Genomic DNA, 115343 nt, shown 5'->3' on the forward strand with positions numbered 1-115343 from the left:
GATAGGCGGGCAGGCCCTTTTTTTTCATGGCACTGACAAACCGGTTTCTATATTTCTTTTTAGAAAAGGTATTGGCGATGATATGGTAGCCAGAAGCAACACCGTCAATTTTTTCGAACGTTCTTGTTCTGATGTCATTTCTTTCAGCTGTAGTAGAGGGCAACATTTCATCATCATCTTCAAAAGCTGATGTCACAGCTACGTTATTTGAAGATGTCAGTTGTTGCGCACGTACCGTTATCGGCATGAGCGTTAGAAGCAAAATGACAGGGAGAAACAGTTTTTTCATTATCCTCTTGGTCGATATCATTTGGGCGCATCCGTCCATTTCCCGAAAATGAACGATGGCCGTAGATACTTTAATAACGCCAAAATTAGATTTTTAGCAAGGTCAGGATTATTTTTTGTTGTGAAAAGGGCATTTTCCGACATGAATCGGGAAAACAACGGATTTTCGCCCTGAAACCCTGTTCAAAACTACAGCTAGAATTACCTGATTGTAAGAATTTTATGTAGGCAGTGCTACGAGTCGGCCTCTTTCTTGCCTTCTATTTTTTCGTCTTCTTTTGAGGCATCCTTAAATTCTTTGATGCCACTGCCGAGGCCACGCATCAATTCTGGGATTTTCTTTCCTCCAAAAAGCAATAAGACAATAACGACAACCAAAACGATTTGCCATGGGCCTATTATGCCAAGAAATATACTAAGAGCAGTCATAATCTGAAAATTAGAATAAAAGTACTAAAAAGAACCGATAGGTCTTACCTTGCTAACGAAAAATTGCCCCGTCAAGTACATTTTTTGAACAGTTTGCTAAATAATTCATAAGATGATAAACGACACCAAGAAATAAAATGCTTGGGTTATCTTTGTGTTTATGGCCAAAAAGGGTAAAAAAAGAAAAGAAATCAAAAGAAAGCTGCTGCATAAGTATCGTTTGGTGATACTTAATGAAAGCTCTTTTGAAGAAAAAATTTCTTTTAAGCTGAACCGGCTCAACGTTTTTGTGACCGGCACTATTTTTATCATTGTACTTATTGGCCTGACCACGCTGCTCATCGCATTTACGCCCTTGAGAGAATATATACCCGGTTATTCCTCCACTAAACTGAAAAGACAGGCCACGGAGTTGACCTATAAAACGGACTCTCTGGTGACCGTATTAAATTATACCAATAGGTATTTAGATAATGTCCGTATGGTGCTACGAGGTGAAGTGGAAAACAACCAGACCAACCGTGATTCCCTTTTTGAAAAATTCAAACTGGACCCCTCAACTATTGACCTTACACCAATTCGAGAAGATCTTGAGCTAAGAGAGCAGGTCGACCTTGAGGACAAATACAATCTTTTTGAATCCAATCGTGATGGTGAGCGAACCATATTGTTTCCGCCCTTAAGCGGCTCACTTTCACAAGGCTATGACTCTGACAAGAAACATTATGCCATAGACATCGTTGCACCCGTCGAATCACCTATCAAGGCCGTGGCAGACGGCACTGTCATTTTTTCTGAATGGACCTCCGACACAGGCCATGTCATCATTGTAGAGCATGCAGACAATCTTATTTCGGCCTACAAGCATTGTGGGTCGCTCAGCAAGTCGCAGGGCGATTTGATCAAGGCGGGTGAAGTTATTGCATCCGTTGGCAATACCGGTGAACTATCTACAGGGCCTCATTTGCATTTTGAGCTTTGGAAAGAGGGCAAGCCCATTGACCCCCAAAACTATATTGACTTTTAATTCAAGATATGTCTTTGAAATCGTTGGCCGCCCTAGTTTTTGCAGCGTATGTCAATTACAAAAACTCAAAATGGATTTCAAACCCCATCAAAGCGCAAGAAAAGGTCTTTCGAAAACTGCTGTCAACGGCGGCACACACCCAATTTGGCAAAGAGCATCATTTTAAGGAAATCACTACCTACAAAGATTTTTCAGAAAACGTTCCGATTCGTGATTATGAAGCACTCAAACCATACATCAATAGCATAATTGACGGTTGCAGTGGTGTGCTATGGCCTGGTCAACCGATATACTTTGGCAAAACATCGGGTACCACCTCGGGGGCAAAATACATTCCCATAACTTCAGAGTCCATTAAAAATCAGGTAAGAGCCTCTCGTGACGCCATTTTAAATTACATACACAAGACCGGGAATTCTGATTTTGTGGATGGAAAAATGATTTTTCTACAGGGGAGTCCCGAACTCCAAGAAACCAACGGTATCAAAACAGGGCGCCTTTCAGGAATCTCTGCCCACTACGTGCCAAATTACTTGCAAAACAACCGCTTGCCCAGTTGGGAAACCAATTGTATTGATGATTGGGAAACCAAGGTCGAGGCCATTATCAAAGAAACCGAAAACGAGAACATGACCGTCATAGCGGGCATTCCCTCATGGGTTCAGATGTACTTTGAACGGTTAAAAGAAAAGACGGGCAAAGAAATCGGAGAGTTGTTCAAAAATTTTCAACTCTATATCTACGGGGGGGTCAACTACGAACCGTACAGGGCCAAGTTTGAGGGCCTGATTGGCCGAAAGGTGGACAGTATTGAACTGTTTCCGGCAAGCGAAGGGTTTTTTGCGTATCAAGATTCCCTAGACGAAAAAGGGATGCTGTTGCTGGTCGATGCGGGAATCTTCTATGAATTTGTGAAAGCTGACGAATTTTTTGAAGAAAGCCCAAAGCGGTTGACCCTGGCAGAGGTTGAGCTGAATATCGACTATGCCATAGTCATCTCTACCGATGCCGGGCTTTGGGCCTACAATCTAGGAGATACCGTTCGGTTTATTTCTAAAAGTCCCTACAGGATAATCGTTTCAGGGCGTATCAAGCACTTTATCTCGGCTTTTGGCGAACATGTCATTGCGAAAGAAGTTGAAGAAGCGATGTCGTATGCTTTGTCGAAATCAAATGGCTGTAAGGTAAACGAGTTTACCGTGGCACCACAGACGGATCCTGAAGATGGAGAACTGCCCTATCACGAATGGTTTGTAGAGTTTGAGACGCTTCCCAGAGATATACAGGCCTTTTCAGGGGATTTGGATGCCTCAATGCAAAAGCAGAACAGTTATTATTTTGATCTGTTGGAGGGCAAAATCCTCCAACCTTTAAAAATCACCCCCGTCATGAAAAACGGATTTCAAGATTACATGAAGTCCGTGGGCAAACTCGGCGGCCAGAACAAAGTGCAACGCTTGTCAAATGACAGAAAGTTGGCCGAGGGGCTTCAACCGTACCTGACGGCAAAATAGGCCAGGGCGACCAATCAAGTATTTGCTGTACTTTTGTGCTGAAAATGATTGAGACCAAAGTCAAAGAGACCACCCGGGCGCAAGAATCGACAAACGCGATAGAGCGGCTGTACATTACGATGCGTCATCTATTGAACCGTGGTTTTTATAAACCTTCTGGTGTTTCGGGCAATGCTTTGCGCAATGCGCTTCTGCTGTTGCGCCCCGAAATCTACGGTTCGGTCGCAGAAGAAAAAGCAGAGCTGAACGGATTGATCTATGTGCTTGAACGGCTTCCTGAAGGTATCGAACAATGCAGGTATATCAATCTGACCTCCGACGAAGGATTTTCAAAATCACACCTGACGCCCATCATTCCCCCGAAAAGAAGAAGAAACTGCTATCGCATCGACGAAGAGCAGATGAACATTGAGATTACCAGGGGCCGGTCTGATATCTATGACATTTTGACCCATTTGACTTTTTTGTTCATTGAATCAGACAAGATATGTGACAGGGTATTCATTGAGGAAAGCAACACAACGATTCGCGATTGGCAAAAACTTGAAACATTTATTTCAAAAGAAGAGCGAACCGATACTGAGCGAGAGGTCGTATTGATCCATGTGGCCAATATTTTGGGAAGAACGTTTGAAGAGGTGACTGAAATGCACCGAAAGTTGGCCAAAAAAGAGAACCAAGACCGATTTTTGAATGTGGTGTATTGGCTGGGTAAACTGGCTCTTGAAGAGGTCACTACCGGCAACAAACGAACCATAACGTTCAGTCCGTTGTTGCGTGAACGCCTTGGCCATCATATACATGGCGAGCGGTGGGCAGATACCATCAAAACCACATTGCATGAAAACGGCTTGCTGAATAGGCCTGTTCATATCATCAGTGCGAACATGCACAGCGTGATGAACACCCTTTTTGCGAAAAAGGCCCTGAAGAAAGAATTTCCGAACAACCCCAGTCTTGACATTTACGAGGCGTTGAGTTCAACAAAAAATGGCCCTTTGCGCAAAAAGGTAGAACAGCATGCAAAGAAAAACGGAATGCTGTTCATTGATGACAAATCAGGTGCAAATATCGATGTTCAGATATTCGATGTCGCCAAATTTGGCGAGGGAGCCTGCTGCTATGAGTTTTCAGGTACGGATAGGGCACGGCAAAAACCCATTATATTTGTGATGGATTATGCTTTCGGCGAACAAGCGTATGAAACCATAGATGAATTGTTGAAACCCATTGAAATTGAGGGACAAAAACAATTTTTGAATGTCGAATCAATATCAATAATGGGAAAAGCAGGTATTTTAGAAGGGGGCAAGGGAGATTTAATGATTCCCACCGCCCATATTTTTGAAGGCACTGCTGATAATTACCCATTCAAAAATGAATTGGGCACAAAAGATTTTGAAGGTTGTGGCCTAAAAGTCATGGAAGGGACCATGGTGACCGTTTTGGGCACTTCACTTCAGAACAAGGATATTCTCCGATTTTTCTATGAGTCTACGTGGAATGTTATAGGATTGGAAATGGAAGGGGTGCATTACCAAAAAGCGGTTCAGTCCGCATCAAAAATACGGAACAGTATAAAAAAAGACGTAAAAGTTCGCTATGCGTACTATGCGTCCGACAATCCATTGAAAACGGGAAGTACCTTGGCTTCAGGCGGTCTCGGTACCACAGGTGTAAAACCCACATATTTGATAACAGACAGAATTTTAAAACAAATATTTAGCTGATAATGGCAGATAACGCTCAAAAAACTTCGAATAGTTCAGATGAAATTGATTTGGGGCAGTTGTTCCAGATGATTGGTAATTTTTTCAATCGGATTTTTAGAGGTTTCCTCAGGTTCTTCCTTTATATCAAAAAGAACTTTTTTATCCTTCTAGGATTGGTAATATTGGGTGTTGCTGTCGGATTTGGACTGAAGCAGATTTCTTCTGAGAAAATGAAGACAGAGGTTATCGTGCGCCCAAATATTGAAAGCAAAGATTATCTCTATGATGTGGTTGCAGAGATACAGGCGAATATCAAAGCCAAGAACCGAGCATTTTTTGAACCACTTGGTATAGATATAGAAAAACTTAAAGGATTTGAGGCTAAGGTTGAGTCACTAGGGGATAAAAACAGCAAACTCGAAGATGAGTTAAAGTATTTGGAACTGTTAAAAGGTTTGGATATCTCTAGAGAAGTGGGAGATGTCATCAAAGATGAAATATTGAGCCGCAACTCACTGAACCATAAAATCACATTCTTTTATAAAGATGGAACTGGAGGACATGAAAGCGCAAAAAAACTGATGGAGTACATCAATTCAAACCCATATTTCAATGAGTTGATTGCAGTTTATCTTGATAATGCCAAAGACCGTATTCAAAAGGATACAGAACTAATCAAGCAGCTTGACGAACTGATTGCCCAGTATGCCGCTAATTTGGCCGCTGAAAAAAACCAACAAAACACAGGTCAAATCACATTAAGCGACGAAGAGCAAGTAGATTTGCCCGCTCTTTTTGAATTGAAGAATAATTTGATTCGTGATATCGAGGCAAAGAATGTTGAATTGAAGACCCGTGAAAATGCGATAAAAGTCATCAATTTCGGAAAGCCCCAAAAGGTAAAAATCCCATTTTTTGGAAAAACCTTGGTGTTGCTTCCATTGCTTTTTGTTGGAGGCTTCTTTCTATGGTCAATCTTAAAATATCTGAACCAAAAAGCCAGTGAGCTCAACCAGTGAGGCCTTAAAAGTATAAATGAAATTAACCGAAACAAAACTGGCCGATTGCTTTTTAATAGAGCACGATGTTTTTAAAGATGAACGTGGGTTGTTTCTTGAGTCATACAATAAAGCTGCTTTTGAAAAACTTACTGGTCTAAAAATCAATTTTATTCAAGACAATATCTCGATTTCTAAAAGAGGAGTACTAAGAGGGCTGCACTATCAAAGCCCCCCCTATGAACAAGCAAAGTTGATTACGGTATTGAAAGGCGAGGTAATTGATGTCGTGGTCGATATTCGAAAGAACAGTGACACCTTCGGGACACATCTAAAGTTCAGGATGCATGCAGATGAACGGAAATCACTTTTTATACCGAAAGGTATGGCGCATGGATTTCTAGCCCTCTCCGACGAGGTGCTATTTCACTACAAATGTGATGCATACTATAACCCAGCTTCCGAGAGCGGTATTCTATACAATGACGCTGAGCTGCAAATTGACTGGGAGTTTCTTGATGAGGCAATCATACTGTCCGACAAAGACAAGGAGCTTCCAAATTTCAATATTGCTCCCAAATGAAAAAAATTCTGGTAACTGGGGCCAGTGGGCAATTGGGATTGACCTTGCAAGAAATGGCTTTGGATTGCTCTGACCTGAATTTTGAATTCAAGACGTCACAAGAATTGGATATTACCAAAAATGAAAAAGTATCAGCAGTTTTTGAAAGCAAAAATTTTGACTTTTGTATCAACTGTGCGGCCTACACCAACGTTGAACAGGCTGAGAAAGAACCTGAAAAAGCTTTTGCGGTAAATGCTGAAGGAGTCAAAAACGTGGCGATAGCTTGTAGGGATAGTAACATCATTTTAATCCATATTTCAACAGACTATGTCTTTGATGGGGAGAAAAAAGAGCCATACCTTCCTGATGATGAACCAAATCCGATTAACGAATACGGAAGAAGTAAATTGGCGGGGGAACAACATGTGCAAGAACTTATGGAACAATTCTATATCATTCGCACCTCTTGGTTGTATAGCAAGAAATATGGAAAAAACTTTTATCGAACCATTTTAGGTAAAGCGAAAAAAGGTGAAACTTTAAAAGTGACCGATGAGCAAATAGGGCGCCCCACTGATACGGCTTCACTTTCAAAGTTTTTGATTGAAGAATTGGTGTTGGGTAACAAACCATTTGGCATTTATCACTTCACCGATGGGAAAACCATGGCTTGGTATGGGTTTGCAAAAAAAATACTTCTAGAGAATGGTTTGGTACAAAAGACCAAGCTTGTTGCCGATAGGAATTATCGTACCATAGCCCCAAGGCCTAAAAATAGCAGTCTTTCGCCATAAGTAGAGTCATTATTCCTTACATTCTGTGCGGTATTCTAATTTAAATTAGGGGCTTGAGCAAAAAAACAGAAAAATGCTCGGCTTAATAGGAGAAATTACATGTATCGGTTAAATTTTGAAAGCTGCACACACGTAATTTTTGTGGATTGCGAAAAATCTTGACAAATTAACAGATTGCAAAAGGAAGGAATGTTCAATTTCATACTTGAAGATATTTTATACATTACTATTCTAGTTGTTTTATTGCAAAACCTTCATGATTTACATCAAATGTTTGGGTTTTGTTCTGCTAAGATTGGCTTTCAAAGGATGAAAGCCACTGCAATTGGAATCACCAAATAACTTGCTTAAGTGTTTTGAGTGTTGATATGAATAAACTAGTATTGCATTTTTATAGAATCATAACCACGAAAATATACCACAGCGAAGAAGCTTTTTTCGAAATAAATGAGTAAAGGGAAAGCACTTATTCGAAATACGGCCATCTATACTTTTGGAACCTTTGGCTCTAAAGTGTTGATCTTTCTATTGGTGCCTTTGTTCTCTTTTTATTTAACAGCAATTGAGATGGGGCAATATGACATGATCCTTATTTCAGTAAGCTTGGCTGTACCCCTAATTACTTTACAGATATCGGACGCGGCCTATCGATGGATTATTGATTGTAAAGAATCTGAGATTCGCCTAAGGCAGGTGGTGACATCGGGGTTTGTACTGGTTTCTGGGTTTTTGATTTTGGTATGGCTACTAGCTTTGGTAATAAGTCTTTATTGGGAAATACCTTATTTGTGGTATTTCGTTTCTATGGTATCCGCTACCGCCTATTTCACGTATTTTCAACAGGTTATTCGTGGAATGGGGTTCACAAAATTTTTTGCTCTATTTGGTATTCTGCAATCTTTTTTGATTTTAGGGCTTTCTCTTTTCTTTCTTCTAGTATTGGATAAAGGTTTAGAAGGTATTTTAATTGCCAACATACTTGCAGTTTTGCTTACTTCGGCTATCCAATTCTTCTGGAAAATTATAACAAAAATTAGATTTTCCATGTTTTCAAGGCCTGTGCTTATTTCACTGCTAAAGTACAGTTTGCCGCTCATCCCCAATTCAATAAGTTGGTGGTTGATTAATATAGTTAACAGGTATGTAATTCTTATTTTTTTATCGATTTATTATAATGGTATATATGCAATTTCAGCTCGTTTTCCAGCGATACTCATTATGATAAATTCAGTATTTATATTGGCCTGGCAAGATCAATTTATCCAAGAAAAGAAAACAGATTCAGAATTCAGCATCAAGGTGTTCGATAGGTATGTGAAATTTGAATTTGGTTTGGTATTGATATTGATATCTATCTCTGAATTGTTGGCAAAATACGCTGTTGATGATACTTTCTATGAAGCTCGTCGCTATATGCCGTTTCTCTTTTTGGCCACAGCAGTCTCTGCATTTGCCGCATATTTTGGTGCTTTTTATCTAAAACGAAAAGAAACAAAAGACCTTTTTTTAAGTACTTTGTTAGGGGGAATTGTTAATCTGGCGTTTAGCTTTGGAATGATTTCGTTCATAGGGCTCTATGCACCTGCAATTGGCACACTTATCGGATTCTTGACAGTTTTACTCTATAGGGTTCGTCAGACAAAAGATGTTGTTGCCATAAACATCACTCCTTTTTTAACTTTATTCTTGGCAAGCATTGTCATGATAGCGCTCAAATTAATTGAAAACACCGTAATAGATTTTTTTCTGATCATTACCTCACTTACTTCATTTTTTTTAATGAATAAGAAAACCTTTAAAACTATATATACATCATTATTCAATGAAATACGCATTAATAGATAATACGCACAGCTCATCAGGGCTGGTAAATATAGGAGACTATGTTCAGAGCCTTGCTGCAGCACAATACCTGCCCAAAGTTGACTTTTATGTGGAACGCGACAAGTTGAATCGCAGCGATTATGAAGAAGCAAAATTGATTCTCAACGGGTGGCATACGTACAGACCTGAAAACTGGCCCCCAAATCCGAACTTGGATGTGAAGATTATTTCATTTCACCTGAATCCAAGATTTTCCAAGGCTTTTTTTGCCAATCCAAACACGGTTTCATATCTAAAGAAAAATGGCCCAGTAGGATGCAGGGATTACAACACCATGAAACTTATGGAACAGCAGGGAATACCAGCATATTACAGTTTTTGCCTGACCACAACCCTGGATCTAAAATATAGGACAGAAGAAAAGACAGATGATATTTACATGGTTGACGTACTATACGACTATGATTATAGCCTGATTTACAAACATGATCCAAAACGTATCCTGTACCATCTATTGAACGGCAAGATATTCAAACGAATGAACTGGGTCAAAAGAAACAAAATCTTACGCCAACATATTGCACCTGATGTCTTGGAAAACGCCATCAAAGTGAAGCACCATTTTAAGAGCAATATGGATGTAGAAACAAAGTTCAAGATTACGGAAGAACTGCTTAAAAAGTATGCAGCAGCCAAATTAGTGATCACCTCAAGAATTCATTGCGCATTGCCATGCCTTGCAATGGGCACCCCTGTACTTTTTATTCTCGATGGTCTGGAAGACGAAAAAATACATTTGTCGAGGTTTAAAGGGATCCTCACGCATATCAACATTCTTTCCGCTCAGGATAAAAATGAGATAAACAAGCTCTTCGGTGAAAGAATGAATGTCGTTCATCCTGAAGAAGTGAACTGGAATGACCCACCAAAAAATCCGACCTCCTTTAAAAAATATGCTGAAGAACTCAAGAAAAGTTGTCAAGAGTTCATTTTGCAGAACAGTGAATAATAGTAAGTAGGGTGCTTTGGAAGACAAACACAAACAGCTCGTATTAAAATTGCCAAATAGTATCAGTTTTTCGAAGCTGTTGCACGACCTTTTTTTATTGCTGCCGTTTATCTGCATTCTAATAGCGGAGGCCGTGGCCATACAAAATGAAGATATTGGGTCGGCCATTAAGGCAGGCGTGGTGCTGTATATGTTTTTGTTCGTTGTGGCCAGGGGTAAATTTCCCAATATGTTCTTCAAGGTGTTCTTGCTTTTTTTGCCATTTTTTATCTGGTCACTGTTCGTATCCTTCGATTATCGGGCTGCCCTTTCAGAAGGGTTTCGGTATCTCTTCCCCTTGATTGCATTGGTTTATGGCTATGCGATTCGAAAAAAGGCCCATAGACTTATTCTGTATTTCATCTTCTTCGTTGTATTGAACGACCTGTGGCAGATCATTAACTATATCAACTGGAGTCGTGGTGTAACACAATGGTTCTATCGCTTTAAATGGGACGGCAATCGAGGGTATTTTCAGAGCAACGGTATGATCAGGGCCACCGGCTTAGTGGTTTTTTTTGGTCTTTTTGGTTTTATTAACCTCATAGCCTTCTTCATTACCAAACAGTTCTATAAGGGTAAGCAAAAAAAATTTCTGTTATGGTTGTTTGCCATTTCTATTTTTTTGAGCTTCTCCTATAAAACTATTGGTGCTTTTCTAGCGATTCTTTTTTTTGAATCAAAAAATAAGCTCAAATTGGTAGGAGGCATGTTGGTGACCTTGATTGCTGCAATTCTGATCATACCGAAACAGGTTGTGGTTTTTTGGGATAACCTGGTGCTCAGGGTCAAATTCTATATTACCGAAGGAAATTCTGCAAGAGCGGAGTCTTACCGTGTCATGTTTGAAGATATCAAGGAGTTCAATCTATTGGGTAGGGGAATAGGGTCTTTCGGAGGCCCTTCTTCGGTTGCCTATAATTCACCGGTTTACGGAGAGGTCGGTTATGATTGGTATGAGACACCCCATTTAACGACCACTGACACCTATTTTCCCCATCTTTTTGTAGAAATGGGGCTTTTTGGGGGGCTGGCTTACCTCTTGGTCATTTTTTCTCCAGTCATTCTTAGGGTCAGGATCTCAAAGAAAATCCAAGTCGTTTATTACATCTATTTTGCGATGATCTTTGATGCATTGTTTTCCTATGCTCTGAACAACCTATCATTTGTGCTCGTATCACTCGTATGGATATATCCATTGCTATACTTGTCAAGACAAAAATCAGTGTATGACTCATAAAATTCCTTCATTGCTCTTCGTCATGGTAATATGGCTTTTTTTAATTGGGATATTGTCTATAGAGTTCGCCATAGAATCTCCCAAGGAATTTTTAGTCTTGAAATACAATTGGAAAGAGAAAAGGACAACAAATACCATAAAAAAAGTTTTGGTCGATTCCATGTCACCCGACTTTTTGCGTCTGACAAATGTACCGCTGCCCGACCAACAGCAATTCAGTAATTATACCGCCTACAGTTTAGATTCTGGAAACCGAGAAAGTTACTTTCGATGCACCACCGTAGAACAGAGCGCTTCTGGCGCAGCCATCTTCAAGGGGGTCGTTTGGATAAATAGGATTCCAAGAATAGAAAAGAAGTATATGACATTAAAGACAGTAGAACTTCCTCTTTTGCAAAAAGGAAATTCGACGGTGGTTACCATAGGCGACTCACATTTCATCTGGAGAGATGCCAGATCACTTCGCAAAGAACTATCCCTAAAAAATGACAACATAAAATTTGTGGGAAGTTTCAAAGATTCATATGGCTTTCCACATGAAGCAAAAGTCTTTGACAGTTCAAAAGATTTGTTGGCCAGAATCGATGGAATACCCGATGCCGCTACCTACATCTTTTTCTTCGGAGCCCATGATAAAAATAAAGACATCAAAGAAGTTGAAACCCAAATTTGCACCATTTTTGAGAAGACTATAGAAAGAAACCCTCAATCACGTTTAGTTGCAATTACACTTCCGCCTGCCCCAAACCCAAAAGTTGAAGCGCATAATTTGCGATTTAATAGATCACTTGAAAACTGTGCATCAAAAAGCGGGGTATCCATAATAGACCTTCATCATTTGTTCGATGATGAAAGGGGGTATTTGCGAAACGATGGTGTTCATTTAAATCAATATGGAAATAACCTCTTGGTCAGGGAATTGTTGAAAGTACTGTGATGAAAGTGTGGAGAACAATCAATCAATATCTTCTTATGGGCTCGTTGTTGTTGGTGGTCATCACTTTGCCCTTTCCAAACTACAACTTCAATTCTTATGCGATAATATGTAGTTTCTCGGCGTGGTTGTCCATTGGTTCTTGGCAACAAAAATGGGAATATCTGAGAGAAAGGAAATACGCTTTCATCATACTGAGTTCGTTGTTCTGGATGGCAGTGGCAGGGGTGTTTTATTCCAATGATGTAACGGAAGCGACCAACAAGGTAGTAGAAATGCTGCCCTTTTTGATTTTCCCCCTGATTTTTTGTTCTATCGAAGTAAGGCAACCACACAAAGAAACCCTTTTACAACATTTTGGCTTTTCTGTATGTATGGCATCAGTTTTTGCTTTGGTAAAAGCCACATATTTCAAAGTGTACAATCTTGGTGATTTTTTTTACTTTGACCAACTAAAGCGGCTACTTGAAAAGCATACTACCTATTTTGCTTTATTTTGGGTGGTGGTCATAGTGTATTTTCTTCATGACACCCTTTTGGAGAGAAAAAAAATCGAAAAAAGAAATATCGCGGTCATATGTTTTGGAATCATCATGCTATACCTATTGAGCGTGCGAATTAGCGTAGTGGCCTTGGGGGCGGTCTGTATACTTTTTTTGTTCTCACTATGGAAGAAAATGAATACTGCCAAAAGAGCCATACTCATTGCCGCTTTGGTTTTGGCATCAACGGCATATCTTACGCCCAATTTCCAGAAACGGTTTCAAGGGAACGACCCTGAAAGAGTACAGATAGATGACATAGGTGCGAGAAGCACCCATTGGAAAGCGGTTATGGAAACCATTTCGCAACAGGGTATACTTTTTGGTGCAGGAACGGGTGACGGGCATCAAGGCCTATACGATAATTATTTGGTATATGGTTTTGAATCAGGTCATAAATACAAATACAATGCGCATAACCAATATCTTGAATCAATGCTTTATCATGGCACTTTAGGGCTATTTGTACTGTTGTTGACATTTGCATTTATTGTGGTTAAGGGCTTCCAAAAAAAAGACACCTTTGCATTGGCGATAGCACTCGTATGCCTATTGTTTATGTCAACCGAATCTATTTTGGTGAGGCATAGCGGCATTGTTTTGACCTCTTTTTTGTTGGCCCTGATTGCGCCTATTTTAATTGAACAGAAACCATAGAATAGTTGGAAGGTAACGCGTTGAAAAGTGAGAAGCCCATATATCTGCTCCTTGGTCCTTATACTGCGATAGGGGGCGTAAGCGTACACATAAAGCGGCTGGCAGAAATATTGGATGAAGATTATCTGTTCAAGTTCATAGACGAATCCCCACAGAAAACCCCAGGGGTGTTTCACCTAAGAAGCGGTAATATCTTAGCATATCTTAAGCTGCTTAAAAATGCTCAGGTGGTTCACATACACACGGGCATCTGGTGGCTGCGATGTATACATATTGCCATTGCCTTTCTTTTAAAAAAGAAGATATTGGTTACGATACATTCCCTGAGCAACCTGAATAAAAGGTATAAGATATCGATCACGAATGTTTTGTTGCGCCTGACGACCATTACCATAGCCGTAAGCGAAAGGATTTCCGATGCCATAAAGGTCAAAAAAAAGATAGTCTTGAATGCTTTCATACCTCCCATCATTGAAAATGAGACCGAATTGCCCGACGAAGTGGTTCAACTGTTGCACCACAATGCAAACAAAAAGACCATAGTTGCGAATGCGTTTAAACTTGTTTTATATAACGGTGAAGATCTCTACGGACTTGATTTAATGATAGAGGTTGCCAAATTGGCCAAAAAACACCAGAACGACTATAAGATCATCTTTGTTGTGGCTTCAAAAGACGATGAAAACAAAATGCTGAAGAATTATTTGGAAGCTATTTCATCTTATGGCTTACAACAGTATATCACGGTACTCAACTATCCAATTTCATTCGCTTGGCTAATAAAACGTAGCGACTTGGTGGTGAGACCGACCAACACCGACGGGGATGCCTTAACCATAAGAGAGGCATTGTTCTTGAAAACACCGGTGATTGCCTCGAACGTGGTGGCGAGACCGGAAGGCACTTTTTTATTTCAAAATCGTGATGTGCCGTCTTTGTACAGCGCAATAGAGAATGTACTAAATCAAGATAGAAAAACAGCATCAAATCAAAATACACAAGAAACCATTGCCACACTGCGCAGAAAATATATTTCTATTATAGAAACTGAGTAATTTTGCAACGGCAAACAAAAACTCAAAACCCTACCTTTGCAATCAAATTGAAAACCAGGTATGAAACAAGTCATTCAGAATTTTAAATCTGGCGAATTGTATGTAGATGAAGTGCCTATTCCTTCGCTGTCTGATCGTATGGTTCTTGTTGAGAATAAATGTTCTTTGATCAGTGCAGGAACGGAAAGGGGTACTGTAAAAGTAGCGAAAGCAAATTTGTTGGGAAAAGCCAAACAACGCCCCGATCTTGTTGCCCAAGTCATTCAAAACGTAAAAAAAGAGGGGTTGAAAGCCACCTTAGACAAAGTACTGACAAAACTTGATTCACTTAAGGCATTGGGCTATAGTACCTCAGGTGTCGTAAAAGCTTCCTTGGATAGCAACGGCCATTTTAAACCCGGTGATCGTGTTGCCTGTGCAGGACAGGATTACGCTTCCCATTCAGAAGTTGTGGCGATTCCCCAAAATCTTGTCGTCAAAATCCCGGATAATGTCAGTTTTGAAGAGGCTTCGTTTACGACCCTTGGCGCCATTGCGCTTCAGGGCGTTCGGCAAGCGGAACCTAGAATTGGGGATAAGGTTTGTGTCATCGGCTTAGGATTGCTTGGCCAGATGACAGTTCAGCTTCTAAAGGCAAATGGATGCAGGGTTTTCGGTATTGACTTGTCTCCAAACCTTGTAGATGTGGCGATGGAGAGCGGTGCAGATATGGCAATGCAAAGAGTTGATGAAAACCTATTGACCGCAGCACAGAATTTCTCAAATGGTCATGGTTTTGATAGTGTGATTATTACCGCAGCCGCACCGACCAATGACCCCATCGAACTTTCTGCTGTGATTAGCAGAAAGAAGGGGAAAGTAGTGGTCGTTGGTGCCGTTAAGATGGATGTGCCAAGAGACCCAGACTTCTATAGAAAAGAGTTGGATTTACGGATGTCATGCTCTTATGGACCCGGACGGTACGATGTGAACTATGAAGAAAATGGCATTGATTACCCTTATGGATATGTGAGGTATACCGAACAAAGAAATATGGAAACTTTTTTGGACTTGGTTTCTCAAGGTGTCTTGAAGATGTCAGACCTAATCACCCATCGCTTTGAGATATCAGAAGCTGAGCAAGCATACGACATTGTTTTAGGCAAAGTGGAAGAGCCCCATATCGGCATTTTAATTGATTATCCTGAGTCGGAAGGAAAAAAGACAACATTGGTGCCCTTGCAAAAATCCCCAAAGGTTGAGGAAGTCAATATAGGTTTCATTGGCGCTGGTAGCTTTGCACAAAGTTATTTGATACCAAATGTAAAAGCTTGGGGGGCAAGTCTAGATACAGTCGTTACTACAAAAGGAATCACTGCCAAAAACGTTGCCAACAAGTTTGACTTTCATAATGCAGCTTCCTCGGCCAGTGAAATTCTTGAAAATAACTCCATAAATACGGTATTTATCGCCACACCTCACAATTCCCATGCAACATATACGATTGAATGCCTAAAACATGGCAAAAACGTTTTTGTGGAGAAACCATTGGCTATGAATCTTGAGGAACTGGATGCCGTAAAGGATGCTTACGAAAAGAACGACGGGAGCCTTATGGTAGGATTCAATCGCCGATTTTCACCCCTAAGTGAAAGGATTAAGAAGGAGTTTTCAGGCAATGGTGAGCCAAAAGTAATGAACGCAAGAATCAATGCTGGATTTATTCCAAAAGAGCATTGGACCCAGAATCCTGAATTAGGTGGAGGAAGGGTTCTTGGCGAGATGTGCCATTTTGTTGATCTTTTTCAGTTTTTTACCGATGCCAAACCTTTGAAGGTTTATGCTGAATGCATTAAAACAAGTAATAGTGCAGTGGTCCCTGAAGACAATATTTCCATCGTTATAAGCTACGAAGATGGTTCTATAGGAAACTTGCTTTATTTGGGCAATGGTGACAAATCCCTGCCCAAAGAATTGATCGAGGTTTTCTCGGGAGGTAAAATAGGTAGGATCTTTGACTTTAGAGGGGGTTCGGTCTACAAGAACAATAAAGAGACCAAATTAAAGTTGTCGGGCAAGGGCCATAGCCAAGAGGTGAAATCGTTTTTGAATGCCTTAAAGATCCAGGATAAAGGCAGCCCTATTCCGTTTTCGTCGCTTTACTATACCACACTTACCACTTTTAAAATCTTGGATTCCTTGGCTACGGGATTGCCTCAGTATATAGATTAAATGGATGGCGAGGGACTAGTAAAGAAATCTCTAGAATCACTTAAGTCTTATTGTGAGAAAGAAGATTTCAAGGGTTGGGATCCTTATGATGGGCTCAATAGTTGGGTAACCCAACGTACATTTTTGGGGAGAATTCCCCTTTTTCGATTGGCATGGATTCAACTTTTTAAAAGAAATCCGGTAAATCTTAGAAAAGTTTTTGGCGTTCCGAAAGGGTACAATGCCAAAGGGGTTGCCCTCTTTGTCATTGGCTATTGCAATTTTATGGATATTGAACCAAACGTCGATGTCCATAAAAAAAAGGTTGAACAGCTTGCAGATATGTTGATTCAAATGCAATCAAAAGGGTATTCAGGTGCCTGTTGGGGGTACAACTTCGATTGGCAGGCAAGGGCATTTTACCAACCTAAATGGACGCCCACTGTTGTTGCCACCAGTTTTGTGGTCGAAGCACTTTTTATGGCCTACGAACGACTGGGGAAAGAAATTTACAAAAAGACTGCTTTGACAAGTGCCGAGTTTGTGTTGAAAGATTTAAATAAGACCTACAATGATTCCGGTGATTATACCCTTTCCTATTCACCATTGGATAAAACCCAGGTTTTCAACGCAGGCCTATTGGGTGCCAAGCTGCTTTCCCAATGTGCATATTATGGAGATAAAAGAGAACTCTTTGATGAAGCGAAAAAAATATGTCAATATGTATGTAAATATCAAAACCTTGATGGTTCTTGGGCCTATAGCTTGTTGATCTTCCATCAATGGATTGACAGCTTTCATACAGGGTTTAATCTTGAGTGTTTATATGCTTATCAAAACCTTTCAGGTGATGATACATTCAAAGATTCTTTTGAAAAAGGCATGCACTACTACTTGAACAACTTTTTTCATTCCGATGGAAGAGCAAAGTATTATAACGATAAAACCTATCCTATAGATATTCATGCTCCAGCGCAATTGGTGGTAACCCTGGCCAAATTGGATATGCTGAATGACCACAAGGCCTTGGCAGATAGCGTATTGGGTTGGACCATCAACAATATGCAACATGAAAACGGGTTTTTCTACTATCAGAAAAAACAAGGCGTAAGCTCTAAAATTCCGTATATGCGCTGGGCTCAGTCTTGGATGTTCTATGCCATGAGTTATTATATTTCAAAAGACGGAGATGCCTAGAGTTCATTTTTTAAAAACAGCAGTTGATAATCTTACACTTTCCGAGACATTAGAAGTTATATCTGAAGCTATTTCAAACAGAACTCAAATACACCATGTGGTTATTAATGCCGCCAAGATTGTGAGTATGCAAAAAGATTTAGTGCTGCGGGAAAGCGTGAATTCTGCCGACTTGATCAATGCAGATGGGCAGGCAGTTGTCTGGGCATCCAAGTTTCTTGGCCAACCACTTAAAGAACGGGTCGCTGGAATTGACTTAATGCAACGTCTTGTATGCCTCGCTTCAAGAGAAAAATATAAGATTTTTTTTCTAGGGGCCAAGGAGGAAATCGTAACGAAGGTAGTTGAAACGTATTCTCAAAAATATTCTCAAGATATCATTGCGGGGTTCAGAAATGGATACTTTGATAAGAATGAAGAAGAAAAAGTGGCCGAAGAAATACAGAATAGCGGTGCGAATATTTTGTTTGTCGCTATAAGCTCACCAAAAAAAGAGAAATTTTTGTACTATAACAAGGAAAAACTTTCCAAAATCAATTTCGTTATGGGAGTTGGGGGTAGCTTTGATGTGGTGGCGGGCATCGTCAAAAGAGCTCCGATATGGATGCAGAAAACAGGTTTTGAATGGTTGTATAGATTGATGCAAGAGCCCCGCCGTATGTGGAAAAGATATTTAATTGGAAATTCTAAGTTCATTTTTTTGGTCTTAAAAGAACGATTGGGGGTTTGATATATTTGACTCTTCAAGCACCACAAATGGAAATATGAAGAATATTAGATGAAAATAACTTCAAAGAGTGTAATTATGGTGAATTTCGCTTTTTGTAAATTAATATCACTTGAAAGCATTGATGAAATATAGGTGTTGGCTTTTCTTTGCAGTGGTCTTTACTCTTCCAATGTATATGAGGCTTAACAATGGCCTTTTATTAATTTTCATACTGGTCAGCCTTTTTGACATCATTTTTATTTCCAAGAAAATAAGCCTAAAAAATCTTTTGGTAAATGGTTGGCCAATAGTGGGCTTTTTTATGTTATCCGCTATGGCTGCCTTTCACAATGGTGACGTTAACAACTTCCGTTATTTAGAAACCCATTGGTCACTTCTTTTTGTGCCACTGGTAATGCTATCAGAAAAGAATTTCTATGCCAAAATACGGCGAACAACTTTCATATCACTTGTCTGGGGATGTTTGGCAGCATTGGCGATTTGCTATTTAAATCTCATAATGAAAATAATCAGTGAAGGAGAGTCACTGCAAAATTGGTTTGCATGGCATCACATGGGCCATGATTTTACCTTCATTACGGATGCTCACCCAACATATTTAGGACTTTTCGTCGTTACATCTATTCTTTTTTTAATCCAAGACAAAAAGTTTCCTCAAGTATCGAAATATATTCTTTTAATCATTTTCTTGTTTGGATTATTTCAATTGGCAAGCAAAATGGCCATACTATTGCTTGTTTTATTTTTCCTTTATTTGGCTATCAACAACATCAGGCAATATAAACAGCAGTTGATTCTTCTGATTTTCGGAATTCTTTTTAGTGCATTTGTTTTTTGGACATTCGGGAATCAATATATGAAAAGTAGAATGTTTTCAGTTGATGAAATTTTGGATGAAAAAAGGATTGATCGTTGGGAAGTATCTTACCAAATTTTTAAGGAAAACCCTTTTTATGGAGCAGGGTTTGAGAAGATAAAGGGTATACGTAAAGAGAAGTACCTTCACGGAGACTATTCATTGGCCGCAGCGAATGATTTAAATGCCCACAATCAGTTTTTAGAATATTTGAGCGTCAATGGTGCCGTGGGGGGATTTGTATATGCAATCTCTTTAGGGTTTTTGTTTTTGCTCAGTATTTACAGAAGAGACCATTTATTCACTTTTATATTCTTTGCTTTTGCACTTGCCAACCTCACTGAATCTATGATGGTTAGAATCATGGGGGTTGAATATTTTGCAATTTTTGCCTCACTTTTCTTATGCTCTAAAGGAAGTGATTGTGCCAATAACAGGCAATCTATCCGTAGAGATGATATAATGTTGTCTGCCAAAAAAATGGATAAGATTTGAGATTACATCCAGTATGATATCAGTTGACAGAAATCGTGACACATGGCTTTAAATTATGTTCTGAAACTCCATTAATTAATCATGAAAACATGCTTTTCTTCAGAGATAAACATAACGATTTAATTATCCCGATGACCTATCTTGTAGATCTATTAATCGTTAATTTATTTGCCTATTTTCTTCCAATAAACTTGGGCGAACCTATTTTATTTCATGCGTACATTTCTATGGGTTGGGTTGTCCTATCTACTAAAAACAAATTTTATTCCGTATACAGGTATACTAAGGTTCCAACGGTTTTAAGAAAGATATTTACTCAGTTTATTTTTTTCTTTTTGTTGTTATATGCCTTTATAGGCTTTTTCAAACAGCCCGAAATGAGCCGATTTGCTTTGGCCCAGTATTTTGCGCTCGTGTTTTTGACAGTCTCAATTGTAAAATTCATCATTTATATCATCATGATGAATTATAGGGGCAGCTTAAAGGGCAGTATAAGAAATGTAGTAGTAATAGGAGACAGTAAGAAAACGGGGCAACTTATCAATGTTTTTGTTGAACGAGAAGAGTACGGGTATAATTTTTTAAGGCAATTTTCGGTAAAGCACCCTTCTTTCGATGTAAAAAACTGTCTTGATTTTATCATTAAAAATGATGTGGACGAAATTTACTGTTCAGTTTCTGAATTGAAGAATAAGGAATTGACAGAATTCATCAATTTTGCCGACAACAATTTGAAAACCCTAAAATTCATTCCTGACAACAAGAATATTTTCTCCAAAAAGCTCAAGTTTGAATACTACGATTACATACCTATTCTTTCACTGCGCGATATCCCATTGCACAATCCGATTAATTCGTTTATCAAGAGAAGCTTTGATGTAGTGTTTTCTGGTTTGGTCATTGTCGTTTTGCTTTCGTGGTTAACCCCATTGTTGGGTATGATAATAATATTAGAGTCAAAAGGCACTGTTTTTTTCAGACAGCGAAGAAATGGGGTTGACAATAGAGAATTTTATTGCTATAAATTTCGCTCAATGGCCCCCAACAAAGATGCAGACAACTCTTCGGCTACTAAAAATGATATGAGGGTCACTAAAGTTGGAAAGTTCTTGAGGAGAACAAGCATTGATGAACTTCCTCAGTTTTACAATGTTTTTTTTGGTACCATGTCGGTGGTCGGGCCTAGACCACACATGGTAAAACACACCAATGAATATGCAGATAGAATAGATAAATATATGGTTAGACATTTTGTAAAACCAGGGATTACCGGATTGGCACAAGTGCGAGGTTATCGTGGTGAAATAGAAACTGAAACAGATATTTTGAACCGCACAAAATTTGATATTTTCTATATTGAAAACTGGTCTCTTTTTTTAGATATAAAGATCATGGTACAAACAATCATCAATGCCTTCAAAGGAGAAGAAAAAGCCTATTGATTTATGAAAAAAACCCTCATCACCGGCGCAGCAGGCTTTTTGGGATCTCATCTCTGCGATAGGTTCATCGCCGAAGGGCATCATGTCATCGGCATGGACAATCTTATTACGGGCGATTTAAAGAATATTGAACATCTGTTTCCACTAGAACGGTTCGAGTTTCATCACCACGACGTCTCTACCTTTGTGCATCTCGGTGGCCCTATAGATTATATTCTTCACTTTGCTTCTCCCGCAAGTCCGATAGATTATTTAAAGATTCCGATTGAGACCTTGAAAGTAGGCTCTTTGGGCACCCTGAACTTGTTGGGGCTGGCAAAGGAAAAGAACGCCCGAATTTTGGTGGCTTCGACATCCGAAGTTTATGGTGATCCTCTGGTACATCCGCAAACTGAAGATTATTATGGCAATGTGAGTCCGATTGGCCCTAGAGGGGTCTATGACGAGGCCAAACGTTTTATGGAATCCATCACCATGGCGTACCACAGACACCACGGGCTTGATACCCGCATCGTGCGCATTTTTAATACGTATGGTTCTAGAATGCGATTGAATGATGGTCGGGTTGTTCCTGCATTTATGGGCCAAGCGTTGCGGGGGGAGGACCTGACCGTGTTTGGTGATGGTTCACAGACACGCTCGTTCTGTTTTATCGACGACCAAGTTGAAGGAATTTTCAGATTGCTGATGAGTGACTATGTTGAACCGATCAACATTGGCAATCCTGATGAGACCACGATTTTAGAATTTGCACAAGAGATTATCAAACTAACAGGCACGGATCAGAAGATAGTCTTCAAACCATTGCCGCAAGATGATCCGATGCAACGCCAGCCCGATATCACCAGGGCCAAAGAGCTGTTGGATTGGGAGCCCAAGGTTAACCGTTCTGATGGACTGAAGAAAGTGTATGAATACTTTAAATCACTTTCCCCAGAAGAATTACAAAAAAAAGCCCATCGAGAATTCTCCAATCATTCGTAAAACCCAATTTCAAAACCTATTTTTGCCCAAAATGCGATAAATGAACATTTTGGTTTTGGGCTCAGGGGGCCGTGAACATACTTTGGCTTGGAAAATTGCACAAAGCGATAAGATCAACAATCTTTTTGTGGCACCGGGCAATGCGGGTACTGCTGAATTTGCCAAAAATGTCAATTTGGGCGTCAACGATTTTGAGGCTATTAAAAAATTGGTGCTTGGCGAGAATGTCAATATCGTGGTCGTGGGGCCCGAAGACCCTTTGGTAAACGGAATACATGATTTTTTTCTTGGGGATGCTGACTTAAAACAAGTTCCGGTGATAGGGCCGCAAAAATTGGGGGCCACTTTAGAAGGCAGTAAGGCATTTGCGAAAGCCTTTATGAAACGGCACAACATTCCCACAGCGGCGTATCAGAGTTTCACCGCAGATGACCTTGAGAAAGGGCTTAAATTTCTTGAATCGTTAAAACCACCCTACGTACTCAAGGCCGATGGATTGGCAGCGGGTAAAGGGGTCTTGATTTTAGAGGGTCTAAACCAAGCTAAAAAAGAATTGAAGTCGATGTTGATCGATTCAAAATTTGGCACTGCGAGCAGCACTGTGGTCATAGAGGAGTTTTTAGAAGGTATCGAACTGAGTTGTTTTGTGTTGACGGATGGTGAGGATTATAAAGTCCTTCCCACAGCAAAAGACTACAAGCGCATCGGTGAGGGGGATACTGGGTTGAATACCGGGGGCATGGGCGCCATTTCACCCGTTCCATTTGTTGACGAAACCTTTTTGAAAAAAATAGAGGAGACCATTGTCAGACCGACGGTTGAAGGACTCAAAAAAGACAACATACCCTATCAGGGATTCATTTTTATCGGACTGATAAAGGTCGACGGCGAACCCAAGGTCATCGAGTACAATGTTCGTATGGGCGATCCCGAGACCGAGGTGGTCATCCCCAGAATAAAGAATGATTTGGTTGAGGTCTTACAGGCTGTGGCTGAGAAACGATTGTGTGAAGTGGCGTTGGAAATTGATGCGCGTTCAGCAGTGACCGTAATGGCCGTTTCCGGAGGGTATCCTGGAGCCTATGAGAAAGGAAAAGAAATCACGGGTCTTGAAGCGGTAAAAGATTCCATCATTTTTCATGCGGGCACCAAAGAAGAAAATGGCAACATCGTGACCAATGGCGGTCGTGTTATCGCGATTACTTCCTACGGAGATGATTTCAGGGAAGCACTTGACACTTCCTACCAAAACATCCAAAAAATCAATTTTGAGGGCATGTATTACCGAAAAGATATTGGCTTTGATTTGTGATTTAAACCAGCACTATGGATTTTCCCTCCTTAGGAGGGGTTGGAGGAGGCTTATAAATAAGAATGTGAGGTAATGCTTTTGTCTTCTTCGCCCCGGTCGTTGAACAATTTGAGCTGTTGCATCCAGTAGAGCATTGCAACGAAACCGGCAATCATGAAAATCCAATTGATGGCGTTCGAAGACCACCAGCTTTGCATGAAGCGGAAAAAATCAAACGGCCAGAACAGGTAATTGACAAATAAGTCTTCGATACCGTAAAAAAATGAGCTCATCTTGTCTATATTTATGAGACAAAAATAGTAAATCCGAGGATGATTTCAAGCTTTTTTGGCAAAACACAGCCCATACACTACATCATTCTTTTGGGGTTCATATTCATTTTCTTTTGGGTGGTACAACTTTTGACCGTAAGCGATATTGTTTCGGTGAGCTACGTTCTACCCAATCTTTTGCACGCCGGTATTCTGCTTATGACCATTTATCTGGCGGATGTGATGGCCAAAAGAGGAAAGATGACCGATCAAAGTGCTTATTTTTTGCTCTTTATTACGCTGCAATGTTTACTTTTTCCACAGACCTTAGCAAACCCAAAGGGCATTTGGGCCCAGTTTTTTTTGTTGCTCGCCATACAGCGTTTGCTCGATGCTAAAAATCTAAAAAATATAAAGCACAAGGTATTCGATGGGGCTTTGTTCATTTGTATCGCTTCTTTATTTTGTGCTTGGGCATTGCTTTTTTTTATACTTGTCTTTTTTACGGTCAATACATACGCCCCAAAATCCTTCAAGACCTGGTTGTCAGCCGTAGCTGGCATTCTCACCTTTATGCTGTTGGCTTACTTCATTTTGTTGTTGATTGATGATGGCGGTTACGTTGTCGAACATTACAGGTTCAAAATAGACTTTCAAAGATTGCGCCTGAAGTTCACAGAAAAGCTGGATTTTAAAGTTTTGGCATATATTCTTCTGGTCATCATCTTTGGGGTGATTGACTTTGTCAAATACAGTAAAAAAGGGGGCGGCAAGATTATACTCTTTCGTTTTATGCTGTTGTACTTTACAATTGCCCTAATGGTCAACCTTTTAGACACTTCTGAAGGTTCATATCTCATATTGGCATTTATACCGGCAGCCATTTTTCTGTCTAACTATGTACAGACCATCAAAAAGGCGCGCTTTAAAGAATCAATTTTGGCCGCATTTTTAGTGGTGGGCATGGTATTGGCCCTATTTGAATTCTTGGTATAGCCATCAAAGCAATATCTTTGCTAAAAACAGCCACAATGTTCAGCAAAAAAGCTTTTGAAATTTTTGAGGAAAGCATCAATAACTACCATATCAAAGATGATGTCCACCAAGAATTCATAAATCCCTATGAAAAAGGAGTAGAACAACTGTTATATCGAAAAAACTGGATCGATACCGTACAATGGCATTATGAGGATATTATACGCGACCCCGATATTGACCCCGAAGCAGCACTGAAGCTAAAACGCAAAATTGATGCAAGCAATCAAGATAGAACCGATTTGGTGGAATATATTGACAGTTATTTTCTTCAGAAATACCAATCGGTACAACCAAAGGATTCTGCCACTATAAATACGGAGAGTCCGGCGTGGGCCATAGACCGCTTATCCATTTTGGCATTGAAAATCTATCACATGCAAGAAGAAGTAGAGCGTGATGATGCCTCGGCAGCGCACAGGGCCGCATGCCAGAAAAAATTGAACGTCTTGCTTGAGCAGAAAAAAGACCTTTCCTCCGCGATCAATCAGCTTTTGAAAGATATTGAAAGCGGCGACAAGTACATGAAAGTCTACAAACAGATGAAAATGTACAATGACGATGAATTAAATCCAGTATTGCGTGGCCAAAAAGGCTGAATATGGCCATCTGTTGGTAATTCGCTTTTCAGCTTTGGGCGATGTGGCGATGACCGTACCAGTGTTGTTGGCGGTCACCAAAAAATATCCACAGCTAAGGATTACAGTGGTTTCACGGGGATTTCACAACCCTCTTTTTAAGGGCATCGATAACATCGATTTTTATGAGGCTCGACTGGATGGGGACCACAAAGGAGTTTTCGGGTTGTGGAAGCTTTACAAATCATTGAAATCGCTACATATCGATGCCGTGGCTGATCTTCACAATGTACTGCGCAGTGCTATTTTAAAGAGTTTTTTTAATCTCAGCGGATTCAAGGTCGTACAAATTGATAAAGGCAGGGCCGAAAAGAAAGCACTCACCAGTAACAAAGGAAAAGTATTCAAACAGCTCAAGAGCACGCACCAACGCTATGCGGAGGTGTTTAGCAAACTGGGCTACCCTGTAGAATTGACCCATGACGATGTGTTGGAAAGATTGCCCTTGTCTGATAAGATTCTTTCAATCACTGGAAACAATACTTTAAAATGGATTGGCATTGCGCCCTTTGCGGCACATTCGGGCAAAATGTATCCCATCAAAAAAATGGAGAATATAGTTGCTGACCTCTTAAAGACCGAACGGTATAAAATGTTTTTTTTTGGCGGGGGAGCAACAGAAAAAGAGCAGTTGGATGCCTTGGCATCAAATCACGATACTATTGTTAATATCACAGGGCGACTTTCGTTTTCAGAGGAATTGGAACTTATTTCAAACCTTGATTTGATGGTCTCGATGGACAGTGCCAATGGCCATTTGGCCGCTAATTATGGCGTTCCGGCAATTACTTTGTGGGGAGTGACCCATCCGTATGCAGGGTTTTATCCCTATGGGCAGCCGATGGATAATGCCCTACTTTCCGACAAAGAGAAATATCCCTTGATTCCAACCTCTATTTATGGCAATAAAGTGCCCAAAGGCTATGAAAATGTGATGGAAACCATCTCTGAACATGAAATCCTATCCAAAATCAAACAGGTTTTAGAGCATAAAAATCAATAGGCACGTTCTTCTCGCTGCTCCATGGCATATAAATAGGCCTTCAACTGCTGCATGTACTGATATTTCATGATTTTGGCATTGTTGCCCACCATCATCGTGCGAATACCCATATAGGAAGCGATGATATAGGTGGCGGCTTCCTCACAGTTGACAGACCAGCTGATATGGCCATCTGTCCTTCCCTTTTTAAGCAAAGAAATGAGATTGATTTCCCAGACTTTGAGAATATCCCTCAGGTATTGAATGATCTCGTTGTCGCCCTTATTGAACTCGTTCAAGAAATTGGCCAGAATAAAGCCACAGTCCATACCATTGTGTTCGGCGGTTTTCAAGGCATTGTCAATGGTGTCGATAATTGACGGAATCGGACTTTTATCTTGGGTCAATGGCGCAACCAAAAGGGCATACACCTTTTGCATGATGATGTTCTGTATGATACTGATAAAAAAATCATCCTTTGATTTAAAATGGTGGTAAAAAGCACCTTTAGAAAGCGAAAGTTCTTTCAAAATATCATCAATACTTGTGGCGTGATACCCTTTTTGATAGAACAGTTCAAGGCCTTTGGCACGCATTCGGTGCATGGTCTCCATGCGTTTTCGGTTCTTTTCCATAAGATTTGGGTTTTTGGGGTTCAGAGCCTGTTCAACAATCTGCCGATTATTTTTTTATACCTCTTTTTACGCATTATTTCGTTAAAATTTTAAAACGTAGCTACGACTATGCCTTAAAAATTTTGCCTCATACTGCATCAAAAATGGTTTGATAAAAATTCTAACCGTAAAATTGATGAACAGGCTCACAGACCGTTAAGTCTGTTACAAAGAACCCGCAAAAACCAGTTTGTGTGAAAATCGATGGACGTAAGCCAGAAAATTTTCGCTGAAAGGCAATTTTGCCCACAAACAGCTGATTTTCAAAATACAAAACCGACCACGTGGTCGGTTTAAAGTGCCTCTTATCGATATATATAATAGAGGCTTTTCGACAATTTATAAAAAATATCCTACAGTATATACAAAATAATCTTTCTCACATTTGTTCTTAACGTATCTTGTAAGTATAAGATTCCCCCTCCTTAGATCCCCCCTTTTATTAAAACCAAAGCGATGTACAAGTTTAAATATATCATACCCATGGTGATGGCTCTGCTCATCTTTTTGCTATTGTTTCAATCGTGCTACTCGGTGAGGTTGCGCAGTGTTGATGGAATCTATAATTCCACTGCACCGATAGTCAGGGATGATTATTATCGAGATATGGAGGTCATTGAATTGGATACCGTCATTACCATTGGGGCAACCACCAAAGATTTTACACTGCTCATCAAAACCACCGATAAATGTCCGACGGGTGAATTGCACACCGTGGAATATCGAAGCACCTTGGGAGCAGTGCTCTTGAGTGCCGTGACCTTTGGCAGAAAGCGCAAGGTAAAGATTAAATACGTGTGTATAAAAAGCTGAAAGATCATGGCAAGAACAACCAAATTGAGTTTGAACAACTGGGATACACTGCACGCCAATGGACCTTTCCCGCTCAAGTTTTTGTACAAGACCAAGCTGGAAGCATCAGTGGCACTTCCCAATGAAATTGACCGGTATAATGATGCCGCCCAAGAAATTCAGAGGCTCATAACCGAGGCCAAAAACCAAAACGAGGGATTTAGAGCGTACGGCTCAGCTTGGTCAATGTCAAAAATTGCACATCAAAAAGACCGGATGCACTACAACGCCCACATGAACACCTATTTTTCGTTCAAGGATCAAGACCTGCATGCACTATCAGGCTATGATGCCTCAAATCTGTACATGTTTCAATGTGGTAACAACGTCAAAGAGGTCTCACAAAAACTTGCAAGTCACGGCAAGTCATTGAAAACATCTGGGGCCAGTAATGGACAGACCATTGCCGGATGCATTTCTACCGGGGTGCACGGCTCGGCAATCAACGTGGGTTCGGTACAAGACTACGTGGTGGGCATCAATCTGATTATCGGCCCTAATCCGGGTGATATTGTCTATCTCGAACGCCATACCAAACCTGCCCTGAACGATGTTTTTGTACAAAAGTTGAGGTCAAGGGTCATACGAAACGATGACCTTTTCAATGCTGCATTGGTCGGGTTGGGCTCTTTTGGCTTTATTCATGGTGTGGTCATCGAGGCCCAGAATATGTTTTTGTTGAAACGTTATGTTCGAAAGATTGACAAGAACGTGGCCCTTCAACTGGCCGAAACAATGGATTTTAAAAATTCAAGCTTTAAGATACAGGGGGAAACCGATTCCAATGGTAAGGGCAAGACACCCTATCATTATAAGGTGTTTGTTAATCAATATAAGGATGACAACAAATATGTGGTTGAGTGCATGTACAAAAAACCCTTTAGGCAAAGTTATCCCGATCCGTTTCCTGTTATCAAAACCTCGGTATATCGCGACCTGATAAATTTGGCGATAAAGATTGGCTCCAACTTTCCAACCACGATACCCTTGTTCATCGGGGCATTGGAAAATTCAATCTTGCCCGATGTCAATGAAGAAACCACGGGTACCTTGGCCGAAACTTTTTGGGATGCGCCATACCAAGGCCCTGCTTTCGCCCTTTCATTCGGGGTCGATCATAAAGATTCACGAAAAGCATTGCAGCTATTGGCCAAACTGACCGTCGATGAAGGCCCCGTACCGGGTATTTTCGCTATGCGCTTTATCAAAAAATCAGCGGCAACGTTATCTTTTGCCCGCTTTCCAATCACTTGCATGGTTGAAATCGATGGAGTGCTGTGGAATGAAACCAGCCAGCTGCAAAGCTTGACAAAGTTCGGCAAGCGCATGATTGAAGTGCTCAAGGCAAACAACATTCCGTTTACCATCCACTGGGGCAAAAATGCGGATTGGGGTTTTGCAGGCCTTGTTGATCACATGTATGGGCAAGATGCCAAAACATGGCGTACCTATAGAAGTGCACTGTTGGCCGATGATATGCAAAAACTGTTCGCTAACGAGTTTTTGAAAAAGACAGGTTTGGACAAAAAAGAAACGAACATTCCGCCTAACCTTATTGATTCACTGTTATAAAAACGAAGATTATGATTCAGAATGGAAAATCAAGAGTGGAATTGGAGTATGAGCTACGGCTGACCAAACGAATCTTGGAACGGATCATCGCCCTCAACAAAGATTTGAAAACACCGACCGAGGCCGAGGTCGATGAAATCGAAAAAAGTTTGAAAAAGGAGTTGGAACAAGAGTATCCCAGTTATAAAATCCAGAAAAAATCATAGCCATGGAAGGTAACATACTTACAAATTTGGGTGAGCGTATACACAAAGTGGTGGTTGAAAAATCAACAGTGGATGAAAAACGCGAAAAGAACCGAGGGGCCTTGGCCTTTGTGTTCGTAATCCTCTTCTTTTGCGTGATTTTCGTGACGATGATCATCGGGTACACGACCGAGGGCTTTGCGGTCGAAGACTACAAAGACCTACTGACCACCGTTTCATCGATTCTTTCGGGCCCCTTGGGCTTTATTATCGGTTTTTACTTCAAGGAAAAATATAATTCTGGTACAACAAGCAAGACAGGTGGCCAATAGCATCTTAAATAGGCCCATTCCCAAAAAGGGAAATAGACGAATTTGTCGAATGACTGCTTATTAAATGTTGAAATTACCGGTTAGCAACACCCGCCACCATCGTAGTGGTAGGTCGATTCACTGATAAAGATATCATCCCTGCCCAATGAGGCCAATGCACCCGCAGTTTTGTCACAGACCGCCAAAGGTTGGTTCTTCAATAGAACATGCCCTTTGTTGTCATTAAAATAATCGTCATCACCGTAATAAATGGCCGCTTTGCCAGTGAAAACACAAGGTCCGTCCTCGGGCATTGGGTCTTTAATGGCCGCCACTTCGATGGATTCGATATAAATCAACTCGTCGGTCGTATAATTTTTTGGGTCCAAAATGCGATAGGGTTTTCTCGCACGGATTTCAATGGTGCCAAAACCAACATCGGTCAATGCTTTTACATAGTCTTTGATAGGAAGGCTTCCACTCAAACATAAGGCCCGCAATCGGTCATCGTTGCGAAGCGTGTCGTTCATTTCTTGCTCACAAGTGGGGTCGCTCATCACCAATCGGCCATGGGGCTTCAACACCCGGTACATTTCTTCAATTGCTCGTTTGAGGTCCTCCTCCTTGAAAATATTGAACAGGCAGTTTTGTGCGGCAACGTCGATGCTGTTGTCCTCAACCGGTAGATTCAGGGCATCTCCCTTTTTGAGTTCTACGAATTCTGATTTGAACCAGTCGTTCTCTTCTTCGGCAATTTTAAAGTTGTTGCGACTGGCTTCCAACATCTCATCGACCACATCGACCCCGATAACACCTCCTTTTTGACGGTTGAAATAGGAAAATTGTAACAACTCCATGCCCCCGCCGACACCCACATAGAGCATTTTCGGGTTGTTGGAAAGATCCCTGGCATGCACGGTACTGCCACAGCCATAGTTCATCTCTTGCATGATTTTCGGGATTTTCAGACCCGGCAGCTCCCATATTGGGTTGGTGGTACAGCACAATCCCACATCTGGGGTCAATGCCGCTTCTTTGTATACATCTACAGTGGCTTCTAAATAGCTCATAAAAAATAAATTAGTTTTAAACCTTGAAGGTTTCAAAAACCTTCAAGGTCTTAGGTTCATGCAACGGTGCCCTGACAGCTACTTCCCGCTCCAGCGGTGCAGCCATAGCAATGTTGCGAAATAATGATGTTTCTATCGTTGAGGATATCCTCATTGTAATCCTTGATGTGCTTCACCTTGCTTGCCACCTTTAAATCGAGCATCTGGTTGAAATCGCAATCGTAGAGCCAACCATCCCAACTCACTGAGATGGTGTTGGTACACATCACATTTTCAACGGCAGCGGGATTATAGGCATCGACCAAGGCGTACATGTAATCCTCATAGTTCTCTGAGGCGATGAGGTAATCCAAAAAGCGGGCGATGGGCAGGTTCGTGATGGCAAACAGATTGTGGAACTGAATACCGAAATCCTCATCCAAAGCTTTTTTGAAATCCCTTTCCATGGCCGCTTGGTCACCTGGCAAATAAGCTCCTGAGGGATTATAGACCAAATCCAATCGCAAATCGCTTCCCGGCATGCCATAGCCTCTGGCATTCAACTCTTGCAATGCTTTAATGGATTTGTCAAAGACCCCGTCGCCACGTTGTTTGTCCGTTTTGCCCCGGGTATAGTGCGGCATCGAGGAAATGACGTGCACATTGTGCTTTTTAAAGAAGTCGGGCAAGTCATAATACTTCTTGTTCGCCCTGATAATGGTCAGATTCGACCGTACAATAAAGTCTTGAATGCCCGCTTTGGCGGCCTCTTCAACAAACCAACGAAAATCAGGATTCATCTCAGGTGCTCCCCCGGTTAGATCTAGCGTATGCGCACCTGTATTTCGAATGACCTCTAAACAAAGCTCCATGGTTTCACGTGTCATGATTTCCTTACGATCTGGTCCGGCATCCACGTGGCAATGTTCACAGACTTGGTTGCACATATAGCCCACATTGATTTGGAGTATCTCCAATTTTTTTGGGCGTAGGGGAAACTTTCCGATGTTGGCGATTTTATCCTTAAAATAGGGGAGCTCACCATCGGCAAAAATCCCCCCATTGAGAATTTCCAACTGTTTATTTTCGGTGACAAGCTCGTTTTGTCTTGCCTTCAACGATTTTGTGGCCATTTTTTTAGTTTCTGGTTTTTTTTGTTTCAGGTTTCTAGTTCCAATTGCTTGAAACATGAAACCTACATTGACAATTTATTGTACTTGTTCATCATCTGTACCCCGTGTACCAGTGTCGCACCGCTTTCAATAGCCGCCCCGGCGTGCACCGCTTCCATCATCTCTTCTTTGGTGATGCCGCGTTGTAGCCCATCTTTGGTGTAGGCATCGATACAATATGGGCATTTTACAACATGTGCAACGGCAAGGGCAATCAATGATTTTTCCCTAGCGCTAAGCGCACCCTCTTCAAAGACTTTCCCATAGTAGTCAAAGAATTTGTTTCCGAGTTCTTCGCTCCACTCGGTGATATTTCCGAATTTTCTTAAATCCGCTGGGTCGTAATATGAATTTGCCATGTGAAATAATTTAAAATTGATTATATGTACCAATTGGTATATATCAGGATGAAAAATAAAGTTTGTGGAAAATCAGACAGTAAACCGTGGAGACCCCCTGGTCAGATGGGGCAATGTATAGAAGTTGTCATCCAAGACGGGCGATGTATGCTCTTTAAGAAGTGATTCTGTTCTTTTGAGGATGCTTTGAAAAAGTTTTTGCAGTGTTTTTGAAAGCGACTTGGCGTTCTTTCTGAGAAGTATTCTTATATCTGCAGTAGAGTCGATATCAATTAAAAACGCTAGTTGTTTGATTTTATCCGTCTCACCTAAATAATCCTTCGTCGCTTCATAGAGACGATGGGTCTGCCAAGGGAGTGCTCTAAAAGCCGCCTTTTCAAAGCTTTGCCTTTGAAGCCCCATAAGGTAGAATCCACCATCTGTAGAGGGGCCGAGTACGTTCTTTCCTTTCGCCAGTGCGTTTAGGGCATCGTTTAAATGGCTGGAGTTTAATTGTGGAGTGTCATTGCCCACCGTAATGATATTCTCAAATCCTTTATCAAAAATGGATTGTATCGCATTTGCAAAACGGTCACCAAAGCTACTGCCGACCTGATGTTGTTCTGAATAATGAAAATAGGGAAGCCCTACGTTTTTAATTTCTTTTATGGTCAGTCGGGTGAGGAGCGAAAATAGGGAGTCGCCCTTGCGTATGCATTTGTGCCGTGATTCTTCTTCTGCAGAGTTTGCAAAAAAAAGTATTGCTGTTTTTTGGGTTGAATCGTGTTGCATGAACTTGATGGTCTGGTAAACTTACGACAAAAATGTACAATGGGTTTGGTCGTAATCCTTCAATTTTCTTATCAAAAGGAAGCAAACTTTAACAAATGGCGTTTTCAGTAAACTATTCCAGGCGCAAGCCCATAATACATTTGCAGGAACAACAAAATTAAATTTCGACAGAAGCATCGAATTATATAAATCCCGATATCGAGCCAAACCGACCTACCGGTTTGTTTTGTGGTATTGGCTATCTCAATATTATAGTGATTTTATGGATAACGGCTGTATGATAATCGACAAAATGCACCGATTTATAAATCGTATAGCTCAAAAGATGACGGTACAGACCAATCGGTTTGGCAATTTAATATTTGGTAACCTTAATTTTCAGGACGTTTTCTTGCGGAAGCGTTAATTTTAAGCATGCAAAAGTCACTACAAGAATCAAAATCAATTGGGTTGGTCCTTTCCGGTGGCGGAGTACGTGGAATGGCCCATATCGGTCTCATCAAGGCACTGCGAGAGCATGATATTGCGGTCAACTGTATCGCCGGTAGTAGTGTCGGAGCCTTGGTGGGTGCTTTATGTGCCAAAGGCAACTCGATTGAAGAAATGCTGCAATTTTTTAGGGACACCCCAGTGTTTCAATACAGCTTTTTTGCTCTGGGCAAACCTGGATTGATAGACATTGAACGTTATATCCCGATTTTAAAAAAATATTTTGACAAAGATGATTTTTCTACACTCAATATTCCGTTGTTTGTAGTGGCCACAGATCTTATGAACGGCCAAGAAAAAGTATTTCAGAAAGGAGAACTGATTCGACCAATTCTTGCTTCAGCTGCTTTGACCCCTTTTTTTAGCCCGATAGAGATTGACGGTGTTCTTTATGCCGATGGTGGCATTATGAACAATTTTCCCAAGGAATATGTTGAAAATGAATGCGATTTTGTGATAGGAAGCAATGTCTCGATTACCGAGCGACTTCAAAAAAAGGATTTAAGAAACTCGTTGCAACTCGCAGGCCGAATCACAGGGCTGATGATCTATGCTTCATGCAGGGAAAAAATTGGCGAATGCAACATGATGATTGAACCCCAAGAATTATCACAAATCGGTGTTTTTGACAAAAAGGGCATCGACAAAGCCTTTACAATCGGTTATGATGCTGCAAGTTTTGCGTTGGAAAAAGCTTTAAGCGTATAGTATAAGGGTAATTTGAATACAAAAATGTAAAATCACTGTTTTCAGTGATTTTACAGATACTTGACCGCTATATTTTAGCGTTACTACTTTTCATCGATAAACAAAAAATCAAATACTTGATATGCCTTCATTTGTCAAAAAAGAATTCGATAGCAACACAAAGACCACGACCTTTTATTATTCACAAACCGACCAAGACACATTTGAAGCCGATGTGGACAATTTCTTTGTATCAGAAGCGTACAGATTGGTAGAAGGAGATAAAGGCAATGGGGTCTATGAAAAAGGTGACCGCACACTTCGGCTTTTATTGGGAGCTTTTTACAAATACTTCAAATTCAGAACACATATTGAGTTCAATGGCAAGGGTGATGCCAAGCTTTCGTTGATCAAAGCTACATCTGGTGTTTCAGGTGGGGCCATTGGTGTAAGTCAGGTCAAAAAGGAGCTGACACGACTGGTTGAAAAGCTTGAAACACTCTAAAGCTTGGCATTCTGCGGGGGCAAAGTTCAAACATCATCATAATCAATTTTCAAGCTTGGGGTCAAAGGGTGCGATTGGCAGGTAAGTACCAGTCCTTCTTCAACCTCGCCATCGGTCAATATCTGGTTTTTGACCATCTCGACCTTTCCTTCGGTCACCCTGGCGATACAACTGCTGCAGACACCGCCCTGACATGAATAGGGGGCATCAATATTGGCCTTTAAAACGGCGTCGAGCACGATTTCTTTTTTATCCATCGTCAACTCAAAGGTCTCATCGTCGACCATCACGCTCACTTTTGTTTTTCCATCAAGGGTTTCTGCCAATGTATCTTCGGTATCCGTTGCGGTAAAGAGTTCAAAGTGGATTTTATCTTCGGCAACATCGTTTTGTAGCAATGTGGTTTTTACGGCATCAATCATGGCCTCGGGGCCACAGAGGTAAAAAGCATCAAATGAAGTGTCTTTGAACTTGTTTTTGAGGATGAAGTTCACGGTTGAGGTCTCAATGCGTCCAAACAATGCATTTTCTTCGGTCTGTCTGCTATAGATGGACTGTAAAAAAAACCGACCATTATATTTTTTGGATAACTCAATCAGCTCTTGGCGGTACATGGTTTCTTCCAAACTTTGATTGCCGAATACCAGTACAAAAGTATTCTCTGAATGGCTTTCGAGAACGGTATGGGCAATGCTCATGATGGGGGTGATGCCGCTGCCGGCAGCAAAGGCAATGATGTTTTTAGCGGCCGAATTGGGTTCAAATACAAATCGGCCTTCAGGGGGCATGACCTGTAGCACATCGCCTTCTTGAATGGATTCATTGGCATATTTTGAAAATGTACCGTTTGGCATTTTTTTGACACCAACCGTGATTTTTTTTGAGGAAGGCGGTGTTGAGATGGAATAAGACCGTCTCAACTCTTGCCCTTCAATCCCATGTTTTATGGTGATATATTGACCTGCCTTAAAAGAAAATATTTCTTTTAAATCATTGGGTACTTCAAACGAAATGGAAACTGAATTGGGTGTCAGCCTTTTGATTTCATCTACTTTTAGCGCATAAAAATCGCCCATAGCTTAAATTTTGGGTGCAAAGCTAATGATTCAGAAAATTTTATTCGATTTTCGAAATCTAAAACATAGTTCGATTAAATGTCTTGTTGGCAGATAGGTTTGCCCCAAGGTAATTTACTTCTAGAAAAAGCCTTTTTTCTGTAACAAAACGGTTATTTTCGATACTTACCAATCATAATTTTCCAACCATGTTCAAGCGTTTCATTTGGCTGCAATGGAAATCGTTTTTTAGGTCCTCTTCCTTTGGTAAAAGTGTCGCCGTCAAGGTCTTGATGGGCTTTTTCAGTATTTATCTTTTGGCCACGCTTCTGATGACAGGTGCGGGAATGTATTTCATACTAAGAGAAATCTTTCCCGATGAAAACCCTATGTGGATGCTCAGCCGCTATTTTGTGTACTGGGTATTGATCGAGCTCTTTTTCCGCTATTTTATGCAGAAATTGCCGGTGATGGACATTAAGCCACTATTGATTTCAAATATCAAAAAATCATCGATTGCCCACTATATTTTGGGCCGTTCAGCAGTGTCATTTTACAACCTCTTGGCCTTGTTTTTCTTTATCCCATTTGCAGTCGTGCTGATGTTTAAAGGGTATCCAACATTGAACGTGTTGGTATGGTTGGTTTCCATCTTTGCATTGGTGTTGTGCATCAACTATGTGAATTTCTTGATCAACAAAAATGACAGGGTACTTGTTGTCATAGGCACTTTGATTGCAGGCCTGTATGCTTTGGACTATTTTGGCGTCTTCTCTATAAAAGACGTTTTTGGCCCTATTTTTCATGGCTTGTATGCGTATCCGATAACCGTGTTCATTCCCATTGCATTGGCGTTTTTGGCCTATCGCATCAACTATGGTTTTCTCAACAACCATATTTCACTCGAAGGAGCTTTGAAGGGTAAGACCAAAACCGCAAAGACTTCAGATTTGGCATGGACGAAACGTTTCGGCGAGCTTGGAGCCTTTCTACAACTCGACCTGAAAATGATCTGGCGCAACAAACGCACCAAATCGCAGGTATGGATCTCACTGTTGTTCGTTTTCTACGGATTGATTTTCTACACCCAAGAGATTTATGCCGAGATGAAGGTCATGCACTGCTTTTTGGGCATTTTTATGACGGGAATCTTTTTGAGCAACTTCGGGCAGTTCATTCCCGCTTGGGACAGTTCGTACTACCAAATGATGATGGCACAGAACATTCCGCTCAGAAAATATTTGGAGTCGAAGGCACTGTTGATCATGGTCAGTGTTGTGGTCATGTTCTTTTTGACCATTCCCTATGTGTATTTTGGCACCGATGTACTGTTGATCAACACGGCTTGTGCGATTTATAATTTGGGAGTGAACATTCCGGTCATTCTGTACTTCGGCTCGTTCAACAAAAAACGCATTGAGTTGGATCAAAGTCCGTTTGGCAATATGCAGGGCACCAGTGCCACGCAGTTTTTAATCATATTGCCCGTTTTGGGACTCCCCATCGTAGTGTTTGCGTTGCTATACTATTTGGTTTCCTTTGAGGCCGCTATTGCAGTGCTTTCAATTATGGGAATTGTGGGCTTTGCCTTCCGAAACCGATTTATGGAAATCATCACCCGGCAATACCGCACCAAAAAATATCGCATGATCGCAGGGTTTAAAGAGAAAAATGGATGACGGTTGCTCAATGCTCGAAGCTGGATGCCAAATGTTTTTCCTTTAGCATATTCGAGTTTGAGCTTGATACTTGAATTTGAACTTTTATAATTATGATCGTAGCAGAAAATCTCACTAAAAAATACGGTGCACAGACCGTGCTGAATATTGACCATTTAGAAATTCCGAAAGGGCAAAGCTTTGGCTTGGTCGGTAACAACGGCGCGGGAAAAACCACGCTGTTCAGCTTGTTGCTTGATTTGATAAAACCCACCACGGGCCATATCATCAACCATGATGTCAGGGTAGATCAAAGCGAGGCATGGAAACCATTTACCTCTTCCTTTATCGACGAAACCTTTTTGATTGGGTATTTGACCCCAGAAGAATATTTTTATTTTATCGGTGAACTTCGCGGTAGGAACAAAGCCGATGTTGATGCGCTGCTGTCCCAATTTGAAGATTTCTTTCATGGCGAGATTTTAGGCCAGAAGAAATACCTGCGCGACCTATCCAAAGGAAACCAAAAGAAAGCAGGCATCGTGGCCAGTTTTATCGGCAATCCAGAAGTAGTGGTACTGGATGAACCTTTTGCCAACTTGGATCCCACGACCCAAATTCGTCTGAAGGCCATTATCAAAGAATTGGCCGCAAAAGACGGGGTGACCGTTTTGGTCTCCAGCCATGACCTGATGCATGTTACTGAAGTCTGTGAACGCATCGTGGTCTTGAACAAGGGTGAAATGGTCAGGGATATCAAAACCTCAAAAGAAACACTCAGGGAGCTGGAAACTTTTTTCGCAGGCTAGACCTGCAGGGTCTTTGAAACCTTGCAGGTCTTGTCTATTGATAGGGTGTCTTTCAGAGGATAAAAAGCGTCTTTTTTATGCTACGAAGCCATCATAAATGAGGGGTCATAGAAAAAAGTCGCTCTTTTGATTTTACCGTTTTCTACTTCGTAGACACACAGCTCTTCCATCTTGCACCTGCCAATTTCCTTAAATGTGACATCGCTGGTCATGGGCACTACAAAATGGTTTCCGGTAATGACAGGTTCACCGACCGAACCGCCATGGCTCTCTACAATAGAGCTGGCCCACTGTTCAAATCCCTTTAAAATGTTCTCGATTCCCTCGGTTTTTTCATTGGGCACGCCTGGCATTTCCACACTTACGGCATCATCGGCATAAAGCCCATAGGCCTCTTGGTAATTGCCTTCTCGGCATAGGGTCACTAATTTGTCTGCTACTTCTTTAGTTGTCATTTTTTTTATTGTTTTATGATTAATAAATAGACTCTGGTTCATTCAAGTGCTTTGCCCAAATAGGCATTGAGGGGTTTTATGGTTTCAAAATGTGCCATGATTTCATCAACAAGACGATCCGATTCATAAAAATTGGACAGGGGGAATTCAGCAAACCCATAGAATTGCTTGTGATAGATAAGGTCGGTTTGTTCAGCGGCTTCTAAAAATTCTTTGTCCAACCGTTTTGACCTTTCACCTTTTAACTGTCCGAAAGCATTTTTAAAAGCATTGTTATGCACCAATTTTGTCAATGCATCCGGATTTTTGGCAATGTGTTGCCTCACCTTTTTCAATTCTGGGGGACGTACCATAAAAAGGCCACCACCCACATGCACATGTTCGGCATCAATGCCCAAATAGTAACCCGGAAGCTCTGATTTTTTCCCTCCTGGTGAAAAGCCTGCTTTCATGATGGTATTGTAAGGTGATTTGTCTTTTGAAAATCGAATATCACGATTGATACGGAACAAGGCTTTTTTAGGGTCAGGTAGTATGCGGTCGTCCCATGCTGTCAATTTTAGAAGTATTTCATTCAACAGACTTAAAAATGGGGCTTTCACATCGTTTTCATATCGTTTTTTGTTGGCATGGAACCACTCTTTGTGGTTGTTCTTGGCCAATTCCTTAAAAAAGTCGGTAAAAGCTTTTGAAATCATGATACGTCACTTTTTTGAGATTTCAATGGATTTTCTGGCCCACTCCATCAATGTTTCAGCATCATTGAGCACATCTTTGGGAATGGAGTAATAGGGCATTTTTGAATGTTTTTGACAGCCCTTGTCTTCAAAAAAGCTATGAGTGACCCCATCTGACTTTAAAAAAGCCTTTCCTTTTGAATCGACCATACCAAACATCTTTCCTTGGTGAAAAATGCCATGGCCCCCGAACATTTTTTTAGAGGTGATGTTTTCCATTTCACTCAACTTTTCCAGAATAAGCTCGGCCATTAGCACTGAAGCTGTTGTTATTTTAGCACCCTTTTGCCCCATATTTTAATTTTGTTTTGCCAATTTGAGGGATAGCTCGGCAAGCGTTTCCCAATCTTTTTTGTTTGTAAAAGAAGCTTCATACCAACCCGAAAGTGGTCTTTTTGTTTTGAACGGACTGAATTCTTGTAGTTCTACGCTCAAAGTCTCTAATGGATAATCCTTTCCAAACTTGAACACCATTTTCTGCTTTGTTGAGAAAAAGGCGAACACCTTGCCATTGTAATGAATCGCAGGCGAGCTCATCATTTTACCCTCGGTTACCTTAGGATACTGTAAGCAAAATATAGTTTTTATGGATAAAAAGGCCTCGAGTTCCATTCTTCCAAAGCTACAAAAGCGCTTGTCCGACGTAAAAGGCCAAATCCGCCACTTTTAAGGGTTGATTGTGCCATTTGCAAGAAGTATCTTTAATTCGTTAAAAATGTAAAGATGAAACACGTCAGTATTTTGGTGCCGAAAGGCGACTTGATTTTGAGTAGTATCGTGGGGCCTTTAAAAGTTTTAAAGGCCGCCAACCAGTTTCTGATACAATCGGGAGCCCGTGACAATGATTTTTTTGAAATAAAGTTGGGGGGTATTGATCGTGATAGTTCGCAATACAACGGGGCTTTCAGCATACATTGTGATAATGTTCTGGGAGAAATAAAAAAGACTGATTTGATTATGATTCCCGCGCTACGCCCTGATAATTTAGTGGAGGATTTACAGCAGAACCAACCCTTGATTCCATGGATTTTGCAACAACGTACTGTCCATGGTGCCGAGGTCGCCAGTATGTGTATAGGGGCTTTCATTTTGGCCCAAACGGGCTTGGTCGATGGAAAACAATGCGCCACCCATTGGGCCGCAATGGATATTTTTCGGCAATTGTATCCAGATGTCCATTTGGTTTCCAACAAAGTGGTGACCGAAGAAGATGGCATCTATACGAGCGGTGGTGCCTACTCTTTTTTGAACTTGATGTTACATTTGGTTGAAAAATATTGTGGCCGTGCAGCGGCGGTCTATATTTCCAAGTTTTTTGAAATAGAGATTGACCGCGTTGACCAAAACCAGTTCGCCATTTTTCAAGGCCAAAAAGACCACGAAGACGAAGCCATTCGTCAGGCACAGCATTATATCGAAGGAAACATCACCGAAAAAATATCGGTCGAACGCCTTGCGGAACGCTTTGCCATAAGCCGTCGAAATTTTGTGCGCCGCTTCAAAAAAGCGACCCAAAATACCCCATTGCAATACATTCAACGGGTGAAAATCGAAGCCGCCAAACGGAGTTTTGAAAGCACCCAACACAATGTCAACGAGGTGATGTACCAAGTGGGTTATGCCGATGAAAAAGCGTTTCGAACGGTATTTAAAAAATATGCGGGACTGTCACCTGTCGCGTACAAGACAAAATACAATCGTAGCAGGGCAAATTTTGAACGGCCGACTGCATGGTGACGCTCTTTAGACCTGACAAGTTTTAGAAACCTGTCAGGTCTCGTGAATTGAAAGCGCATTTTCAAAACCCTGCATTTTGTCGACCAGCCCAATAATAATCTGTTTCTTTTTGAGTTATGATTGGGTAGGAAAGATTAATACGTTGAAGCTTCATTTTCGTTTTTTATTTCTAGGGATTATTACCAGTACCCTTTTTTGGAGTTGCTCCACCAAAAAGGATGCCTTTATCAACCGTAACTGGCATGCCCTGAACACCAAGTACAATACCTTGTACAATGGTAACATCGCTTTTGAACAGGGGCGCGAGGAACTCAACAATTCGTACCGTGATGATTTTTGGGAGGTGCTTCCCGTTGAGCGACTGGAGGTCACCGAAGAAATCAAACTTGACTCCGAAGACAACAATCCCAACTTTATCATCGCCGAAGAAAAGGCGACCAAGGCCATCCAGAAGCACAGTATGGACATCAAGGATGAAGAGCGGAATCCACAGACCGATGAAGCCTTTTTATTATTGGGCAAGGCGCGTTATTTTGACCAACGTTACATTCCCGCACTCGAAGCTTTTAACTACATCCGCAGAAAATATGTGACCAGCGACAAACTGAACGAGGCTGCTATCTGGCGTGAAAAGACCAACATGCGTTTGGACAATCCTGAACTGGCCATCAAAAACCTCAAGCGGTTGTTGCTCCAAGAAGAACTCAAAGACCAAGAGTATGCCGATGCCAATGCGGTGCTGGCGCAGAGCTATATCAACCTGAACGCACCTGATACCGCCATTCAAAGACTGAAAATCGCCCAGGCCTATACTAAAAAGAACGAGGAACGGGGCCGCTACCTTTTTATCATCGGGCAACTCTACAACCAGTTGGGCTTTAAAGACAGTGCCAATTATGCCTTTGACAAGGTGATTGCCTTGAACCGAAAGTCGCCGAGGGTGTACATGATCAATGCGCACCTGAAAAAGATACAGAACACTGAAATCAATCTAGAGAACCAAGAGTTTTTGTTGGAATACTTGACCGAGCTGGAAGAAAACCGTGAAAACCGCCCTTTTTTGGGAAAGATTTACCGCGAGGTGGCACAATTTCATTTGGCTACGGATTCAGACAGTCTGGCCTTGGTCTATTACAACAAATCACTGCGTGCCAATCAAGGTGAGCGAAAATTGAACGCCAAGAACTACCAAAATTTGGCGGACTATCATTTTGATGAAAATGAGTACAAAACTTCCGGTGCTTACTATGATAGTACGCTGACCAATTTGGAGGAAAACACGAAGTTGTACCGAAGCATCAAAAAGAAATTGGACAATTTGGAGGATGTCATCAAATACGAAGACATCGTGCAGTATGCCGATAGTGTCATCACCATCTATCAAATGCCAGAGGATGAACGAAAGGCCTATTTTGAGGATTACATCGCTGAGTTGAGGCGCAAGGATGAGGAAGCCGCTAAAAAAGAAGAAGAACGCACCACCGCCGGCTTTGCCGCTTTTGCAGAGACCCAAGGGGGCAAAGAGAACAAGGGAAAATTTTACTTCTACAACATACAGAGCCTTGGGTATGGTAAAAATGATTTCAAGACCCGTTGGGGCGACCGTGAGCTCGAAGATGATTGGCGATGGAGCAACAAGGCACGAACTGCCATTTCTGAAGCCACGGGCGAGCAGGTCTTGGCCGATGGCACAGACCCCGATGCCATTCCTGAAGAGCAGAAATACGACCTGAATTTTTATTTGGATAGGATTCCGACCGACGAAAAGGTCATCGATAGCCTTCACACCGAGCGCAATTTCGCCAACTACCAACTGGGCATCATCTACAAAGAAAAGTTCAAGGAAAATTTGTTGGCCGCCGGAAAGCTGGAGGCGGTTTTAAAATCAAATCCTGAAGAGCGGTTGGTACTTCCCTCCAAATACAATCTTTTCAAGATTTATGAAGAAAGTGCCAGTGTGGTCTTGGCCGACCAGATGAAGCAAGACATCATCAGAAACCATCCTGACTCACGCTATGCCGAGGTTTTGTTGAATCCGCAAGCCGTATTGGAAGGTGATACAGACAGCCCCGATGCCATGTATGCATCCCTCTACAGACAATTTGAAGACCAACGGTTTTTAGAGGTGATCACAAAATCGCAAGAATACATCAACAGGTTTACGGGCGACCCTATCGTTCCGAAGTTTGAAATGTTGAAAGCGAATGCAATCGGCAGGCTCCAAGGTTTTGAGCCATTCAAGGAGGCTTTGAATTATGTGGCGTTGACGTATCCGAACAATCCCGAAGGCAAAAAAGCGGAGCAGATGGTGGCCGAACAGTTGCCAAAGTTAGAGCAGAAAGAATTTTCTTCTGAAACCGGCGCATCGGGTATCGGCAATTGGAAGGTGGTCTATCCCTTCAAAATCAAGGATAACGAAGAAGCACTGAAGCTGAAAGAACGGCTGGAAGAATCCATTAAAGACCTGAATTACAAGAACATCGTTTCAAAAGACATTTACAATCTGGAAGATCAATTCGTGGTGGTTCACGGCTTTCGTTCAAAAGACTTTGCCGAGGGCTATGTTGAGCTGTTAAAAAACAACCGCGACTATCGAATCAACGAAGAGAATTTCGTAATTTTATCTTCCAACTATAAAATAATCCAAGTCCATAAAAATTTAGCAGATTACAAGAATCTGCAGTTAACCCCAAAACCATAGAACATGTTTTCTGACAACAAAAAAGACCGCACCATGGAGGCCTTCGGTGGCCAACCCAACCGAATTGAAAAAAACACCAAAATTAAAGGCGATATCACCTCTGAGGCCGATTTTCGCATTGATGGCAAGCTTGAGGGCAATGTGACCACTTCGGGCAAGGTCGTCATTGGCAAAGACGGCTACATCAACGGTAAGGTTGAGTGCGTCAATGCCGATATTGAAGGTAAGTTCAACGGTGAGCTTCAGGTCAAGGGCCTGTTGTCACTCAAGTCATCTGCGCTGATCGAGGGCACGGTGACTGTTGCAAAATTGGCCGTTGAACCGGGTGCCACCTTCAATGCTTCATGTACCATGGGCAAGGCTTCATCACCCAGTTCGAGCACATCGACCGGCTTTAAGTCATCGGTTCAGAGTAGCGCCACAAGCACAAGCAGTGTGAACAAAACCAATGAGCCAGCAAAAACCTCCTGACAAAGACAACGGCCTTAAAAATGCGGCGATACTATCTGGCATCGCGATTGAGATGGGCGTGATCATCTACCTTTCGGTGAAAGGGGGCAACTGGCTCGACGAGAAATACCAGAACGAAAAACGAATTTTTACCGTGATTGCCACACTTTTAGGGGTGGCAATTTCCATTTGGGTAGTTTTGCAGCAGTTGAAACGAATTAAGTATTGATGTCAAAACTGCCTCTTCAATTTACCATGGCCCTGCTCGCTGCGCTGAGCACGGCTTTCGCTTTCCATATCTTGGTGCTGTTTCTGTTGGATTATCCCCTGTGGGGCGATTTGTTGCCACTTTCCTATCTGATCAATTTCCTTTTGGCAGTGGGCATTTTTTTTGGGCTGTATGCACTCAGAAAAAAACTCAGCAATTCACTGGGATTTCTTTTTATGGCCGGAAGTCTCTTGAAATTTGCAGTATTTTTTCTGGTGTTTTATCCTGCTTACAAAAGTGATGCGGTGATACAGCGTTCTGAATTTGCCGCCTTTTTTGTGCCCTATCTGATCGCACTGGTTCAAGAGACTTTTTTTGCCTCTAAAATGCTTCAAAAACTGGATAAAAAACCAGAGTAATACCAAAGCCTATTTTCAATTGGGGATTGGTATAAAATCCGGCTGAAAAATCCCCATAAAATAAAGTGCTATATGCTTTTTTCTTTTTGAAGGAAAGACTTACATTTGCACCGATTTTTGAAGACCGATATGTTGAGCAACATGCGAACGCCTTTTTTGAAGCAGCTTCTTATAGTTTTGGTAATGTTTTTGGCACAGGGTGCTGCCGCCAAAGACAAAGAACACGGTGAACAAGGCGACAAAGACCTCAAGACCGAGATTAAGGAATACATCAGCCACCACCTTCAAGATTCTCACGACTTTAGTCTTTTTTCATATACCAAAGACAATGGTGAACACGTGTACGTGGGCTTTCCATTGCCAGTAATTCTTTGGGATGATGGCCTAAAAGTATTTTCTTCCTCAAAATTTCACCATGGCGAGACGCTGGCCGAGGTTGATGGGCAGCATTACAGGCTCTATCACAGCAAAATCTACAAGACCGATGCTGAGGGAACCATCAACTATGATGAGGAGCACCATCCTACCAATGTAAAACCGTTAGACTTTTCAATCACCAAAAATGTGGTGATGATCATTATCACAGGGTTGTTGATGCTGTGGTTGTTTTCAAGCTTGGCAAAATCGTATGCAAAGAACAACGGCATTCCGACTGGTGTTGGGCGTTTCTTTGAACCTATCGTATTGTACATTAGGGATGATATCGCCCGCCCAAATATCGGCGAAAAGCGTTACAAGAAATATATGCCGTTCTTATTGACCATCTTCTTTTTCATTTGGTTCTTGAACATGTTCGGCATGACCCCACTGGGAGTCAATGTTACCGGAAATATCGCGATTACAACGGCATTGGCCATTTTGACGTTCTTGATCACCAATTTTACCGGCACCAAAGATTATTGGATGCACCAGTTCAATCCCTTGGGCGACTCGTTGCCATGGTACGGTAAAATACCATTGTACATCATATTGGTTCCGATAGAATTATTGGGCTTGATCATCAAACCTTTTTCGCTGTTGATACGTTTGTATGCAAACATGCAGGCAGGCCATATTGTCATTGGAAGTTTGATCGGACTGATGTTCATTTTTAAGAATTGGATAGGAAGTCCGTTGTCGTTTGGCCTGGCTTTCGCCATTATGTTGATTGAGGTACTTGTGGCATTGCTGCAAGCCTATATATTCACTATGTTGAGTGCGTTGTATTTCGGATTTGCCTCCGAAGACCACCATGCTGAAGGCCATGAAGATGACCCAGAATTGGTGCATTTATAAAATTTATTCCCGCTGTCACCCTGAGCACAGCCGAAGGAAAACGGGAATCTCGATTACCGAGTGTAGTCAAACTAAAATATTGAACATTTAATTTTTAAACTAGATAGATATGGAAATTCCAGTAATGGTAGGTGCAGGTTTGGTTGTGATCGGTGTAGGTCTTGGTATTGGTAGAATCGGTGGTTCTGCGATGGAGGCCATTGCCCGCCAGCCCGAAGCTTACGGTAAGATCCAGACAGCGATGTTGATTGCTGCTGCATTGATCGAAGGAATTGGTTTTGCTGCACTTTTTGCAGTATAATCAGTCATCTAAAGGCAAAAGGCCGTAACGGTTGGTTGCGGCCCTTGCTTTGTTTGTAGATTAAGTTTTTATAAAACAAGGACATGGAAAAGTTATTGAACGAATTTTCGATAGGGCTCTTTTTTTGGCAGACAGTATTGTTCGTTTTGCTGCTTTGGTTGTTGTACAAATTTGCATGGAACCCCATTTTAAAAGCAGTCAATGATCGTGAAGAAGGCATAAAAAATGCATTGGATGCTGCCGAGGAAGCCAAAAAGGAGATGCAGAATGTCACTGCCGATAGCGAAAAACTCTTGAAAGAGGCGCGAGCCGAGCGTGAGTTGCTATTGAAAGAAGCCCGTGAAATCAAGGAAAAGATGATTGCCGATGCCAAAGAACAGGCACAGGTAGAAGGTGATAAAATGCTGAAACAGGCACAAGCCACCATCGAAAGCGAGAAGAAAGCGGCCGTGGCCGATATCAAAGCACAGGTTGCAAGCCTTTCGATTGATATAGCGGAAAAAGTCATTAAAGACGAACTATCCGACAAAAAGAAGCAGCAGAAGTTGGTCGAGAATTTGTTGGATGACGCAAGTTTAAGTTAATAGTTAAATGTGAAAAGTTAATAGGGGTAATACCGAATAACCATTAACCTTTAACGAATAACCAAAACAATGAGCAATACAAGAGCAGCCATACGATATGCCAAAGCAGTGCTGGATTTCGCCGTTGAGAACAAGGCAGCGGAGAAGGTTGAAAATGACATGCGAAGCATTGCAGACACCATTCAGGAGAATGTAGCGTTGCAGCAGTTGCTTGATAGCCCTGTGGTGAAAACAGAGGTCAAGAAAAGTTCATTGAACCAAATCTTTAAGGGAAGCAATGAGATTTCCCTTGGTCTGATAGCCACATTGGCATCGAACAAAAGAATTGGCATGTTGCATGAAGTGGCACAGAAGTACATTCTGCAGTATGAGAAGATGAAAGGTGAGGCTATGGCTTATGTGACCACTGCCGCACCTATGACTGCTGATTTGGAGAAAAAAATATTGGCCCAGGTCAAAAAAATGACGGGCAACAAAGTCACGCTTGAAAACAAGATTGACGAAGACATCGTTGGCGGATTTATCCTAAGGGTAGGAGACCTTCAATACGATGCGAGCGTGGCCAACAAATTGAACAAATTAAAAAGAGAATTTACAAATAGTCTATAAATAAGTAAAGATTGAGATGTCTAACATCTCAAGTCTAACGTCTTAAGTCTAGAAAAAAATGGCGGGAGTAAAAGCAGCTGAGGTATCAGCAATATTGAAGAAACAATTATCAGGATTTGAAGCTACCGCTTCGCTTGATGAGGTCGGCACCGTACTTCAGGTAGGTGACGGTATCGCCCGTGTATATGGGCTTTCAAATGCACAATACGGAGAGTTGGTCGAGTTTGAAGGCGGAATGCAGGGCATCGTTTTGAATCTTGAGGAAGACAATGTTGGGGTAGTTTTGCTAGGCCCATCAAAAGAGATTGTTGAGGGCGCCACCGTGAAGCGCACACAAACCATCGCGTCTATTAAAGTAGGTGAGGGTATCGTTGGCCGTGTGGTTGACACCTTGGGCAATCCGATTGACGGAAAGGGTCCGATTTCTGGCGAGACTTACGAAATGCCATTGGAGCGTAAAGCACCTGGCGTAATCTATCGCCAACCAGTAAATGAACCACTTCAAACTGGGGTTAAGGCAATCGATGCCATGATTCCGATTGGTCGTGGCCAGCGTGAGTTGGTGATTGGTGACCGTCAAACAGGTAAGACGACTGTTTGTATCGATACGATTTTGAACCAAAAAGAATTTTACGATGCTGGCGAACCTGTGTATTGTATTTATGTGGCTGTCGGTCAAAAGGCATCTACGGTCGCTGGTATTGCCAAGACACTTGAAGATAACGGGGCGCTTGCGTATACGACCATCGTGGCAGCCAATGCATCAGACCCTGCGCCAATGCAGGTATATGCCCCTTTCGCAGGAGCTGCAATCGGAGAGTACTTCCGTGATACAGGTCGTCCGGCATTGATTATTTATGATGATTTATCCAAGCAAGCGGTTGCGTATCGTGAGGTATCATTGCTTTTAAGAAGACCACCGGGGCGTGAGGCCTATCCCGGTGACGTATTCTACTTGCACTCAAGATTGCTCGAGCGTGCCGCAAAAGTCATTGATGACGATAACGTGGCAAAAAATATGAATGATTTGCCTGACGTGTTGAAGGACAAAGTGAAAGGGGGCGGTTCATTGACGGCGCTGCCCATCATTGAAACACAGGCAGGTGACGTATCCGCATATATCCCGACGAACGTGATTTCGATTACAGATGGACAGATTTTCTTGGAGCAGGATTTGTTCAACCAAGGGGTACGACCAGCAATCAACGTGGGTATCTCGGTATCTCGTGTGGGTGGTTCAGCACAAATCAAGTCTATGAAAAAAGTGGCTGGAACACTGAAGTTAGACCAAGCACAGTTCCGTGAACTGGAAGCCTTTGCAAAGTTTGGTTCTGATTTGGATGCTGCTACCTTAAACGTTATCGAGAAAGGACGTCGTAATGTGGAAATCTTGAAACAGGCGCAAGGGGATCCTTTCACTGTAGAAGAGCAGGTAGCTATCATTTTTGCAGGCTCGAAGAACCTGTTGCGTGATGTTCCTGTTGAGAAGGTCAAAGAATTTGAGCGAGATTATCTAGAGTTCTTGAAAGCGAAGCATAGTGATGTGTTGAGCACTTTAAAGGCTGGAAAGCTCACTGATGAGGTTACAGATACATTGACAGCAGTCGCTAAAGACCTTTCAGGAAAGTATAGGAGTTAAGAGTGCAGAGTTTTGAGTGATGAGTGGTAGATTGAACGATAGTCCGATTCGAAACAAAAGTTTTCGATTTGCATGTGATATCGTAAGCTACTGTGATAAGCTCAAAGAGAATAAAGATTTTGAATTGGCATCCCAGCTTCTTAGAAGTGGAACCAGCATTGGCGCTAACACTAGAGAAGCACAGCGTGGCGTTAGTACGAAGGATTTCAAAAACAAGTTTGGCACAGCCCTAAAAGAAGCCGATGAGACCATGTATTGGTTGGAAATTTTGGAGGAAACAGGAAAAAAGGTGCCAGAAGGAATGATGAAAAATTGTGATGAATTGATACGAATTTTGGTGAGCATCATCAAAAACTCATAACTCAGCACTCATAACCCATAACTGGAATTATGGCAAACTTAAAGGAAATACGAAACAGGATTTCATCGGTAAAGTCAACGATGCAGATTACCAGCGCCATGAAAATGGTGTCGGCTGCAAAGTTGAAAAAGGCGCAAGATGCCATTACCGCTATGCGACCTTATGCAGATAAGTTGACTGAGTTGTTGCAAAGCTTGAGCGCCAGTCTTGATGGCGATGCTGGCAGCAAGTTTGCCGATAATCGAGAGGTCAACAAAGTGTTGGTCGTCTCCATCACCTCGAACAGGGGGTTGTGTGGTGCATTTAACACCAACATCATCAAGCAGAGCGTATCGTTATATCATGGTAAATATGGTGGCAAGCAGGTTGATTTTGTTGTTATTGGAAAAAAAGCCAATGACATTTTAAGTAAAAAGTTTGCCATCGCCTCAAACCACAGTGATATTTATGATGATCTCACATTTGACAATGTTGCAGAAATCGCTGAAAATTTGATGCAACGTTTCACCGAAGGGGAGTATGACCGCATTGATTTGGTCTACAACAGCTTCAAGAATGCGGCCACCCAAATCGTGAAGTCAGAACAGTTTCTTCCTATTGTTCCGATGGAAGGGGAGGCTTCAAACGCGGCGGATTACATCTTTGAGCCATCAAAAGCTGAAATCGTAGAGCAATTGATTCCGAAGTCGTTGAAAACACAACTGTACAAAGCCATTCGCGACTCGTTCGCCAGTGAGCATGGTGCCCGTATGACAGCAATGCACAAAGCGACTGATAATGCCGGGGAATTGAAAGACCAATTGACACTCACCTACAACAAGGCACGTCAAGCAGCCATCACCAACGAGATTCTGGAGATTGTTGGCGGTGCGGAAGCGTTGAACAACTGAGCTTTTTGTCATTCCTGCGGAAGCAGGAATCGAAAACAAATAGAGCCCTTGAAAGTCAAGGGCTTTTTGTTTGGCACCAATTTTGGTTTTATATCTTTGAGAGGCTTAAAATTTAGAGATGAAAACAGCAGCATACATCATATTGGCATTGGGGTTTTCCTTAACGGGATGCTCATCACAAAAGAAGTTGGTTGAAAATCCGCCTTTTGAAGTTGGTAATGCCACATGCCAATCATGGCTCGGTGGAAGGGCAGAAAGCGGTTCGGGAATGAAGCTTGAAATTCCGGTAACAAATATTCCCGCAACAGCAACGCTTCAAAAAGCCTATTTCAGGGGTAAAGTGGCCACAATAACCCTAGAAGAAAAAGAGGGGCAATCGTATGCCACTGCAAACTTTAGTAACAAATCCATAGAAAAGCCAGATATCATCATGCACAGGGATCCAAAAAAGGAAGTCGGCAATCAACCCCCCAAGTTGCAAGAGGAAATACCGTTCGAGCTTGATGCCAATGAATGTGTGGTGAGCTACATCGAAGGCGATACGGTGAAATACGTCAAAGTTTCTGATATCAAAGAGAAAAAGCCTTTGGTATACCAGTGATTGCATAGGTATTTTGCCCCAAAGAATGTTATTGGCTACTTTTATGACAACATTAGTGCCCTGACGGTACCGTCAGGGTTTCCTTTAAAGCACCACTTTCATTGAATCCGCTTAAAAAGCTTTTCAAACAGACCGCAATTTATGGTTTGGCCACGGTCATGCCCAGAATGTTGTCGGTGCTGCTCTTACCGCTCTACACCTCGGTATTTGAAAATGCTTCGGGTTACGGCGAATATGTCAATATCTACGCCTGGATTGCCATTTTCAATGTCTTGTTGGCCTATGGAATGGAAACGGCATTCTTTAGATTTTATAATAAGGAAGCGAATAAAACCAATGTAGTATCCACATCCTTGATTTCCTTATTGGCAACATCCTTATTGTTCTTGATATTGGCGTTGTTGCTCAAGGATAGCTTGGCGGAATGGACGAACATCGATATTGACTTCATCAAGTTCACGGCCTATATTCTGGTGTTGGATGCTTTGGTCATCATACCCTTTGCATTGCTCAGGGCCAAAGAAAAGCCGGGCATGTATGCGGTCATTAAAATTTTGAACGTGGCCATCAATTTGGGCTTCAATGTGTTTTTCCTGTTGGTATTGCCCAAACTGGCGGTTGAAGAAAACACCATTTGGAACAACTTGTATCGTGCCGATTTTGAGATTAACTATATTTTCATCTCCAACATTATTGCCAGTGGGATTACACTCTTGATTTTATTGCCCACATATTTCTCAAATAAGTATACGTTCGATGCTTCCCTTTGGAAAAGAATGCTAAAATATGCTGCTCCGGTCATGATTGCCGGATTTGCCTTTACCATCAATGAAGTTGTTGACAAGATCATGCTGACAGAGTTGCTCTCAAAAACGGAGGCGGGTAAATACGGGGCTTGTTATAAACTGGCCTTGTTCATGACCCTGTTCGGCACTGCATTTCGATTGGGCGTTGAACCCTTTTTCTTCAGCCATGCCAATGAAGAACGGCCACAAAGAACGTATGCCCAGATTACCAATTATTTTGTGATCATGGGCAGTGTGATTTTGTTGTTTGTGGTAGTGTATATTGACCTTTTGGCCAAATTGTTGATTCTTAATGAAACCTATTTAGAGGCCGTTCAGATTGTCCCCATCATTTTATTGGCCAGTTTTTGTTTGGGCATTTATCACAACCTTTCCGTGTGGTACAAGGTTACCGACCGCACAAAATTTGGCGCCTATATTTCTTCAATTGGCGCAGTGTTGACGTTGATCATTAACCTTGCGTTGATTCCAAAGATTGGATATATGGCCTCGGCATGGGCCACGTTGGCCGCTTACGGCAGTATGATGTGCCTTTCCTATTATTTTGGAAAAAAATACTATCCCATCCCCTATAACATGCGTAAGATTCTTTTCTATGGAGGATTATCGATCCTGTTTTCTGCTTTGGCATTTTACGTATTTAACCGCAATTTGATTGTCGGCACCCTATTGCTTTTAGTATTTTTGGGCGTGCTTTTGAAGATGGAGGGAGCACAACTCAAACGAATACTGTTACAACGTGAAAATTAAGATCATCAACCAGTCTGGCCATGCATTGCCCCACTATGAGACCGATGCTTCGGCAGGGATGGATTTGCGTGCCAATATTTCAGAGCCCATTACGTTGAAATCATTAGGGCGCACGATTGTCAAAACCGGATTGTTTATCGAACTCCCGATTGGCTACGAGGCCCAAGTGCGCCCACGTAGCGGATTGGCGGCCAAAAAAGGGATTACCGTATTGAACGCCCCAGGCACCATCGATGCCGATTATCGAGGTGAAGTAGGTGTGATTTTGGTCAACCTGTCCAATGAAGATTTTACAATCGAAAATGGGGAACGAATCGCCCAATTGGTGATAGCCAAACATGAACGGGCCGAATGGGTCGAGGTGGATAAATTGACTGAAACCGAACGAGGTAGAGGCGGATTCGGGAGTACAGGATTCCGTTAATGAAGCAATGTTCAATGAAACAACAAACCAATGAAAGAATTTTCAAATAGGTTCATTTCCAAATTTACAAATTGATTACATGAAAATAATCGTCCCAATGGCAGGTCGCGGTTCAAGACTGCGCCCACATACGTTAACAGTGCCAAAACCATTGATTCCAGTTGCAGGCAAACCCATTGTACACCGATTGATCAGCGATATCGCAAAGGTTTTGGGCGAACCCATAGAAGAAATCGCTTTCATCTTGGGCGACCCCGCCTTTTTTGGTGATGATGTTGTGGAAAGTTTGACCCAACTGGCACAAGAACTGGGTGCAAAAGCGAGTATTTATCGTCAGTTGGACCCCAAGGGCACGGGCCATGCCATTATGTGTGCTGAGCCTTCCTTATCCGGTCCAGCTGTGATTGCCTATGCCGATACCTTGATTCGCGCCAATTTTGATTTGGATAAGGATGCCGATAGTGTCATCTGGACTAAAAAGGTGGACAATCCAGAGGCGTATGGCGTGGTAAACCTCAACGCACAGAATCATATCGTAGAACTCGTCGAAAAACCCAAAGAGTTTGTCAGCGACCAAGCCGTTATCGGCATTTATTACTTTAAGGATGTGGCGGTGTTACGAAACGAACTGCAGTTCGTCTTGGATAATAACATCATCAATGGCGGCGAGTACCAAATCAACGACGGTATCAAACGTATGATGGCCGATGGCAAGGTCTTTGTGACTGGAAAAGTGGATGAATGGATGGACTGTGGCAACAAAAACGTCACTGTCGAAACAAATCAACGCATGCTCTCCTTTTTGGAAAAAGATGGGGAAAAACTGGTTGCAGACTCAGTCGAAAAGGTGAACGCCAACATCATTGAACCCTGCTTTATAGGAGAAAACGTAGTCTTGAAAAACACTACCATCGGCCCTTATGTTTCGGTGGGTTCGGGAACGGTGATTGAAAACGCTACCGTTAAAAATAGCTTAATCCAAAGTGATAGCATCATCAAAAATGCTAATTTGGATAATGCCATGATAGGCAATCATGTACGATACGATGGTAATTTTGAAACCATCAGTATCGGTGATTATTCGGTGTTGGAATGAAAGCCTCACCTAAATCCTCTCTAAAGGAGAGGACTTATTGAAGATTGCTTGATATGGATTGTCCCCTTGAGGGGACCTCAGGGGTGTAAATGAAAAAGTTTCTTCTAATATCGATGTTTCTATACTCACTTATATTGGCGAGCAGCAATCTTTTGGCCCAAGAAGACCCTAAAATCATCGAGCAAGAAGAGAGTGCCGAGGTCTTTTTGGAAGCATATACCGATGAGTTTCAAGAAACCTTTTTTGAGGCCTTAAAACAAAAAGGCATCCAGAATTACGACAGGGCCTCAAACCTTTTGCTCAAGTGCAAGCAGTTACAGCCTGAAAACACTGCTGTTGACCATGAGTTGGCAAAGGTTAACCTCAAAGACAAACAATATTACACGGCACAGGGGTATGCCATTGAGGCTGTTGTTTCCGAACCTGAAAATTATTGGTTTTTGAATACATTGAGCGAGGTGCTTCAGGCGCAGGGTGATACCTTTGAATCTGTAAAGGGGCGCATTCCCTACGAAAATGAAGACCTTCGCTATAATTTGGCAACCATCAAGTTTAAGCAGAAAAAATACGATGCCGCACTAAACGTTTTAAAAGGGTTGAAAAAAACCGAATCTATCGATCAAATGATTCGAAAAATTGAAGATTCCCTCCAAAAAAACACCAAAACGGTCAGCATCACGGTAGAAAATTCGCCTCCTGAAGACCCCATAGCTTTTCTAAAACAAAAAATGGATTTGTTGATTAGGGCCTCCAATTTTTTACAATTGCAAACCGTTTCTGAAGAGGCTGTTGAAACGTATCCCTTGCAGCCTTATTTTTACTATTCGCATGGTCTCGCCCTGAACAAAAGAAAAAGTTTTAGAGAAGCCACTAAGGTACTTGAAAACGGACTCGATTATGTGTTCGACGACCCAAAACTGGCGAAAAAGTTTTATGATGAACTGGTCATTGCATATACGGGTATCGGCAATACTGTAAAGGCAAATGAATACCTTCGTAAATCAAAAATAGGATTGTAAATGGCCTTACCCAGACTTACAGTAAAAAGCACCAACTATCTGCTCGTGATTTGTTTGCTGGTCCTTTCATCTTGCAAATCCACCAAGACGATTACGGGTGGTGAGGTAAACCCTTCCCTTTCTGCCAAGAGGATTATTCAGAACCACTACGGTAGCGAAGCCGATTTTAATACCTTGAGTGCCAGGGTAAAGATTGAATACTCAAACGGGGATGACGAACAGGGGGTCACGGTCAATTTCCGTATGAAAAAAGGTGAAGCCATTTGGATGAGCGCACCCTTTGGAGTGGTCAAGGCCTACATCACCCCTGAAAAGGTCTCGTTTTACAATAAACTGGAAGGCGAATACTTTGAAGGTGATTTTAGTTACCTGAGTACTTTTGCGGGGATGGACTTGGATTTTCACCAGTTGCAGAACGTATTATTGGGCAACGCCATTTCAGATTTGCGGGATGAAAAGTATGATGCAGAAACCGACGAATCACAATACATTTTGAAGCCCAAACGGCCATCAACCTTTTTGAAATCATTGTTTTTCTTGGAACCACAGAATTTTAGGATTGCGGAACAACAACTTTCCCAGCCCTTGGAAAAACGAATGCTCAACGTAAAATACAGCTATCAATCGGTTGAAAATGTTGTTGTGCCCGGCCATGTTACAATGCATGCTGTAGAAAGTGGCAATGAAAACAAAATCGCATTGGAATTCAAGAGCGTTGAAGTCAATGAAAACCTGAACTTTCCCTATAAAATACCGAAAGGTTTTAAAGAGATAACCTTGAGCAAATGAACACGAGAAGCATAGTTGCGGCAATCTTCTTCGCAATACTGTCAATTCCTTCTTTGTCATTCTCACAGTCAAGTGAGCAGAAAGCTTTGGAGGCCAAACGAGAACGCCTTCAAAACGAAATCAAGGAAATCAACCGATTGCTGTTGTCAGAAAAAAAGGAACGCGGCAACGTGTTGGAACAGGTTGAGGCGCTGGACAAGAAAATCAACGTGCGCCAGCAGTTGATTCGGGTCACGAACCAGCAATCCAATTTATTGAATCGCCAAATCAATGCCAACATCCGTAACATATCAAAACTACGGGAAGATTTAAAGCTGTTAAAAGACGATTATGCCAAATTGATCCGCAAATCGTACCAAAACAAAACACAGAACAACCGACTGATGTTTTTGCTTTCATCAGAAAGTTTTTTTGAGGCCTATAAGCGGTTTCAGTATATGAAGCAGTACCGTGATTACCGTAAGGGCCAAGGCGAGAAGATTGTTCAAAAAACGGATGAATTGGTGACGTTGAACCGTGACCTCACCGAACAGCGTAAGGTCAAGGAACAACTTTTGGCTGAAAATGTCAAGGTAAAAAATACGCTCTATCGTGAAATCAGCTCCCAAAAAGAGTTATTGAAGACCATACGCAAAAACGAGAGCAAATATGCCGCTGCCATTGATGAAAAGAAAAAAGAGGCGCGTCGCATTGACCGTGAAATCGAACGCTTGATACGTAGTGCCATTGCAAGCTCCAACAAAAAAACCGGAAAAAGCAGCGCCACGAGGTTCGTATTGACCCCAGAGGCCAAATTGGTGGCTGATAATTTTTCATCAAATAAGGGAAGGCTCATCTGGCCCGTAGAGAAAGGCATCAAAAGCCAAGGCTTTGGTGTGTATGCTGACAAAGTGTATCCAGGCATCAAACACCAGAACAATGGCGTGACCATAGCCACTGATGAGGGAGCCAAGGCACGAGCGATATTCGAGGGCGAGGTCATCACGATTTTCACCAACAAATTGGGCATCAAAGGGGTTTATGTGCGGCATGGCAATTACATCAGCATGTACTACAACCTTTCCAATGTTTATGTGCAGAAGGGTGATAAGGTAGCTGTAAAAGAGGTTTTGGGCGATATTTATACCAATCGGTTTGATGGTAAGACCCAATTGAAGTTTTATCTTTATGAAGACACGGATAGATTGAACCCAGAAGACTGGATATACCAACTATAGCGATGAAAAAAATCACGGATTTACAGGGAACCTTTACATTGAACAATGGGGTTGAAATGCCCTATTTTGGTTTGGGGGTCTATCAATCAGAAGACGGGCAAGAAGTCATCAATGCCGTCAAATGGGCACTTGAAGCGGGGTATGGGCATATTGATACGGCTTCAATCTACAAAAATGAGGAAGGCGTGGGCCAAGGCATTCAAGAAAGTAGCGTGCCCAGAGAAGAGGTATTTTTGGTAAGCAAAGTATGGAATTCGGATCAGGGGTATGACAGCACCCTAAAAGCCTTTGATGCCAGTATCAAGCGATTGGGCACAGAATACCTCGACTTGTATTTGGTGCATTGGCCCGTTGCAGGAAAGTATAAGGACACATGGAGGGCGCTGGAAAAATTATATGCGGATGGAAGGGTGAAATCCATCGGGGTGAGCAACTTTTTGCAACATCATCTGGAAAATTTGCTCAAAACCAGTGAGATCACGCCCATGGTCAACCAAATGGAGTTTCACCCCTATCTCGTACAGCAAGATTTGATTGATTTTTGTAATGAAAACGCCATACAGTATGAAGCGTGGTCACCTATGATGCAGGGCAAAATTTTTCAAATGGATGAATTCAAACAGTTAGCTGATAAATACAGCAAGACCATTGCCCAGATTGTATTACGGTGGGATTTGCAGAAAGGGGTCGTCACCATCCCCAAATCCTCAAAGAAAGAGCGTATCATCGCCAATGCCGACATTTTCGATTTTGAACTTTCACAGGAAGATGTGGCCAAGTTAGATTCGATGCACAAGGGCAAGCGTTTTGGCCCGGATCCCAATAATTTTGACTTCTGATTTTATCCTTCGAAAAGCGCCTTCAGCTCTGTGGCATCAGTAGGCTTCATCTTGCCCGCCAATACCAAACTGAGTTGTTTTCTACGTAGTGCACCATCAAATCGTTCTTTTTCCAATTCAGTCTCTGGCTGAAGCGGTGGCACTTCAGTGGGCTGCCCGGTGTCGTCTACGGCCACAAAAGTATAGATGGCCTCATTGGCCTTGGCACGTTCACCGGTAAAGCGATCCTCCATCCACACATCGATAAAAATTTCCATGGATGTTCGAAACGCCCTTGAGATGGCGGCTTCTACGGTAACGACACTTCCCAACGGCACATTGCGATTGAAAGCGACATGGTTGACCGAAGCGGTGACCGTGATGCGACGGCTATGGCGGCGTGCGGCGATACTGGCGGCACGGTCCATTCGTGCCAACAATTCCCCCCCAAAAAGATTATTGAGCGGATTGGTCTCACTGGGCAGAACCATATCGGTCATGATGGTTCTTGATTCGCTGGGTGTTTTGCTTTCCATAGTAATGGAGGGTGATTTTTAGGTGGATTTCACAAAAATTTTCCAAACACTACCTCTCTTCAGGAGAGGTCGAAACTGATTTCAATCTGTTTCGGGTGAGGCAAAAAACAAGAAATTAACTAACTTAAAAATGTAAAATTTCTTGTTTTGCGCAAAGATAACGCAGTTCAAAAGGTTGTTCTAATGGATACAGGGTTATTTTTCAGACAGCAACCAGGCATCGGGCGATTCAGTGCGGCGAATCTGCTTTAAAAAGGTCAAAGCTTCTTTGGGGTCTTCAAAACTATCATAAGCAACCTGATGCAGGCCGTAACGGTTGGTGCCCAAATAGAAGGCGTTGTAGCCTTTGTTTTGCAGTCGCCCTATGGTTTTATCGGCATTTGCCCTAACCCTAAACGCTCCTGCAATGACCGAATGCGTTTTCTTTGTCTTATCGACTTTTTTTACATTCAAGCTCAGCGAAGGCAATTCTAAGGGCGCACTGTCGAAAAATGTGGCTTCTTGAATATACTTTGAAACCTGTTCTTGAGCATTTTGACGGGCCAACGTCTGCTTTTGGGCTGATTGATTGTACAGTTGATAACCCGTAAAGCCGGTGGAAAGCGCCAACAATAAAATGGCCGCATATTTCAAGTAGGGCCTGAGTCCTGTCGCTTCCCGCTTTTCGGGGGTAATGATAAATGGAATTTTCTCTTCGAGTTCCTCTACTTCTTCCTTCAATACCTCACGCTTGACAGGTGTTGCCACAAATGAAGAAAGACCAAATGACGAGGTCAGGTAGTTGATTTTATTTTCGGGATTAAAAACAATACGGCCCGTTTCGTTCAAACGAAGAGTTCCAACGCCAAAGAGCTCTAATGTACCGCCTGCTTTCAGCTTTTTTTTCCAATCCCTAGAAATAAGAAGTACCTCTTGCAGCATTTCTTCATAGGGCAAATCTTTGTCCTTGGCGATATGAGAAACCAAAAGACCATCATTTTTGGCCAATTGTTCGTTGAACGATATGGTCTTTGAGGGCGGGTAGATGGTGTTTGTGGCAGCATCCAACTGTGCGGATTTTGACTGTGCGAGAAAACCTCCAAATTCGGGCATGACCACACAATTGTACCTGTACAATAAATCTTTGATGTAGTCTTCTGCTCGCATGTGGGCAAATATTACAAAAATTGGAAGTGTTTAAAATAGCCCCGCATAACTTTTTATTAACATTCTAATTTGCCTATTTTGTGGAAAACTTTTGGCTGATTTTAAATGTCTGAACAGGAAGTCATTGCCCTGCTACGCTTGCAAAGAGCACCCCATATTGGAGATATTACCGCTAAAAAATTGCTTACGGCCTGTGGTAGTCCAACGGCTGTTTTTAAGGATAAACTGCACCATCTCTTAAAAATCGATGGCATTGGCAAGATTACCTTGAAGGGCCTTTATGATACCCAACACTTAGAAGCTGCTGAGGCTGAGTATCGTTTTATCATGGAAAATGGTGTTGGTTTCAGTTATTTTATGGATGCTGACTATCCCGACTACCTCAAACATTGTGTCGATGCCCCGATACTGCTTTTCAAAAGGGGCAATATCGATATCAAAAACCGAAAGATCATCAGTGTGGTCGGCACCCGCAATATCACAAGTTATGGTGCATCGTTCTGTGAAGCTTTTGTGGAAGCACTGGCTCCGTTGAATCCGGTAATCGTGAGCGGATTTGCGTATGGGGTCGACATAACTGTACAGCGGGCGGCCGTGGAACACGGGCTGCAAACCATTGGCTGCTTGGCACATGGTTTGAACCAAATCTATCCGAAAGTGCATCAAAAATATGTGAAGAAAGTAGAGGAAAATGGCGGATTCTTAACAGAATTCCATAGTACGAGTAATCCCGATAGGGAAAATTTCTTGAAGCGAAACCGTATCATTGCGGGCATGAGCGAAGCGACGGTCATTGTTGAATCGGCAGAAAAGGGTGGCAGTTTGGTCACCGCCGATATCGCACATGGTTACAACCGCGACGTCTTTGCCGTGCCCGGGCGTTCTACCGATAAGTTCAGTGTGGGCTGCAACAATCTTGTCAAGCAACAAAAAGCACATTTATTGACATCGGCAGCCGATTTGATTTATATTTTGGGTTGGCAGGTAGAAGATAAACCCAAGAAGGAAATACAAAAGACCCTTTTTGTGGAGTTGGAAGAAACAGAACGGTCTGTCTATAACTATCTGCAAGCCAACGGCAAACAGCTGTTGGATACAATCGCCCTTGAATGTAAAATGCCCGTATTCAAGATTTCCTCGACCTTGTTGAACATGGAGATGAAGGGTGTCGTTCGCCCCTTGCCCGGAAAGTTGTTCGAAGCGATATGATTTTCCCGCTCCCGATAGCTATCGGGAGGCGGAAATCTAATTTTTTTCAATTGTCCCCTTGATGGGCTTCAGGGGTGTTTTCTTTTTTTTCATCGCCTAAAAAAGAAACAAAAAAGTCTAGGCTGTTTTTAAATATATTTGAATATAATTCTTGTGTAGATACATCGAAATATGAACCCCTCCTTCAGAAGTTCCGATAGCTATCGGGATGGGGAGGCCCTTAATACCCAACTTTCTCCCGAACCCTAGCCAATACTTTATCAGCCACTTTTTTGGCCTTTTCAGCGCCGATGGCAAGAGCATCATCAACTTCATTTAAGTGGTTCGTGTAGTACTCAAATTTTTCACGTGGCCCCTTAAATTTTTGTAGAATCAGCTCAAAGAGGGCCTGTTTGGCATGGCCATAGCCATAATTGCCCGCCAGATAGTTGGCAGACATTTCTTCGATTTGTTCTTGTGAGGCCATTAATTTGTAAAGCGCAAACACATTGTCTTTGGTGGGGTCTTTTGCGTCCTCCATTGGGGTGCTGTCGGTAACAATGCCCATGATTTGTTTGCGCAGCTTTTTGTCAGGTTGAAATATATCGATGATATTGCCTTTGCTCTTGCTCATTTTTTCCCCATCGGTTCCCGGCACATACATGGTGCTTTCTTGCAATTTGATTTCTGGCAGCACAAAGGTTTCCCCAAATTGGTTGTGAAAGCGCGAGGCCACATCACGGGTCATTTCCAGATGTTGCGACTGGTCTTTCCCTACGGGAACAATATCCGCATCATACAGCAGAATATCCGCAGCCATAAGCATCGGGTAGGTGAAAAGTCCGGCATTGACATCTTCCAGTCGGTCGGCCTTGTCCTTGAACGAGTGTGCCAAGGTCAACCGTTGATACGGAAAGAAACAACTGAGGTACCACGCCAATTCGGTAACTTGGGGTACGTCGCTCTGGCGGTAGAACACTGTTTTTTCAACATCCAATCCGAAAGCCAACCAAGTGGCCGCCGTGGCGTAGGTGTTTTGCCGTAGTACGTTTCCATCTTTGATTTGGGTAAGTGAGTGCATATCGGCAATAAAAAGAAATGATTCGTTTTCAGGATTTTGTGCCATTTCAATCGCTGGAATGATGGCCCCCAAAATATTGCCCAAATGCGGGGTGCCGGTACTCTGAATGCCTGTAAGTATTCGTGCCATGTAGTTAGCTATTATTCGAATCGAATGATTTCCCTATTTGAAAACTGTCAAAAATTCAGAACCAAAAGCTAAAAAACGATATTGTAGCGTCTAGCGTCTTATATCTAAAAGCGTAGCGGTCTTACGTCTATTTGACAAGCGACAAAGGTAAAAGAATTCACTCGATAATCGAGGGTTATATGCTCTGGCACTGGTGTCGAAATTTGAATTAAAAGCTTCTTTCAGTCTGGCCGGCAATCCCAGGGCAATTGGCCAAAAGCAGGGACAAATCATTACATTTGTCGCCATGCTTCGATGGGTCAAAAATTTTGGGCATTTGTTGTACCGAATTTGGTTTTACCTGCTTGTTGCACTGCCCATTCTCATCTTCTCACCATTTTTGTTGTTGACGACCTTTTCAGAAAAGACCTATCCGCAATTTTTCTGGTTGGCCCGAAACATCTGGGCGACCACAATTTTATATGGTATGGGCTGCCCGCCAAAAATCAAGAGGGAACAAGAGATGCAAAAGGGCAAGAGCTATATGTTGGTGGCGAACCACACCAGCATGCTCGATATCATGCTGATGCTCAGGGCAAGCAAGAATCCCTTTGTTTTTGTCGGAAAAAAGGAGCTGGTTAAAATTCCCGTGTTCGGATTCTTCTACAAACGGGTTTGCATTTTGGTCGACCGTGAGGACGTCAAAAGTAGAACCGCGGTCTACCGAAGGGCACAACGAAGGCTGAACCAAGGGTTGAGCATCTGTATTTTTCCAGAAGGCGGGGTGCCCGATGAGAATATGGTCTTGGATGAATTTAAGGATGGTGCTTTTCGTATGGCCATCGCCCACAAAATACCCGTAGTGCCCATGACGTTTTATGATTGCAAGAAGCGGCTTCCTTTTTCTTTTTTTAAGGGAGGCCCTGGGGTACTTCGAGTCAAAGTCCATGAATTTTTTGAAACGGGAATCTTGTCAGAGGATGACAAATCCACACTTCGCGAAGAGGTGCGAGAATTGATTTTGAATGAGCTTCATAATAAAAACGCCCCACATAAAATGCAGGGCGCCTAAGCAGTTGCCGAGTGGCAACCTACCTAACCAACTTCATGAAACTCCATTTCGAAGATTTTCAAAATCTTTGAAATGCTTAGTTGAACGAACCCCGACCGCCAGCGTGGGGTCTCTTAAATTTTTATCCCCAGCTCAAAACTTAAAGCTGACACCGCTATACACTCCCACCGAAAAAGGCCTGAAATCACCGGCAGTATCTGAAAACGTGTTTAGCTGGTACTTAAATACGGGTTCAAGGTTTACTTGTATCTTGGGTGAAAACTCGTAATTGAAACCGACACCGACGTTGGTACTGAAATTAACATCATTTACGTTGTTGGCTTCGCCCATTTCGGTGACCAAGCCATCAGACTCAAGGGAAACCGAATTGTCAATCAAAAACAAAGAGCTGACACCGCCAATCAGGTTGACGCCAAACTTTTTGTCAACCAAGGCATAATTGAGCTCAACGGGTACTTCTAAATACCCCATTTGCTGTACCATTCTGCCCTCAAACTCAGGCGTACGTGCAATCAGGTCCACAGCTTCTTCATTAGGTGCAAACGCAGCGCTTTGTGTCTTACTCTGTACCACAAGGTTGCGTGAGGCCTGGTTGTAATCAATGTTGTCAATTTCGCCATTGGTCGATGTGGCCAAAGAAGAGGAAAAAATGATATCATCAGTATCGTATCCAAAGTCAACCCTGTGAATACCTGAACGAACGGTCAACCGCTTGCCCAAGTCGTAGGCGACGGTAAGCCCATAGCTCAAATTGACGTTGCCAGATTTTGAGTTGGCCGCAAAATTGGAGTGAATGGGCGACCCTTCGCCCAGACTGCTGAAATAGACAGGGGCAACCGATGGCCCAACGGACCACTTGTTCGCCTTGCTTTCTGCCAAAGCATTCTCTTCGTTGTCTTGTTGCTCTTCAATGGCATCGTAAATGGATTTTTTGTTGCTTTCCACTTCTGTACTATCAGCGGTGGCAACGGCGACTTCATCAACTGAAATGGACTTCTCAAGAAGGTTTTTGTCTTTTTGATCGTTGTTGTTGTCTGCTACGGCCTTTTCCTTATCAGAAATTGTATGTTCTGGTTGGGGAGTTTGATTTTCGGCAGCATTTTCAACATCTGGGCGATCCTGTTTTTCTGCGGAAGCCACAACCTCTCTTTCATTATCCCGAAGATTGAAAGGGCTGTTCGTTGCCTTATCGGATTGTGTTTCCTTATTATTGGAAGCCGCTTTTTCTGATGGGGTGCGTTTATTGACAACAGCAATTTCAGTTTCCTGCTGTGATGGTGTTTTTAACCTGCTTTGGTTTCGGTCTTTTTCCACAATTTCGGAAGCATCATGCCCATCTTTTCGAGCCTTGTCATTGGAATCGGCCACTTGGGTTTGCTCGCTTGTCTTCGGGTTCTGGTCAAGGTCTTTAGCCTCTTCGCTGTTTTGTTCGACGGTAGTGGTAGCTGCATCTTCTTGCGCCGAGGGGGTATCAAACGGATTCACAACATATAACAAAACTGCCAACAAAGCGGCCACACCGCCCAACTGCCACCAGATGGGAGCAATCCTTTTTTTCTGTTTCTTCTTGTCAAGCGAGGCCTCAATGGATTGCCAGACCCCATCATCAGGTTGTTGCTGAAAATCTTTGAATCGCTCTTTAAAAAGTTCTTCTATGTCTTTTTTTCCCATTGCTAAAGGGTTTAGGCTATATTGATATTTTCTTTTTCGATTTTTTCCCTTAAAATCATTTTGGCACGCGCCAAGTTCGATTTTGATGTTCCCGTCGAGGTGCCCAACATCTCGCTGATCTCACGATGGGAATATCCATCCAAAACATAGAGATTAAAGGTCAGACGGTACTTATTGGGCAAGTCTTGAATGTACTGCAACAACGTTGACAGGCTCAGGTCGTTCCGTTCTTCCTCAACCTCGATTTTATCACCAAAATTCTCTGAAACCACGTTCAGATATTGTTCTTTTCTATATTTCTGCATTACTGTGTTCACCGTAATGCGTTTCATCCATCCTTCAAAAGACCCTTTGAAATTGTACTGCCCTATTTTGTCAAAAATGGTCATGAAACTGTCATGCAGGTTATCTTCTGCCTCAGTTTTGTTGCGAGAGTATTTGAGGCACATTCCGAAGAGTATACCTGAATATCTTTGGTATAATTCTTCTTGCGCCGCTCTTTTTCCCTTTTTACAGTTAACTATGAGTTCTTCAAGACTCAAAATCGTTGGCTAAGTATCGTTAATCTGTTTATTGGCACCGCCCAAAGGGTTTAATACCCTGAGGCTTGCCTCGAAATTAAAATTCAGTTTCGTTTGAATATCTCATGGGCTTGCCCTGAGGTAGTTTACTATTGGCCGGAAGGCGCATCACTCACCTCAACGGTATATTCTAAATATGTGGCATTACCGTCTTCATCTTCACCAGCGTAAAACCGGAACAAATAGGGTTCTGAATAAAGTACCTGAAATCTAAATTGTGCCTCTACCTCTTCCACCGCCTGCGTACAGGCTGTGTCGGTATCAACCAGTTCCGATCCTATGGCGACAATGTTTCTTGTTGTCAAATCGACATCTTGCACATCAAATCCCTGAAAAAACACACAACCATTGTGTCTTTGGTACGTGACCGTTATATCATAGACTTGGTTTAGTTCAAAGGACTCTGGCACTTCGGCATCCAAAATCCGTAATGCCACAAAATGAAAATTTTGATCATCGTCAAGGTCGCATCCCCCCATAAATAGCATCAAAACGCTAAAAAGCGCCACTGCGAATACCCTTTTCATCTGTTTAAAATTTTACAATTAACTGATAAACAAGTGATTGCGAAATTTGTAATCAGATGCAACCACTTCATTTTCTTTTTCTTTAGATGAAGGGATGAAACAAGGGTTGCGTAGCAAAAAGCACTGTTGGACGAAAGTTTGTGACTTACGAGGCTTCTAAAGCTGAGAGTGCTTCTTTGATTTTGCCCTCCAGTTCTTCCATCAATTCAGGATTATCCTGTAAAAGTGACTTGACCGCATCTCGGCCCTGCCCCAATTTGGTGTCACCGTAGCTGAACCATGATCCGCTTTTTTTGACGATTTCATAGGCCACCCCCAAATCGAGTATTTCACCTACTTTTGAAATACCCTCACCGTACATGATGTCAAATTCTGCCGTTTTGAAAGGCGGGGCCACTTTGTTCTTGACGACCTTGACCCGGGTCTTGTTTCCCTGAACATTTCCGTCAGTGTCCTTTATCTGTGTAGAGCGGCGGATATCCAATCGAACCGAAGCATAAAACTTTAGGGCATTGCCCCCTGTAGTGGTTTCAGGATTACCGAACATCACCCCAATTTTTTCTCGAAGCTGGTTGATGAAAACGACGGTACAATTGGTTTTGCTTATGGTGGAGGTCAACTTTCGCAACGCTTGCGACATCAAACGGGCATGAAGCCCCATTTTTGAGTCGCCCATCTCACCTTCAATCTCACTTTTTGGGGTCAAAGCCGCTACCGAGTCAACGATTACAATATCTATGGCTCCCGAGCGGATGAGGTTTTCGGTAATTTCAAGGGCCTGTTCCCCATGGTCGGGCTGCGAAATGATAAGGTTGTCAATATCGACACCCAGTTTTCGGGCATAAAAACGATCAAAAGCGTGCTCTGCATCGATAAACGCTGCAATACCGCCCGCTTTTTGAGCTTCTGCAATCGCATGTAGGGTCAACGTTGTCTTACCGGAAGATTCAGGCCCATAAATTTCAATGACACGCCCCCGAGGATAACCCCCAACGCCCAAAGCAATATCAAGACCCAATGACCCAGACGGAATCACCTCGACATCTTGCACCACAGCATCACCCATTTTCATTACGGCACCCTTGCCGTAGGTTTTGTCTAATTTGTCAAGGGTAAGTTTTAGCGCCTTTAATTTTGCTTCTTTTTCGCTGCTCATGTTACGTATATTGCTTGTATTTTCCTGAGAGTATGGTTCCGATGCCACCAAATTGGATATAATCGAAAGCTATGCCCAAGAAAGGTTTATTAATTATTAGTTATTACCAACCTTCAGGGATGATCAATATTCTATTATCAACCCAAGGTAATCCAAAATTTTTAGGGCTTGCTAAAATAATGTTCTTTTGGCAGATTACCAGTCTAGCTGAGTATTTTATGTAAAGGAAAAACAGACAAGGCATGCTAGGTTCACCCCATTAACTTAATAGCAAATAACGGTTAACTTTTAAAGACGCGCAACCTTTTTGAAAGGTATGCGTCTATAGGGTGACTAATTCAAAATCTGTATAGATTTCGAGACCACTTGGGTGAAAACATTCACGCTACTGAAAAAGAAAATATGTGGTCTGAACGGGCGGCTTTTATGGCCGCCCGTTTGTTTTCAGGTATTTTATATTTTTGCAGCACTTTTAAAATGATTCTTTCAACGTAATTGATTGGTATAGCATGCAACTGTACAATACATTAAGTGCGAAAGAAAGAGCCCGGCTTATCGAAGAGGCTGGCCAAGACAGGCTGACCATCTCTTTCTACAAATACGCACACATCGGCAATCCACAGCTATTTAGAAACCACCTTTTTATTCATTGGAACGAACTCGGTGTGCTTGGGCGCATTTATGTGGCATACGAGGGCATCAATGCGCAACTTTCGGTGCCCGCTGAAAATTTCGAAGCTTTCAAAACCCATTTGGACAGTATTTCGTTTCTTGAAAATGTTCGTCTGAACATTGCCATTGAGCAAGACAACAAATCATTCTTGAAGCTCAAGGTAAAGGTCCGCAACAAGATTGTCGCTGATGGGTTAAATGATAGCACCTTTGATGTCACCAACAAGGGCGTGCATGTCGATGCCGAACAATTCAATGCACTTATCGAAGACCCAGACACGATTTTGGTCGATATGCGCAACCACTACGAGAGCGAGATAGGGCATTTTAAAAATGCCATTACCCCTGATGTGGATACGTTTCGTGATTCATTGGATATCATCGAGAAAGACCTAGCCGACCATAAAGAGGATAAAAAATTGGTGATGTACTGTACCGGCGGCATTCGATGTGAGAAAGCCAGTGCCTATTACAAACATAAAGGCTTTAAAAACGTCTATCAGCTTGAAGGCGGAATCATTGAATACACGAGACAGGTACAGAAGAAAGATCTTGAAAATAAGTTTTTGGGAAAGAATTTTGTGTTCGACCATCGAAGGGGAGAGCGTATTTCTGAGGATGTCATCTCAAATTGCCATCAATGTGGAAAGTCCTGCGATACCCATGTGAACTGTGCCAATGAAGCATGCCATTTGTTGTTCATACAATGCGAAGAGTGCAGTGAAAAAATGAACTCCTGTTGTTCAACGGAATGTCAAGAGATTGCGGCACTGCCATTCGAAGAACAAAAAAGATTGCGAAAGGGCAAGCATGCCAGCAATAAAATCTTCAAGAAAGGCCGCTCTGAGGTGTTGAAGTACAAAAGATAGGGTTTCCCCTTGCCTTAAATTATGCTATCTTTACCTTGAAAAGATTTATGAACCCTGTTCGGTGTGTTCCAGTGGGCATATCGATTCAAGATATACAATATGGCGTGTAGCAGTTGTTCAACCGGTAAGGATGGACAACCGCGAGGCTGCAAGAACAACGGTACTTGCGGCACTGATGGTTGTAACAAGCTCACGGTTTTCGATTGGCTTTCCAATATGTCACTGCCCAACGGTCAGCAACCTTTTGACTGTGTTGAGGTGCGGTTCAAGAACAGTCGCAAAGAGTTTTTCAGAAATGTTGATGCGATACCACTTTCCATCGGCGATGTGGTGGCCACCCAGGCAAAAGCGGGCCATGATGTTGGCATCGTCACTTTGACGGGTGAGCTGGTTCGCGTACAAATGCGAAAGAAGAAGGTGGGCTTTGATGATAAGTCCCTTCCAAAAATTTATAGAAAGGCCACCCAGAGAGACATTGATATTTGGCAAAAATGCCGTAATAGGGAGGAGGAGATAAAAAAACGCTCCCGTGAAATTGCCATCTCGTTGAACCTTCAGATGAAATTGAGCGACGTTGAATTTCAGGGCGATGGCTCAAAGGCCACATTTTACTACACTGCAGAAGAGCGGGTCGATTTTAGGCAGCTCATCAAAGACATGGCCCGTGCTTTCGGCATTCGCATCGAGATGCGGCAAATCGGGTATCGACAAGAGGCACAGCGCCTTGGGGGAATCGGTTCTTGTGGTAGGGAACTGTGCTGCTCTACCTGGTTGACCGATTTTCGTTCGGTAAGCACAGCTTCTGCAAGGTACCAGCAACTCGCCCTGAATCCACAGAAATTGGCGGGGCAATGTGGCAAGCTGAAATGCTGCCTCAACTATGAGCTCGATATGTATTTGGAAGCTCTGAAAGATTTTCCATCCCCAGATACCAAATTACAGACAGAAAAGGGGGTGGCGTTTTGCCAAAAGGTCGATATTTTCAAGGAAACGCTTTGGTTTTCATACAAAAACGACCCCTCCAACTGGCATGCCCTGAGTAAGCAACAGGTACAAGAGATTTTAGACACCAACAAGAGCAAAGGCAAAATCGATAGTTTGGAAGCCTTTTCGGCAGAGAAAGTCATTGAGGGAGAGGCCATGTTCGAAAATGCTGCCGGCCAAGACAGTTTGACGCGTTTTGACCGCCCTAAAAAGAGAAAGCAAAAAAGAAAAAAGAGGCGTAACAACAAAACAGGCAACAAAGCGAATGTTTAAACGATTGATTTTATTGGCTTTGGTCTTTGGTGCCTTGGTCTCTTGCCAAGAAAACTTGGTGTTCTCAAAATTTAGGCCAACTTCCAATGGGGCGTGGAACGCCTCCCAGATTATGCAATTTGAGGTCTCTGATTTGGATAGTCTTCAAAGTTACAACCTCTTTATCAGCGTTAGAAATGATGATACATATCCGTTCAGCAACCTATTTTTGATTGCCGAGTTGGAAAGGCCCAGTGGCAACACTGTAAAAGACACCTTGGAATATGAAATGGCCTTGCCAACCGGAGAATGGATGGGCACAGGCTATGGCAGTATCAAAGAAAATAAATTGTGGTACAAAGAAAACATCGTTTTTCGCGATACGGGCGTATATAAGATTAAGATTTCACATGCCATGCGAAAGAACGGTGATGTATCGGGAATACAATCCTTAAAAGGAATCACCGATGTAGGGCTCGAAATCGAAAAAAGCAATCAGTAGGAGTATGGCAAAAAAAGTCAAAAAGCAAGAGAGAAAAAGCTTTTTCAAATTCATCAAATGGTTTTGGATCGTCTTCACATCAGGAGTGTTTCTCGTCTTCTTGGTCTTTTTATTGGCAGGTTGGGGCGTTTTTGGTGAAATGCCCACTTTTGAACGTTTAGAAAATCCGCAGACCAACCTGGCCACAGAAATCATTTCATCAGACGGCGAAACCCTTGGCAAGTATTATTTGGACGATAACCGAACCCCAGTGCCGTACGACAGTTTGCCCCAAAATTTGGTCCAGGCCTTGATCGCAACCGAAGACGCCCGTTACTTTGATCATTCGGGCATTGATGCACGGGGCACAGTGAGGGCATTTGCATTTTTGGGAACCAAGGGCGGCGCCAGTACCATTTCGCAACAATTGGCCAGACAATTGTTTGTGGGTGTCAGATCACGGAATAAGTTTGAGGCCGTTACCCAAAAAATCAAAGAATGGGTCATAGCCACACGTTTGGAGCGCAGTTACACAAAAGAGGAAATCATCGCTATGTACATGAACATCTATGATTTTCATTACAACGCCGACGGTATCCGCTCTGCGGCCAGAATTTATTTTGGTAAAGAACCCAGCCAGTTGAGAACTGAAGAATCGGCCATGCTGGTCGGTATGCTGAAGAACTCATCGTATTACAATCCTATCCGAAGGGAAGAGCTGGTCAAAAACAGGAGAAATACTGTCTTGGGTCAAATGGCAAAATATGGGTACATCACCCAACAACAAAAAGACTCCCTACAGAATCTTGAAATGGATATCAATTTCAACCCTGAATCGCACCGCGAGGGATTGGCCACCTATTTCAGGATGTACCTCCAACGTTGGCTGAACAATTGGATTGAAGATAATCCCAAACCAGATGGGAGCAAGTACAATATTTATTTGGATGGATTAAAGGTCTACACCACCATCGATTCGCGCATGCAGCGCCATGCAGAGGAAGCCGTTGAAGCCCACATGAAAAAGTTACAGGCTGAATTTTTCCATCAAAACACCCCTGATAGGAATCCGACCGCACCTTTTTTAGAGCTTTCAAAAAGTGAAATGGACAACATCATCGAGCGGGCCATGAAAGTTTCTGCCCGTTGGCGGGCCATGAAACGCGAAGGTGTTCCAGAAAGCGAGATTCGCGCTTCGTTCAACAAGAAAACTGATATGACCGTTTTTGATTGGAATAGCGATTCCTACGAAAAAGACACGATAATGACCCCTTTGGATTCCATTCGGTACTACAAAACCTTCTTGCGAACCGCCATGATGTCGATGGAGCCACAGACCGGGCATGTCAAAGCTTGGGTCGGCGGCATCGATTTCAAACATTTTCAATACGATAACGTATATCAAGGTGCGCGCCAGGCAGGCTCTACCTTCAAACCCTTTGTCTATGCCGCAGCGATTGATCAATTGCGCTTGTCGCCCTGTGATTCGCTCCCTGACAGCCAATATTGCATCGAACCCCTGAAACATGGCAATCCCGAGGCGTGGTGCCCCAAAAATTCAAACGGAAAGTATTCAGGTGAGCGTAAAACCTTGAAAAACGCCTTGGCAAATTCAGTGAATACCATCACGGCCCAATTGATTGATCAGGTCGGCCCAGGATCGGTCGTCGAGATTGCAAAGAATATGGGAATCACCCGTGAAATGGTTGAGGCACCTGCAATAGCTTTGGGTACACCCGACATCAATGTGTTTGAAATGGTTGGGGCCTACGGCACATTTGCTAACAAAGGGGTGTATGTAAAACCGGTCACGGTAACAAGGGTAGAAGATAAAAATGGTACGGTACTCTACGAATATGTGCCAGAGACCAAAGATGTGCTCAGTGAAGATGTGGCCTATGCCATGGTCAATCTGATGGAAGGGGTGACCCAATACGGTTCTGGAGGCAGATTGCGACATTCCTACAACAAGAATAATACAGTCTATAAAGAGATTATCACGGGCTATCCGTATGAATTGACCAATCCCATTGCCGGTAAAACAGGTACGACCCAAAACCAAAGTGATGGTTGGTTTATGGGCATGGTGCCCAATTTGGTCACAGGGGTCTGGGTCGGTGGCGAAGATCGGGCGGCCCATTTTAGGAGCTTGGCTTATGGTCAGGGCGCTTCAATGGCCTTGCCCATTTGGGCGATGTACATGAAGAAAAATTATGAGGATGAAGAATTGGGTGTTTCAACGGATGCCTTTGAAGAGCCCGAAGACCTTTCCATCAATGTTGACTGCACTAAAATATTGCAGGAAATCAAGGAAGATGTAGATACCGAGGATGATTTGGATGACTTGGATTTTTGAATCGATAATCGAGATCTATAATGCTCCGGCGCTTGTGTCGAAGTTTTAGGTTACAGTTCCTTTGAACGGCTTATGGGCTTGCTCTGGGGTAGTTTACTTCAATGTGCAGCCCAAAATCTAGGAGTTCTACCCGCAAAATCGTAATTTTCTACCTTTGGTAAACTTCTAGACCATGATCAATAAAACAGTGCCGAATGTAACGACTGCCCTGAAGGGCGTCAAAGACGGTATGACCTTTATGCTGGGTGGCTTTGGCCTTTGCGGCATTCCTGAAAATGCCATTGCAGAATTAGTGCGTCTTGGGGTGAAAGACATCACCTGTATCTCGAACAACGCCGGGGTCGATGATTTCGGCTTGGGATTATTGCTGCAAAAGCACCAAATAAAGAAGATGGTTTCCTCCTACGTTGGTGAGAACGATGAGTTTGAACGGCAGATGCTCAGTGGCGAGCTTGAGGTGGAATTGACCCCACAGGGCACCTTGGCCGAAAAATGTAGGGCGGCGCAAGCAGGTTTTCCGGCATTTTATACCCCAGCAGGATATGGCACAGAGGTGGCCGAAGGCAAGGAAACCCGCGAGTTTAACGGTAAAATGTATGTTCTGGAAGAGGCTTTCAAGGCAGATTACGCCTTTGTCAAAGCTTGGAAGGGCGATGCGGCCGGAAACCTCATTTTTAAGGGCACGGCCCGAAATTTTAATCCCAATATGTGTGGTGCGGCAACGATTACAGTGGCCGAGGTCGAAGAGTTACTTCCTGTAGGCAGCTTAAATCCCAATGAAATCCATATACCCGGAATATTTGTGCAACGTATTTTTCAAGGCAAGAATTATGAGAAGCGTATTGAGCAGCGGACGGTGAGAACGAAAAGCTAATTTAATGGGATTGTCCCCTTGAGGGGACTTTAGGGGTGTTTTTAGAAAAATACAGCTAGTATTGAATTATAGATAAGGAAATAATTTTATTAAAGGATTCCCGCCTTTGCGGGAATGACATTAAAACATGTTAGATAAAAACGGAATCGCAAAACGAATCGCAAAAGAGGTCAAAGATGGGTATTATGTCAATTTGGGCATTGGCATCCCCACATTGGTGGCCAATTTTGTCAGGGATGATATTGAGGTGGAGTTTCAAAGTGAGAACGGGGTGTTGGGCATGGGCCCGTTTCCGTTTGAGGGGGAAGAAGATGCTGACATCATCAATGCAGGCAAGCAGACCATCACCACCTTGCCCGGAGCCTCTTTTTTTGATTCTGCGACCAGTTTTAGCATGATTCGAGGCCAACATGTTGATTTGACCATTCTAGGTGCGATGGAGGTCGCCGAAAACGGCGATATCGCCAACTGGAAAATCCCCGGAAAAATGGTCAAAGGTATGGGCGGCGCTATGGATTTGGTGGCTTCCGCAGAAAATATCATCGTTGCGATGATGCACACCAATAAAGCGGGCCAATCAAAACTGTTGAGCCGTTGCACCTTGCCATTGACAGGTGTAGGCTGCGTAAAAAAAATTGTGACAAATTTAGCGGTTATTGAAGTGACCGACGACGGATTTTTACTCTTGGAGAGAGCACCCGGCGTTACCGTAGATGAAATCAAGACTGCCACAGAGGGCAAACTCATTGTTGATGGCGATGTGCCTGAAATGGCTATACCAGATGAATCATAAAATGCGACTTAAGATACGATGTTGCTTTTTCTCTTACGGAGCTACTAAACTCTTGCCTAGCCTGAGTTAAGGAAGTTTTTTGCAATGAAGTAAGGGGATGAACAAGTGTATTTGTTGAATTTTGTGGTTTATTTGGTATTAAATAAACCCTAAATCGTACCTTGTGTTGACGCGCCCGTTTTTTCGAACGTTATAGAGAAGTTCGTAAAGGGTGTTCGGATTAAAAGGTTTCCCGATATGGCCGTCTATTCCTGACCCAATGAATTCATCCATGATATGTGCCCCCGAGGAAGCAGATAGTGCAATGATCGGGATATTCAAATCAAATTGCCTGATGGCTTTTGAAGCTTCAAAACCATTCATGATGGGCATCAAAATATCCATCAAGACAACATCATAGCTGTTGTTTCTACATTTTTCCACGGCCTCTTGTCCATTTTCAGCGACTTCGACCACGGCGTTCCATTTACTCAAGAATTTTTTGACCATCAAAACGTTTATCCGATTGTCTTCGGCCACAAGCACCGATAGGTTTTCAAGTGATGTTTTGTTTTCAATGACCTTATCATATTGTTTGTGCTTGGGTTTGATTTCACTGATATCAAAGTTCAAGGCAAAGCTAAAGATAGAGCCAACCCCAGGTTCGCTGTTCAGCAGAATCTTGCCATTCATCAATTCAACCAATTTTTTGCTGATGCTGAGCCCGAGTCCCGTACCTCCAAATTTTCGAGCTGTGCTCGAATTGGCCTGCGTGAAAGCTTCAAAAATTAGTTCTTGTTTTTGCTTGGGGATGCCTATGCCTGTATCGATGACTTCAAAATTGACCTTTACCGAGTCTCTTTCTTTGTTCAGCAAGTCTATTTTTAGTGCCACCTCACCATTCTCGGTAAATTTAATGGCATTGCTCAATAGATTGGTCAGTACCTGTGATAGGCGCGTACAATCACCGACCAAATATTCTGGAATTCGTTCATCCTTCTGAATCGAAAATTCAATCTTGTTCTCTTGTGCTAATTTTCCAAAAGTCGCCAAAAGACCGTTCAAACGGTCGTCTAGGCTGAAGGCAATGGTTTCGAGCTCAATATTTCCGCTTGCTATTTTACCAAAATCCAAGATGTCATTTACGAGAGAAAGCAAATGCTCAGATGAATGCTTTAAAACGTTGAGGTTTTCCAATTGGGAATCTTGGGGGTTTTCTAAAAGCAGCAAGTGTGAAGTACCGATGACCGCATTCAAGGGCGTTCTTATCTCATGGGTTATCGTAGACAAGAATTCATCTTTTGCCCTATTGGCCAATGCTTCTTTTTCTTTGGCTTTTAAAAGTGAAAGTTCGACTTCTTTTTGTTCGGTGATATCCCAAATGGAACCAATGTAACCTATGGGTGCCCCTTCCTCACTATAAACCTTTTTAAGGCTGATATCCAACCAAATTTGGGTATTGTTTGAAGTCTTTATTTGCAGCACTTTGCAATAAGCATCAAAGTCTTTGTTGATGAGCCCATTGAACTCATGACGATCTTTTCTGGCAAGAAGGTGCAGATATTCAGAATAGGGTTGGCCAAGACAGTCAATAACTTTGAGTCCGGTAAGTTTTTCCCAAGCGGGGTTCAGATACACCCAATTGCCTTGCAAATCTGTCTCAAATATGACTTCGGCAATATTGTTGACAACATTATCAGGTTTTCGGGTGAATTGCTCAAGCTTTAAATCTGTATGCCGTTTCTGTTTTTTATGAATGTTCAGTGATTGCTCAAGCTGGCGTGAACTGATTTCGAACTGATGGTACGATGTGCTTATCATTTGCAGTAAGCGACCAAGACCAGAATTTGTTTCGTCTGAGATTTGAGCTTGCTCAAGCTGTCTTCTGAGCAAAGGGTGTAGGTCGCCGTGCATTGCATTAGGTTAAGTATAAATAGAAACCTCTACTTATGATTTGGGATTGTGAATTAAAGGCAATTAATCGAATTGTGTAGGTTTTTTCGACATACACCGCCTTTTTATCGATTTGCGCATTGAATACCTGAGAAGTTCACATGCAATCTGCTGTAAAATAACAAAGTAGGCAGCATATCGATAACGTTTCATATTTTGGTCAGTTCGCAACAGAATTTTTCAAGTTCGCAACAATATTTTGTAATTCAACCTGTTAGTATGTACTTTTAGTGTCCATTTGTTCCAAATATCAACAATTAACCTATTACAGTTATGGCCCCAGAACTTAACCAAGTAGCTATTCACGAAGAAATTCAGGTATATCACAACGACTTTTATTCAGGCTTTGCCCGATTGGTAAAAAAGTTGTTTATGCTGTAAGCAGTGTGATGACCAAGAAAAATAGACAGGACATTCGTCCTGTTTTTTTATGCGGCTAACCTAAAAAGAAAGAAAAAATGTATAAATATGTAAGAAAATACAACAAATATTGATTTGCTCCGTTTCTATACTGTATTGTTTTTACAAAGCTATAAAATCTTACAAAACAAAACCTACTTGCAATGGCTGCCCAAATTACACAAAACCCTACTGGTGCAATCTATAAAGAGATGGCCCTATTTTTTGGTGGTATCTTAAGTTTTGCCAATAAACTACTTATGTTTTGACGGTTGATTTAGAAAGATGAAAAAAGACGGCTCCCCAAAGGCCGTCTTTTTTATTTCATGTTTACTTTTATGGCATGAAGCCCAAATTGGTAAAGTGCAGACCTGATGATGTCGAGATGTTGGCCCATCTTTCAAGAAAGACATTTAAGGAGGCTTTTGAGCACGATAACAATCCTGAAGATTTTGATAGTTACATGAGTATTGCTTTCAATAGTGATAAGCTAAGCAGTGAACTTGACAATTCAGAATCATTTTTCTTCTTTATTTATGTTGCAGATGATGTTGTGGGCTATTATAAGGTCAACATTGGCAATGCACAAACCGATGTTCAAGAAGACATCGCCCTTGAGCTTGAACGCATCTATATCTTGAAAGATTTTCAGGGCAGACAATTGGGAACTTGGGCATTGCACAAGGTCATCGGGTTGGCAAAAAAATTCAAAAAAGAGTACGTATGGCTGGGTGTTTGGGAGCATAACCAACATGCCATTCGGTTTTACGAAAGACACGGATTCGAAAAATTTGGAGAACATCCCTATTATATAGGCAATGACAGGCAGACCGATTGGTTGATGCGTTTCAACATCAAAGGGTAGCTTCTTTTGATTTTAAATGAAGCAATACTTGCTCTAAGCAGCCATCCAGGTTTTTCTTGACCTCACTTTCCCAAAAACGGAAGACCGTATAGCCCAATTCGGACAACCCTTTGTTCACTTCACGATCCCGTTGCATGTTACGCTCGATCTTCGGTATCCAGAATTCGCGATTGCTCTTGATTTTGTGTTTTCGTACTGACCAATTGTGGCCATGCCAAAACTCCCCATCAATAAAAATCGCCGTCTTATACTTTTTTAATAGGATGTCGGGCTTTCCGATGAGTTTTTTGTAATCAATACGGTAGCGATACCCTGCCGCCCAAAGTGCTTTTCTGAATGCCAGCTCAGGCTTGGTGTTCTTGCCCCGAATCTTGCTCATGATCTTTGAGCGCTGCGGAGTCGTATAAAAACCATCTTCTTCCCTAAAACGGGGAACCTTGATGCGTTCTTCAGGATATTTTTTGGGCATATCCTAAAATACAAAAAGCCAGCCAAAGGCGGGTTGACAAACCTTGAAGGTCTAAACATCTATTGAATTCCGAGACTTCCTTTTTTATACAGTTCAAGAAGTGTTAATCATAGGCATGGTAGAGAACCACAAGATCATCTGCCCGATTATCTACGTTTATGGTAAAGCCATCTAAATTGAAAGAGGTCAATGAGGCTGTCGTCAAACCCAAAAGATCACCATTTTGGTTGCCGTATCTGATACCGATGCAATGTGAATTTGAGGCATATCTAGAGATATCATTGATTGAATTACCAGAACCTCCTACGTATATGGTTTGTTGTGCAATTGTACCACTATCGTCTCTGGCAAAGCCGTTTGCACTACCAAATGAATTTGCGATGCCTCTATCGTTATTTCCTACTGCGTTGTCTGAGTTAAGGTTCAGGCTTTCAACATTGGCATGTGCCACAAAACTTATTTGGGAAGGTTGAAAAGGTATGCCGGTGATAGTTTGGTTGCCTGTGCCTGATATCACAAATACCCCCATATAAACCCTCTGATTGTTTACCACCTCATCCCAAGAAGAACCATTGAATGTATAGACTTTATCGGTATCGGTTGCATAGGCAAAAGCACCTTCTTGCGCACTGGTAATGGCCACGATTTCGGCTAATGTTCCAGTGGGCAATCCCATGACCGAGTTCGCATCTATTTGAGCAAAAACAGGTGTGTAGGTGAGAAGAAAGGAAATCGAAAAAAAATAAAGAAATTTCATACAAAATAGGTGATACTTACAAAACAAAAAACCTATCAATTTATTGTTGACAGGTTCTTCCGTTAATCGAAAAATCAAGTATGTTATCCCTTAACGCTTGCAGACAAATATTCACGGTTCATCCGTGCAATGTTTTCCAAAGAAATTCCCTTTGGACATTCCACTTCACAGGCCCCTGTATTAGTGCAGTTGCCAAAGCCTTCGAGATCCATTTGGCGCACCATGTTCATGACCCTATCGGCAGCTTCAACGCGCCCTTGGGGCAACAAAGCAAACTGTGATACTTTTGCTGAGGTAAAGAGCATAGCACTGGCGTTTTTGCAAGCGGCCACACAGGCCCCGCATCCGATGCAAGTAGCAGCGTTAAACGAAGCGTCTGCCATATCTTTCTCAATAGGTATTGCGTTGGCATCCACGGGATTACCGGATGTGTTCACAGAGATATAGCCACCTGCCTGTTGAATTCTATCAAAAGCGGTTCTATCTACAATCAAGTCTTTGATCACCGGAAATGCAGCAGCACGCCATGGCTCAATGACAATGGTATCACCATCATTAAAGCTGCGCATGTGCAATTGACATACCGTTATCATAGAATCTGGCCCATGGGGGCGGCCATTGATCATCAATGAGCACGTACCACAAATACCCTCTCGACAATCATGGTCAAATTCTACGGGCTCTTCGCCTTTTGATATCAATTCTTCATTCAAGACATCCAACATTTCTAAGAATGACATATCGCTTTCAACGCCATTAAGCGCATAATCGACCATTCTACCCTTGGCGTTGGCATCTTGTTGTCTCCAAATCTTAAGATAAATTTTCATAGCAATCAATTTGTTAATGAGTCAATTTGAAAATGTAGCAATGCTTTTAAAGCAACATTGGTACATTGACATATTGTTATATTGATTTATTTATAAGACCTCGTTTTTACTTCAATATTTTCATAGACCAAATCTTCTTTATGCAACTTGGCCTTGCTTGGTTCCCCTTTATATTCCCAAGCCGAGACATAGGTATAATTTTCGTCATCGCGCAATGCCTCACCTTCAGGGGTTTGGTATTCTTCCCTAAAATGTCCACCACAAGATTCATTTCTGTCCAAAGCATCTTTTGCAAAAAGTTCGCCCAGCTCTAAAAAGTCGGCGACGCGGCCCGCTTTTTCCAACTCTTGGTTCTTGGCATCAGGTTTTCCGGGTACTTTGACATTTTCCCAAAAGTCCTTGCGCAGCTCTGCAATTTCTTGCATGGCATCCTTCAAGTCCTTTGCATTTCGTGCCATACCACACTTGTTCCACATAATCTTGCCCAATTTTTTGTGGTAATGGTCCACAGAGTGGATGCCATTGGTAGACATCAATTTTTCAATACGGTCACGCACGTTTTTCTCCGCCTCATCAAATTCAGGTAAATCTGTGGGAATGGCCCCCGTTCTAATATCATCTGACAAATAATCACCAATGGTATAAGGCAGTACAAAATAGCCATCGGCCAAACCCTGCATCAATGCGGATGCCCCCAATCGGTTCGCACCGTGATCACTGAAATTGGCCTCACCAGCGGCATAACAACCGGGTATCGTGGTCTGCAGGTTATAATCAACCCAAAGACCGCCCATGGTATAGTGCACCGCCGGATAGATCATCATAGGGGTTTTATACGGATTTTGATCTACTATCTTCTCGTACATCTGAAAGAGGTTACCATATTTGGCCTCAATAATCTCTTCGCCCAGTTTTCTTACAGTGGCGTCATCAGGGTCTTTCATGCCGGAGGTCAATGCCTTTTCACGGCCATAACGCATGATGGCGGCATCGAAATCCAAATACACTGCTTCCCCCGTTTTGTTAACGCCATAACCTGCGTCACAACGTTCTTTGGCCGCCCTTGATGCCACGTCGCGGGGCACGAGATTTCCAAAGGCGGGGTATCTTCTTTCCAAATAGTAATCACGTTCTTCTTCACCCAGCTGGGTAGGCTTCAACTTACCCTCACGAATGGCTTGGGCATCTTCCAAACGTTTTGGCACCCAAATACGGCCATCATTCCGCAGTGATTCTGACATCAATGTCAATTTCGATTGATGGTCTCCTGAAACGGGAATACAGGTCGGGTGAATTTGGGTAAAGCATGGGTTTGCAAAAAAAGCACCCCTTTTGTGGGCTTTCCAGGCGGCCATGACATTGGCGCCCATACAGTATGTTGATAGAAAGAACAAGTTTCCGTAACCCCCTGTTGCCAAAACAACGGCATGGCCTGAATGTCGTTCAATTTCACCGGTAACAAGGTTTCTTGCGATGATACCGCGTGCTTTTCCATCCACCAGAACCAAATCCAACATTTCATGTCGGGTATACGATTTGATTTTACCACGTTGGATCTGACGGTTCATGGCTGCGTAAGCTCCCAACAACAATTGCTGTCCTGTTTGTCCTTTGGCATAAAAAGTTCTCGAGACGAGAACACCTCCGAAAGAACGGTTATCCAACAGACCACCATATTCACGGGCAAAGGGAACCCCTTGTGCCACACACTGGTCAATGATATTTGTTGATACTTCCGCCAAACGGTGTACATTCGCTTCCCGTGAACGGTAGTCCCCACCTTTTACGGTATCATAGAACAGTCGATAGACGCTGTCGCCATCACCTTGGTAGTTTTTTGCCGCATTGACACCACCCTGAGCAGCAATAGAGTGGGCACGTCTTGGCGAATCTTGGTAGCAAAAGGTCTTTACGTTGTAGCCCAGTTCTGCAAGTGTAGCGGCAGCAGAACCCCCGGCAAGGCCGGTACCCACAACGATGACATCGATGTTTCGTTTGTTGGCCGGATTGACCAGATTGATTTCGTTTTTATGTTTGGTCCATTTTTCGGCCAATGGCCCGGATGGAACTTTGGAATCCAATACGCTCATATCAATGTGTTATCGGGTTAAGGTGGTGGTAGATGGCTATAAATACAAAGGCCAAAGGAACCACCACTGCAAATGCTTGTGCAAATTTTTTGATGCCAGGGGTATATTTGTTGTTAACTCCCATGGATTGGAAGGAGGAGGCAAAACCGTGCCACAGATGCAGACTTAACAGCACGAATGAAATTACGTAGAGAACCGTTCTCCATATAGGAGCAAACTTCTCGACAGTCTCGGCATAGTATCGTGTCGGGTTTTCTGGATTTGCCTCAATATACTTGTAGGTCATCTCGTGAATCCAAAAATCATAGAAGTGCAGTCCCAGAAAGGCAAGAATCACCAATCCGGAATAAATCATGTTTCTAGAGACCCATGGCGCATTGGCACTGCCTTTGTACTTAACGTATGAAATACCTCGGGCTTTTCTGTTTTGAACTTCAAGAACGAACCCCATTACAAAATGGACAATGACGCCTACAATTAAAATGGGCTGCATAATGAATTGCACTATAGGGTTGTAGCCCATAAAGTGCGATGCTTCATTAAAGAACTCTGGCGAAATGACAGAAGAAAAGTTGATGGTAACATGCAGTACCAAAAAAATGACCAAAAAAAGACCCGAAAGTGCCATCACCACTTTTCGGGCTATCGAAGATTTTATCAATCCGCTCATCAGTAGCTGGTTTTCCTACAAATTTACGGTACGATGGTGTCTTTAACAAACTTTCATCCTTTCAAAACCATTTATTTTAAGATTATATCTGAGCTGTAACCCGCGTTCGATGTTGTTGTCAAAAGATGGCGTTTTACTCCTCAGAACTTAAACAGGGCAATGCATAATTATGAAATAACTGTATCAGGTGGCACAGTTGTATTTTTTATCCGATATTGGGGCTTAAACCTGCACGTTACCAACCATGAACATCGCCATACTTTCGGTCAATTACAATGTGCATTCCACCAAACGTATTTTCAATGAAGCAAAAGAAGCGGGGCATTATGTTGAGTTGATTGACCACACCAAATGTTCGGTGAAATTGGGCGAGGGCAAACCCAGAATATTTTTGGGAGAAGAGGATGTCACCAACGAATTTGATGCGGTAATACCCCGAATTGGTGCCAAGGTCACCAGACATGGTGCCGCCATTGTCAAGCAGTTTGAGATGAACAATGTGTTCAGTACCGCTCGTTCGTTGGGCATTACCAGGGCCCGCAACAAGGTACGCACCTTACAGATCATGGCCCGAAAGAACATTCCGATACCCGAAACAGTTTTTTCGATCAACCCTGACAACATAGAGGAGCAAATTAAAATTTTAGGAGGCCCCCCAGTGATAATAAAATTACAGGAAGGGACACATGGTCTTGGTGTGATTTTGGCCGAAAGCAAGAAATCGGCAAAATCGATTATCGATACGTTTTATAAAATGGATACCAGCATCTTGCTGCAAAAATATATCGAAGAGGCCCAAGGGGAGGATATCAGGATCATCGTGGTCGGCAATAAGGTTGTGGCCAGCATGAAGCGGGTGAGCGAAATCGGTGAATTTCGTTCGAACGTGCATCGCGGTGCGCAGACTGAAGCCGTGAAACCCACCGCAAAAGAGCAGTACATTGCCTTGAACGCCACAAAATATTTAGGTTTGGGGGTTGCTGGAGTGGATTTGATGCGCTCCAAAAAAGGGCCGGTGCTGATTGAGGTCAATGCTTCCCCGGGGCTTAGGGGAATCGAAGCGGCGACGGGTATCAATGTGGCCAAACACATCATACAATTTGTCGAAAGAAATGGATTTCAAAGAAGAAAATAAGACCATCACCATCAACGGCGATGAGATTGCGCCAGAGAAAAACAAGCAGGTACGCATTGAGATTGCCCGTTTGCCCTCGGGCACGCTGATTGACATTCCAGTTCACGTGTTCAATTCAAAAAAACCAGGGCCGACGGTTTTGATCCAGGCCGGACTCCACGGTGATGAAATCAATGGGGTCGAAACCCTTCGTAGACTTTTACAAGACAGAACGTTCAAGATTCAAAAGGGTGCTGTCATCGTGGTGCCCATATTGAACATTTTCGGGTTTATCCATTTTTCTAGGGATGTGCCCGACGGCAAAGATGTCAACCGAAGCTTTCCCGGTTCAAAATCAGGCTCTCTGGCCAGCCGAATTGCCTATCACTATACCACAGAGGTGTTGCCCCAAGTTGATTTGGCCATTGATTTGCATACGGGTGGCGCAAAACGGGATAATTATCCGCAGATACGGTATACCAAAGATGATGAGGCGAGCAAGACATTGGCCAAGGCTTTCGGGGCACCCTATTTTTTTGCTTCCCGATTGATCAATGGTTCATTTCGGAGGACAATGTTCCGAATGAACAAACCGGCAATTGTCTATGAGGCGGGTGAGAGCATGCGGTTCGATGAACAATCCATAGAAATCAGCTTGAAAGGCATCAAAAACATACTTACCAAATTGGATATCTTGGAAGGAAAGCCACAGCGACAAAAATCCATCCATTTAGAAAAAACAAAATGGATCAGGGCCTCAAAAGCGGGAATGTTCGTGCCGAAGATCAACAACGGAAATAAAGTAAAAAAGGGGCAGGTTCTAGGAATGGTCACCGATATTCATGTCAATAAAAACAAACAGGTCAAGGCTCCTTATGACGGCTATGTGTTTTGTGTGAACAATCAGGCGGTAGTGAATCAGGGCGATGCCCTATTCCATATTGGTAGCTAGGCTGCTGCTTGACTTTTGAATGGTTTTTTGGTCGCGCGCCTTGATTTTCTTCAAACTCCATTGCACGGCTTCGTCCAGGTCGGTGAACTGACGGATGGAATTTTTAAAGAACATACGCTCCATCATGATACTTGCAAAACTTCCCTTGGTGTTACCCACGACGGAATAGAAATCCAGTTGATGTCGATTCTTGTAAAATTTTATCCAATCTGAAGCGACAATGGCGTAGTCGTGTATTCTGTTTGAAATGTAGGCGATGGGCATATCCTCCCCATAAATTTCCACGGCAGCATTTACGACTTTTTCACCCATTTTCCAGGTCACCAAGACACCTTCTTTGATTTCACCGATGACCAGACCATCAAAATAATGGAATACACCAAATTCGAATTCGCGTATCTCACGAATGTATTTGAACAGGTCAAGATCTTTGACTCGTTTCATAGTAGCGGGTGTTAGCGGTGTTGGAACCCTAAAGATATTGATTTTTTGCTTAAAAAGGGTAAGGAAAAAGTAATGTGAATGTCAAGGAAAACCCTTACAGCCTTATGGTTATTTCTCCATGTTTTTTAATTGAATCCCCAATGCTTTAGTGGAAAGCTGCACTTCAATTAATGATAAAACCAAGGAAACCATCAAAAACACCAAGCTGATGCCAAAGATAATGTTGGCCCAGACTCTCATTTCAACATAGATCAAGAACATGGTCACGGCGGCCAATAAAAAGCTGACAATGGCGGTGGCCTGCATATTTTTGATGATGTTCAGACGTTTTCTCAAGGATTTAATCTGTTTCTTTAAGGGACTTGCCTCGGTTTCTTCAAACTGTTTGTGCAATTGCCGAATCAACGCTGCTATGGCAAGATAGCGAGCGTTATAGGCCAGCATGGTGAGTGACACTGCTGGGAATAATAGGGCGGGTATTGTGAGTGTTAGATTCATATTTGTTTAATTATCCCCTTCTTGCGTCCGACGAGCGCAAGGGAAAGGAATGCATAGTTTTAGAGGTGTTTTTACATCCCCTTTACTCCCCCTTCAAAGGGGGGAATTTCATTCTATCTCAAATTCAATGGATTCATTGGCTCCATTACCTGAGATCTCAACGGTATACTTCCCCTTGGGCAGATAGGTCTTGCCATTTTTGGCTTCCGTCAGCTTCATTTTGTTCTTTTTCAAGAAGTTCTTTTTGCCCTCTTTGGTAAAGGCAATATCATGGGATAAGATGTTCAAGCCCTTATCAGCGTTTGTTTCTGTAGCACTGACCACAGTGCCATCAGTTGTTTTGACCGTCGCCGTGTAGCTGGTGGGTGTTGAACTGTAAAAGGTCACATCAATTCCCGGTGTGTTGGGTTTGCTCCATGAACTGAAACTATTGCCCCAACGTTCAGAATGTTTAAGGTTGTCGACCTCAAAAGCATGCAGTTTTTTGTTCGTGATTTCAGAAGTCATTTTTTGCAGGTTCGAAATATCCGCCTTGTAGATGCTTCTACCGTGGGTGCCGACCAACAAATGCTTTGCCTCGGGCTGAATGACGAGGTCGTGAACGGCAACGTTCGGCATGCCGTTTTGAAAAAGCTCCCATGTTTCTCCGCGATTGAAGGAAACATACAATCCGTTATCGGTGCCCACAAACAACAGATTCTCATTTTCAGGGTCTTCGACCAAGGCATTCACCGGTGAAGCGGGAATGCCCTTTGAAATATTGTTCCATGTCTTTCCGTAATCGTCGCTGACAAACACATAAGGATTGAAATCATCCCACCGATAGCCGTTCAACGTGACATAGACCCTTTCTTTTTTGTGTTGGGAGGCTGCGACTTCGCTGACCCAAAGTTCGCGACCTGCAAGGTTTCCAAAACCTTGTAGGGCTATATTCTTACCAATTTCTTCCCAACTGCCCCCGGCATTTTTTGATACATGCACCAAACCGTCGTCGCTGCCCACATAAAGCAATCCGAATGCAAAGGGCGATTCTGAAATTGTGGTCAGCGTTCCATAAGCCACGTTTCCTTTTTTACCACCTTGGGTCAAATCTGGTGAAATGGCTTCCCAATCATCACCTTGGTCCATAGAGCGGTGCAGTTTGTTGCTTCCCAAATACAAAATATCCTGATTGTGGGGACTCAACAGAATCGGGGTCTGCCAGTTGAAGCGGTATGGGGCCTCGCCCAGTTCGTGTTTGGGCTGAATGCGGGTGTTTTTTTCTTTCTCCAAATCCAACCGGAAATAATTCCCGAATTGGAATCCTGTATACACCGTATTTGAATTGCGACTGTCAATCTGAACCTGCATACCGTCACCGCCCATAATGCGCCCCCACGGATTTTTCCCCTCGGCATGCCAGCGGCTGTTCTCTTCACTGTTATGGGCACCTTTCCAGACGCCGTTGTCCTGAAGTCCACCATAGACGTTGTAGGGTTCTTCATTGTCAACATTGATAGCGTAGAATTGCCCGACGGTGGGGCTGTTGTTTTTCATCCAACTTTCACCCTCGTCATACGTAATGTTCACACCGCCATCATTGCCATTGATAAGGTGGCCAGGCATTTTTGGGTTGATCCAAAGAGCATGGTGGTCGGCATGTACATTTTCTTTGCTGATGCTTTCGTATGTCTTACCACTATCTTTTGACAGGATCAAGGGCACCCCTGCCAAATAGATTTTGTCCGCATCATTGGGGTCGACCCGAATCTGTGCAAAATAGTAGCCGTAGCTATAGAACAGGTCATCGATGTAATCTTCGTTCATCTTTTGCCAAGTTTTGCCCGCATCGTCGCTTCGATAGACCTCGGCCCCGATGACGGGGGTATCAAAAAGCATGCTATTGGCATCCTCAAGGTATTTGGCCAGATCAACGGGTTGTACGGCCCCATCGCGCACCATGTTCTTCACATTTTCTGCCCGATATTTTTCTTGAAAGCCGTTGGTCTTCAAGAAATCGTTCAATTTTTTATCGTCTAGGGAAAGAAAAGTGCTTCTATCCATCGATTTAAAATCTTCTTTGGTCAACCCCTCTTTTTTCTTGGCATCACTTTTTTTCTCCCTTCGGAATTGGCTGTCGTGCACTGCATAGACCATATTGTCATCAAAAACGGCCAAGCCGATGCGACCAACCCCATCCCCAGTGGGGAAGCCACTGTCAGGGGTTGAGACCAAATTCCAAGTAGTTCCGCCATCGGTACTTTTATAGATTCCGGAAGCACTGCCGTTTCCTGAAAAATTCCATGCTTTTCTATCTTTTTGCCATGCTGCGGCATATTGAATGTTGAAGTTGTTCGGGGCATGGGCCACATCGATGATGCCCGTTTCATTGTTGACAAACAGGGTTTTTTGCCATGTCTGGCCACCATCGGTAGTTTTATAAATGCCACGTTCTTCGTTGGGCGAGTACAAATGGCCTGTTACCCCGACAACGACTTCATCAGGGTTGTTCGGATTGATGAGGATTCGCCCGATGTGTTGCGAATCATGAAGCCCCATGTTTTTCCACGTTTTTCCGCCGCCGGTGGATTTCAAGATTCCGATACCGGCATACGAGGAACGGGAAGAATTATTCTCACCCGTACCCACCCAAATGGTTACGCTATTCCAATCCACAGCAATATCGCCGATGTTCTGGGTGTTGGAGGCATCCATTACGGGCGTGAACGAAATACCGTTGTTCTGGGTATGCCATAATCCACCCGAGGCATAGGCCACATAAAATTCCGTGGGGTTATTGGGATTTACATCCAAATCGACCACCCGACCACTCATGATGGAAGGTCCGATATTTTTGAGCGGAATGTTTTTGACCAAAGATGTTTCGGCCATTTGGGATTTTTGTTGAAGGGCATCCATCACTTTTTGTGGAGAAGTGGCAGGCTGCTGTGCCAAAATAGATTGTACAAAAAACAGGGCAAAGGCAAAAAGAAATGTTCTCATCTTAGGCGGTAATTTTGATTTAGCTGGGGGAAATTAGGCATTTGTCTTGGGGTTCGCAATTACCTAATTTTGAAAAAACCGATTATTATATGCGATACGCCCAAATACCGAATTCCCTTTTTATTAAAAACCGTAAAAAGTTCATGGCCCAGATGCGGCCCAAGAGCCTTGCGGTGTTCAATTCGAACGATATTTACCCAATTAGCGCTGATAGCACCATGCCGTTCAAGCAGCACAGTGATATTTTTTATTTGAGCGGTGCCGACCAAGAAGAGACCATTTTAGTATTGTTTCCTGATGCGATGGACAAAAAGCATCGTGAAATTTTGTTCGTTCGCGAGACCAATGAGCACATTGCCGTTTGGGAAGGGGCCAAACTCACCAAAGAACAGGCCACCGAGGTTTCGGGCATTGCAACCATTTATTGGCTGTCGGACTTTGACAAGGTATTTTTTGATTTGATGACCGAGGCCGATACCATCTATTTCAATACCAACGAGCATTATCGCCAAGCGGTGGAGACGCAGACCCGTGAAGACCGCTTCATTGCAATGGTCAAAAAGGAGTTTCCCGCACACCAATGGGCAAAAAGCAATCCGATTTTACAACAGATTCGTGGGGTAAAAGAACCTGAAGAAATAGAAATCATGCAACGTGCGTGCGATATTACTGAAAAAGGATTCCGACGAATTTTAAAATTCACCAAGCCTGATGTTTGGGAACACGAACTCGAGGCCGAATACCTGCATGAATTTATCCGCAACCGCTCACGTGGCTTTGCCTACACACCCATCATCGCTTCGGGCAACAATGCCAACGTGCTGCATTATGTGGAGAACAACCAACAGTGTAAAAGTGGGGATTTGATTTTGATGGATGTCGGTGCCGAGTATGCCAATTATTCCAGCGACATGACACGAACGATTCCCGTAAACGGAAAATTTTCAAAGCGGCAGCGTGAAGTTTATGATGCGGTGCTCCGCGTCAAAAACGAGGCGACCAAGATGCTGGTGCCCGGTACGCTGTGGAAGGAATATCACAAAGAAGTCGGCAAGATCATGACCTCAGAACTGATCGGACTTGGACTTTTGGATAAGTCGGATGTCAAAAACGAAAATCCCGATTGGCCTGCCTACAAAAAATATTTTATGCACGGCACCAGCCACCAAATCGGTCTTGATACCCACGATTACGGGGAACTAAAAAAACCCATGAAGGCCAATATGGTGTTTACGGTAGAGCCGGGCATTTACATTCCCGATGAGGGGTTTGGCATTCGATTGGAAGATGATGTGGTCATTCAAGAAAATGGCGAGCCTTTCAACTTGATGCGCAACATACCCATTGAAGCTGAAGAAATCGAAGAGTTGATGAACGCTAAAGCGTAGTTAATTGTTAATGGTGTCATTTCGAGCCGACCAAAGGGAGTGTGAAAAATCTAAATTTTACAATGATTCACGAATTACTTTTTATTCAACAACCCGACATTGAAAAGAAGATGCAAAAGGCACCCGATAGTGCCTACGAAATCGGAGTGGTCATTGGCACATACCTGCCTTTCGTGGTGTTGGTTGCCATAGCGTATGGCATTTACTATTATCGAAAAAGGCGAAAAGATTCGTGATTATAGCTTGTTCATTTCAAACCGTCGTCATCTTGAGCTTGTCGAAGAATGAGATAGAAAGCTAAATAATTTTTTATCGTAGATAATATCTTAAGGTAGAGAAGGTTGGAAAATCAATGAATCAAAAGCTTCCTTTGAAAACGATTTTGATATAATAATTGTAAGAAAAAGCGTTATAATTGTTTGCCAAAATCATATTTATGAAAAACATATTATTGTCGATTTCACTTATTTTAAGTTTAAACTCTTTTTCACAACTTTCATTTCAAAAAGGCTATTTTGTTGATAATTCCAATCAAAAAGTGACCTGTTACATCAAGAATTATGGCTGGAAAAACAATCCTTCCGAAATAGAATATAAAATATCCCTTGATGATGAAATTCAAAAAAGAAATTTTCTTTCAATTAAAGAATTTGGAATCGCAAATAAAATAAAGTTTGAGAGGCATACAGTAAACATGGACCAATCAAGTGGCTTAATAAATAGCTTAAGTTCTAAAAAGGCCCCAGAATTTAAAAATATGCAGGTTTTACTGAAAGTCTTGGTTGACGGCCATGCTTCATTGTTTTCATATAAAGAAGGTTTGCTTAACAGGTATTTTTATTCAACCCAAAGCGGCTCTGTTCAACCACTCGTCTACAAGAAATACAAAGATGTAGAAAATTCAGTCAAGGAAAACAATAGATATAAACAACAGATTTATAGTGACTTAAAGTGTCAAACCATCTCTAGGGAAAATGTAGGCAGATTAGACTATTCCTCAAAAGATTTGACAGAAATCTTTATAAAATTCAATGAGTGCCAAAAAGAGAATTATATAGTTTTTAAAGACAATACCAAAAAAGATTGGTTTAATTTATCGTTGAGGCCAGGTATCCAGCAGGCTTCCTTAAGCATAAGAAATAACAATACGGCTGCAAGAAATATAGGTTTTGGTAGCCAACTAGGATTAAGGATTGGCGTAGAATTTGAATTTTTACTTCCTTTTAATAAAAATAAATGGGCAATCGTATTTGAGCCCACGTATCAATCATACGAAGCGGAGCGAACCTTAAGAAACATTCCAACAGGTACAGTGCCTATCGATGATGAAGTCGTGGTTGACTATAGTTCACTTGAACTGCCGGTGGGAGTACGGCATTATCTTTTTTTGACCGAAAAATCCAAACTTTTTCTAGATGCATCATTGGTGTTTGATGCAGATTTTGGCTCTATGGTTGATTTTGAAAGGTTCTCTGATTTGGAAGTAGTGGGCAGCAATAACATCTTGTTTGGATTCGGATATAAATATTCAAATCGATATAGTGCCCAGTTTAGGTATGGTACAAGTCGAAATATATTGGCGACTCAATCTGCATGGGATTCGGATTATGAAACCGTATCGCTCATATTTGGGTATACAATATTTTAATTAAGTTTATGTAATAAAAAAGCACCCGTTTATACGGGTGCTTTTTTTAATAAATTTTAGAAAACTTTACTTTTCTTCCATTTCTTCTTCCTCTTCCTCAGCTTGCGGCATCACCACACCATCAATGACGTGTACCACACCGTTTGATGATTCTACATCGGCGATGGTCACAATGGCATAATTTCCTGAAGCGTCTTTCAATTTTACGTTCCCTTCATGCAATTTGGCATACAAAGTAGCTCCGTTCACAGTGGTCAACTCAGCTTTTCCTTCGCCGGCCTCAATGGCGGCCAAAACGTCTTTAGCCATCAGTTTGCCTGCAACGACATGATAGGTTAAGATTCCGGTGAGGTCTTCTTTGTTTTCTTCTTTCAACAAATTTTCAACAGCACCTTCGGGCAATTTCTCAAAAGCAGCATTGGTAGGTGCAAAGACAGTGAAAGGGCCCTCACCTTGCAATGTTTCTACCAAGCCAGCAGCTTTTACGGCAGTGACCAAAGTGGTATGGTCTTTCGATAGGGCAGCATTTTCAACAATGTTGTTGTCAGATGACATCGCTGCATCACCAACTTCAGTCATGGTTTTATCAGCCATTTCTTTGTCGGCCGACATTTCAGCTTTTCGCATATCTTCTTCTTGGGCGAAGGAATACGATGAGGTGATCAGTGCAATTGCAACTAGAAAAGTTTTCAGATTGTTCAATGTTTTCATAATAGTGTTGTTTTGATTTATATATAGTATATGTACGGCCTGATGGCTTGTGATGGATTTCTTACAAGGGAAATTTTGCGTTAAAAAACGGTAAACAGCACTTTTTTCTTCTGATTGTCTTAAATCTAAGTACTGCGTAAAGAATTTACGGCATTGCAAACAAGAAAAACAACAAAGGTGGGAAGCACCCAACCCATGTGAAATGAGGCTAATGGAAGCCAACTTTTTAAAGGAGCTATTGGATCGCCGAACCCGATGGTGGACAGAAAATCGGGAACACTAAAAATAAGGGCCGTGATGACCGTACAGCGGAATACGGTTTTGGAGGCATATTTCTCAGGAATCACATTGAGCAGAATCAGGGCAATGGTCACAGGGTAAATGAACATCAAAACGGGCAGTGCCACCTGAATGATGTACCCCACGTTCAGCTGGCCCATCAAAATTCCCAAAAGGCAGCCCAATATCGCAGTGATGGTATAGGCCTTTTTTGAATTATTGAAACGCCCCTTGATAAAGTCAGCCGTACCGGTCACGATTCCGACAGCGGTGGTAAAACAGGCCAGACTAACCAAAATGCTCAAAAAAAGATTGGCAGTGCTTCCCAAAGTCTTAAAACTGATGCCGCTCAAAAGAGCCGTTCTTGAGATATCCTTTGAAAATTCATTGCCCATCAATGCTCCTGTGATGATCAATCCTGCATAGATCAATCCGAGACCCAATCCAGCCAACCATCCCGCTTGTGCAATCAATCTTCTTTTCTGCACGTACTCGACATTTTGATTCTTAAGGTTGATGGAAATAATGATGACCCCACCAACGACAACCGCACCGATGGCATCAAAAGTTTGATACCCCTCGATGATGCCGTGTGAAAACGGATTCGGAAATTCAGATGCCCCAAAATTGAAATCCATTGAAAAAAGGGTAATCCCCACAACTGCCAGAAGTATCAAAATGATGGCCGGGGTCAAAATTTTTCCGATAATATCAAGAATCTTTGATCGGTTCATCACAAAAACAAACACCAATAAAAAGTAGACGAGGCTTGTCAACAATGAAGATGAATTGAACAAAGGGGCGACACCCATTTCATGGGTTACAGATGCGGTTCGGGGCGAGGGCAAGCTGATAGAAATGGCATAAACCAAATAGCAATACACCAAACTGAAGGTGGGCGACACTTTTTTGGCAAAATCGAACATGGTGCCCTGCAATCTGGCATGTGCGAGAATGCCCAAAATGGGAATCAGAACCGCGGAGATGCAAAATCCAGCGGCGACCAACCACCACCATTCCCCCGCTTTAAAGCCCAATTGGGGGGGCAAAATAAGGTTGCCTGCGCCAAAAAAAAGTGAGAAGAGCGCGAAGGCGACAACCAGTACAGATTTTTTACGATTCATTACCAGTGAAAGCTTGGTGAAAGTACTTTAAAATTGTAGATTAGGCGGCATTGAAATCATCGATAAAATACAGATTTCGCCTGATAAAATGTTTTTTGTCGAAAAAGTCACTCTTTAGAAAATAAAAACTGACAGTTTGTCGTTGCAATACTAATCAACAATAGAAAAACCAGCATTTTACGACCCCGAATCGAACAATGCCCCGATTATCCAACTTATGAAAAATACAACTACCCCGAAAAAAAATCCCTTTCTTTCCATTTTTTGCAGCCTTTTTGGCCACCATTATGTGGTCTCAAAAAAGGTGACCGAGCATATTAAGGAATACAAGTGTGTTCACTGTCAAAAGCAAGTGACCACAGATGTAGGTGGCCAACTTTCAGCCTTGACCCCGCAAATGCAGGAAATCAACAGCACGTTGGAAGATATGTACCACAAGCGTCACACGCGAATCGTTCGTAGTGTTGCCTAATTATCTTCTTCAAAAAACTACGCTTCAAGCGTTTTAAAGAAGATATCCATTTCACGTTCGGTGCCAACCGTTACCCTGCCCCAAGTTGGTTTAGAGGGCCATCCACCTGTAATCAATATATTGTTCTTGTTCATTTTGGCCTTGAAATTTTGATAATTGGGGGTATCAAAGTAGAAGAAATTAGCATCACTTTTAACATATCTATAGCCTAAAGCGTCAAGTTTCGAATAGATATGATTTTTCATATCAGCGTTCATTTTTCTTGAACGATTGAGAAAGGCATCATCTTCCAGAGCCGCCATAGCTGCACCTACACCAAGAATATTGGGCATATTACCAGGAAACCCCATCATAAATTGATTTTCTATTTTTTTTATCAACTCTTGATTGGCCATAACAAACCCCATTCTTAAACCTGCCATGCCGTAGATTTTAGAAAATGTTCTTGTGACAATAATATTGGGATTGTTGGCTATCAAACGTGCCATTGATGATTTTTGCCAATCTGCTCCCAAATAGTGTATATAGGCCTCATCAATACAAATGGGGCATCTCTTGGACACTCTCGTACAGAACTCCTTTAATTCGGCAGACGGCACAGAAGTACTTGTTGGATTATTTGGATTCACTAAAACAACGAGAGAGGTATCATCTTCCACTGCTTCTTCCATAGCATTGAGATTTAACTTCATGTTATTGTCTACCAGCACAGGTTTAATTGAACTGCCAATTTTTTTACCGAACGTACCTATAACATCAAAACAGGGGTCGGGAACCACAATTTTTTTACCAGGCCCTCCATAGAGAAGTGATATCCATATCAGTGGCTGGATGGATCCATGCCCCAAAGCAATATTTTCTGGAGCTAGACCCTCTTGCAGGGCAATAAGCTGTTTCAGCTTTAGAAAATCATACTTAAAAAAATTAGCATACCTATTGCTTCTATTTTTTACTTCATCAATTCTCTCTAAAACCTTTTCAGAAGGGCCATACGGATTCTCGTTGAAGAGTAACCTGACCACTTCTTCTTCTGAATTCATTTTGAAAGATTCCGTAGACCTGTTAAGTGAGGCAAAACTGATTGTCGGAAGTCCGATACTTGTTGAAAGTAATGCGGTTTGTTTGAGCCATTCCCTACGTTTGTTGATTGACATAATTTCTGATTTTTGATTCCCTCTAAAATATAATTGGAACAGAAGTCAGTCTTCCTGATTCTTGAATCAAGGATAGTTTTATAATTAAATTAGGGATCTGTACTCTGACGGCGTAAAGGAAGTGATGTCTTTAAAAACTCGGTTGAACACCGATAAGCTATTGAAACCAGAATTATAGGCCACAGCTGCGATTTTGTAGTTTGTTTTGGTATCCTTCAGTAATTTTTTGGCCTCTTTTATCCTAAAGCTGTTTACAAATCCAGGAAAATTGGTCTGTTCACACCTATTGACGGTTTCTGAAATAATTTTCACATGAATGCCGGTAAGTTCAGATAATCGCTGAATGGTCAAATTTGGCTCTAAATAGAGTCTGTTATTTTTTATGACATTCACGATAGTGGCATGGTATTTCTTGACTTCCTCCTCAGAAAGGTTAGAGTTTTGATATTTTTTGAAGGTGTTTTTGCTGAAAACTATCTCTTGGTCGAAACCGGTGAATGCCAATATGAAAATAAGCACACTGAAAGATATAGCCCCAGCAATGTGATAGGGTAGCACTTTAATGAAAATCAGGCCATAGATTGACCACATTATGAGTAACGACAATGTCAAATTTTTATACCAATTCGAAATTGAGCGTATATTCAGCTCACGCTGGGCATACCATGTTTTTAGGCCCAAAAAAATATAGATGTAGGATTGTAGCAGTATCAGAGAGTAGCTTACGTACCAGAACAAATCTTCGGTTGAATTGGGGATGAGCCAACAAAAAAAGACATATAAAATGGCCGGAAAAAAATGCCATACGAGACTTTTATGCGGTTTGAAGTTCTCATACAATAGCGCCTTGCCATACAGGTATAGCAGTGGGCCCACCGCCAAATTAGCCGCTAAACCAAGGTTTTTGACAAATAAGGGCAGTTCCAAGAAATTATAAAATATCGCTTTGCCAGTTCTAATCGACAAAAAAAGGAGAAGCAGGCCCAATATGGTGTTCGGCAATGATTTCCATTTGGTGGTTGACAATAGGTAAATCCCAAAAAAAGAACCCAGTGCCAGACCAATACTGGATAAAGTTATAACCAACAAATTTTGACCCATTTTTGAAAAGAGAGTTTCTTCAAATTCGACAAGCTTTCTCAAGATAGTAAAAATGTGCCTTTCAATATCAATCAATCACCATGGTGATTTTATCAAAGGCTTTGTTTGAAGGTGTTGCAGTGGAGCATCAAAAAATTACGCCATGCATTGATTTTGACAATTAAGATTGTTTCAATGCATTCCACCCCCGAGCAGTAATCGGTATCTTGGTATTGGCACGGGTTATCAGATGAACCCCTTCGCTTTTGTTGGTCATGTGGCCGATGACCGATAGATTGGGATTGCCCTTGATCTTGTCGAAATCTTTTTGGTCAATGGTGAAGAGCAGTTCGTAATCTTCCCCTCCGCTCAGCGCGATCATTGTACTGTCCATCTTAAACTCTTCAGCAGTGGAAATTACGGTGGGGTCCAACGGAATTTTATCCTCAAATACATTGCACCCTACCTCACTTTGACTACAGAGATGCAGCACTTCGGAAGAAAGGCCGTCACTGATATCGATCATTGACGTGGGAAGCACGTTTAATTTCTCCAGAAGTTCAACGATGTCTTTTCTGGCCTCGGGTTTCAACTGTCGTTCCACCACGTATGCATAAGGTTCTAGATCGGGTTGGTTGTTTGGGTTCACTTTGAAGACCTCTTTTTCACGTTCGAGCACCTGCAAACCCAGATAGGCACCACCCAAATCACCGCTGACCACCAATAGGTCATTGGGTTTGGCCCCTGAACGGTAGGTCAACTTTTTTTGATCTGCCATCCCCAAAGCGGTCACACTGATGACCATGCCTTTGTTCGAAGACGTAGTATCACCACCGACCAAATCTACATGATAAAGGTTGCAGGCAAGGGCCACGCCTTCGTAGAACGCTTCAAGGGCCTCAAGTGGAAAGCGATTCGAAACTGCCAAGGAAACTGTTATCTGTGTGGCCATGCAATTCATGGCGTAGATGTCAGAAAGATTGACCATGACCGATTTATAGCCCAGGTGTTTCAAGGGCATATAGCTGAGGTCAAAATGAACGCCCTCTATGAGCATATCTGTTGATACAATGGTTTTCTTGTCCTTGAAATCTAGTACCGCCGCATCGTCATCAATGCCTTTGACACTTGAGGGGTTTTTCAGCTCAAAACCCTTGGTCAAATGATCGATAAGGCCAAATTCTCCCAATGATTCCAGTGAGGTGCGCTCTTGATTTTTGTCTTCCAACATCTGGCAAAAGTAAACAGGATAATTTAAATCGTATCTTTAAACAAAAAGCGAGTTGCCATGAATTCCTTAAAATCTTTTTGGCAGATTTTTCTTTGTATTTTGTTGTGCATAGGTTGCTCTAGTGACAATGATGATGGTGGTATGGCGTCAGATGACGATGTACAACAGATGAACGACGACCCTGTTTCAATGGTGCAATCGGCACCCTGCGAAAATGGCATGGCTGACATCTATCCGTGTAATGGGTATGATCTGGTTGGAAAAATCACTCTCAACGAATTTTCTGCTAGTGCTGGCAATGACATTTGGGGGTGGACAGACAGCACAACAGGAAATGAGTATGCTCTGGTGGGATTGGATAACGGAACTGCCTTTGTTGATATCAGCGATGGTGAAAACCCGGTCTATTTGGGAAAGTTGCCTTCAGCGGGAGGCTCGGCGATATGGAGGGATGTGAAGGTTTACGGTGACCATGCTTTTATTGTGGCCGAGGTTGCCAACCATGGGGTGCAGATATTTGATTTGACCCGATTGAGAAACGTTACAGATCCACCCCAAAACTTTACTGCGGATCAAAACTATACGGGCATTGGCAATGCCCATAATATTGTAATCAACGAAGCCATGGGTTTTGCGTACCCGGTGGGTACCGACCGAAATGATGCTTTTGCCGGCGGGGTGCATTTTATTGATGTAAGCGATCCGTTGAACCCAAATGGTGTTGGGGGTTATGGTGTGAACGGCTATACCCATGATGCCCAAGTCGTCAGCTATACGGGGCCAGATACTGATTATGCCAATAGCGAAATCTTTATTGGGGCCAACGAAGACCGGATAGCTATTGTTGACATCACCGACAAGGCAGATCCGCAAGAAATATCGACTTTGGTTTACGGCCAACTTGGTTACACTCACCAAGGCTGGTTTACTGAAGACCAACGCTTTTTTATTTTGGGTGATGAATTGGATGAGGTCAATTTTGGATTTGACTCTCGCACTCTGGTCTTTGATTTGGTAGACTTGGACAACCCTGTTCTCCATACCACCTACATCGGCCCAACGGCGGCCATTGACCATAATGGATATGTGAAAGGGGATAAATTCTTTTTGGCAAATTATGCTGCGGGTGTTCGAGTACTTAACATTTCACAGATTGAAGACAGAATCATTGAGGAAGTTGCGTTTTTTGACACCTTTCCGTCTGACGAGCGAACCGATTTTGTGGGGGCGTGGAGTGTGTATCCCTTTTTTGAAAGCGGAAAAATCATTGTCAATGATATTAATTCTGGATTGTTTGTCATCAAAAAATCAGGCGACTAATCGATAGATATTGTTCTTGCTTGTCATGCTGAGCACAGTCGATGAAAAAGTAGACACCCATATTTTCAACCTATGAAAGAATTTTTAAAATATATCTCACTGGCAATTTTAGTTGTTTCCTGCTCCGAAGACAACTATAATGCTGATGACAATCAAAACGATGAGCAACAATCCTCTTTTTTGGGTGAGATAGATTGGATGACAAGTTTTGGGGGTTCTGGCGAAGATACCGCCCAAAAGATCATCCAAACTTCTGATGGGGGCTATGCCGTGCTCGGTTTTACCAACAGTATTGATGGCGATGTAACAGACAAAAATTTGGCAGTAAACGACTATTGGTTGCTTCGCTTAAATGCTGATGGCACGCTATTATGGAACAAGACCTATGGAGGCAGTAAAGATGACCGGGGCCAATCCTTGGTCGAAACAACAGATGGAGGGTTTGCCCTTGTGGGCTATGCCATGAGCGATGATGGCGATGGCAGCAACAACGAAGGTTTTCATGACAATTGGATATTGAAATTGGATGCTTTGGGAAACATTGAATGGGAAAAGAGTTTTGGATTTTCGGGCCACGACCATTCCTATGATGTGGTACAGACCGCTGATGGTGGTTTTTTCTTTGCGGGGTTTTTAGACGTGACCCAATCGGGTGGAGAGGGAAATTTTGGAAAGGGCGAATACCTCACCCGTCATGGTGTGGGCGAATTTTGGGGCACCAAGCTGGATGCTGATGGCAATCTGCAATGGCGACGCTACTTTGGGGGCACCAATAATGATCGGGCTTACAGTGTGGTCGCTGCAGACGATGGCGGTTTTTTGATGGCCGGCGCTTCCGAAAGCGATGACTTTGATATCTCTGATGCCAAGGGCAGCTATGATTTTTGGGTAGTTAAGGTGGATAAAAACGGCAGCATGCTCTGGGAAAAATCCTTTGGGGGCACGGGCATTGACATTTCACGTGACATTACCAAAACGTTGGATGGAGGATACATTTTGACGGGAAGCACCTTCAGCACTGACGTAGATATATCAAAAAACAATGGGGAAGCCGATATTTGGCTGGTCAAAATAGACGATAATGGCAATATGGTGTGGGAAAAAACCCTTGGGGGTACTGATTTTGATGCCGCTGAAAGTATCAGCCCAACACAAGATGGCGGATTCGTCATTGCCGGAAACTCCAAAAGTATTGATAGCGATGCCGAAGAGAACCAAGGTGAAAATGATATGTGGCTGATTAAGGTTAATAGTGACGGCACTCTTGTCTGGCAAAAAACGTTTGGGGGTTCAGGCTTGGATTATGGCTTTGATGCCATTGAAAATCAAGATGGCAGTTTGGTTTTGGTGGGCGAAATGGCCAGCACCGATGCATCAGGCCTTCAAAATGGGGGAAGTTCCGATGCCGTGATTATAAAAATCAAATGAAATAAAGCGGCCAGTCCATGAATCAAGTCAAACTGACCGCTTTCTAACATCATTCAGAGCTGGCAGCATTGGTTGCCAAATTGTTCAGTGCCCCCGCTATCGTAGTCAGTATGTCATTTTGATTGGTAATGCCATGCCTTTCGGCTACATATTCAGGGTCGTTGTACGTAACAAAGACCTGACTTTCAGCGTTTTCCCAAACCAACATTTTTTGGGGCAGGTCAATGGCCATTGTTTCCGATTCTTGCATTAAAGGAGTGCCCAAATTCGGATTTCCAAAGACCAACAACCTTGTGGGCCTCAGTTCTAAACCGACCCTTGCGGCATTTGCCTGGTGATCAAGTTCGATTACCAATCGTAGATTCTCATTCTTCTCGATAGAAGAACGTAATTTATCATAGGTGGTCTGAAAATCATTGGCGCTTTCAATGGTGACAATACCTTCCCCAGATTGCACTTCAGAGGCATTTTCTTCTACGGGGGCGCCTGATGCATTTGAGGCAATATTGTTCAATGCCATGGCGATTCGATCTAAAGTGGCTACACCCCCAAGGCTATGCCGATTGCTCAAATAGGTAACACTGTTATAGGTGATAAAGGTTTTTCCATGTTTTTCGAATACCATCATTTTCTGGGGCAGATCGATTCCTGCCAATTGATTCGCCTGCATCAGGGGCGTACCCAAATTAGGATTTCCAAAAAGGACCAAACGTGTTTTGCGAAGGTCAAAGTCCACCGACGCTGCGTTCGCTGTATGGTCTACTTGGGCCACGATGCCGATGTTGGGGTTGTTTTCCAAAGTACTGACGATATTGTTGTAGGTATTGTCAAAATCAACGGTGCTTTTAGAATATTGGAGTCCGTCAGCGTCTGGTGTGAATCGAAAGTCTCCGGTAAATTTGTCGCAACCAACAGAAAGGCTAAAAATCAGAAAGGCCAAGAAAAATACAAAGTGTCTCATGATGATTTGTTTTAATGGGTGAGTGTCGACAAAGAATGCCGACAGAATATTTACGTTGAATTTCAATGGTATGGATCATTGTTTTTGTAGCTGTTTTCTATAACAAAAGATTATGCCACAATGCGTTATTATAATGTTAGCAAACATGGTAAAACCCTGTCAATACCATATATTTGTAAACTATTTAGAATAAATCTTAGTAAGAATGATTAAAGTATCTGATACGGCAAAACAAAAGGTAGTGGCCTTGATGACCGAAGAGGGTTTTGATGCGACCAAAGATTACGTGCGTGTCGGGGTCAAAAGTGGTGGGTGCAGCGGTTTATCTTACGAATTGAATTTTGATGATACTGCAGAAGATGCCGACAAGGTTTTTGAGGATAACGCAGTGCGCATCATCGTTGACAAAAAAAGCTTTTTGTACCTCGTGGGCACAACCTTGGAATATTCTGGAGGATTGAACGGCAAAGGTTTTGTGTTCAACAATCCCAATGCACAGCGTACCTGTGGATGCGGTGAGAGTTTCTCGCTATGATTTGGAATTTGAAAACAAAGCATAAAGCAAAGTATTTTCAAATTGCCTCATTTTCAAATTAAGACATTGAACAAATGGCATATACCGAAGAAGAATTAAAAAAAGAACTCGAGACCAAAGAGTACGAGTACGGCTTCTACACCGATATTGAATCTGACACCTTTCCGAATGGGTTGGATGAAGCGATTGTCACGGCCATTTCGAAGAAAAAGGAAGAGCCAGAGTGGATGACCGAATGGCGGTTGGAGGCTTTTCGTATCTGGAAAGAGATGGAAGAGCCTGAATGGGCGAACGTCACCTACAAAAAACCTGATTTTCAGGCAATTTCCTACTATTCGGCACCGAACAAAAAACCGAAGTACAACAGTTTGGACGAGGTAGATCCAGAATTGTTGGAAACTTTCAAAAAACTGGGAATTTCAGTTGATGAACAGAAAAAACTGGCGGGGGTGGCTGTCGATATTGTGATGGATTCTGTTTCCGTGGCCACGACCTTCAAGAAAACCTTGGCAGAGAAGGGCATCATATTCTGTTCCATTTCAGAGGCCATTCAAGAGCATCCTGAGTTGGTAAAGAAATACATTGGCACCGTCGTGCCGCAAAAAGACAATTTTTATGCAGCGCTCAATTCGGCGGTGTTCTCTGACGGCAGTTTCTGCTACATTCCGAAAGGGGTACGTTGCCCTATGGAACTTTCGACCTACTTCCGGATCAACCAAGCGGGCACAGGCCAATTTGAAAGAACCTTGGTCATCGCCGATGAGGGTAGTTATGTGAGTTATTTGGAAGGCTGTACCGCACCGTCGCGTGATGAAAATCAATTGCACGCTGCAGTGGTCGAACTCATTGCGTTAGATGATGCCGAGATAAAATATTCCACGGTACAAAATTGGTTTCCCGGCGATAAGGAAGGCAAAGGTGGAGTCTTCAACTTTGTGACCAAGCGCGGGATTTGCGAAAAAAATGCCAAAATCTCTTGGACACAGGTGGAAACCGGGTCAGCCGTCACTTGGAAATACCCTTCCTGTGTTTTGAAAGGAGACAATTCCATTGGAGAGTTTTACTCCATCGCCGTCACCAACAACTATCAACAGGCCGATACGGGTACCAAGATGATACACTTGGGCAAGAACACAAAGAGTACCATCATTTCGAAAGGCATATCCGCAGGGCAATCGCAGAACAGCTATCGTGGCTTGGTTCAGGTGAACAGCAGGGCCGAGAATGCCCGAAATTTTTCACAGTGCGATTCACTGTTGATGGGCAACAGATGCGGGGCACACACTTTTCCGTACATCGAGGCAAAGAACAAAACCGCGCAGATTGAGCATGAGGCGACCACCAGCAAGATTGGCGAAGACCAAATCTTCTACTGCAACCAAAGGGGAATCGATACCGAAAAGGCCATTGCGCTCATCGTCAATGGGTTCAGTAAAGAAGTATTGAACAAACTGCCCATGGAGTTTGCGGTGGAAGCCCAAAAATTGTTGGAAATCAGCCTTGAAGGCTCAGTAGGATAGTAGATAAATATTAAAATGTCACCCTGAGCGCAGTCAAAGGGTCAGGGGTAATCATCCCAAACAAAAAATAATAGAATGCTAAAAATCAAAGATTTACACGCCAGTGTAGAAGACAAAAAAATATTAAAGGGTATCGACCTTGAGGTGAATGCCGGAGAGGTGCACGCCATCATGGGCCCCAATGGTTCGGGCAAGAGTACCTTGGCCGAAGTAATTGCGGGCAAAGAAGAATTCGAAATCAAAAAAGGTTCCATTGAACTCGATGGCGAAGATTTGGAAGAACTTTCCCCCGAAGAACGTGCCCACAAGGGAATTTTCCTGTCGTTTCAATATCCTGTGGAAATCCCGGGTGTGTCGGTGACCAATTTCATGAAGACGGCCATCAATGAATCACGAAAGGCCAGGGGAATGGAAGACATGCCCGCTAACCAGATGTTGAAGCTCATCCGTGAGAAATCTGAAATGCTCGATATCGATAGAAAGTTTCTTTCGCGCTCGTTGAACGAAGGCTTTTCCGGGGGTGAGAAAAAACGGAACGAAATCTTTCAACTGGCCATGATGGAACCCAAACTGGCCATTTTGGATGAGACCGATTCAGGATTGGACATTGATGCGCTGCGTATCGTTGCCAATGGGGTGAACAAGCTGCGCGGAAAAGAAAATGCCATCATCGTCATCACGCACTACCAACGATTGTTGGAGTACATCGTGCCCGATTTTGTACATGTGCTGCATGACGGAAAGATTGTAAAATCCGGAAGCAAAGAATTGGCCCTCGAGCTTGAGGAAAAAGGATACGATTGGATCAAGCAGGAAACAGTTGTTTAATTGAGTGAACAGTAATCAGTCAGCAGAAGAAGATACTGCTTACTGAGCACTGTGAACTGTTTACTAAAAACATGGATTTAAAAGACAAACTCATATCATCATTCATGGCATTTGAGAACAATGTCGATATCGACCATCCGGTGCACGATATTCGCTCTGAGGCCATCAAGAATTTTGAGGAAAAAGGCTTTCCCTCCAAAAAACAAGAGGCGTGGAAGTATACCTCATTGAACAGTTTGCAAAAAATTGATTTCAGTGTCTTTCCGAAAGAGGAAAACACATTGGAATATAAGGATGTCAAAAAATATTTCCTTCATGAAATCGATACCTATAAAATTGTTTTCATTGACGGAATCTATAGCTCCTACCTTTCTGAGACCACCCACGATGGTGTCGACGTATGCTTGATGAGCTCGGCATTGACAAAACCAGAGTACAAGCAGATTATAGACGTTTATTTCAATAAAGTGGCCTCAAAAGAGGAATCGTTAACGACATTGAACACGGCTTTTGCCAAAGAGGGGGCATATATCTACATTCCAAAAAACAAAGCACCGAGAAAACCCATTCAGATTTTGCATTTGGCAACGGGCAATGAGGCCTCATTGATGTTGCAGCCCCGTAATTTGGTCATCGCTGAAGAAAATGCAGAACTACAGGTCATTGAACGGCACCAGAGCTTGACGGGCAATGAGGTGTTCACGAATTCGGTCACTGAGATTTTTGCTGAAAAGTATGCGAGGGTCGATTATTACAAAGTACAGAACGATGCGAAAACGGCTTCGTTGATTGACAACACCTACATTGACCAAAAAGACCATAGCCATGTGAGCGTGCACACCTTTTCATTTGGGGGCAAAATGACCCGCAATAACCTTAACTACTATCAGAACGGCGAACGCATTGATTCTACTTTGAAAGGGGTGACCATTTTAGGCGAAAAGCAACATGTTGACCATCATACCCTGGTGCACCATGCACAGCCCAACTGCGAAAGCCATCAAGATTACAAGGGCATTTTCGGTGAAAGATCTACTGGGGTCTTTAATGGAAAAATCATTGTCGATAAGATTGCGCAAAAAACGAATGCCTTTCAGCAGAACAACAACATTCTGATCAGCGACAAGGCAACGGTGAACACCAAACCGCAGCTCGAAATTTTTGCGGATGATGTAAAATGCTCCCACGGGTGTACCATCGGCCAATTGGATGAAGACGCCTTGTTCTATCTACAGTCACGGGGCATTCCGAAAAAAGAGGCGACCGCTCTGTTGATGTACGCCTTTGCCAACAATGTGTTGCAGAGTGTCCGCATTCCTGAACTGAAAACGCGCATCAATAAGATCATCGCCAACAAGCTCGGGGTTCGGGTGGGGTTTGAACTGTAATCTATTATTTCTGAAAACACAGCAACTAACTGATGCAAAAAATTGCATTTGATATCGAGTCCATTCGAAAAAGCTTTCCCATCCTGAATCGGGAGGTCAACGGTAAACCTTTGGTCTATTTTGACAATGCGGCCACGTCGCAGACCCCGCAGCAGGTCATCGATGTCATTGTGGATTATTACCAAAGATACAATGCGAACATTCACCGTGGCGTGCATACCCTTTCGCAAGAAGCTACGGATGCGTATGAACAGGCGCGTATCAAAATCCAAAAACATTTCAATATTGCGAAGTCCCACGAGGTGATTTTTACTTCGGGCACTACACACAGCATCAATTTGGTGGCGAATGGGTTTACATCTTTCCTGAAAAAAGGAGATGAAATTTTGGTCTCCGCCATGGAACATCATTCGAATATCGTGCCGTGGCAAATGCTCTGTGAGCGAACGGGAGCGGTTTTGAAAGTGATTCCCATGAATTTGGAGGGCGAATTGGTCATGGATAAATACCATCGCCTGCTTTCCGATAAAACGAAACTGGTGTTCTGCAACCATATCTCCAATGCTTTGGGCACCATAAATCCCATCAAAGAAATCATCGATGCGGCCCACGATGTGGGTGCAGCCGTGTTGGTCGATGGGGCACAAGCAGCACCGCACATCAAAGCCGATATGCAAGCCCTAAACGTGGATTTCTACACGGTCTCTGCCCACAAAATGTGTGGTCCGACTGGCGTGGGCATCCTTTATGGAAAAGAAGCATGGCTCAAAAAACTACCGCCCTATCAAGGCGGTGGCGAGATGATTGCCGAAGTCACCTTTGAAAAAACGACCTATGCCGACCTGCCCCACAAGTTTGAAGCGGGTACGCCCAATGTTTGCGGTGGCATTGCCTTTGGTGCAGCCATTGATTACATGAACAGTATCGGTTTCGAAGAAATTGCGGCTTATGAGCATGAACTTCTTAAGTATGCGACAGAACAACTCTTGCAAATCGAAGGACTTAAAATCTATGGAACGGCCAAAGAGAAAACCTCGGTGATTTCCTTCAATATTGAGGGCATCCATCCGTATGATATTGGTAGTATTCTCGACAAGCTCGGCATTGCGGTACGAACGGGCCATCACTGCGCACAGCCGATAATGGATTTTTATAAAATTCCGGGCACGGTACGTGCCAGTCTCAGTTTCTACAATACCAAGGAAGAAGTTGATACTTTGGTAGCTGGAGTAAGAAAAGCAAGGCAGATGTTGCTTTGACCCCATTGGTTATCTTTTTCCCAATCTTTTGATTGACAGATTTCTGAATTGTATTTTTGCATAAAATTAGCGTATGACCATAGCCGAAATCCAAGAAGAAATAGTTGACGAATTTTCAATGTTTGATGATTGGATGCAGCGTTACGAGTACATGATTGAATTGGGCAAATCATTGCCCTTGATCGACGATAAGTACAAGACAGAAGACAACATCATCAAAGGCTGTCAGAGCAAGGTTTGGGTACATGCTGAACTGAAAGAAGACAGACTGGTCTTTACGGCAGATAGCGATGCCATCATTACGAAAGGAATCATCGCCATTTTGATACGGGCGTTCAGCAACCAAAAACCGCAAGACATTATTGATGCCGATACCGAGTTCATCGATAAAATCGGCTTGAAAGAACATTTGTCACCGACAAGGGCCAACGGTTTGGTGAGTATGATCAAGCAACTGAAGTTGTATGCAGTGGCGTACCAAACACAACTAAATTAGTTTATGAGTTTAGTACGCCACGGCGTACAGTTTAAAAGTTTAACAGAAACTTCTAAACCCATAAACTCTTAAACCCATAAACTTAAAAAATGAGCGAAGAAGCAATAGCACCAAACTCAGCAGAGTTGGGCGATAAAATAGTACGGGTTCTGAAAACGATTTATGACCCTGAAATTCCCGTTGATATTTATGAACTGGGGCTGATTTATGATGTGCTGGTCAACGAAGATGATGAGGTCAAGATTTTAATGACGTTGACCTCACCCAACTGTCCGGTTGCAGAGACACTCCCGGTTGAAGTTGAAGAAAAGGTGAAGTCACTTGATGCCATCAAGGATGCCGAGGTTGAAATCACTTTTGACCCGCCATGGACTCAAGATTTGATGAGTGAAGAGGCCAAATTGGAACTCGGACTTCTATAATTATAATTAAAGAATTGTCCCCTTCTTGCATCCGACGAGCGTATGCGAGAGGAATACACAAATTTAGGGGTGTTTTCCATGGAAAAAGAAATCATAAATAGAGTAGCAAACAGCAAACTGGTCACTTTTGACCTTGAAGCACTATATCCCAAAGGAGAACGGGTGGTGTTGGATATCAAAGACTGGCTGTTTGAGGGATTGCTGCTTCGTGAAAAAGAGTTTCGAAAATCGGTCGCAGAACACAACTGGGAAGCCTACACCAACCAGTATGTGGCACTGACCTGTTCTACCGATGCCATCGTACCCGGTTGGGCGTTCATGTTGTTGGCTTCCAAACTACAACCCTATGCCATCAAAGTGACCAAAGGTGATTTGGAACTATTGGAAACCGCTATTTACCAAGAACTCCTTCAAAACTTGGATACTTCCCCATTTGTTGATAAACCGGTAATCATAAAAGGATGTTCCAACAAACCTGTACCTGAAAATGCCTATCTCATGGCTGTGGCAAAGATTCAACCCGTGGCCAAAAACGTCATGTACGGCGAGGCGTGCTCTTCCGTCCCCCTTTATAAAAAGAGGTGAAAATTCCTCCAAAAAAGTGACTATTTGTACATTTACGGTTCTAAATCGATAAACACTAATATCATGAAGAACTTAATCATTACAGCTCTTGCTGTACTTACCTTTGGTTTTGGTTGGGCACAGACCAAAGAAGAACTACAGGCCGAAATGGCCCCCAAAAAAGATTCCATTGCTGCAATCCAGGGTAGGGTTGACGCACTGCAGGCCCAAATCGATGCTTTGCCGGGTTGGCGCGTTGGTGCTTTCGGTACCATTGGTGGAAGCATCTCTAATTTCAACAATTGGTACGCCCAGGGCATTCCGAACAACTCATCGGGCAATATCGGGTTTACCGTAAATGCGTATGCCAATTTGAAGCAGGAAAAATTCTTTTGGCGAAACTCATTGAACACCAATCTATCATGGGTAAAGCTGGATGATGAAGATGACCCCAATGACGAAGACGGATTCCGAGAAGCTACCGATGTATTCAATTTAACGTCACTGTACGGTCGAAACCTGAGCGAAAAATTGGCGGTTTCGGGGTTGATGGAATACCGAACCACGATTTTGAGCAACTTTAACGACCCTGGATATCTAGACCTTGGTGTCGGTATCACATGGACGCCGATTACCGACCTCGTGGTGGTCATCCATCCCCTGAACTACAACTTTGTATTTGCAGAAGATGATACCATTTTCAACTCTTCTGCCGGTGCAAAAATTGTGGCTGACTACACCAGAAAAATCGGCAACATCAATTTCAAAACAAACCTCTCTGCCTTTCAGAGCTATGAGGATGGTGATTTGAGTAACTGGACGTGGATCAACTCGTTCTCATACACCCTCTGGAAAGCGATTGGAGTAGGTTTTGACTTCGGTTTGCGGAACAACAAACAAGAGGCGTTGAACTACGAAATCAACACCTTGGGCAATACCACGGCTACCTTTGACAACATCGACAATGATTTGCAGACCTATTGGACGTTGGGTCTTAGCTATGCTTTTTAAAAAAAAGGAAAGCCAACAAATGAAAAGCCCCGACATTATTGTCGGGGCTTTTTTCAACTAAGTAGGGTTATAAATTGGGGTTATTCCAATATCATAAATCAGTTAGTTCTTCGTGTCAACTTGGGGATAAACACTTTCACTTAAATACTCTGTAAAATTAGGTCAGAAAGGGCAACAGCGGAAATTTATGTTGTCAACCCTACTTTTTTTGTGGTAGGTCGTATCAAAGGTCAATTTTGACGATGAAGGACACACTCTGTTATGATTTGGAACGGTATTGTTAGTAGGGCTGCTATGCAATGATGATTTTGTCTTTTGAAATTCAATATCTTGTAGTACACGCATTGGCCATGGGCAGACTTTTACCAATACTGATTTTTCTGATTGCACTGTCTTCGTTTTCGCAGTCAAAACAGGATAGCTTAAAGGCCGTACTCGCAAATGCTTCAAGGGATTCAGTTCGGGTAAGGACGCTGCATAAACTCTTTAAAGAATATCAAAAAAATTCATTGGAAAAGGCTGAAGAAACTATACTACAGGCTATCAAACTCTCAGAAAATACAAATGAAAATTTGTTGTTGGCACAGAGTTATAATCTGTACGGTTCGTTTTTAAGGGTGCAATCAAGAGAAGATTCAGCAATCAAAGTGCTTAAGAAAAGTTTGGAAATAAGCCGAGATCAAAACTTCAACAAACAACATTCTGACGCATTGGTAACTCTTGGGCATAGTTATTGGCAAAAAGGCGATTTTGAAAAAGCCAAGGAATATCAAAGAATGAATATTGAATTTGCTAGGAGTATCGGCGATAGCATTCAGGTGGCCAGTTCATATATTGGATTAGGGGCAATTATTAGTCAGCAAGGTGAGTACACCCAAGCCATGAAGTACTATACCATGGCTTCCGACATATTTCTTCAATCAAATCATTTATATGGGTATAGAGTAGCTGTGGGTAACATCGGATATATCCAGCGGAGTCTTGAAAATTATGATAGTGCTATTGAATATCTTAAGAAAAGCGATAGTATAAGTCACATACTTGACGATGCGATGGGAAAAGCTTCGGCTACCTATGACCTTTCCGTTGCTTTTAGGCATAAGGGAATGTTAGATTCTGCCATGACCTATATTCTCAATGCTATTGATATGTATAATGAATTAGGAATCAAGAAAAGAGTGTCTTATGGTTATTTTTCCAAGGCTGAAATCCATCGAAAAAAAGAGGATTTTAAAGCTGCGCTCAAAGATTATCAAACATCCCTTGGATTATCAATATCGGTAGATGATTCGGTGCAGATTGGTTACTCGAGCATGGCAGTGGCCGATATGCATGAAGCACTCGGCAATGATGAACAGTCAATAACATATTTGGAAAATGCCGCCAAAGTGGCCCAACGAATGAAGCTGGATATTCTTGCCATGGATGTCCACGATCGGTTGGCAGAACGGCACGCAAAAAATGGGGATATGGCAAAAGCCTATGAGAATTTGCAAAAATTTGTAGTGCTGAAAGATAGTTTGTACACAAAAGAAAAAAGAGAACTCGGCAGTGAAATAGAAGCGAAATACCAAAACGAGCAAAAAACAAAGGAAATTGAATTGTTGGCCTCTGAAAAGGAGTTGCAGACACTGCAACTGAACAAAAGGGAAAACGAGCGAAACGCCATTATTGCCTTTGCCATTTTGGTGCTTCTGTTGGCAGGATTGCTCTACAATCAATATCGTATTAAGCAAAAATCGAACAAAGAACTTAAAGAGCTGGACCAATTGAAATCCAATTTCTTCGCCAACATCTCCCACGAATTCAGAACGCCCCTGACCTTGATCAAGGGCCCCATTGAGCATCTAGAGCAAAACCCAGATGAAAAACTGGCCCGTGAAGACATCAAAATGATTCGCCGAAATGCCAACAAGGTGCTGGGCCTGGTCAACCAATTGTTGGATCTCTCCCGAATCGATCAGGGCAAGTTGCAGCTGAAAACCACTGAGGGCGATGTCTTTAAATGCCTTAGTGCGGCGGCAGCATCCTTCAACTCACATGCCGCACAACGCAATATGGACTATCGGGTAGAAATTCCAAACGAGGTGCTTTGGGCATCTTTTGACCGAGACAAATTGGAGAAGGTGGTGTACAACCTCCTTAGCAACGCCTTTAAGTTCTGCGAAGATGGTGAATTGGTCAGTTTTGAGACTTCATTTATAGATGGCGAATTACAGATTCAGGTCTCCGATTCGGGAAGGGGCATTTCAGAAGAAAAGTTGCCCTTTATCTTTGACCGTTTTTATCAGGTTGACAGCAGTGCAACAAAAGATAGGGAAGGATCCGGCATCGGCCTGTCACTATCCAAAGATTTGATTGAATTGATGGACGGTACCATTACCGTTTCGAGCGAAGAGGGCAAAGGCACCTATTTTACGGTTCAAATTCCCATTGAAAAAATAGAGACCCGACAGCGAAGGCAAAAAAAGATAGAAACACCTGTTGACAAAGATGCCCCAAAACCTGTGCCGTTTGACCTTGCAAAACCGGACAAAAGAAATCTGCCCAGAATAGTGCTGGTTGAGGACAATGAGGACATGCGCCAATTCATCAGGGGCCATCTTTTGAAAGAATATCGTGTTCAGGAGGCGATCAACGGACAGGACGGACTGAAAAAAACCATGGCGAATCCCCCCGATTTGGTGATCACCGACCTAATGATGCCCAAAATGGACGGAATAGACCTTTGCAAACAACTGAAGACCAAGGTAGAGACCAGCCATATTCCCATCATCATGCTCACGGCACGGGCAGGGGTCGAGAACAGGATTGAGGGCCTGGAAACAGGAGCCGATGATTACCTGACCAAGCCATTTGAGGCTAAGGAACTTCTGGTACGGACCAAAAACCTGATTGAGCAGCGGCGAAAACTTCGGGAACTGTTCTCAAAGAGCAAGACGACTGTTGACCCAAAGGAAATAGCGGTGAATTCCATCGACCAAAGGTTTTTGGAACAGGTGTTGGATTTGTTGGAAAAGGAACATTCAAATCCAAACTTCGGGGTGGCCCAAATGCAAAAAGAATTGGCCATGAGCAAGACCCAATTGCACAGAAAAATAAAAGCGCTTACCGATGAAACTCCCAGTGAACTGTTGCGCAATTTCCGGCTAAAGAGGGCGGCCCAGCTCTTGTCACAAAAAGCCGATACGGTGACCCAAATCGCCTATCAAGTGGGTTTCAACAACCTTTCCTATTTTGCCAAATGCTTTAAGGAGTTGTACGGCGTTTCTCCATCTTCTTACTGATTCCAGCCAAATACATCTTCAAATTTTCAGATTTCCATGCTTGGAACAATTCTGTCAGTATTTGGCACCTGCCTATTAGTACCGCAGATTGCCCATGGCTAGTTTTGGTCTAATTCCAAAGCGTCCCCACATTTTTTAACGTAAAAACTAGAATCATGAAAAAATTAATCGTTTTCGCAGTACTTGTTGCCTTCGGTCAGACAATGGGCAGCGCACAAGATGTACAATTTGGGGCAAAAGCAGGCCTTAATTTTGCCACCCTACAACCCGAACTGACAGACAGCAGAACGGCCTTTCATTTAGGCGCAATGGCTGAAATTTCACTTACGGATGTTTTTTCTGTTCAACCCGAACTCCTGTACTCAGGTCATGGGGCTAAAGATCAAAACGATTCTGATAACAACGAGATTTTTAAAGTAGATTATCTCGCTTTGCCCATTCTAGCCAAATATTATGTGGTGGATGGACTAAGTGTTGAAGCAGGCCCCCAATTGGGCTTTTTGCTTTCATCAAAACAGGAGGACAATGGTGAAACAGATGATTTGAAGGACATAACCAAATCAACCGATTTCGGTTTTGCCCTAGGGGTAGGCTATAAGCTGGACAGTGGATTGAATTTTGGCGTCCGCTATTATTTGGGATCCGACGTCAATGATATCGACACAGATTCAGAAGAATTTAAGAACCGGGTACTCCAGCTATCCATAGGGTACTTTTTTTAATAAAATATGGCTATGAAAAATAGAACAAAGTCTAGGCGCATTGTACTTTTGGGCACGATATTTTCAGCGTTGCTATTATCGTGCAGCAGCGATGATGATGGCAATCCACCCGAAACACAGAACAATCCGCCCGAGGCATTTGACCTGATTGGGGTCGCAAATGGTGCCCAAGAAGTGGGGGTCACCCCTTCCTTCACTTGGCAGGCGGCCACAGATCCCGATAGCGATACGGTAAGTTACGACCTGTATCTGGGCACTGAAATAGAGCCCAATACATTATTTGCAGGTAACATAAGCGGTACTTCCTTTACGGTACAAGACCGTTTGCGCCTATTTACCCAATACTCTTGGAAAGTGGTGGCCAAAGATGGGAATGGCGGTGAAGCAGAAAGTTCAACCTATAGTTGTACCACCCGCAATCTGAATATTCCGAATGCCCCGGTTACGGCAGCAGCTGATTTCACGGAAAGGGCAAGCCATACCACGGTGGTTTTTGATGACAAGCTTTGGGTTATTGCTGGCGGTGGTGGTGGCGGCTTTAAAAATGATGTTTGGTTCAGCGAAAATGGAGCAGACTGGGCTGAAGCTATTCCGGCAGCAGCCTTCACCCCAAGATCTGGCCATGCTACCGTGGTCTTTGACAACAAGCTCTGGGTGATTGGTGGTCTTGATGGAGGATTCAAAAACGATGTTTGGTACAGTACTGATGGAGCCACTTGGATGCAGGCCACAGCTGCTGCCCCCTTTTCGGGAAGATTCTCGCATACTGCAGCTGTTTTTGACAACAAGCTATGGGTAATTGGAGGCACCAGCGGCTTTAACCCTAATAGCACTTCTATAAATGAAAGTGATGTTTGGTTCAGTGAAGACGGAATCAATTGGACAGAGGCTACTTCCAATGCAGCGTTTCAGGCTAGAGCAGGCCATGAAGCCGTGATTTTTGACGAAAAGCTTTGGATTATAGGGGGTTTCACCGACAACCTTAAAAACGATCTTTGGTTTAGCACCGATGGCATCGATTGGGTTGAGGTCACTTCATCGGCAGCCTTCACCCCAAGATCGGGGCATGCCACTTCAGTTTATGACGGTAAGCTCTGGGTCAGCGGAGGTTCTGATTCCAGTACAAATTTCAAAAACGACATTTGGTTTAGCACCGATGGAACCAATTGGTTTGAGGTTCCTGCCAATGCCAATTTCCCTGCACGATCAGGGCACTCCAATGCAGTTTATAATGATAAGCTCTGGGTCATTGGCGGCTGGTTTGCTTCGGGCAATAATTATCTGAACGATGTCTGGGCGATGGATTGAATAAAAATTTGGATTATGAAGACAAGAATAATTAGTAGTGTACTAGCTGCATGCCTTTTATGGGCGTGCAGCAAAGACGATGGGA

General features: G+C 42.7%; 115 protein-coding genes (2 of these 115 cut by a window edge). 80 read left to right on the forward strand and 35 right to left on the reverse strand.

Going from position 1 to position 115343, the window contains the following annotated elements:
• Together AAAH86_RS07220 and tatA are read right to left on the reverse strand one after the other, a co-directional pair.
• Positions 1-289 carry the start of an OmpA family protein gene (locus tag AAAH86_RS07220; protein ID WP_343486892.1) on the reverse strand. Its footprint begins 2087 nt before the window's first position, so the window shows 289 of its 2376 coding nt (coding positions 1-289); it begins with the start codon at positions 287-289; the stop codon falls past the left edge of the window.
• A 233-nt stretch (positions 290-522) separates the two neighbouring features.
• A complete protein-coding gene (gene tatA, locus AAAH86_RS07225) occupies positions 523-717 on the reverse strand; it encodes a twin-arginine translocase TatA/TatE family subunit (RefSeq protein WP_343486893.1) in 195 nt (64 codons plus the stop codon).
• A gap of 160 nt (positions 718-877) precedes the next feature.
• Between tatA and AAAH86_RS07230 the strand changes: the two genes are divergently transcribed.
• The 19 genes from AAAH86_RS07230 to purD all read left to right on the forward strand — a co-directional run bounded on the left by AAAH86_RS07230 (position 878) and on the right by purD (position 23833).
• Positions 878-1744 carry a M23 family metallopeptidase gene (locus tag AAAH86_RS07230; protein ID WP_343486894.1) on the forward strand — a complete coding sequence of 289 codons (867 nt, stop codon included), beginning with the start codon at positions 878-880 and terminating at the stop codon, positions 1742-1744.
• 8 nt (positions 1745-1752) lie between these two features.
• The gene (locus AAAH86_RS07235) at positions 1753-3258 is read left to right on the forward strand and encodes a GH3 auxin-responsive promoter family protein (RefSeq protein ID WP_343486895.1); all 1506 of its coding nucleotides are present in this window, start codon (positions 1753-1755) and stop codon (positions 3256-3258) included.
• 44 nt (positions 3259-3302) lie between these two features.
• The gene (locus AAAH86_RS07240) at positions 3303-4988 is read left to right on the forward strand and encodes a hypothetical protein (RefSeq protein ID WP_343486896.1); all 1686 of its coding nucleotides are present in this window, start codon (positions 3303-3305) and stop codon (positions 4986-4988) included.
• Positions 4989-4990: 2 nt separating this feature from the next.
• Entirely contained in the window at positions 4991-5989 is a 999-nt protein-coding gene (locus AAAH86_RS07245) for a hypothetical protein (RefSeq protein ID WP_343486897.1), read from the forward strand.
• Positions 5990-6005: 16 nt separating this feature from the next.
• Positions 6006-6551 (forward strand): dTDP-4-dehydrorhamnose 3,5-epimerase, encoded by a 546-nt coding sequence (gene rfbC, locus AAAH86_RS07250; protein ID WP_343486898.1) that lies wholly within the window; start codon positions 6006-6008, stop codon positions 6549-6551.
• Entirely contained in the window at positions 6548-7327 is a 780-nt protein-coding gene (gene rfbD, locus AAAH86_RS07255) for a dTDP-4-dehydrorhamnose reductase (protein WP_343486899.1), read from the forward strand. Before rfbC ends, rfbD begins: the two co-directional genes overlap by 4 nt.
• 447 nt (positions 7328-7774) lie before the next feature.
• Positions 7775-9172, forward strand: coding sequence for a polysaccharide biosynthesis C-terminal domain-containing protein (locus tag AAAH86_RS07260; RefSeq protein WP_343486900.1), 1398 nt, complete (start codon positions 7775-7777; stop codon positions 9170-9172).
• Entirely contained in the window at positions 9150-10160 is a 1011-nt protein-coding gene (locus AAAH86_RS07265) for a polysaccharide pyruvyl transferase family protein (RefSeq protein ID WP_343486901.1), read from the forward strand. The genes AAAH86_RS07260 and AAAH86_RS07265 overlap by 23 nt, the downstream gene beginning before the upstream one ends.
• Before the next feature lie 16 nt (positions 10161-10176).
• Positions 10177-11439 (forward strand): O-antigen ligase family protein, encoded by a 1263-nt coding sequence (locus AAAH86_RS07270; protein WP_343486902.1) that lies wholly within the window; start codon positions 10177-10179, stop codon positions 11437-11439.
• A gap of 52 nt (positions 11440-11491) precedes the next feature.
• Positions 11492-12376, forward strand: a complete 885-nt coding sequence (locus tag AAAH86_RS07275) for a GDSL-type esterase/lipase family protein (protein ID WP_343486903.1) — start codon at positions 11492-11494, stop codon at positions 12374-12376.
• Positions 12376-13572 carry an O-antigen ligase family protein gene (locus tag AAAH86_RS07280; protein WP_343486904.1) on the forward strand — a complete coding sequence of 399 codons (1197 nt, stop codon included), beginning with the start codon at positions 12376-12378 and terminating at the stop codon, positions 13570-13572. Before AAAH86_RS07275 ends, AAAH86_RS07280 begins: the two co-directional genes overlap by 1 nt.
• Before the next feature lie 5 nt (positions 13573-13577).
• Entirely contained in the window at positions 13578-14627 is a 1050-nt protein-coding gene (locus AAAH86_RS07285) for a glycosyltransferase (RefSeq protein ID WP_343486905.1), read from the forward strand.
• A gap of 60 nt (positions 14628-14687) precedes the next feature.
• Complete coding sequence (locus AAAH86_RS07290; RefSeq protein WP_343486906.1) at positions 14688-16838, forward strand: bi-domain-containing oxidoreductase; 2151 nt, start codon at positions 14688-14690, stop codon at positions 16836-16838.
• On the forward strand, positions 16839-18014 hold the full coding sequence (locus AAAH86_RS07295; protein WP_343486907.1) for a delta-aminolevulinic acid dehydratase: 1176 nt from the start codon (positions 16839-16841) through the stop codon (positions 18012-18014).
• 127 nt (positions 18015-18141) lie between these two features.
• On the forward strand, positions 18142-18744 hold the full coding sequence (locus tag AAAH86_RS07300; RefSeq protein WP_343486908.1) for a WecB/TagA/CpsF family glycosyltransferase: 603 nt from the start codon (positions 18142-18144) through the stop codon (positions 18742-18744).
• A 109-nt stretch (positions 18745-18853) separates the two neighbouring features.
• Complete coding sequence (locus AAAH86_RS07305) at positions 18854-20095, forward strand: O-antigen ligase family protein (protein WP_343486909.1); 1242 nt, start codon at positions 18854-18856, stop codon at positions 20093-20095.
• Between the two features lie 89 nt (positions 20096-20184).
• Positions 20185-21537, forward strand: coding sequence for an undecaprenyl-phosphate glucose phosphotransferase (locus tag AAAH86_RS07310; RefSeq protein WP_343487841.1), 1353 nt, complete (start codon positions 20185-20187; stop codon positions 21535-21537).
• A 3-nt stretch (positions 21538-21540) separates the two neighbouring features.
• The gene (locus tag AAAH86_RS07315) at positions 21541-22521 is read left to right on the forward strand and encodes a UDP-glucuronic acid decarboxylase family protein (RefSeq protein WP_343486910.1); all 981 of its coding nucleotides are present in this window, start codon (positions 21541-21543) and stop codon (positions 22519-22521) included.
• A gap of 40 nt (positions 22522-22561) precedes the next feature.
• Complete coding sequence (gene purD / locus AAAH86_RS07320; RefSeq protein ID WP_343486911.1) at positions 22562-23833, forward strand: phosphoribosylamine--glycine ligase; 1272 nt, start codon at positions 22562-22564, stop codon at positions 23831-23833.
• A gap of 50 nt (positions 23834-23883) precedes the next feature.
• Here purD and AAAH86_RS07325 read toward each other — a convergent pair whose 3' ends face one another.
• Entirely contained in the window at positions 23884-24105 is a 222-nt protein-coding gene (locus AAAH86_RS07325) for a uracil phosphoribosyltransferase (RefSeq protein WP_343486912.1), read from the reverse strand.
• 39 nt (positions 24106-24144) lie between these two features.
• On the opposite strand from AAAH86_RS07325, the gene AAAH86_RS07330 reads away from it, so the two are divergent.
• The 3 genes from AAAH86_RS07330 to AAAH86_RS07340 are packed head-to-tail and all read left to right on the forward strand — an operon-like array spanning position 24145 to position 26760.
• A complete protein-coding gene (locus AAAH86_RS07330; RefSeq protein WP_343486913.1) occupies positions 24145-25080 on the forward strand; it encodes a DUF6427 family protein in 936 nt (311 codons plus the stop codon).
• 35 nt (positions 25081-25115) lie between these two features.
• Positions 25116-25718 (forward strand): DUF4254 domain-containing protein, encoded by a 603-nt coding sequence (locus AAAH86_RS07335; RefSeq protein ID WP_343486914.1) that lies wholly within the window; start codon positions 25116-25118, stop codon positions 25716-25718.
• A complete protein-coding gene (locus AAAH86_RS07340) occupies positions 25702-26760 on the forward strand; it encodes a glycosyltransferase family 9 protein (RefSeq protein WP_343486915.1) in 1059 nt (352 codons plus the stop codon). The genes AAAH86_RS07335 and AAAH86_RS07340 overlap by 17 nt, the downstream gene beginning before the upstream one ends.
• Here the strand turns inward: AAAH86_RS07340 and AAAH86_RS07345 are convergent.
• Entirely contained in the window at positions 26754-27374 is a 621-nt protein-coding gene (locus tag AAAH86_RS07345; protein WP_343486916.1) for a TetR/AcrR family transcriptional regulator, read from the reverse strand. The genes AAAH86_RS07340 and AAAH86_RS07345 overlap by 7 nt on opposite strands.
• Before the next feature lie 495 nt (positions 27375-27869).
• Here AAAH86_RS07345 and AAAH86_RS07350 point away from each other — a divergent pair, with 495 nt between their 5' ends.
• The 4 genes from AAAH86_RS07350 to AAAH86_RS07365 are packed head-to-tail and all read left to right on the forward strand — an operon-like array spanning position 27870 to position 30354.
• Positions 27870-28226: a hypothetical protein gene (locus tag AAAH86_RS07350; protein WP_343486917.1), complete on the forward strand. Its 357-nt coding sequence runs from the start codon at positions 27870-27872 to the stop codon at positions 28224-28226.
• Positions 28227-28232: 6 nt separating this feature from the next.
• Positions 28233-29837 carry an FAD-binding protein gene (locus tag AAAH86_RS07355; protein ID WP_343486918.1) on the forward strand — a complete coding sequence of 535 codons (1605 nt, stop codon included), beginning with the start codon at positions 28233-28235 and terminating at the stop codon, positions 29835-29837.
• An 11-nt stretch (positions 29838-29848) separates the two neighbouring features.
• Complete coding sequence (locus tag AAAH86_RS07360) at positions 29849-30043, forward strand: hypothetical protein (protein ID WP_343486919.1); 195 nt, start codon at positions 29849-29851, stop codon at positions 30041-30043.
• A gap of 2 nt (positions 30044-30045) precedes the next feature.
• Entirely contained in the window at positions 30046-30354 is a 309-nt protein-coding gene (locus AAAH86_RS07365; protein ID WP_343486920.1) for a hypothetical protein, read from the forward strand.
• Positions 30355-30434: 80 nt separating this feature from the next.
• Here the strand turns inward: AAAH86_RS07365 and arsM are convergent, their stop codons facing one another.
• From arsM to AAAH86_RS07385, 4 genes are all read right to left on the reverse strand, one after another.
• On the reverse strand, positions 30435-31403 hold the full coding sequence (arsM, locus tag AAAH86_RS07370; RefSeq protein ID WP_343486921.1) for an arsenosugar biosynthesis arsenite methyltransferase ArsM: 969 nt from the start codon (positions 31401-31403) through the stop codon (positions 30435-30437).
• A gap of 56 nt (positions 31404-31459) precedes the next feature.
• Entirely contained in the window at positions 31460-32515 is a 1056-nt protein-coding gene (gene arsS, locus AAAH86_RS07375; protein WP_343486922.1) for an arsenosugar biosynthesis radical SAM (seleno)protein ArsS, read from the reverse strand.
• Positions 32516-32577: 62 nt separating this feature from the next.
• Positions 32578-32913, reverse strand: a complete 336-nt coding sequence (locus tag AAAH86_RS07380; protein ID WP_136564998.1) for an arsenosugar biosynthesis-associated peroxidase-like protein — start codon at positions 32911-32913, stop codon at positions 32578-32580.
• Between the two features lie 72 nt (positions 32914-32985).
• On the reverse strand, positions 32986-33684 hold the full coding sequence (locus tag AAAH86_RS07385; protein WP_343486923.1) for a DUF2064 domain-containing protein: 699 nt from the start codon (positions 33682-33684) through the stop codon (positions 32986-32988).
• 414 nt (positions 33685-34098) lie between these two features.
• Here AAAH86_RS07385 and AAAH86_RS07390 point away from each other — a divergent pair, with 414 nt between their 5' ends.
• Positions 34099-34881, forward strand: a complete 783-nt coding sequence (locus AAAH86_RS07390) for a patatin-like phospholipase family protein (protein WP_343486924.1) — start codon at positions 34099-34101, stop codon at positions 34879-34881.
• A 121-nt stretch (positions 34882-35002) separates the two neighbouring features.
• Positions 35003-35365 carry a hypothetical protein gene (locus tag AAAH86_RS07395; RefSeq protein WP_343486925.1) on the forward strand — a complete coding sequence of 121 codons (363 nt, stop codon included), beginning with the start codon at positions 35003-35005 and terminating at the stop codon, positions 35363-35365.
• Between the two features lie 26 nt (positions 35366-35391).
• Here the strand turns inward: AAAH86_RS07395 and AAAH86_RS07400 are convergent, their stop codons facing one another.
• Positions 35392-36441 (reverse strand): ferredoxin--NADP reductase, encoded by a 1050-nt coding sequence (locus AAAH86_RS07400; protein ID WP_343486926.1) that lies wholly within the window; start codon positions 36439-36441, stop codon positions 35392-35394.
• 188 nt (positions 36442-36629) lie between these two features.
• Here AAAH86_RS07400 and AAAH86_RS07405 point away from each other — a divergent pair, with 188 nt between their 5' ends.
• On the forward strand, positions 36630-38099 hold the full coding sequence (locus AAAH86_RS07405; protein WP_343486927.1) for a DUF5687 family protein: 1470 nt from the start codon (positions 36630-36632) through the stop codon (positions 38097-38099).
• Between the two features lie 92 nt (positions 38100-38191).
• Positions 38192-38887 (forward strand): ABC transporter ATP-binding protein, encoded by a 696-nt coding sequence (locus tag AAAH86_RS07410; protein ID WP_343486928.1) that lies wholly within the window; start codon positions 38192-38194, stop codon positions 38885-38887.
• Positions 38888-38967: 80 nt separating this feature from the next.
• Here AAAH86_RS07410 and AAAH86_RS07415 read toward each other — a convergent pair whose 3' ends face one another.
• Genes AAAH86_RS07415 through AAAH86_RS07430 form a run of 4 tightly spaced genes read right to left on the reverse strand, consistent with a single transcriptional unit; the run spans position 38968 to position 40619 of the window.
• Entirely contained in the window at positions 38968-39342 is a 375-nt protein-coding gene (locus tag AAAH86_RS07415; protein WP_343486929.1) for a nuclear transport factor 2 family protein, read from the reverse strand.
• A gap of 38 nt (positions 39343-39380) precedes the next feature.
• Positions 39381-40040: a DUF2461 domain-containing protein gene (locus tag AAAH86_RS07420; protein WP_343486930.1), complete on the reverse strand. Its 660-nt coding sequence runs from the start codon at positions 40038-40040 to the stop codon at positions 39381-39383.
• A gap of 6 nt (positions 40041-40046) precedes the next feature.
• Positions 40047-40373, reverse strand: a complete 327-nt coding sequence (locus AAAH86_RS07425; protein ID WP_343486931.1) for a TfoX/Sxy family protein — start codon at positions 40371-40373, stop codon at positions 40047-40049.
• A gap of 3 nt (positions 40374-40376) precedes the next feature.
• Positions 40377-40619 carry a hypothetical protein gene (locus tag AAAH86_RS07430; RefSeq protein ID WP_343486932.1) on the reverse strand — a complete coding sequence of 81 codons (243 nt, stop codon included), beginning with the start codon at positions 40617-40619 and terminating at the stop codon, positions 40377-40379.
• A gap of 183 nt (positions 40620-40802) precedes the next feature.
• Between AAAH86_RS07430 and AAAH86_RS07435 the strand changes: the two genes are divergently transcribed.
• The 20 genes from AAAH86_RS07435 (at position 40803) to AAAH86_RS07530 (ending at position 58794) form a co-directional block, all read left to right on the forward strand.
• The gene (locus AAAH86_RS07435; RefSeq protein WP_343486934.1) at positions 40803-41816 is read left to right on the forward strand and encodes a helix-turn-helix domain-containing protein; all 1014 of its coding nucleotides are present in this window, start codon (positions 40803-40805) and stop codon (positions 41814-41816) included.
• Positions 41817-41958: 142 nt separating this feature from the next.
• Positions 41959-44517 (forward strand): hypothetical protein, encoded by a 2559-nt coding sequence (locus tag AAAH86_RS07440; protein WP_343486935.1) that lies wholly within the window; start codon positions 41959-41961, stop codon positions 44515-44517.
• Between the two features lie 3 nt (positions 44518-44520).
• Positions 44521-44988 carry a polymer-forming cytoskeletal protein gene (locus tag AAAH86_RS07445; RefSeq protein WP_343486936.1) on the forward strand — a complete coding sequence of 156 codons (468 nt, stop codon included), beginning with the start codon at positions 44521-44523 and terminating at the stop codon, positions 44986-44988.
• Positions 44966-45196, forward strand: a complete 231-nt coding sequence (locus AAAH86_RS07450) for an AtpZ/AtpI family protein (protein ID WP_343486937.1) — start codon at positions 44966-44968, stop codon at positions 45194-45196. The genes AAAH86_RS07445 and AAAH86_RS07450 overlap by 23 nt, the downstream gene beginning before the upstream one ends.
• The gene (locus AAAH86_RS07455; protein WP_343486938.1) at positions 45196-45594 is read left to right on the forward strand and encodes a DUF6168 family protein; all 399 of its coding nucleotides are present in this window, start codon (positions 45196-45198) and stop codon (positions 45592-45594) included. Before AAAH86_RS07450 ends, AAAH86_RS07455 begins: the two co-directional genes overlap by 1 nt.
• A gap of 141 nt (positions 45595-45735) precedes the next feature.
• Positions 45736-46869 carry a F0F1 ATP synthase subunit A gene (atpB, locus tag AAAH86_RS07460; RefSeq protein ID WP_343487842.1) on the forward strand — a complete coding sequence of 378 codons (1134 nt, stop codon included), beginning with the start codon at positions 45736-45738 and terminating at the stop codon, positions 46867-46869.
• A 109-nt stretch (positions 46870-46978) separates the two neighbouring features.
• On the forward strand, positions 46979-47170 hold the full coding sequence (gene atpE, locus AAAH86_RS07465) for an ATP synthase F0 subunit C (protein ID WP_045801726.1): 192 nt from the start codon (positions 46979-46981) through the stop codon (positions 47168-47170).
• Between the two features lie 83 nt (positions 47171-47253).
• Positions 47254-47754 (forward strand): F0F1 ATP synthase subunit B, encoded by a 501-nt coding sequence (locus tag AAAH86_RS07470; RefSeq protein WP_343486939.1) that lies wholly within the window; start codon positions 47254-47256, stop codon positions 47752-47754.
• A gap of 69 nt (positions 47755-47823) precedes the next feature.
• Positions 47824-48363, forward strand: a complete 540-nt coding sequence (atpH, locus tag AAAH86_RS07475; RefSeq protein WP_343486940.1) for an ATP synthase F1 subunit delta — start codon at positions 47824-47826, stop codon at positions 48361-48363.
• A 58-nt stretch (positions 48364-48421) separates the two neighbouring features.
• Positions 48422-50002: a F0F1 ATP synthase subunit alpha gene (atpA, locus tag AAAH86_RS07480; RefSeq protein ID WP_343486941.1), complete on the forward strand. Its 1581-nt coding sequence runs from the start codon at positions 48422-48424 to the stop codon at positions 50000-50002.
• 19 nt (positions 50003-50021) lie between these two features.
• Positions 50022-50363, forward strand: coding sequence for a four helix bundle protein (locus tag AAAH86_RS07485; protein ID WP_343486942.1), 342 nt, complete (start codon positions 50022-50024; stop codon positions 50361-50363).
• 29 nt (positions 50364-50392) lie between these two features.
• Complete coding sequence (atpG, locus tag AAAH86_RS07490) at positions 50393-51253, forward strand: ATP synthase F1 subunit gamma (protein ID WP_343486943.1); 861 nt, start codon at positions 50393-50395, stop codon at positions 51251-51253.
• A 118-nt stretch (positions 51254-51371) separates the two neighbouring features.
• Positions 51372-51854: a hypothetical protein gene (locus tag AAAH86_RS07495; RefSeq protein ID WP_343486944.1), complete on the forward strand. Its 483-nt coding sequence runs from the start codon at positions 51372-51374 to the stop codon at positions 51852-51854.
• Between the two features lie 101 nt (positions 51855-51955).
• Positions 51956-53410: a polysaccharide biosynthesis C-terminal domain-containing protein gene (locus tag AAAH86_RS07500; RefSeq protein ID WP_343486945.1), complete on the forward strand. Its 1455-nt coding sequence runs from the start codon at positions 51956-51958 to the stop codon at positions 53408-53410.
• Positions 53400-53834 carry a dUTP diphosphatase gene (gene dut / locus AAAH86_RS07505; protein WP_343486946.1) on the forward strand — a complete coding sequence of 145 codons (435 nt, stop codon included), beginning with the start codon at positions 53400-53402 and terminating at the stop codon, positions 53832-53834. Before AAAH86_RS07500 ends, dut begins: the two co-directional genes overlap by 11 nt.
• A gap of 79 nt (positions 53835-53913) precedes the next feature.
• Entirely contained in the window at positions 53914-54930 is a 1017-nt protein-coding gene (locus AAAH86_RS07510) for a sugar phosphate nucleotidyltransferase (RefSeq protein WP_343486947.1), read from the forward strand.
• Between the two features lie 113 nt (positions 54931-55043).
• Positions 55044-55949, forward strand: a complete 906-nt coding sequence (locus AAAH86_RS07515) for a hypothetical protein (RefSeq protein ID WP_343486948.1) — start codon at positions 55044-55046, stop codon at positions 55947-55949.
• Positions 55950-56738: a DUF4292 domain-containing protein gene (locus tag AAAH86_RS07520; RefSeq protein WP_343486949.1), complete on the forward strand. Its 789-nt coding sequence runs from the start codon at positions 55950-55952 to the stop codon at positions 56736-56738.
• Complete coding sequence (locus AAAH86_RS07525; RefSeq protein WP_343486950.1) at positions 56735-57955, forward strand: peptidoglycan DD-metalloendopeptidase family protein; 1221 nt, start codon at positions 56735-56737, stop codon at positions 57953-57955. Before AAAH86_RS07520 ends, AAAH86_RS07525 begins: the two co-directional genes overlap by 4 nt.
• A 2-nt stretch (positions 57956-57957) precedes the next feature.
• Positions 57958-58794: an aldo/keto reductase gene (locus tag AAAH86_RS07530; protein ID WP_343486951.1), complete on the forward strand. Its 837-nt coding sequence runs from the start codon at positions 57958-57960 to the stop codon at positions 58792-58794.
• Positions 58795-58796: 2 nt separating this feature from the next.
• Here the strand turns inward: AAAH86_RS07530 and AAAH86_RS07535 are convergent, their stop codons facing one another.
• Together AAAH86_RS07535 and AAAH86_RS07540 are read right to left on the reverse strand one after the other, a co-directional pair.
• Positions 58797-59309: an acyl-CoA thioesterase gene (locus tag AAAH86_RS07535; protein ID WP_343486952.1), complete on the reverse strand. Its 513-nt coding sequence runs from the start codon at positions 59307-59309 to the stop codon at positions 58797-58799.
• A 195-nt stretch (positions 59310-59504) separates the two neighbouring features.
• Positions 59505-60455, reverse strand: coding sequence for an SPOR domain-containing protein (locus AAAH86_RS07540; protein ID WP_343486953.1), 951 nt, complete (start codon positions 60453-60455; stop codon positions 59505-59507).
• Positions 60456-60560: 105 nt separating this feature from the next.
• On the opposite strand from AAAH86_RS07540, the gene dprA reads away from it, so the two are divergent.
• Positions 60561-61664: a DNA-processing protein DprA gene (dprA, locus tag AAAH86_RS07545; protein WP_343486954.1), complete on the forward strand. Its 1104-nt coding sequence runs from the start codon at positions 60561-60563 to the stop codon at positions 61662-61664.
• 220 nt (positions 61665-61884) lie between these two features.
• On the opposite strand, the gene trpS is transcribed toward dprA, so the two are convergent.
• Positions 61885-62853, reverse strand: coding sequence for a tryptophan--tRNA ligase (gene trpS, locus AAAH86_RS07550; protein WP_343486955.1), 969 nt, complete (start codon positions 62851-62853; stop codon positions 61885-61887).
• Between the two features lie 286 nt (positions 62854-63139).
• On the opposite strand from trpS, the gene AAAH86_RS07555 reads away from it, so the two are divergent.
• Positions 63140-63904 (forward strand): lysophospholipid acyltransferase family protein, encoded by a 765-nt coding sequence (locus AAAH86_RS07555; RefSeq protein WP_343487843.1) that lies wholly within the window; start codon positions 63140-63142, stop codon positions 63902-63904.
• Positions 63905-64036: 132 nt separating this feature from the next.
• On the opposite strand, the gene AAAH86_RS07560 is transcribed toward AAAH86_RS07555, so the two are convergent.
• The 4 genes from AAAH86_RS07560 to recA form a co-directional block, all read right to left on the reverse strand.
• Positions 64037-65575, reverse strand: coding sequence for an outer membrane beta-barrel protein (locus tag AAAH86_RS07560; RefSeq protein ID WP_343486956.1), 1539 nt, complete (start codon positions 65573-65575; stop codon positions 64037-64039).
• Between the two features lie 11 nt (positions 65576-65586).
• The gene (locus AAAH86_RS07565; protein ID WP_343486957.1) at positions 65587-66117 is read right to left on the reverse strand and encodes a sigma-70 family RNA polymerase sigma factor; all 531 of its coding nucleotides are present in this window, start codon (positions 66115-66117) and stop codon (positions 65587-65589) included.
• 128 nt (positions 66118-66245) lie between these two features.
• The gene (locus AAAH86_RS07570) at positions 66246-66683 is read right to left on the reverse strand and encodes a hypothetical protein (protein ID WP_343486958.1); all 438 of its coding nucleotides are present in this window, start codon (positions 66681-66683) and stop codon (positions 66246-66248) included.
• A 145-nt stretch (positions 66684-66828) separates the two neighbouring features.
• Positions 66829-67839 carry a recombinase RecA gene (gene recA, locus AAAH86_RS07575; protein ID WP_343486959.1) on the reverse strand — a complete coding sequence of 337 codons (1011 nt, stop codon included), beginning with the start codon at positions 67837-67839 and terminating at the stop codon, positions 66829-66831.
• A gap of 509 nt (positions 67840-68348) precedes the next feature.
• Between recA and AAAH86_RS07580 the strand changes: the two genes are divergently transcribed.
• From AAAH86_RS07580 to AAAH86_RS07605, 6 genes are all read left to right on the forward strand, one after another.
• Positions 68349-69380 carry a rhodanese-related sulfurtransferase gene (locus tag AAAH86_RS07580; protein ID WP_343486960.1) on the forward strand — a complete coding sequence of 344 codons (1032 nt, stop codon included), beginning with the start codon at positions 68349-68351 and terminating at the stop codon, positions 69378-69380.
• Between the two features lie 99 nt (positions 69381-69479).
• Positions 69480-70637, forward strand: a complete 1158-nt coding sequence (gene ricT / locus AAAH86_RS07585) for a regulatory iron-sulfur-containing complex subunit RicT (RefSeq protein WP_343486961.1) — start codon at positions 69480-69482, stop codon at positions 70635-70637.
• The gene (locus AAAH86_RS07590; RefSeq protein ID WP_343486962.1) at positions 70630-71118 is read left to right on the forward strand and encodes a gliding motility lipoprotein GldH; all 489 of its coding nucleotides are present in this window, start codon (positions 70630-70632) and stop codon (positions 71116-71118) included. The genes ricT and AAAH86_RS07590 overlap by 8 nt, the downstream gene beginning before the upstream one ends.
• Positions 71119-71122: 4 nt before the next feature.
• Entirely contained in the window at positions 71123-73453 is a 2331-nt protein-coding gene (locus AAAH86_RS07595; RefSeq protein ID WP_343486963.1) for a transglycosylase domain-containing protein, read from the forward strand.
• Between the two features lie 172 nt (positions 73454-73625).
• Complete coding sequence (locus AAAH86_RS07600) at positions 73626-74327, forward strand: CoA transferase subunit A (protein WP_343486964.1); 702 nt, start codon at positions 73626-73628, stop codon at positions 74325-74327.
• Between the two features lie 127 nt (positions 74328-74454).
• Entirely contained in the window at positions 74455-75120 is a 666-nt protein-coding gene (locus tag AAAH86_RS07605) for a CoA transferase subunit B (protein ID WP_343486965.1), read from the forward strand.
• Between the two features lie 138 nt (positions 75121-75258).
• Here the strand turns inward: AAAH86_RS07605 and AAAH86_RS07610 are convergent, their stop codons facing one another.
• Positions 75259-77013: an ATP-binding protein gene (locus AAAH86_RS07610; RefSeq protein WP_343486966.1), complete on the reverse strand. Its 1755-nt coding sequence runs from the start codon at positions 77011-77013 to the stop codon at positions 75259-75261.
• 781 nt (positions 77014-77794) lie between these two features.
• Between AAAH86_RS07610 and AAAH86_RS07615 the strand changes: the two genes are divergently transcribed.
• Complete coding sequence (locus AAAH86_RS07615; protein ID WP_343486967.1) at positions 77795-78316, forward strand: GNAT family N-acetyltransferase; 522 nt, start codon at positions 77795-77797, stop codon at positions 78314-78316.
• On the opposite strand, the gene AAAH86_RS07620 is transcribed toward AAAH86_RS07615, so the two are convergent.
• The 5 genes from AAAH86_RS07620 to AAAH86_RS07640 form a co-directional block, all read right to left on the reverse strand.
• Positions 78306-78785: a very short patch repair endonuclease gene (locus tag AAAH86_RS07620; RefSeq protein ID WP_343486968.1), complete on the reverse strand. Its 480-nt coding sequence runs from the start codon at positions 78783-78785 to the stop codon at positions 78306-78308. The two genes, AAAH86_RS07615 and AAAH86_RS07620, sit on opposite strands and share 11 nt — an antisense overlap.
• Before the next feature lie 103 nt (positions 78786-78888).
• Positions 78889-79542 carry a hypothetical protein gene (locus AAAH86_RS07625; RefSeq protein WP_343486969.1) on the reverse strand — a complete coding sequence of 218 codons (654 nt, stop codon included), beginning with the start codon at positions 79540-79542 and terminating at the stop codon, positions 78889-78891.
• 83 nt (positions 79543-79625) lie between these two features.
• Positions 79626-80372 carry a succinate dehydrogenase/fumarate reductase iron-sulfur subunit gene (locus AAAH86_RS07630; protein ID WP_343486970.1) on the reverse strand — a complete coding sequence of 249 codons (747 nt, stop codon included), beginning with the start codon at positions 80370-80372 and terminating at the stop codon, positions 79626-79628.
• A gap of 86 nt (positions 80373-80458) precedes the next feature.
• Positions 80459-82462, reverse strand: a complete 2004-nt coding sequence (locus AAAH86_RS07635; protein ID WP_343486971.1) for a fumarate reductase/succinate dehydrogenase flavoprotein subunit — start codon at positions 82460-82462, stop codon at positions 80459-80461.
• Between the two features lies 1 nt (position 82463).
• Positions 82464-83132: a succinate dehydrogenase cytochrome b subunit gene (locus AAAH86_RS07640; protein WP_343486972.1), complete on the reverse strand. Its 669-nt coding sequence runs from the start codon at positions 83130-83132 to the stop codon at positions 82464-82466.
• A gap of 244 nt (positions 83133-83376) precedes the next feature.
• On the opposite strand from AAAH86_RS07640, the gene AAAH86_RS07645 reads away from it, so the two are divergent.
• Positions 83377-84267: a RimK family alpha-L-glutamate ligase gene (locus AAAH86_RS07645; RefSeq protein ID WP_343486973.1), complete on the forward strand. Its 891-nt coding sequence runs from the start codon at positions 83377-83379 to the stop codon at positions 84265-84267.
• Positions 84245-85198, forward strand: coding sequence for a succinylglutamate desuccinylase/aspartoacylase family protein (locus AAAH86_RS07650; protein ID WP_343486974.1), 954 nt, complete (start codon positions 84245-84247; stop codon positions 85196-85198). Before AAAH86_RS07645 ends, AAAH86_RS07650 begins: the two co-directional genes overlap by 23 nt.
• Here AAAH86_RS07650 and AAAH86_RS07655 read toward each other — a convergent pair.
• The 3 genes from AAAH86_RS07655 to AAAH86_RS07665 form a co-directional block, all read right to left on the reverse strand.
• The gene (locus AAAH86_RS07655) at positions 85178-85642 is read right to left on the reverse strand and encodes a hypothetical protein (RefSeq protein ID WP_343486975.1); all 465 of its coding nucleotides are present in this window, start codon (positions 85640-85642) and stop codon (positions 85178-85180) included. The genes AAAH86_RS07650 and AAAH86_RS07655 overlap by 21 nt on opposite strands.
• Before the next feature lie 108 nt (positions 85643-85750).
• Complete coding sequence (locus AAAH86_RS07660) at positions 85751-86140, reverse strand: DUF2721 domain-containing protein (protein WP_343486976.1); 390 nt, start codon at positions 86138-86140, stop codon at positions 85751-85753.
• Between the two features lie 108 nt (positions 86141-86248).
• The gene (locus tag AAAH86_RS07665) at positions 86249-89122 is read right to left on the reverse strand and encodes a glycosyl hydrolase (RefSeq protein WP_343486977.1); all 2874 of its coding nucleotides are present in this window, start codon (positions 89120-89122) and stop codon (positions 86249-86251) included.
• 89 nt (positions 89123-89211) lie between these two features.
• Here AAAH86_RS07665 and AAAH86_RS07670 point away from each other — a divergent pair, with 89 nt between their 5' ends.
• The 3 genes from AAAH86_RS07670 (at position 89212) to AAAH86_RS07680 (ending at position 92158) form a co-directional block, all read left to right on the forward strand.
• Positions 89212-90510: an aminopeptidase P family protein gene (locus AAAH86_RS07670; protein ID WP_343486978.1), complete on the forward strand. Its 1299-nt coding sequence runs from the start codon at positions 89212-89214 to the stop codon at positions 90508-90510.
• 62 nt (positions 90511-90572) lie between these two features.
• Positions 90573-90746, forward strand: a complete 174-nt coding sequence (locus tag AAAH86_RS07675) for a hypothetical protein (RefSeq protein ID WP_343486979.1) — start codon at positions 90573-90575, stop codon at positions 90744-90746.
• A 200-nt stretch (positions 90747-90946) separates the two neighbouring features.
• On the forward strand, positions 90947-92158 hold the full coding sequence (locus AAAH86_RS07680; protein WP_343486980.1) for a tRNA modification GTPase: 1212 nt from the start codon (positions 90947-90949) through the stop codon (positions 92156-92158).
• A 66-nt stretch (positions 92159-92224) separates the two neighbouring features.
• Here the strand turns inward: AAAH86_RS07680 and AAAH86_RS07685 are convergent, their stop codons facing one another.
• Positions 92225-92869, reverse strand: coding sequence for a fasciclin domain-containing protein (locus AAAH86_RS07685; protein ID WP_343486981.1), 645 nt, complete (start codon positions 92867-92869; stop codon positions 92225-92227).
• Between the two features lie 125 nt (positions 92870-92994).
• Positions 92995-94272 (reverse strand): branched-chain amino acid transport system II carrier protein, encoded by a 1278-nt coding sequence (brnQ, locus tag AAAH86_RS07690; protein ID WP_343486982.1) that lies wholly within the window; start codon positions 94270-94272, stop codon positions 92995-92997.
• A 217-nt stretch (positions 94273-94489) separates the two neighbouring features.
• On the opposite strand from brnQ, the gene AAAH86_RS07695 reads away from it, so the two are divergent.
• Positions 94490-94744 carry a hypothetical protein gene (locus AAAH86_RS07695; RefSeq protein ID WP_343486983.1) on the forward strand — a complete coding sequence of 85 codons (255 nt, stop codon included), beginning with the start codon at positions 94490-94492 and terminating at the stop codon, positions 94742-94744.
• 17 nt (positions 94745-94761) lie between these two features.
• Here AAAH86_RS07695 and AAAH86_RS07700 read toward each other — a convergent pair whose 3' ends face one another.
• The 3 genes from AAAH86_RS07700 to thiL all read right to left on the reverse strand — a co-directional run bounded on the left by AAAH86_RS07700 (position 94762) and on the right by thiL (position 98209).
• Positions 94762-95898 carry an aminotransferase class I/II-fold pyridoxal phosphate-dependent enzyme gene (locus tag AAAH86_RS07700; RefSeq protein ID WP_343486984.1) on the reverse strand — a complete coding sequence of 379 codons (1137 nt, stop codon included), beginning with the start codon at positions 95896-95898 and terminating at the stop codon, positions 94762-94764.
• Between the two features lie 84 nt (positions 95899-95982).
• On the reverse strand, positions 95983-96984 hold the full coding sequence (locus AAAH86_RS07705) for an AraC family transcriptional regulator (RefSeq protein ID WP_343486985.1): 1002 nt from the start codon (positions 96982-96984) through the stop codon (positions 95983-95985).
• Between the two features lie 175 nt (positions 96985-97159).
• Entirely contained in the window at positions 97160-98209 is a 1050-nt protein-coding gene (gene thiL, locus AAAH86_RS07710; protein WP_343486986.1) for a thiamine-phosphate kinase, read from the reverse strand.
• Positions 98210-98266: 57 nt separating this feature from the next.
• Between thiL and AAAH86_RS07715 the strand changes: the two genes are divergently transcribed.
• Both AAAH86_RS07715 and AAAH86_RS07720 read left to right on the forward strand, forming a co-directional pair.
• On the forward strand, positions 98267-99529 hold the full coding sequence (locus tag AAAH86_RS07715) for a choice-of-anchor B family protein (RefSeq protein ID WP_343486987.1): 1263 nt from the start codon (positions 98267-98269) through the stop codon (positions 99527-99529).
• A 72-nt stretch (positions 99530-99601) separates the two neighbouring features.
• Positions 99602-100957 (forward strand): hypothetical protein, encoded by a 1356-nt coding sequence (locus AAAH86_RS07720; protein ID WP_343486988.1) that lies wholly within the window; start codon positions 99602-99604, stop codon positions 100955-100957.
• Positions 100958-101006: 49 nt separating this feature from the next.
• Here AAAH86_RS07720 and AAAH86_RS07725 read toward each other — a convergent pair whose 3' ends face one another.
• Positions 101007-101918 (reverse strand): DUF302 domain-containing protein, encoded by a 912-nt coding sequence (locus tag AAAH86_RS07725; RefSeq protein ID WP_343486989.1) that lies wholly within the window; start codon positions 101916-101918, stop codon positions 101007-101009.
• A 205-nt stretch (positions 101919-102123) separates the two neighbouring features.
• Here AAAH86_RS07725 and AAAH86_RS07730 point away from each other — a divergent pair, with 205 nt between their 5' ends.
• From AAAH86_RS07730 to AAAH86_RS07790, 13 genes are all read left to right on the forward strand, one after another.
• Complete coding sequence (locus tag AAAH86_RS07730) at positions 102124-102453, forward strand: iron-sulfur cluster assembly accessory protein (protein WP_343486990.1); 330 nt, start codon at positions 102124-102126, stop codon at positions 102451-102453.
• Positions 102454-102527: 74 nt separating this feature from the next.
• Complete coding sequence (gene sufB / locus AAAH86_RS07735; protein WP_343486991.1) at positions 102528-103973, forward strand: Fe-S cluster assembly protein SufB; 1446 nt, start codon at positions 102528-102530, stop codon at positions 103971-103973.
• A gap of 75 nt (positions 103974-104048) precedes the next feature.
• On the forward strand, positions 104049-104801 hold the full coding sequence (gene sufC, locus AAAH86_RS07740) for a Fe-S cluster assembly ATPase SufC (protein ID WP_343486992.1): 753 nt from the start codon (positions 104049-104051) through the stop codon (positions 104799-104801).
• Positions 104802-104872: 71 nt separating this feature from the next.
• Positions 104873-106189: a Fe-S cluster assembly protein SufD gene (gene sufD, locus AAAH86_RS07745; RefSeq protein WP_343486994.1), complete on the forward strand. Its 1317-nt coding sequence runs from the start codon at positions 104873-104875 to the stop codon at positions 106187-106189.
• A 32-nt stretch (positions 106190-106221) separates the two neighbouring features.
• Positions 106222-107448, forward strand: coding sequence for a cysteine desulfurase (locus AAAH86_RS07750; protein WP_343486995.1), 1227 nt, complete (start codon positions 106222-106224; stop codon positions 107446-107448).
• 73 nt (positions 107449-107521) lie between these two features.
• Positions 107522-107944 carry a SufE family protein gene (locus AAAH86_RS07755; protein WP_343486996.1) on the forward strand — a complete coding sequence of 141 codons (423 nt, stop codon included), beginning with the start codon at positions 107522-107524 and terminating at the stop codon, positions 107942-107944.
• An 89-nt stretch (positions 107945-108033) separates the two neighbouring features.
• Entirely contained in the window at positions 108034-108366 is a 333-nt protein-coding gene (locus AAAH86_RS07760) for a DUF59 domain-containing protein (protein ID WP_343486997.1), read from the forward strand.
• Positions 108367-108444: 78 nt separating this feature from the next.
• A complete protein-coding gene (locus tag AAAH86_RS07765; RefSeq protein ID WP_343486998.1) occupies positions 108445-108951 on the forward strand; it encodes a DUF2480 family protein in 507 nt (168 codons plus the stop codon).
• 63 nt (positions 108952-109014) lie between these two features.
• Positions 109015-109941 carry a DUF3078 domain-containing protein gene (locus tag AAAH86_RS07770; protein ID WP_343486999.1) on the forward strand — a complete coding sequence of 309 codons (927 nt, stop codon included), beginning with the start codon at positions 109015-109017 and terminating at the stop codon, positions 109939-109941.
• Between the two features lie 350 nt (positions 109942-110291).
• A complete protein-coding gene (locus AAAH86_RS07775; RefSeq protein ID WP_343487000.1) occupies positions 110292-113228 on the forward strand; it encodes an ATP-binding protein in 2937 nt (978 codons plus the stop codon).
• Positions 113229-113383: 155 nt separating this feature from the next.
• On the forward strand, positions 113384-113950 hold the full coding sequence (locus tag AAAH86_RS07780) for a porin family protein (RefSeq protein ID WP_343487001.1): 567 nt from the start codon (positions 113384-113386) through the stop codon (positions 113948-113950).
• A gap of 12 nt (positions 113951-113962) precedes the next feature.
• Entirely contained in the window at positions 113963-115258 is a 1296-nt protein-coding gene (locus AAAH86_RS07785; RefSeq protein WP_343487002.1) for a hypothetical protein, read from the forward strand.
• Positions 115259-115273: 15 nt separating this feature from the next.
• A protein-coding gene (locus tag AAAH86_RS07790; protein ID WP_343487003.1) for a hypothetical protein crosses the window boundary here: on the forward strand, positions 115274-115343 show its beginning. It continues 1217 nt past the right edge of the window; the window shows 70 of its 1287 coding nt (coding positions 1-70); it begins with the start codon at positions 115274-115276; its stop codon lies off the right edge, out of view.

It is taken from the genome of Allomuricauda sp. d1, assembly GCF_039592695.1.
Lineage (GTDB): Bacteria > Bacteroidota > Bacteroidia > Flavobacteriales > Flavobacteriaceae > Flagellimonas_A.

Bases quoted from the DNA above. Each gene is read 5' to 3' on its own strand.
- AAAH86_RS07355 (WP_343486918.1), top strand. From the start codon at position 28,233: ATGGCAAGAACAACCAAATTGAGTTTGAACAACTGGGATACACTGCAC.
- AAAH86_RS07680 (WP_343486980.1), top strand. From the start codon at position 90,947: ATGAAAAACATATTATTGTCGATTTCACTTATTTTAAGTTTAAACTCT.
- AAAH86_RS07405 (WP_343486927.1), top strand. From the start codon at position 36,630: ATGTTCAAGCGTTTCATTTGGCTGCAATGGAAATCGTTTTTTAGGTCC.
- atpA (WP_343486941.1), top strand. From the start codon at position 48,422: ATGGCGGGAGTAAAAGCAGCTGAGGTATCAGCAATATTGAAGAAACAA.
- AAAH86_RS07700 (WP_343486984.1), bottom strand. From the start codon at position 95,898: ATGTCAATCAACAAACGTAGGGAATGGCTCAAACAAACCGCATTACTT.
- AAAH86_RS07260 (WP_343486900.1), top strand. From the start codon at position 7,775: ATGAGTAAAGGGAAAGCACTTATTCGAAATACGGCCATCTATACTTTT.
- rfbC (WP_343486898.1), top strand. From the start codon at position 6,006: ATGAAATTAACCGAAACAAAACTGGCCGATTGCTTTTTAATAGAGCAC.
- AAAH86_RS07425 (WP_343486931.1), bottom strand. From the start codon at position 40,373: ATGGGGCAAAAGGGTGCTAAAATAACAACAGCTTCAGTGCTAATGGCC.
- AAAH86_RS07515 (WP_343486948.1), top strand. From the start codon at position 55,044: ATGTTTCTATACTCACTTATATTGGCGAGCAGCAATCTTTTGGCCCAA.
- AAAH86_RS07235 (WP_343486895.1), top strand. From the start codon at position 1,753: ATGTCTTTGAAATCGTTGGCCGCCCTAGTTTTTGCAGCGTATGTCAAT.
- AAAH86_RS07325 (WP_343486912.1), bottom strand. From the start codon at position 24,105: ATGAGCTCATTTTTTTACGGTATCGAAGACTTATTTGTCAATTACCTG.
- AAAH86_RS07295 (WP_343486907.1), top strand. From the start codon at position 16,839: ATGGATGGCGAGGGACTAGTAAAGAAATCTCTAGAATCACTTAAGTCT.
- AAAH86_RS07780 (WP_343487001.1), top strand. From the start codon at position 113,384: ATGAAAAAATTAATCGTTTTCGCAGTACTTGTTGCCTTCGGTCAGACA.
- atpE (WP_045801726.1), top strand. From the start codon at position 46,979: ATGGAAATTCCAGTAATGGTAGGTGCAGGTTTGGTTGTGATCGGTGTA.
- AAAH86_RS07660 (WP_343486976.1), bottom strand. From the start codon at position 86,140: ATGAATCTAACACTCACAATACCCGCCCTATTATTCCCAGCAGTGTCA.
- AAAH86_RS07450 (WP_343486937.1), top strand. From the start codon at position 44,966: ATGAGCCAGCAAAAACCTCCTGACAAAGACAACGGCCTTAAAAATGCG.
- trpS (WP_343486955.1), bottom strand. From the start codon at position 62,853: ATGGCACGAATACTTACAGGCATTCAGAGTACCGGCACCCCGCATTTG.
- AAAH86_RS07420 (WP_343486930.1), bottom strand. From the start codon at position 40,040: ATGATTTCAAAAGCTTTTACCGACTTTTTTAAGGAATTGGCCAAGAAC.
- sufB (WP_343486991.1), top strand. From the start codon at position 102,528: ATGGCATATACCGAAGAAGAATTAAAAAAAGAACTCGAGACCAAAGAG.
- AAAH86_RS07510 (WP_343486947.1), top strand. From the start codon at position 53,914: ATGAAAATAATCGTCCCAATGGCAGGTCGCGGTTCAAGACTGCGCCCA.
- AAAH86_RS07670 (WP_343486978.1), top strand. From the start codon at position 89,212: ATGCGATACGCCCAAATACCGAATTCCCTTTTTATTAAAAACCGTAAA.
- rfbD (WP_343486899.1), top strand. From the start codon at position 6,548: ATGAAAAAAATTCTGGTAACTGGGGCCAGTGGGCAATTGGGATTGACC.
- AAAH86_RS07280 (WP_343486904.1), top strand. From the start codon at position 12,376: ATGAAAGTGTGGAGAACAATCAATCAATATCTTCTTATGGGCTCGTTG.
- AAAH86_RS07775 (WP_343487000.1), top strand. From the start codon at position 110,292: ATGGGCAGACTTTTACCAATACTGATTTTTCTGATTGCACTGTCTTCG.
- AAAH86_RS07665 (WP_343486977.1), bottom strand. From the start codon at position 89,122: ATGAGAACATTTCTTTTTGCCTTTGCCCTGTTTTTTGTACAATCTATT.
- arsM (WP_343486921.1), bottom strand. From the start codon at position 31,403: ATGAGCTATTTAGAAGCCACTGTAGATGTATACAAAGAAGCGGCATTG.
- AAAH86_RS07590 (WP_343486962.1), top strand. From the start codon at position 70,630: ATGTTTAAACGATTGATTTTATTGGCTTTGGTCTTTGGTGCCTTGGTC.
- AAAH86_RS07760 (WP_343486997.1), top strand. From the start codon at position 108,034: ATGAGCGAAGAAGCAATAGCACCAAACTCAGCAGAGTTGGGCGATAAA.
- sufC (WP_343486992.1), top strand. From the start codon at position 104,049: ATGCTAAAAATCAAAGATTTACACGCCAGTGTAGAAGACAAAAAAATA.
- AAAH86_RS07750 (WP_343486995.1), top strand. From the start codon at position 106,222: ATGCAAAAAATTGCATTTGATATCGAGTCCATTCGAAAAAGCTTTCCC.
- AAAH86_RS07385 (WP_343486923.1), bottom strand. From the start codon at position 33,684: ATGCAACACGATTCAACCCAAAAAACAGCAATACTTTTTTTTGCAAAC.
- arsS (WP_343486922.1), bottom strand. From the start codon at position 32,515: ATGGCCACAAAATCGTTGAAGGCAAGACAAAACGAGCTTGTCACCGAA.
- AAAH86_RS07395 (WP_343486925.1), top strand. From the start codon at position 35,003: ATGCCTTCATTTGTCAAAAAAGAATTCGATAGCAACACAAAGACCACG.
- atpG (WP_343486943.1), top strand. From the start codon at position 50,393: ATGGCAAACTTAAAGGAAATACGAAACAGGATTTCATCGGTAAAGTCA.
- AAAH86_RS07555 (WP_343487843.1), top strand. From the start codon at position 63,140: ATGCTTCGATGGGTCAAAAATTTTGGGCATTTGTTGTACCGAATTTGG.
- AAAH86_RS07525 (WP_343486950.1), top strand. From the start codon at position 56,735: ATGAACACGAGAAGCATAGTTGCGGCAATCTTCTTCGCAATACTGTCA.
- ricT (WP_343486961.1), top strand. From the start codon at position 69,480: ATGGCGTGTAGCAGTTGTTCAACCGGTAAGGATGGACAACCGCGAGGC.
- AAAH86_RS07360 (WP_343486919.1), top strand. From the start codon at position 29,849: ATGATTCAGAATGGAAAATCAAGAGTGGAATTGGAGTATGAGCTACGG.
- AAAH86_RS07635 (WP_343486971.1), bottom strand. From the start codon at position 82,462: ATGAGCGTATTGGATTCCAAAGTTCCATCCGGGCCATTGGCCGAAAAA.
- AAAH86_RS07390 (WP_343486924.1), top strand. From the start codon at position 34,099: ATGCAAAAGTCACTACAAGAATCAAAATCAATTGGGTTGGTCCTTTCC.
- AAAH86_RS07580 (WP_343486960.1), top strand. From the start codon at position 68,349: ATGCAACTGTACAATACATTAAGTGCGAAAGAAAGAGCCCGGCTTATC.
- AAAH86_RS07595 (WP_343486963.1), top strand. From the start codon at position 71,123: ATGGCAAAAAAAGTCAAAAAGCAAGAGAGAAAAAGCTTTTTCAAATTC.
- AAAH86_RS07430 (WP_343486932.1), bottom strand. From the start codon at position 40,619: ATGATGAGCTCGCCTGCGATTCATTACAATGGCAAGGTGTTCGCCTTT.
- AAAH86_RS07650 (WP_343486974.1), top strand. From the start codon at position 84,245: ATGGATTTCAAAGAAGAAAATAAGACCATCACCATCAACGGCGATGAG.
- AAAH86_RS07330 (WP_343486913.1), top strand. From the start codon at position 24,145: ATGATTTCAAGCTTTTTTGGCAAAACACAGCCCATACACTACATCATT.
- AAAH86_RS07605 (WP_343486965.1), top strand. From the start codon at position 74,455: ATGTTAGATAAAAACGGAATCGCAAAACGAATCGCAAAAGAGGTCAAA.
- AAAH86_RS07655 (WP_343486975.1), bottom strand. From the start codon at position 85,642: ATGAAACGAGTCAAAGATCTTGACCTGTTCAAATACATTCGTGAGATA.
- AAAH86_RS07400 (WP_343486926.1), bottom strand. From the start codon at position 36,441: ATGGGCGATTTTTATGCGCTAAAAGTAGATGAAATCAAAAGGCTGACA.
- AAAH86_RS07530 (WP_343486951.1), top strand. From the start codon at position 57,958: ATGAAAAAAATCACGGATTTACAGGGAACCTTTACATTGAACAATGGG.
- AAAH86_RS07455 (WP_343486938.1), top strand. From the start codon at position 45,196: ATGTCAAAACTGCCTCTTCAATTTACCATGGCCCTGCTCGCTGCGCTG.
- AAAH86_RS07415 (WP_343486929.1), bottom strand. From the start codon at position 39,342: ATGACAACTAAAGAAGTAGCAGACAAATTAGTGACCCTATGCCGAGAA.
- AAAH86_RS07345 (WP_343486916.1), bottom strand. From the start codon at position 27,374: ATGGAAAAGAACCGAAAACGCATGGAGACCATGCACCGAATGCGTGCC.
- AAAH86_RS07725 (WP_343486989.1), bottom strand. From the start codon at position 101,918: ATGAGACACTTTGTATTTTTCTTGGCCTTTCTGATTTTTAGCCTTTCT.
- AAAH86_RS07495 (WP_343486944.1), top strand. From the start codon at position 51,372: ATGAAAACAGCAGCATACATCATATTGGCATTGGGGTTTTCCTTAACG.
- dprA (WP_343486954.1), top strand. From the start codon at position 60,561: ATGTCTGAACAGGAAGTCATTGCCCTGCTACGCTTGCAAAGAGCACCC.
- atpH (WP_343486940.1), top strand. From the start codon at position 47,824: ATGAGCAATACAAGAGCAGCCATACGATATGCCAAAGCAGTGCTGGAT.
- AAAH86_RS07720 (WP_343486988.1), top strand. From the start codon at position 99,602: ATGAAAGAATTTTTAAAATATATCTCACTGGCAATTTTAGTTGTTTCC.
- AAAH86_RS07645 (WP_343486973.1), top strand. From the start codon at position 83,377: ATGAACATCGCCATACTTTCGGTCAATTACAATGTGCATTCCACCAAA.
- AAAH86_RS07615 (WP_343486967.1), top strand. From the start codon at position 77,795: ATGAAGCCCAAATTGGTAAAGTGCAGACCTGATGATGTCGAGATGTTG.
- AAAH86_RS07695 (WP_343486983.1), top strand. From the start codon at position 94,490: ATGAAAAATACAACTACCCCGAAAAAAAATCCCTTTCTTTCCATTTTT.
- AAAH86_RS07620 (WP_343486968.1), bottom strand. From the start codon at position 78,785: ATGCCCAAAAAATATCCTGAAGAACGCATCAAGGTTCCCCGTTTTAGG.
- sufD (WP_343486994.1), top strand. From the start codon at position 104,873: ATGGATTTAAAAGACAAACTCATATCATCATTCATGGCATTTGAGAAC.
- AAAH86_RS07265 (WP_343486901.1), top strand. From the start codon at position 9,150: ATGAAATACGCATTAATAGATAATACGCACAGCTCATCAGGGCTGGTA.
- AAAH86_RS07245 (WP_343486897.1), top strand. From the start codon at position 4,991: ATGGCAGATAACGCTCAAAAAACTTCGAATAGTTCAGATGAAATTGAT.
- AAAH86_RS07715 (WP_343486987.1), top strand. From the start codon at position 98,267: ATGAATTCCTTAAAATCTTTTTGGCAGATTTTTCTTTGTATTTTGTTG.
- AAAH86_RS07290 (WP_343486906.1), top strand. From the start codon at position 14,688: ATGAAACAAGTCATTCAGAATTTTAAATCTGGCGAATTGTATGTAGAT.
- AAAH86_RS07625 (WP_343486969.1), bottom strand. From the start codon at position 79,542: ATGAAATTTCTTTATTTTTTTTCGATTTCCTTTCTTCTCACCTACACA.
- AAAH86_RS07685 (WP_343486981.1), bottom strand. From the start codon at position 92,869: ATGAAAACATTGAACAATCTGAAAACTTTTCTAGTTGCAATTGCACTG.
- thiL (WP_343486986.1), bottom strand. From the start codon at position 98,209: ATGTTGGAAGACAAAAATCAAGAGCGCACCTCACTGGAATCATTGGGA.
- AAAH86_RS07485 (WP_343486942.1), top strand. From the start codon at position 50,022: ATGAGTGGTAGATTGAACGATAGTCCGATTCGAAACAAAAGTTTTCGA.
- AAAH86_RS07785 (WP_343487002.1), top strand. From the start codon at position 113,963: ATGAAAAATAGAACAAAGTCTAGGCGCATTGTACTTTTGGGCACGATA.
- AAAH86_RS07365 (WP_343486920.1), top strand. From the start codon at position 30,046: ATGGAAGGTAACATACTTACAAATTTGGGTGAGCGTATACACAAAGTG.
- AAAH86_RS07230 (WP_343486894.1), top strand. From the start codon at position 878: ATGGCCAAAAAGGGTAAAAAAAGAAAAGAAATCAAAAGAAAGCTGCTG.
- AAAH86_RS07300 (WP_343486908.1), top strand. From the start codon at position 18,142: ATGCAAAAAGATTTAGTGCTGCGGGAAAGCGTGAATTCTGCCGACTTG.
- purD (WP_343486911.1), top strand. From the start codon at position 22,562: ATGAACATTTTGGTTTTGGGCTCAGGGGGCCGTGAACATACTTTGGCT.
- AAAH86_RS07630 (WP_343486970.1), bottom strand. From the start codon at position 80,372: ATGAAAATTTATCTTAAGATTTGGAGACAACAAGATGCCAACGCCAAG.
- AAAH86_RS07240 (WP_343486896.1), top strand. From the start codon at position 3,303: ATGATTGAGACCAAAGTCAAAGAGACCACCCGGGCGCAAGAATCGACA.
- brnQ (WP_343486982.1), bottom strand. From the start codon at position 94,272: ATGAATCGTAAAAAATCTGTACTGGTTGTCGCCTTCGCGCTCTTCTCA.
- AAAH86_RS07675 (WP_343486979.1), top strand. From the start codon at position 90,573: ATGATTCACGAATTACTTTTTATTCAACAACCCGACATTGAAAAGAAG.
- AAAH86_RS07770 (WP_343486999.1), top strand. From the start codon at position 109,015: ATGAAGAACTTAATCATTACAGCTCTTGCTGTACTTACCTTTGGTTTT.
- AAAH86_RS07755 (WP_343486996.1), top strand. From the start codon at position 107,522: ATGACCATAGCCGAAATCCAAGAAGAAATAGTTGACGAATTTTCAATG.
- AAAH86_RS07765 (WP_343486998.1), top strand. From the start codon at position 108,445: ATGGAAAAAGAAATCATAAATAGAGTAGCAAACAGCAAACTGGTCACT.
- AAAH86_RS07350 (WP_343486917.1), top strand. From the start codon at position 27,870: ATGTACAAGTTTAAATATATCATACCCATGGTGATGGCTCTGCTCATC.
- recA (WP_343486959.1), bottom strand. From the start codon at position 67,839: ATGAGCAGCGAAAAAGAAGCAAAATTAAAGGCGCTAAAACTTACCCTT.
- AAAH86_RS07445 (WP_343486936.1), top strand. From the start codon at position 44,521: ATGTTTTCTGACAACAAAAAAGACCGCACCATGGAGGCCTTCGGTGGC.
- atpB (WP_343487842.1), top strand. From the start codon at position 45,736: ATGCGAACGCCTTTTTTGAAGCAGCTTCTTATAGTTTTGGTAATGTTT.
- AAAH86_RS07520 (WP_343486949.1), top strand. From the start codon at position 55,950: ATGGCCTTACCCAGACTTACAGTAAAAAGCACCAACTATCTGCTCGTG.
- AAAH86_RS07610 (WP_343486966.1), bottom strand. From the start codon at position 77,013: ATGCACGGCGACCTACACCCTTTGCTCAGAAGACAGCTTGAGCAAGCT.
- tatA (WP_343486893.1), bottom strand. From the start codon at position 717: ATGACTGCTCTTAGTATATTTCTTGGCATAATAGGCCCATGGCAAATC.
- AAAH86_RS07730 (WP_343486990.1), top strand. From the start codon at position 102,124: ATGATTAAAGTATCTGATACGGCAAAACAAAAGGTAGTGGCCTTGATG.
- AAAH86_RS07570 (WP_343486958.1), bottom strand. From the start codon at position 66,683: ATGAAAAGGGTATTCGCAGTGGCGCTTTTTAGCGTTTTGATGCTATTT.
- AAAH86_RS07310 (WP_343487841.1), top strand. From the start codon at position 20,185: ATGCTTTTCTTCAGAGATAAACATAACGATTTAATTATCCCGATGACC.
- AAAH86_RS07380 (WP_136564998.1), bottom strand. From the start codon at position 32,913: ATGGCAAATTCATATTACGACCCAGCGGATTTAAGAAAATTCGGAAAT.
- AAAH86_RS07410 (WP_343486928.1), top strand. From the start codon at position 38,192: ATGATCGTAGCAGAAAATCTCACTAAAAAATACGGTGCACAGACCGTG.
- AAAH86_RS07315 (WP_343486910.1), top strand. From the start codon at position 21,541: ATGAAAAAAACCCTCATCACCGGCGCAGCAGGCTTTTTGGGATCTCAT.
- AAAH86_RS07600 (WP_343486964.1), top strand. From the start codon at position 73,626: ATGATCAATAAAACAGTGCCGAATGTAACGACTGCCCTGAAGGGCGTC.
- AAAH86_RS07640 (WP_343486972.1), bottom strand. From the start codon at position 83,132: ATGAGCGGATTGATAAAATCTTCGATAGCCCGAAAAGTGGTGATGGCA.
- AAAH86_RS07470 (WP_343486939.1), top strand. From the start codon at position 47,254: ATGGAAAAGTTATTGAACGAATTTTCGATAGGGCTCTTTTTTTGGCAG.
- AAAH86_RS07540 (WP_343486953.1), bottom strand. From the start codon at position 60,455: ATGCGAGCAGAAGACTACATCAAAGATTTATTGTACAGGTACAATTGT.
- AAAH86_RS07335 (WP_343486914.1), top strand. From the start codon at position 25,116: ATGTTCAGCAAAAAAGCTTTTGAAATTTTTGAGGAAAGCATCAATAAC.
- AAAH86_RS07560 (WP_343486956.1), bottom strand. From the start codon at position 65,575: ATGGGAAAAAAAGACATAGAAGAACTTTTTAAAGAGCGATTCAAAGAT.
- AAAH86_RS07435 (WP_343486934.1), top strand. From the start codon at position 40,803: ATGAAACACGTCAGTATTTTGGTGCCGAAAGGCGACTTGATTTTGAGT.
- AAAH86_RS07535 (WP_343486952.1), bottom strand. From the start codon at position 59,309: ATGGAAAGCAAAACACCCAGCGAATCAAGAACCATCATGACCGATATG.